This window comes from Rhizobium sp. SG_E_25_P2 (genome assembly GCF_029892285.1).
Taxonomy (GTDB): domain Bacteria; phylum Pseudomonadota; class Alphaproteobacteria; order Rhizobiales; family Rhizobiaceae; genus Rhizobium_E.
The window spans coordinates 683,825-793,838 of sequence record NZ_JARXVM010000001.1; the positions used below are offsets into that span (position 1 = coordinate 683,825).

At 61.0% G+C, this 110,014-nt stretch carries 115 protein-coding genes, 1 tRNA gene and 1 riboswitch (2 of these 117 cut by a window edge); of the genes, 40 read left to right on the top strand and 76 right to left on the bottom strand.

Annotated features, from left to right (window positions below):
- The 3 genes in view from M2360_RS03235 to M2360_RS03245 are tightly spaced (at most 48 nt apart) and all read right to left on the bottom strand, a layout consistent with a single transcriptional unit that may run on beyond the window.
- On the bottom strand, positions 1-798 hold the 5' portion of the coding sequence (locus M2360_RS03235) for an imelysin family protein (protein ID WP_280772921.1). 285 nt of this gene lie to the left of the window's left edge; 798 of the gene's 1,083 nt are visible here — the first part of the coding sequence; the start codon lies at positions 796-798; its stop codon lies off the left edge, out of view.
- Positions 798-2,312: a di-heme oxidoredictase family protein gene (locus M2360_RS03240; protein ID WP_280772922.1), complete on the bottom strand. Its 1,515-nt coding sequence runs from the start codon at positions 2,310-2,312 to the stop codon at positions 798-800. The genes M2360_RS03235 and M2360_RS03240 overlap by 1 nt, the downstream gene beginning before the upstream one ends.
- 48 nt (positions 2,313-2,360) lie before the next feature.
- Positions 2,361-3,578, bottom strand: coding sequence for an imelysin family protein (locus tag M2360_RS03245; RefSeq protein WP_280773080.1), 1,218 nt, complete (start codon positions 3,576-3,578; stop codon positions 2,361-2,363).
- Positions 3,579-3,825: 247 nt separating this feature from the next.
- On the opposite strand from M2360_RS03245, the gene M2360_RS03250 reads away from it, so the two are divergent.
- Positions 3,826-4,332: an HPP family protein gene (locus M2360_RS03250; protein ID WP_280772923.1), complete on the top strand. Its 507-nt coding sequence runs from the start codon at positions 3,826-3,828 to the stop codon at positions 4,330-4,332.
- Positions 4,333-4,334: 2 nt separating this feature from the next.
- Here M2360_RS03250 and M2360_RS03255 read toward each other — a convergent pair whose 3' ends face one another.
- The 5 genes from M2360_RS03255 to M2360_RS03275 all read right to left on the bottom strand — a co-directional run bounded on the left by M2360_RS03255 (position 4,335) and on the right by M2360_RS03275 (position 9,092).
- On the bottom strand, positions 4,335-5,624 hold the full coding sequence (locus M2360_RS03255; protein ID WP_280772924.1) for an RsmB/NOP family class I SAM-dependent RNA methyltransferase: 1,290 nt from the start codon (positions 5,622-5,624) through the stop codon (positions 4,335-4,337).
- 80 nt (positions 5,625-5,704) lie between these two features.
- The gene (locus M2360_RS03260; protein WP_280772925.1) at positions 5,705-6,070 is read right to left on the bottom strand and encodes a septal ring lytic transglycosylase RlpA family protein; all 366 of its coding nucleotides are present in this window, start codon (positions 6,068-6,070) and stop codon (positions 5,705-5,707) included.
- 319 nt (positions 6,071-6,389) lie between these two features.
- Complete coding sequence (locus M2360_RS03265) at positions 6,390-7,256, bottom strand: SDR family oxidoreductase (protein WP_280772926.1); 867 nt, start codon at positions 7,254-7,256, stop codon at positions 6,390-6,392.
- The gene (gene queG / locus M2360_RS03270) at positions 7,253-8,398 is read right to left on the bottom strand and encodes a tRNA epoxyqueuosine(34) reductase QueG (protein WP_280772927.1); all 1,146 of its coding nucleotides are present in this window, start codon (positions 8,396-8,398) and stop codon (positions 7,253-7,255) included. Before queG ends, M2360_RS03265 begins: the two co-directional genes overlap by 4 nt.
- Before the next feature lies 1 nt (position 8,399).
- Positions 8,400-9,092 carry a glutathione S-transferase family protein gene (locus M2360_RS03275; protein WP_280772928.1) on the bottom strand — a complete coding sequence of 231 codons (693 nt, stop codon included), beginning with the start codon at positions 9,090-9,092 and terminating at the stop codon, positions 8,400-8,402.
- Positions 9,093-9,355: 263 nt separating this feature from the next.
- Between M2360_RS03275 and M2360_RS03280 the strand changes: the two genes are divergently transcribed.
- Positions 9,356-10,162 carry an undecaprenyl-diphosphate phosphatase gene (locus M2360_RS03280; protein ID WP_280772929.1) on the top strand — a complete coding sequence of 269 codons (807 nt, stop codon included), beginning with the start codon at positions 9,356-9,358 and terminating at the stop codon, positions 10,160-10,162.
- A 95-nt stretch (positions 10,163-10,257) separates the two neighbouring features.
- Here M2360_RS03280 and M2360_RS03285 read toward each other — a convergent pair whose 3' ends face one another.
- The 7 genes from M2360_RS03285 to dnaN form a co-directional block, all read right to left on the bottom strand.
- Positions 10,258-10,416 (bottom strand): hypothetical protein, encoded by a 159-nt coding sequence (locus M2360_RS03285; protein WP_280772930.1) that lies wholly within the window; start codon positions 10,414-10,416, stop codon positions 10,258-10,260.
- Between the two features lie 321 nt (positions 10,417-10,737).
- Positions 10,738-11,718 carry a complex I NDUFA9 subunit family protein gene (locus M2360_RS03290; RefSeq protein ID WP_280772931.1) on the bottom strand — a complete coding sequence of 327 codons (981 nt, stop codon included), beginning with the start codon at positions 11,716-11,718 and terminating at the stop codon, positions 10,738-10,740.
- Between the two features lie 71 nt (positions 11,719-11,789).
- A complete protein-coding gene (locus M2360_RS03295) occupies positions 11,790-12,080 on the bottom strand; it encodes a DUF1330 domain-containing protein (RefSeq protein WP_137155275.1) in 291 nt (96 codons plus the stop codon).
- Positions 12,081-12,117: 37 nt separating this feature from the next.
- Positions 12,118-12,810, bottom strand: a complete 693-nt coding sequence (gene pyrF, locus M2360_RS03300) for an orotidine-5'-phosphate decarboxylase (protein ID WP_280772932.1) — start codon at positions 12,808-12,810, stop codon at positions 12,118-12,120.
- An 84-nt stretch (positions 12,811-12,894) separates the two neighbouring features.
- Positions 12,895-13,491: a histidine phosphatase family protein gene (locus M2360_RS03305; RefSeq protein ID WP_280772933.1), complete on the bottom strand. Its 597-nt coding sequence runs from the start codon at positions 13,489-13,491 to the stop codon at positions 12,895-12,897.
- Positions 13,491-14,087 (bottom strand): phospholipid N-methyltransferase PmtA, encoded by a 597-nt coding sequence (gene pmtA, locus M2360_RS03310; protein WP_280772934.1) that lies wholly within the window; start codon positions 14,085-14,087, stop codon positions 13,491-13,493. The genes M2360_RS03305 and pmtA overlap by 1 nt, the downstream gene beginning before the upstream one ends.
- Before the next feature lie 98 nt (positions 14,088-14,185).
- The gene (gene dnaN, locus M2360_RS03315) at positions 14,186-15,304 is read right to left on the bottom strand and encodes a DNA polymerase III subunit beta (protein ID WP_280772935.1); all 1,119 of its coding nucleotides are present in this window, start codon (positions 15,302-15,304) and stop codon (positions 14,186-14,188) included.
- A 225-nt stretch (positions 15,305-15,529) separates the two neighbouring features.
- On the opposite strand from dnaN, the gene rsmI reads away from it, so the two are divergent.
- From rsmI to M2360_RS03360, 9 genes are all read left to right on the top strand, one after another.
- Entirely contained in the window at positions 15,530-16,399 is an 870-nt protein-coding gene (rsmI, locus tag M2360_RS03320) for a 16S rRNA (cytidine(1402)-2'-O)-methyltransferase (RefSeq protein ID WP_280773081.1), read from the top strand.
- Positions 16,396-16,758 (top strand): YraN family protein, encoded by a 363-nt coding sequence (locus tag M2360_RS03325; protein WP_280772936.1) that lies wholly within the window; start codon positions 16,396-16,398, stop codon positions 16,756-16,758. Before rsmI ends, M2360_RS03325 begins: the two co-directional genes overlap by 4 nt.
- 103 nt (positions 16,759-16,861) lie before the next feature.
- Complete coding sequence (locus M2360_RS03330; RefSeq protein WP_280772937.1) at positions 16,862-18,160, top strand: extracellular solute-binding protein; 1,299 nt, start codon at positions 16,862-16,864, stop codon at positions 18,158-18,160.
- A 95-nt stretch (positions 18,161-18,255) separates the two neighbouring features.
- A complete protein-coding gene (locus M2360_RS03335; RefSeq protein WP_280772938.1) occupies positions 18,256-19,137 on the top strand; it encodes an ABC transporter permease subunit in 882 nt (293 codons plus the stop codon).
- 10 nt (positions 19,138-19,147) lie between these two features.
- Positions 19,148-19,990, top strand: coding sequence for a sn-glycerol-3-phosphate ABC transporter permease UgpE (gene ugpE, locus M2360_RS03340; RefSeq protein WP_182827822.1), 843 nt, complete (start codon positions 19,148-19,150; stop codon positions 19,988-19,990).
- Positions 19,991-19,998: 8 nt separating this feature from the next.
- A complete protein-coding gene (locus tag M2360_RS03345; protein ID WP_280772939.1) occupies positions 19,999-21,096 on the top strand; it encodes a sn-glycerol-3-phosphate import ATP-binding protein UgpC in 1,098 nt (365 codons plus the stop codon).
- Complete coding sequence (locus tag M2360_RS03350) at positions 21,093-22,082, top strand: endonuclease/exonuclease/phosphatase family protein (RefSeq protein ID WP_280772940.1); 990 nt, start codon at positions 21,093-21,095, stop codon at positions 22,080-22,082. The genes M2360_RS03345 and M2360_RS03350 overlap by 4 nt, the downstream gene beginning before the upstream one ends.
- Positions 22,083-22,173: 91 nt before the next feature.
- The gene (gene gshB / locus M2360_RS03355) at positions 22,174-23,121 is read left to right on the top strand and encodes a glutathione synthase (RefSeq protein ID WP_280772941.1); all 948 of its coding nucleotides are present in this window, start codon (positions 22,174-22,176) and stop codon (positions 23,119-23,121) included.
- Between the two features lie 171 nt (positions 23,122-23,292).
- Positions 23,293-24,825: a YifB family Mg chelatase-like AAA ATPase gene (locus tag M2360_RS03360; protein ID WP_280773082.1), complete on the top strand. Its 1,533-nt coding sequence runs from the start codon at positions 23,293-23,295 to the stop codon at positions 24,823-24,825.
- A 1-nt stretch (position 24,826) separates the two neighbouring features.
- On the opposite strand, the gene M2360_RS03365 is transcribed toward M2360_RS03360, so the two are convergent.
- From M2360_RS03365 to dut, 4 genes are all read right to left on the bottom strand, one after another.
- Positions 24,827-25,225, bottom strand: a complete 399-nt coding sequence (locus M2360_RS03365) for a VOC family protein (RefSeq protein WP_280772942.1) — start codon at positions 25,223-25,225, stop codon at positions 24,827-24,829.
- Positions 25,226-25,299: 74 nt separating this feature from the next.
- Entirely contained in the window at positions 25,300-26,268 is a 969-nt protein-coding gene (gene cysK / locus M2360_RS03370) for a cysteine synthase A (protein WP_280772943.1), read from the bottom strand.
- Between the two features lie 130 nt (positions 26,269-26,398).
- Positions 26,399-27,016: a LysE family translocator gene (locus tag M2360_RS03375; protein ID WP_280772944.1), complete on the bottom strand. Its 618-nt coding sequence runs from the start codon at positions 27,014-27,016 to the stop codon at positions 26,399-26,401.
- 272 nt (positions 27,017-27,288) lie between these two features.
- Positions 27,289-27,756, bottom strand: a complete 468-nt coding sequence (dut, locus tag M2360_RS03380; RefSeq protein WP_280772945.1) for a dUTP diphosphatase — start codon at positions 27,754-27,756, stop codon at positions 27,289-27,291.
- A 93-nt stretch (positions 27,757-27,849) separates the two neighbouring features.
- Between dut and M2360_RS03385 the strand changes: the two genes are divergently transcribed.
- Complete coding sequence (locus M2360_RS03385) at positions 27,850-29,433, top strand: peptide chain release factor 3 (RefSeq protein WP_280772946.1); 1,584 nt, start codon at positions 27,850-27,852, stop codon at positions 29,431-29,433.
- 35 nt (positions 29,434-29,468) lie between these two features.
- Here M2360_RS03385 and otsA read toward each other — a convergent pair whose 3' ends face one another.
- Together otsA and otsB are read right to left on the bottom strand one after the other, a co-directional pair.
- Positions 29,469-30,842, bottom strand: a complete 1,374-nt coding sequence (gene otsA / locus M2360_RS03390) for an alpha,alpha-trehalose-phosphate synthase (UDP-forming) (RefSeq protein ID WP_280772947.1) — start codon at positions 30,840-30,842, stop codon at positions 29,469-29,471.
- A gap of 28 nt (positions 30,843-30,870) precedes the next feature.
- Positions 30,871-31,674, bottom strand: coding sequence for a trehalose-phosphatase (gene otsB / locus M2360_RS03395; RefSeq protein WP_280772948.1), 804 nt, complete (start codon positions 31,672-31,674; stop codon positions 30,871-30,873).
- A gap of 124 nt (positions 31,675-31,798) precedes the next feature.
- A riboswitch (TPP riboswitch) is annotated at positions 31,799-31,895 on the top strand.
- 64 nt (positions 31,896-31,959) lie between these two features.
- Between otsB and thiM the strand changes: the two genes are divergently transcribed.
- The 4 genes from thiM to M2360_RS03415 are packed head-to-tail and all read left to right on the top strand — an operon-like array spanning position 31,960 to position 34,971.
- Entirely contained in the window at positions 31,960-32,763 is an 804-nt protein-coding gene (gene thiM / locus M2360_RS03400; RefSeq protein ID WP_280773083.1) for a hydroxyethylthiazole kinase, read from the top strand.
- Positions 32,760-33,395 carry a thiamine phosphate synthase gene (gene thiE, locus M2360_RS03405; RefSeq protein ID WP_280772949.1) on the top strand — a complete coding sequence of 212 codons (636 nt, stop codon included), beginning with the start codon at positions 32,760-32,762 and terminating at the stop codon, positions 33,393-33,395. The genes thiM and thiE overlap by 4 nt, the downstream gene beginning before the upstream one ends.
- Complete coding sequence (gene thiD / locus M2360_RS03410; protein ID WP_280772950.1) at positions 33,392-34,210, top strand: bifunctional hydroxymethylpyrimidine kinase/phosphomethylpyrimidine kinase; 819 nt, start codon at positions 33,392-33,394, stop codon at positions 34,208-34,210. The genes thiE and thiD overlap by 4 nt, the downstream gene beginning before the upstream one ends.
- Complete coding sequence (locus tag M2360_RS03415) at positions 34,207-34,971, top strand: 3-oxoacyl-ACP reductase (RefSeq protein WP_280772951.1); 765 nt, start codon at positions 34,207-34,209, stop codon at positions 34,969-34,971. The genes thiD and M2360_RS03415 overlap by 4 nt, the downstream gene beginning before the upstream one ends.
- Positions 34,972-34,973: 2 nt before the next feature.
- On the opposite strand, the gene M2360_RS03420 is transcribed toward M2360_RS03415, so the two are convergent.
- From M2360_RS03420 to M2360_RS03435, 4 genes are all read right to left on the bottom strand, one after another.
- Complete coding sequence (locus tag M2360_RS03420; RefSeq protein ID WP_280772952.1) at positions 34,974-35,378, bottom strand: GFA family protein; 405 nt, start codon at positions 35,376-35,378, stop codon at positions 34,974-34,976.
- Between the two features lie 55 nt (positions 35,379-35,433).
- The gene (locus tag M2360_RS03425; RefSeq protein WP_280772953.1) at positions 35,434-36,006 is read right to left on the bottom strand and encodes a dual specificity protein phosphatase family protein; all 573 of its coding nucleotides are present in this window, start codon (positions 36,004-36,006) and stop codon (positions 35,434-35,436) included.
- Between the two features lie 117 nt (positions 36,007-36,123).
- Complete coding sequence (locus M2360_RS03430) at positions 36,124-36,741, bottom strand: glutathione S-transferase (protein WP_280772954.1); 618 nt, start codon at positions 36,739-36,741, stop codon at positions 36,124-36,126.
- Between the two features lie 108 nt (positions 36,742-36,849).
- Entirely contained in the window at positions 36,850-37,761 is a 912-nt protein-coding gene (locus M2360_RS03435) for a pirin family protein (protein WP_280772955.1), read from the bottom strand.
- A gap of 205 nt (positions 37,762-37,966) precedes the next feature.
- On the opposite strand from M2360_RS03435, the gene M2360_RS03440 reads away from it, so the two are divergent.
- Positions 37,967-38,782: a class II glutamine amidotransferase gene (locus tag M2360_RS03440; protein ID WP_137155247.1), complete on the top strand. Its 816-nt coding sequence runs from the start codon at positions 37,967-37,969 to the stop codon at positions 38,780-38,782.
- Positions 38,783-38,785: 3 nt separating this feature from the next.
- On the opposite strand, the gene coaBC is transcribed toward M2360_RS03440, so the two are convergent.
- Positions 38,786-40,009, bottom strand: coding sequence for a bifunctional phosphopantothenoylcysteine decarboxylase/phosphopantothenate--cysteine ligase CoaBC (coaBC, locus tag M2360_RS03445; protein ID WP_280772956.1), 1,224 nt, complete (start codon positions 40,007-40,009; stop codon positions 38,786-38,788).
- A 194-nt stretch (positions 40,010-40,203) separates the two neighbouring features.
- Between coaBC and M2360_RS03450 the strand changes: the two genes are divergently transcribed.
- Positions 40,204-41,442, top strand: a complete 1,239-nt coding sequence (locus M2360_RS03450; RefSeq protein WP_280772957.1) for an aminopeptidase — start codon at positions 40,204-40,206, stop codon at positions 41,440-41,442.
- Positions 41,443-41,451: 9 nt separating this feature from the next.
- Here the strand turns inward: M2360_RS03450 and M2360_RS03455 are convergent, their stop codons facing one another.
- Positions 41,452-42,318, bottom strand: coding sequence for an EamA family transporter (locus M2360_RS03455; RefSeq protein WP_280772958.1), 867 nt, complete (start codon positions 42,316-42,318; stop codon positions 41,452-41,454).
- A gap of 88 nt (positions 42,319-42,406) precedes the next feature.
- Between M2360_RS03455 and M2360_RS03460 the strand changes: the two genes are divergently transcribed.
- Complete coding sequence (locus tag M2360_RS03460; RefSeq protein ID WP_280772959.1) at positions 42,407-42,889, top strand: MarR family transcriptional regulator; 483 nt, start codon at positions 42,407-42,409, stop codon at positions 42,887-42,889.
- Here the strand turns inward: M2360_RS03460 and M2360_RS03465 are convergent, their stop codons facing one another.
- Complete coding sequence (locus M2360_RS03465; RefSeq protein WP_280772960.1) at positions 42,890-43,480, bottom strand: NAD(P)H-dependent oxidoreductase; 591 nt, start codon at positions 43,478-43,480, stop codon at positions 42,890-42,892.
- Positions 43,480-45,069, bottom strand: coding sequence for an exodeoxyribonuclease VII large subunit (gene xseA / locus M2360_RS03470; RefSeq protein WP_280772961.1), 1,590 nt, complete (start codon positions 45,067-45,069; stop codon positions 43,480-43,482). The genes M2360_RS03465 and xseA overlap by 1 nt, the downstream gene beginning before the upstream one ends.
- Before the next feature lie 141 nt (positions 45,070-45,210).
- Here xseA and M2360_RS03475 point away from each other — a divergent pair, with 141 nt between their 5' ends.
- Positions 45,211-45,474, top strand: a complete 264-nt coding sequence (locus tag M2360_RS03475) for a hypothetical protein (protein ID WP_280772962.1) — start codon at positions 45,211-45,213, stop codon at positions 45,472-45,474.
- Positions 45,475-45,478: 4 nt separating this feature from the next.
- On the opposite strand, the gene M2360_RS03480 is transcribed toward M2360_RS03475, so the two are convergent.
- Complete coding sequence (locus M2360_RS03480; protein WP_280772963.1) at positions 45,479-47,305, bottom strand: hypothetical protein; 1,827 nt, start codon at positions 47,303-47,305, stop codon at positions 45,479-45,481.
- Positions 47,306-47,442: 137 nt separating this feature from the next.
- Here M2360_RS03480 and M2360_RS03485 point away from each other — a divergent pair, with 137 nt between their 5' ends.
- A complete protein-coding gene (locus M2360_RS03485) occupies positions 47,443-48,441 on the top strand; it encodes a glycosyltransferase (RefSeq protein WP_280772964.1) in 999 nt (332 codons plus the stop codon).
- Positions 48,438-48,812 carry a GtrA family protein gene (locus M2360_RS03490; protein ID WP_280772965.1) on the top strand — a complete coding sequence of 125 codons (375 nt, stop codon included), beginning with the start codon at positions 48,438-48,440 and terminating at the stop codon, positions 48,810-48,812. Before M2360_RS03485 ends, M2360_RS03490 begins: the two co-directional genes overlap by 4 nt.
- A 12-nt stretch (positions 48,813-48,824) precedes the next feature.
- Here M2360_RS03490 and M2360_RS03495 read toward each other — a convergent pair whose 3' ends face one another.
- From M2360_RS03495 to M2360_RS03520, 6 genes are all read right to left on the bottom strand, one after another.
- The gene (locus M2360_RS03495) at positions 48,825-49,811 is read right to left on the bottom strand and encodes a Gfo/Idh/MocA family oxidoreductase (RefSeq protein ID WP_280772966.1); all 987 of its coding nucleotides are present in this window, start codon (positions 49,809-49,811) and stop codon (positions 48,825-48,827) included.
- A 113-nt stretch (positions 49,812-49,924) separates the two neighbouring features.
- Positions 49,925-50,518 (bottom strand): alpha/beta hydrolase, encoded by a 594-nt coding sequence (locus tag M2360_RS03500; RefSeq protein ID WP_280772967.1) that lies wholly within the window; start codon positions 50,516-50,518, stop codon positions 49,925-49,927.
- Between the two features lie 3 nt (positions 50,519-50,521).
- Positions 50,522-51,454, bottom strand: a complete 933-nt coding sequence (locus M2360_RS03505) for a VOC family protein (protein WP_280772968.1) — start codon at positions 51,452-51,454, stop codon at positions 50,522-50,524.
- Positions 51,455-51,615: 161 nt separating this feature from the next.
- Positions 51,616-52,470 (bottom strand): NlpC/P60 family protein, encoded by an 855-nt coding sequence (locus M2360_RS03510; protein WP_280772969.1) that lies wholly within the window; start codon positions 52,468-52,470, stop codon positions 51,616-51,618.
- Between the two features lie 10 nt (positions 52,471-52,480).
- Positions 52,481-52,828, bottom strand: a complete 348-nt coding sequence (locus tag M2360_RS03515; RefSeq protein ID WP_280772970.1) for a MarR family winged helix-turn-helix transcriptional regulator — start codon at positions 52,826-52,828, stop codon at positions 52,481-52,483.
- Positions 52,829-52,911: 83 nt separating this feature from the next.
- A complete protein-coding gene (locus tag M2360_RS03520) occupies positions 52,912-54,309 on the bottom strand; it encodes a leucyl aminopeptidase family protein (protein WP_280772971.1) in 1,398 nt (465 codons plus the stop codon).
- Positions 54,310-54,496: 187 nt separating this feature from the next.
- Between M2360_RS03520 and M2360_RS03525 the strand changes: the two genes are divergently transcribed.
- The gene (locus M2360_RS03525; protein ID WP_280773084.1) at positions 54,497-55,240 is read left to right on the top strand and encodes a tetratricopeptide repeat protein; all 744 of its coding nucleotides are present in this window, start codon (positions 54,497-54,499) and stop codon (positions 55,238-55,240) included.
- A 100-nt stretch (positions 55,241-55,340) separates the two neighbouring features.
- Here the strand turns inward: M2360_RS03525 and M2360_RS03530 are convergent, their stop codons facing one another.
- From M2360_RS03530 to M2360_RS03575, 10 genes are all read right to left on the bottom strand, one after another.
- Positions 55,341-56,321: a type II secretion system F family protein gene (locus M2360_RS03530; RefSeq protein WP_280772972.1), complete on the bottom strand. Its 981-nt coding sequence runs from the start codon at positions 56,319-56,321 to the stop codon at positions 55,341-55,343.
- 12 nt (positions 56,322-56,333) lie between these two features.
- On the bottom strand, positions 56,334-57,344 hold the full coding sequence (locus tag M2360_RS03535; RefSeq protein ID WP_280772973.1) for a type II secretion system F family protein: 1,011 nt from the start codon (positions 57,342-57,344) through the stop codon (positions 56,334-56,336).
- Positions 57,345-57,400: 56 nt separating this feature from the next.
- Positions 57,401-58,900 (bottom strand): CpaF family protein, encoded by a 1,500-nt coding sequence (locus M2360_RS03540; RefSeq protein WP_280772974.1) that lies wholly within the window; start codon positions 58,898-58,900, stop codon positions 57,401-57,403.
- 29 nt (positions 58,901-58,929) lie between these two features.
- Positions 58,930-60,216, bottom strand: a complete 1,287-nt coding sequence (locus M2360_RS03545) for a CpaE family protein (RefSeq protein WP_280772975.1) — start codon at positions 60,214-60,216, stop codon at positions 58,930-58,932.
- Positions 60,217-60,262: 46 nt separating this feature from the next.
- Complete coding sequence (locus tag M2360_RS03550; protein ID WP_280772976.1) at positions 60,263-60,952, bottom strand: CpaD family pilus assembly lipoprotein; 690 nt, start codon at positions 60,950-60,952, stop codon at positions 60,263-60,265.
- A gap of 12 nt (positions 60,953-60,964) precedes the next feature.
- Positions 60,965-62,470: a type II and III secretion system protein family protein gene (locus tag M2360_RS03555; RefSeq protein ID WP_280773085.1), complete on the bottom strand. Its 1,506-nt coding sequence runs from the start codon at positions 62,468-62,470 to the stop codon at positions 60,965-60,967.
- A 47-nt stretch (positions 62,471-62,517) separates the two neighbouring features.
- The gene (gene cpaB / locus M2360_RS03560; RefSeq protein WP_280772977.1) at positions 62,518-63,342 is read right to left on the bottom strand and encodes a Flp pilus assembly protein CpaB; all 825 of its coding nucleotides are present in this window, start codon (positions 63,340-63,342) and stop codon (positions 62,518-62,520) included.
- Between the two features lie 209 nt (positions 63,343-63,551).
- Complete coding sequence (locus tag M2360_RS03565; protein ID WP_280772978.1) at positions 63,552-63,728, bottom strand: Flp family type IVb pilin; 177 nt, start codon at positions 63,726-63,728, stop codon at positions 63,552-63,554.
- 515 nt (positions 63,729-64,243) lie between these two features.
- Positions 64,244-64,759: a prepilin peptidase gene (locus M2360_RS03570; protein ID WP_280772979.1), complete on the bottom strand. Its 516-nt coding sequence runs from the start codon at positions 64,757-64,759 to the stop codon at positions 64,244-64,246.
- A gap of 33 nt (positions 64,760-64,792) precedes the next feature.
- Positions 64,793-64,975 carry a Flp family type IVb pilin gene (locus tag M2360_RS03575; protein WP_280772980.1) on the bottom strand — a complete coding sequence of 61 codons (183 nt, stop codon included), beginning with the start codon at positions 64,973-64,975 and terminating at the stop codon, positions 64,793-64,795.
- Between the two features lie 555 nt (positions 64,976-65,530).
- Between M2360_RS03575 and M2360_RS03580 the strand changes: the two genes are divergently transcribed.
- From M2360_RS03580 to M2360_RS03605, 6 genes are all read left to right on the top strand, one after another.
- Positions 65,531-65,929, top strand: coding sequence for a pilus assembly protein N-terminal domain-containing protein (locus M2360_RS03580; RefSeq protein ID WP_280772981.1), 399 nt, complete (start codon positions 65,531-65,533; stop codon positions 65,927-65,929).
- Positions 65,930-66,039: 110 nt separating this feature from the next.
- A complete protein-coding gene (locus tag M2360_RS03585; RefSeq protein WP_280772982.1) occupies positions 66,040-66,651 on the top strand; it encodes a pilus assembly protein in 612 nt (203 codons plus the stop codon).
- Positions 66,644-67,237, top strand: a complete 594-nt coding sequence (locus tag M2360_RS03590) for a pilus assembly protein (RefSeq protein WP_280772983.1) — start codon at positions 66,644-66,646, stop codon at positions 67,235-67,237. The genes M2360_RS03585 and M2360_RS03590 overlap by 8 nt, the downstream gene beginning before the upstream one ends.
- A gap of 79 nt (positions 67,238-67,316) precedes the next feature.
- Positions 67,317-68,549 (top strand): phosphopentomutase, encoded by a 1,233-nt coding sequence (locus M2360_RS03595; protein WP_280772984.1) that lies wholly within the window; start codon positions 67,317-67,319, stop codon positions 68,547-68,549.
- Between the two features lie 127 nt (positions 68,550-68,676).
- Positions 68,677-69,306, top strand: a complete 630-nt coding sequence (gene upp / locus M2360_RS03600) for a uracil phosphoribosyltransferase (RefSeq protein WP_137155219.1) — start codon at positions 68,677-68,679, stop codon at positions 69,304-69,306.
- A 131-nt stretch (positions 69,307-69,437) separates the two neighbouring features.
- Complete coding sequence (locus tag M2360_RS03605) at positions 69,438-69,941, top strand: TIGR02281 family clan AA aspartic protease (RefSeq protein ID WP_280772985.1); 504 nt, start codon at positions 69,438-69,440, stop codon at positions 69,939-69,941.
- Here M2360_RS03605 and deoA read toward each other — a convergent pair.
- The 5 genes from deoA to M2360_RS03630 are packed head-to-tail and all read right to left on the bottom strand — an operon-like array spanning position 69,934 to position 75,292.
- Entirely contained in the window at positions 69,934-71,241 is a 1,308-nt protein-coding gene (deoA, locus tag M2360_RS03610) for a thymidine phosphorylase (RefSeq protein ID WP_280772986.1), read from the bottom strand. The genes M2360_RS03605 and deoA overlap by 8 nt on opposite strands.
- A gap of 14 nt (positions 71,242-71,255) precedes the next feature.
- The gene (locus M2360_RS03615) at positions 71,256-71,651 is read right to left on the bottom strand and encodes a cytidine deaminase (RefSeq protein ID WP_280772987.1); all 396 of its coding nucleotides are present in this window, start codon (positions 71,649-71,651) and stop codon (positions 71,256-71,258) included.
- 1 nt (position 71,652) lies between these two features.
- Positions 71,653-72,624 (bottom strand): ABC transporter permease, encoded by a 972-nt coding sequence (locus M2360_RS03620; RefSeq protein WP_280772988.1) that lies wholly within the window; start codon positions 72,622-72,624, stop codon positions 71,653-71,655.
- A gap of 2 nt (positions 72,625-72,626) precedes the next feature.
- Positions 72,627-73,760, bottom strand: coding sequence for an ABC transporter permease (locus M2360_RS03625; protein ID WP_280772989.1), 1,134 nt, complete (start codon positions 73,758-73,760; stop codon positions 72,627-72,629).
- The gene (locus M2360_RS03630; RefSeq protein WP_280772990.1) at positions 73,757-75,292 is read right to left on the bottom strand and encodes an ABC transporter ATP-binding protein; all 1,536 of its coding nucleotides are present in this window, start codon (positions 75,290-75,292) and stop codon (positions 73,757-73,759) included. Before M2360_RS03630 ends, M2360_RS03625 begins: the two co-directional genes overlap by 4 nt.
- Positions 75,293-75,404: 112 nt before the next feature.
- Here M2360_RS03630 and M2360_RS03635 point away from each other — a divergent pair, with 112 nt between their 5' ends.
- Positions 75,405-75,620 (top strand): SlyX family protein, encoded by a 216-nt coding sequence (locus tag M2360_RS03635; RefSeq protein WP_280772991.1) that lies wholly within the window; start codon positions 75,405-75,407, stop codon positions 75,618-75,620.
- Between the two features lie 88 nt (positions 75,621-75,708).
- Here the strand turns inward: M2360_RS03635 and M2360_RS03640 are convergent, their stop codons facing one another.
- From M2360_RS03640 to M2360_RS03650, 3 genes are all read right to left on the bottom strand, one after another.
- On the bottom strand, positions 75,709-76,704 hold the full coding sequence (locus M2360_RS03640) for a BMP family ABC transporter substrate-binding protein (RefSeq protein WP_280772992.1): 996 nt from the start codon (positions 76,702-76,704) through the stop codon (positions 75,709-75,711).
- Between the two features lie 224 nt (positions 76,705-76,928).
- The gene (gene msrA, locus M2360_RS03645; RefSeq protein WP_280772993.1) at positions 76,929-77,576 is read right to left on the bottom strand and encodes a peptide-methionine (S)-S-oxide reductase MsrA; all 648 of its coding nucleotides are present in this window, start codon (positions 77,574-77,576) and stop codon (positions 76,929-76,931) included.
- A gap of 64 nt (positions 77,577-77,640) precedes the next feature.
- Positions 77,641-77,973: a hypothetical protein gene (locus M2360_RS03650; protein ID WP_280772994.1), complete on the bottom strand. Its 333-nt coding sequence runs from the start codon at positions 77,971-77,973 to the stop codon at positions 77,641-77,643.
- Between the two features lie 257 nt (positions 77,974-78,230).
- On the opposite strand from M2360_RS03650, the gene M2360_RS03655 reads away from it, so the two are divergent.
- Positions 78,231-78,320: transfer RNA gene (locus M2360_RS03655), tRNA-Ser, on the top strand.
- Positions 78,321-78,339: 19 nt separating this feature from the next.
- Here the strand turns inward: M2360_RS03655 and M2360_RS03660 are convergent.
- The 3 genes from M2360_RS03660 to M2360_RS03670 all read right to left on the bottom strand — a co-directional run bounded on the left by M2360_RS03660 (position 78,340) and on the right by M2360_RS03670 (position 80,479).
- Positions 78,340-79,452 (bottom strand): tyrosine-type recombinase/integrase, encoded by a 1,113-nt coding sequence (locus M2360_RS03660; protein ID WP_280772995.1) that lies wholly within the window; start codon positions 79,450-79,452, stop codon positions 78,340-78,342.
- 198 nt (positions 79,453-79,650) lie between these two features.
- Positions 79,651-80,172 carry a hypothetical protein gene (locus M2360_RS03665; RefSeq protein ID WP_280772996.1) on the bottom strand — a complete coding sequence of 174 codons (522 nt, stop codon included), beginning with the start codon at positions 80,170-80,172 and terminating at the stop codon, positions 79,651-79,653.
- Between the two features lie 55 nt (positions 80,173-80,227).
- Complete coding sequence (locus M2360_RS03670) at positions 80,228-80,479, bottom strand: hypothetical protein (protein WP_280772997.1); 252 nt, start codon at positions 80,477-80,479, stop codon at positions 80,228-80,230.
- A gap of 54 nt (positions 80,480-80,533) precedes the next feature.
- Here M2360_RS03670 and M2360_RS03675 point away from each other — a divergent pair, with 54 nt between their 5' ends.
- A complete protein-coding gene (locus M2360_RS03675; protein ID WP_280772998.1) occupies positions 80,534-81,010 on the top strand; it encodes a hypothetical protein in 477 nt (158 codons plus the stop codon).
- A gap of 49 nt (positions 81,011-81,059) precedes the next feature.
- Positions 81,060-81,830 (top strand): hypothetical protein, encoded by a 771-nt coding sequence (locus tag M2360_RS03680; protein WP_280772999.1) that lies wholly within the window; start codon positions 81,060-81,062, stop codon positions 81,828-81,830.
- A 573-nt stretch (positions 81,831-82,403) separates the two neighbouring features.
- Here the strand turns inward: M2360_RS03680 and M2360_RS03685 are convergent.
- The 9 genes from M2360_RS03685 to M2360_RS03725 all read right to left on the bottom strand — a co-directional run bounded on the left by M2360_RS03685 (position 82,404) and on the right by M2360_RS03725 (position 90,850).
- Entirely contained in the window at positions 82,404-83,495 is a 1,092-nt protein-coding gene (locus M2360_RS03685; protein ID WP_280773000.1) for a hypothetical protein, read from the bottom strand.
- A complete protein-coding gene (locus tag M2360_RS03690) occupies positions 83,459-83,872 on the bottom strand; it encodes a hypothetical protein (RefSeq protein ID WP_280773001.1) in 414 nt (137 codons plus the stop codon). The genes M2360_RS03685 and M2360_RS03690 overlap by 37 nt, the downstream gene beginning before the upstream one ends.
- 106 nt (positions 83,873-83,978) lie before the next feature.
- Complete coding sequence (locus M2360_RS03695; protein ID WP_280773002.1) at positions 83,979-84,356, bottom strand: hypothetical protein; 378 nt, start codon at positions 84,354-84,356, stop codon at positions 83,979-83,981.
- Positions 84,356-84,739 carry a GTA-gp10 family protein gene (locus tag M2360_RS03700; protein WP_280773003.1) on the bottom strand — a complete coding sequence of 128 codons (384 nt, stop codon included), beginning with the start codon at positions 84,737-84,739 and terminating at the stop codon, positions 84,356-84,358. The genes M2360_RS03695 and M2360_RS03700 overlap by 1 nt, the downstream gene beginning before the upstream one ends.
- Positions 84,740-84,837: 98 nt before the next feature.
- Positions 84,838-86,217 carry a phage major capsid protein gene (locus M2360_RS03705; protein ID WP_280773004.1) on the bottom strand — a complete coding sequence of 460 codons (1,380 nt, stop codon included), beginning with the start codon at positions 86,215-86,217 and terminating at the stop codon, positions 84,838-84,840.
- A 95-nt stretch (positions 86,218-86,312) separates the two neighbouring features.
- Positions 86,313-86,549: a hypothetical protein gene (locus M2360_RS03710; RefSeq protein WP_280773005.1), complete on the bottom strand. Its 237-nt coding sequence runs from the start codon at positions 86,547-86,549 to the stop codon at positions 86,313-86,315.
- 603 nt (positions 86,550-87,152) lie between these two features.
- Positions 87,153-87,899 (bottom strand): hypothetical protein, encoded by a 747-nt coding sequence (locus tag M2360_RS03715; RefSeq protein ID WP_280773006.1) that lies wholly within the window; start codon positions 87,897-87,899, stop codon positions 87,153-87,155.
- Between the two features lie 366 nt (positions 87,900-88,265).
- The gene (locus tag M2360_RS03720) at positions 88,266-88,559 is read right to left on the bottom strand and encodes a hypothetical protein (protein ID WP_280773007.1); all 294 of its coding nucleotides are present in this window, start codon (positions 88,557-88,559) and stop codon (positions 88,266-88,268) included.
- On the bottom strand, positions 88,556-90,850 hold the full coding sequence (locus tag M2360_RS03725; RefSeq protein WP_280773008.1) for an FdhF/YdeP family oxidoreductase: 2,295 nt from the start codon (positions 90,848-90,850) through the stop codon (positions 88,556-88,558). The genes M2360_RS03720 and M2360_RS03725 overlap by 4 nt, the downstream gene beginning before the upstream one ends.
- A gap of 178 nt (positions 90,851-91,028) precedes the next feature.
- On the opposite strand from M2360_RS03725, the gene M2360_RS03730 reads away from it, so the two are divergent.
- Together M2360_RS03730 and M2360_RS03735 are read left to right on the top strand one after the other, a co-directional pair.
- A complete protein-coding gene (locus M2360_RS03730; RefSeq protein WP_280773009.1) occupies positions 91,029-91,634 on the top strand; it encodes a YigZ family protein in 606 nt (201 codons plus the stop codon).
- Positions 91,635-91,685: 51 nt separating this feature from the next.
- On the top strand, positions 91,686-92,762 hold the full coding sequence (locus tag M2360_RS03735) for an AbrB family transcriptional regulator (RefSeq protein ID WP_280773010.1): 1,077 nt from the start codon (positions 91,686-91,688) through the stop codon (positions 92,760-92,762).
- A 36-nt stretch (positions 92,763-92,798) separates the two neighbouring features.
- Here M2360_RS03735 and M2360_RS03740 read toward each other — a convergent pair whose 3' ends face one another.
- The 7 genes from M2360_RS03740 to M2360_RS03770 all read right to left on the bottom strand — a co-directional run bounded on the left by M2360_RS03740 (position 92,799) and on the right by M2360_RS03770 (position 102,554).
- Positions 92,799-94,802 carry an aldo/keto reductase gene (locus M2360_RS03740; protein ID WP_280773011.1) on the bottom strand — a complete coding sequence of 668 codons (2,004 nt, stop codon included), beginning with the start codon at positions 94,800-94,802 and terminating at the stop codon, positions 92,799-92,801.
- A gap of 81 nt (positions 94,803-94,883) precedes the next feature.
- Complete coding sequence (gene ugpC, locus M2360_RS03745; RefSeq protein WP_280773012.1) at positions 94,884-95,969, bottom strand: sn-glycerol-3-phosphate ABC transporter ATP-binding protein UgpC; 1,086 nt, start codon at positions 95,967-95,969, stop codon at positions 94,884-94,886.
- Positions 95,970-95,979: 10 nt separating this feature from the next.
- Positions 95,980-98,226, bottom strand: coding sequence for a glycoside hydrolase family 2 TIM barrel-domain containing protein (locus M2360_RS03750; RefSeq protein WP_280773013.1), 2,247 nt, complete (start codon positions 98,224-98,226; stop codon positions 95,980-95,982).
- Between the two features lie 9 nt (positions 98,227-98,235).
- Positions 98,236-99,060 (bottom strand): carbohydrate ABC transporter permease, encoded by an 825-nt coding sequence (locus M2360_RS03755; protein ID WP_280773014.1) that lies wholly within the window; start codon positions 99,058-99,060, stop codon positions 98,236-98,238.
- Entirely contained in the window at positions 99,057-99,956 is a 900-nt protein-coding gene (locus tag M2360_RS03760) for a sugar ABC transporter permease (protein ID WP_280773015.1), read from the bottom strand. The genes M2360_RS03755 and M2360_RS03760 overlap by 4 nt, the downstream gene beginning before the upstream one ends.
- 123 nt (positions 99,957-100,079) lie before the next feature.
- Positions 100,080-101,348, bottom strand: coding sequence for an extracellular solute-binding protein (locus tag M2360_RS03765; RefSeq protein ID WP_280773016.1), 1,269 nt, complete (start codon positions 101,346-101,348; stop codon positions 100,080-100,082).
- Positions 101,349-101,471: 123 nt separating this feature from the next.
- Positions 101,472-102,554: a LacI family DNA-binding transcriptional regulator gene (locus M2360_RS03770; RefSeq protein ID WP_280773017.1), complete on the bottom strand. Its 1,083-nt coding sequence runs from the start codon at positions 102,552-102,554 to the stop codon at positions 101,472-101,474.
- A 259-nt stretch (positions 102,555-102,813) separates the two neighbouring features.
- Between M2360_RS03770 and M2360_RS03775 the strand changes: the two genes are divergently transcribed.
- Entirely contained in the window at positions 102,814-104,160 is a 1,347-nt protein-coding gene (locus M2360_RS03775; protein WP_280773018.1) for an MFS transporter, read from the top strand.
- A gap of 37 nt (positions 104,161-104,197) precedes the next feature.
- On the opposite strand, the gene M2360_RS03780 is transcribed toward M2360_RS03775, so the two are convergent.
- The 3 genes from M2360_RS03780 to M2360_RS03790 all read right to left on the bottom strand — a co-directional run bounded on the left by M2360_RS03780 (position 104,198) and on the right by M2360_RS03790 (position 105,940).
- Positions 104,198-104,632: a GNAT family N-acetyltransferase gene (locus tag M2360_RS03780; RefSeq protein WP_280773019.1), complete on the bottom strand. Its 435-nt coding sequence runs from the start codon at positions 104,630-104,632 to the stop codon at positions 104,198-104,200.
- Between the two features lie 9 nt (positions 104,633-104,641).
- Positions 104,642-104,995, bottom strand: coding sequence for a hypothetical protein (locus M2360_RS03785; protein ID WP_280773086.1), 354 nt, complete (start codon positions 104,993-104,995; stop codon positions 104,642-104,644).
- Positions 104,996-105,157: 162 nt separating this feature from the next.
- The gene (locus M2360_RS03790) at positions 105,158-105,940 is read right to left on the bottom strand and encodes a helix-turn-helix transcriptional regulator (RefSeq protein ID WP_280773020.1); all 783 of its coding nucleotides are present in this window, start codon (positions 105,938-105,940) and stop codon (positions 105,158-105,160) included.
- Positions 105,941-106,058: 118 nt separating this feature from the next.
- Here M2360_RS03790 and M2360_RS03795 point away from each other — a divergent pair, with 118 nt between their 5' ends.
- The 4 genes in view from M2360_RS03795 to M2360_RS03810 are tightly spaced (at most 23 nt apart) and all read left to right on the top strand, a layout consistent with a single transcriptional unit that may run on beyond the window.
- Positions 106,059-107,198 (top strand): ABC transporter ATP-binding protein, encoded by a 1,140-nt coding sequence (locus M2360_RS03795; protein ID WP_280773021.1) that lies wholly within the window; start codon positions 106,059-106,061, stop codon positions 107,196-107,198.
- A gap of 23 nt (positions 107,199-107,221) precedes the next feature.
- Complete coding sequence (locus M2360_RS03800) at positions 107,222-108,376, top strand: spermidine/putrescine ABC transporter substrate-binding protein (RefSeq protein ID WP_280773022.1); 1,155 nt, start codon at positions 107,222-107,224, stop codon at positions 108,374-108,376.
- Between the two features lie 17 nt (positions 108,377-108,393).
- Positions 108,394-109,260: an ABC transporter permease gene (locus M2360_RS03805; protein ID WP_280773023.1), complete on the top strand. Its 867-nt coding sequence runs from the start codon at positions 108,394-108,396 to the stop codon at positions 109,258-109,260.
- Positions 109,260-110,014 carry the 5' portion of an ABC transporter permease gene (locus M2360_RS03810; RefSeq protein ID WP_280773024.1) on the top strand. The gene runs 70 nt beyond the window's last position, so the window shows 755 of its 825 coding nt (coding positions 1-755); its start codon is at positions 109,260-109,262; its stop codon lies off the right edge, out of view. Before M2360_RS03805 ends, M2360_RS03810 begins: the two co-directional genes overlap by 1 nt.

The window sequence follows — 110,014 nt, forward strand, 5'->3', positions numbered from 1 at the left end:
GCCGTGAATGGCGCGCATGGTGTTTTCTGACCGCCACAACAAGGCGAGGCGCGGCGAGGTCTTTTCACCCGCGCCCTTGTAGAAGGGTTTCACGCGCTGGTCGCGGATGGTTTCGACCCCATGCACGAAGATGCCGATCATAGCCTGCAGCGCTTCGTCGCCGGTGCGGAACACCGGATTGGCGGGCCCTGGCTCTTTCCAGTTCTTCGCCACGCCATCGGGCGCATCCCAGGCCTCGACCAATTCGCCTGAAACGTTTTCAATATTGCGGGCGACCGCAAGGCCAAAACGGCATTGATCGGCGTCATCGGGGCTGGCGACCAGCCCGGCCTCGCGCCCGAAGAACGTCAGTTCATAGGCGCCGATGCCCTGAACGGCGACGCTTTTGCCGGCGAGATCAGCTGCGTCCATATCGGAGGCGTCGGGATCAGTGAGGATCTTCTGAACCTGCTTCTGCCCCGTCGACTTGCGGTCGGGATAGAAAAGGATCCGCTCATAGCGGTTTTTCTCGAGCACCGGGCCCTCGCGCACGATCTCGATCCGCGTCCAGGCTTCGACGAGGTCGCCAAAGCGGGCCTTCAGTCCCTTCAGGCCGTCATCGCTGGGCGCGGCGCAGAAAGCGGCGGTGTTTTCCGAGAGCCCGTGGGCGGCATCTTTCAAGGCGCTGTAGGACGGCCGGATATAGCCATCGACCGCGTTGACCATGATCTTGCGGGCGAGCGCATCGTCGACTGCGAGCGCGGGTGTGGCCAGCGGAGCCATGAGGGCGGCAATCAGAAGGATGGATTTCATCGTCATCAGAGCGACTCCAGAAAACGGATCATGAGATCGCGGTCGCGTTTGTCGAGCTTGGTATAGGCGTCACGGGCGGCGCGGCCTTCGCCGTCATGCCAGAGCACGGCCTCTTCCAGAGATCGGGCGCGGCCGTCATGCAGGTAGAATTCCTGCCCGCCGACCACCCGGGTGAGCCCAATAGCCCAAAGCGGCGGCGTGCGCCACTCCCGTCCGGAAGCCTCCCCCACCGTCTGGCCATCAGCCAGGCCGTCGCCCATATCGTGCAGCAGGAAATCGGAATAGGGCCAGATCAGCTGGAAGCGTTGCGGCTTGGCCGGCCAGTCCTTGCGCGTCACATATTTTGGCGTGTGGCAACTGGCGCAACCTGCGTCGTAAAACAGTTTCTTTCCCGCCAGAGTTTCCGAAAAAGACGCCTTGCGGCGAGCGGGAACAGCGAGATTTTCCGAGTAGAAGGTCACCAGCGGCAGAACGGGATCGGGGGCTTCACTGGGGCCGAGACGCGATTGCGTTCCGCCTGCAAGCGCCAGACAGTCGGCCTGCTTGGGGGTGCAGTCGCCATGATCATTGGGGAGTATCGGCGTGGAAATGCCGATATCGCCGAGAAAGGCATGCGCCGATTGGTCGCGCACATTGGCCTGCTCGCCTTTCCAGCCGAAACGGCCGACCTGCACCTCGCCATCGCTGGCGCGCGTATATTGCGGGCGGCCGGAGATACCGTCGCCATCGCGATCGTCAGGATCGGCCCTGGCCAGGATGTCACCCTCCGCGATTGCCTCGATCAGGCCGAGGCCGATCATGGCCGGGGCCATGCGCGGCGAGAGCGATGTGTGGGGATCGAGCGGCCCATAGCGCAGATCGACGGCCTGATAGGTGGGCTTGCGGAGTTCGACGACGGTCCCGTCGGGGAAGCGGAACGGCTGCGGCTGATAGCTGATCCGCATCCGTCCCTCGGGCGCGACGCCGGCGATGGCCTTGTCCTGCAACTGACCGCCATAGACGGGATCGGGGAAATTCAGCTGAAGATGATCCCTGAGCGCGGCTTTTTCCGCCTCTGTCGCCGGCTCTCGCGCCAGGCGAAGGAACATCGAGGTCATGTCCGCCTTGCCTTCCGGCGGATGACCGCGACCGTCATTGATGTGGCAGGCGTCGCAGGAACGGGCGTTGTAGAATGGCCCTAGACCATCCGATGCCTGGGTGGACGAAGGCGCGGGCACCCAGATCTTGCGGAACAGCGCATTGCCGAGACGGAAATTCATCACGTCTTCGTCAGGCAGATTGGCGGAAAAATGCGAAAACGCGTTGCGGTCGGGATCTTCGATCGAGGTCGCCGCGCCCGCCTGCATCGCCTCATAGGGCTCCGCCTTGGAGAAATCCGTGGCGGGCCTGACCACATCGGAGACGCGCGCCTGGTCGCGCGGATCGAGATCGGCGCGTTTGGCGGTCTCGGCAGACGCGAATGCGGAAACGCCCAGCAAGGGGAGGACCAGAAGGTTCAACCGCAGAGCCGGGCGTCGCATCATTTGCACCATGAAACCGTGATACGGGGCCGAGGCGGCCCCATCCGCTTATTGGAACACGGCGTTGGGATTGTCCAGGCTATCAGACCCCTCAAGCTCGATCTGGCCGAGGTCGAGCGCGGAAATGACGCGCTGGATGGACTTGGTCTGATCCACCAGACCATCGATCGCCGCCTGGACCACCGCGTTGCCGTCCTTGTTGCCTTCGCCGATCATCTGGTCATAGGCCTCGACCGTCTCGCCGCGCTTGGCCATGGCGTGCATGGCGTCGAGCGTATGGCCGAGCTTGGTCTTCATTTCCGTGTCGAGAGCGGCGTCTTTCTCCTTGACGAGATCGGAAAGCGAGGGGCCGCTCACCTTGCTGCCATCGATGCGCGTGTAGGCGCCGCGATAGACTTCGGCAATGCCGACGGCGTCGTTCAGATGCGAATTGTAAGTGTTGTCGGAGAAGCAATCATGCTCTTCTTCCGGATCATGCAGCAGAACGCCAAGCTTCATGCGCTCGCCGGCCAGTTCACCATAGGAAAGCGAGCCCATGCCGGTGAGCATGGCGACGATGCCCTTCTTGGGATCGGCGAGCACGGCCTTGGCGGCCTCGCCTTCCGGCGTCCACTGCTTGACCATATAGTCGAGATCGCTGACCAGCAGGCTGGAGGCGGCCTTCAGATATTCGGCGCGGCGGTCGCAATGGCCATTGGTGCAATTCTTCACGTCGTAATCGGTGTAGGACCGCGCGCCGGCGCCGGGACCCGTGCCGTTGAGATCCTGACCCCACAGCAGGAATTCGATGGCGTGATAGCCGGTGGCGACGTTGGATTCCGAGCCGCCGGCTTCCTGAAGCGTGCCCGACAGGAGTTCCGGCGTGATCTTTGTCGCGTCGATTTCCTTGCCGCCGATGGTGAATTTCGGATTGGCGATGACGTTGAGCGTATACTGCTCGTTTTCGTCGCTTTCGGTGCCGTAGGACTTGTCGACATAGTCGATCAGGCCTTCATCGAGCGGCCAGGCGTTCACCTTGCCTTCCCAGTCATCGACAATGGGATTGCCGAAACGATAGGCTTCCGTCTGCTGATAGGGAACGCGAGCCTTGATCCAGGCGTCGCGGGCGGCCTTCAGCGTGTCTTCGGAGGGATTGGCGATCAGCGTGTCGATCGCCTTATCCAGCGCCTTGGCTGTGATCAGCGAGTCTTCATATTTGGCGTGGCCGATTTCGGCATAGGTCTTCACGATCGCGCCGATATCGGTGGCGGCGAAGGCGCTGGACATGCCGAACAGGGCGGTGGCCGACACGAGGCCCAGGCTCAGCCGGGTGAATGGAAGACGGGTCATGGGCGCTCCTTGACATCAAATGAATGGCGCTGTTCTGACTCATCTGCAAACTGGTGTCAAATCATCCAGATATGAGATTGTCGCGGGCAACTATTCCTTCCCAGGGGGAAGGATCAGAAAATCCCCGGCTTGCAGATTAATTTTTGCCCATTATGCTCGCGAAATAATCACATCCGTGGACGATATGATCAAACACCTCAGGCACTTCATTCAACGCCATGAGCCGCCGGGGCAGGCTCTGTCGCATCTGAAATCCGGCTGCGGCGCAGTGCTCGCGATGACGGGCATCGGCGGCGTGGCCGTGGCGACCGGCCTTCCCTTCCTGCTTGCGCCCTTCGGCGCAACAGCCGTGCTGCTGTTTGGCCAACCGAAGAGCCCCCTCGCCCAGCCGGCCAATGTGCTCGGCGGCTATTTTGTCGCAGCTTTGATCGGATCGCTGGCCGCCTGGCTGTTTCCCGGCGCCTGGCTCGCAGCAGCGGTCGCGGTTGGCCTGACGATCGCGGTGATGCTGATCCTCCGGGTTACTCATCCGCCGGCGGGTGCGATCCCGCTCGTCGCCTTTGCGAGCCATTTCAGTCTGCCGCTTCTGATGGCGGTGGTGTCCGCCGGTAGCGCGCTGATGATCGCGATCGCTGTGCTGCATCATCGACTGCCGCCGACGCAACAATATCCGCTGCGGCTGGAGCGTTAGTCTCAGGCGTTGCGACGCATCATCGCGAAATAGAAGCCGTCGGTGTCGGTCGACGCCGGCGTCAACGTCACCGATAAGCCATCGGCAGAATGCGGACGGCGGGCAGCGGCGCCATAGAGCGAATTCCAGCCGTCAAGCGCGGAAACGAGCGCGAAATTGGGATAGGCCTTCAAGAAATCCTCGACCTGGCGCTGGTTTTCCTCGGGCAGGATCGAACAGGTGACGTAGCACAACACGCCGCCGGATCGCACATAGGCGCTGGCTTTGGCGAGCGCGTCGCGCTGCTGGCTCAGCCGCTCTTCGAGATTTTTGGGCGTCAGCCGCCATTTGGTGTCTGGACGTCGCCTCCATGTGCCCGTGCCGGTGCAGGGCGCATCGACCAACACGCGATCGCATTTGCCCAGGATCGACGTCATGGCTTTTTCGTGTTCGTGAACCTGTACATTGCGGGCGCCTGCGCGGCGAAGGCGCTCGATGATCGGCGCGAGGCGCTTCCGGTCGGCATCGAACGCGTGGACCTGGCCGCGATTGCCCATGGCCGCCGAAAGGCTGAGCGTCTTGCCGCCGCCGCCGGCGCAATAATCGAGGATCTGCTCGCCTTCGCGCGCCAGGATAAGATCGGCGACGATCTGCGATCCTTCGTCCTGAACCTCGAACCAACCTTTCTGGAAGGACAGTTCCGCGGTGACATTGGGCAGCCGCGACGGCCCCTCGCCTGCGGCAATGCGCACGCCAAAGCGGGCGATCGCCGAGGGCCCCGCCTGGGCTTGCTCAAGAGCTCGCACGACCTTGTCGCGGGAGGCCTTCAGCGTATTGGCGCGAAGATCGAGCGTCGGCCGTTCCGCCAGCGCCTGCGCCTCTTTCAGCCAATCCTCGCCAAAATTGCTCTGGAAATGTTCGACCACCCATTCCGGGATATCGCCGCGCACAAAATCAGGCGCGTCATCCAACAGACGGGTGGAATAGGCGGCCAGACAGTCATCGGACAAGGGGGCCGGCGCGAATTTGTCGCCATCGAATTCGCGAGCAAGACCGACCGTGTCATATCCCCATTGCCGCAGCATCACCGCGTAAGCGAGGGCTTCGGGAGAGGCGTCATCCATCAGCCAGGCATGCGACAACTTCTTGCGAAGCGCGTCATAGACGATGTTGCCGACAGCAGCCCGATCGCCAGAGCCGGCGAACCGGCGGGAAAGTCCCCAATCCTTGAGCGCATCGGCAACCGGTCGACGGCGCGTTTCGATATCGCTCAACACTTCGATCGCCCCCGAAAGGCGTCCGCCCAGCCGCATTGCATCATCTCCTTGTTTGCGGGGGTGGTACCCGCGAATGGCCCGAAGAGCAAGCGTGAGGGCGGCGCGAATGCGAGGGATCAGCCGATGACTTCGAAACAGATCTTGGCTGTGCCGGAGCGGACCATGCCGATCTCATGCGCAGCCGCCCGGGACAGATCGAGAACGCGACCGCGAATGAAGGGGCCGCGATCATTGATGCGGACGACGACCGCGCGTCCATTGTTGCGATTGGTCACTTTCACCTTGGCGCCGAAAGGCAGGTTGCGATGAGCGGCGGTGAGTTTGGACGGGTTCATGCGTTCGCCGGATGCGGTGCGGGAATGCAGCGCATACCAGGAGGCTCCGCCACAACCATCTTTAGCTTGAACCGGGGTCTGCCCAATTGCGAATGCGGACACCACTGCGGCCAGTGTGATGGCGTGACGAGATTTTTTTTCGAACATTCTGACTTCCCAAGACGTTTATTCCTGGGGATGACCTTCTTTTGGCAAAAAGAGGCAAAAACGTGCTTATTGTCTTCACGGAATGTTACAATTGAAATATTAACGGAGCACACACTGCGTCAAAACGGGAATCCCTTCCACAACCCTGGAATGAGAGTCTAGTAGATTCAGTCCGTAAGCAGCGGACCGCGCCGCACCAGTCAAATCAGCCTTTTGCTCACAGAAAGAGCGCTGAAAATCGCATTTAATCATATCTTCACTAATTTTTATCACGATATTTATATTCCAATAAACGCGATTGCCACATAATCGCCACATTTCAACCGCGCCAGACCCCATCTTTCCAAAGTTGATCCATCGAAATCAGGTAGTCCTGGTAGAGGAATTCAAAACCGAGCTCTCGAATTCTGGCGTTGCCGACGCGCTTGTTTTCTCCGTAGAACGACCGCTGCATAGGGCTCAATTCCGCCGTCTCAAAGGCGATGTCAGGGGGAATCGCAACGCCCATCAACTGCGCGGCATAGGCCACCACGTCCTGGGACGGGGAAGGCATATGGTCCGTGACGTTGAAGGCGCCGCCGGACTTTCGGTCCATCAGGAACAGGCTAGCCCGGGCGATATCCTCCACCCGGATACGATTGAAGACCTGATCCTTCTTGACCAGACGTCGCGCCGTTCCATTGTCTAGATTGACGAAAGGATTGCGGCCCGGCCCATAGATGCCCGACAGACGCAACAAGGCGACCGGGATCGCATCGACGGCGCCGGCGTCGATCCATTGATTTTCGGCGAGCACACGCTCCCGGGAGCGGTTCGACAGCGGGGTCGGCGCAGCGCTTTCGTCCACCCATTCGCCTTTATGGTCGCCATAGACCCCGATCGTCGAGAGATAGCCGACCCATTGCAGGCGCGGCATCACCGCTTTCAGTGAGGGAATCAGCCGAAGAAACCCATCGCCATGCTTATCGGGAGAAATGGACTGCACGAGCGCCGTGGTCTCAGACAGCGCCACTGCAAGGTCGTCCGAAATCCTCTCACCGTCAAACAGCAGCGGCCGAATACCGGCGCTTTCAAGCGCGGCGAATTTCTGCTGGCTCCGCGTGGTGCCATAGACGGGGAAACGCGCGCTTGCGAGCGCGCCGATCGCCTTGCCTGAAAAACCCGCACCCAAAATCGTCATCGTCATGGCAATAATCCCGCTTTTTTCCATTCCTGTCTTACATAGTCATCCGGCTCGCCTTGCGCACGGGCCTTGTCGTCGTCCGTCAGGCGTCCCAGACGCCGCAGCGCCCAGATCGCCATGCCGCGCACCTCCGCCGCCTCGTCCGACAGCAAGGGGCGACAGAGTTCGGCGAGCGCCGCTTCACCGGAATTGCCGGCGGCGATCAGACAGTTCCGGATGAACCTGTTGCGTCCGATGCGCTTGACCGGCGAACCGGAAAAAAGCGTTCGGAACCGCGCATCATCGAGCCCCAGGAGATCAGTAAGAGGTGGAGCGCCGAGATCCTCGCGCGCCCGCAGCTTTTGCTCCCGCGCCACTTCGGCGAATTTGTTCCAGGGGCAGGCGGCGAGGCAATCGTCGCAGCCATAGATACGGTTGCCGATCAGCGGCCGGATCTCCCAGTCGATCGGTCCCTTATGCTCGATGGTGAGATAGGACACGCATCGCCGCGCGTCGATCTGGTAGGGCGCCGGAAAAGCCCCGGTCGGGCAGGCGTCGAGGCAGGCGCGACAGGAGCCGCAATGATCGCGCTCGGGCGGATCGACGGCCAGGTCGGCGGCAGTGAAGATACTGCCGAGGAACAGCCAGGAACCATAGTCGCGGCTGACGAGATTGGTGTGCTTGCCCTGCCATCCCAGTCCCGCCTTGGCCGCCAGAGGCTTCTCCATCACCGGCGCCGTGTCGACGAACACCTTGACCTCGGCGTTCGTCCGGGCGGCGAACTTCTGGGCGATTTCCTTGAGCTTGCCTTTGATCACGTCGTGATAATCGCGATGGCGGGCATAGACGGAGATGTTGCCGATTTCGGGCCGGGTGAGATTGTCGCGTGGGTCGCTTTCGGGTCCGTAATTCATGCCGAGCATGATAATGGATCGGACGTCGGGCCAGAGAATGCGGGGATCGCCGCGCCGCGCTTGGGTTTCGGGCATCCAGGCCATGGTTCCGTGATAGCCGGCGTCGATGTAATGCGCGAGATCGGCGCGCGCGACGTCAAGATCGTCAGGTCCCGTGATGCGGCAGACGTCGAAGCCGGCGTCGAGAGCGACCGCCTTGACCCATTCGGCGCGCTTGCGGATGTCGCCGCCGCGGCCCGCCGCGCCCGGCATGTCAGAAATCCAGGTCGGCGTAGTGCGACACCGGCGTCACGCCGCGAATACGATCGCTGAGCAGGGGCCTGAATCCGGGACGAGACTTGATGCGCTGATACCAGTCCTTGACCTGGGGCCATTCGTTCCAGTCTATTTCACCGAGATAGTCGAGAACGGAAATCGCTGCGGCCGCGGCCAGATCCGCATAGGTCAGTCTTTCGCCGGCAAGCCAGGTTCGCGAACCCGCGAGCCAGGCGAGATAGCGCATATGCTGGCGAATATTGTTGCGCGATGTGCGCAGAATCTTGGAATCGGGCGCGCCGCCGCCCTGATCGGGCGTCATGAACAATTTGAAGACGCGCTCGCGCGCGAGAGGACGCGTCACGTCCTGCTCCATCTTGTTGAGAAACCATTCGGTCAGCCGGCGGATTTCGGCGCGCTGGAACGGATCTTCGGCGAGCAGGCGGCGATCGCGCTTCAGCACGCCGCTGGTCTCGTCGAGAAACTCCGAAATAATCGTCGCCCCGCACAGTGCCCGCATATTGTCATCGACGAAAACCGGCAATTGCCCGGCCGGATTGAGCGCCAGAAAATCCTTGCGCTTTTCCCACACTGATTCCTCAATCATATCCGCCTGGACGCCATATTCGGAGAAGATAAGGCGAATGAATCGCGAGGCGGTCGACATCGGATGATGATAGAGGACGGGCATGGGTTGAACCGACTTATAAGAGGACAGGCCTGGCGGTGGGCACACCACGCCGCTTCGCCTGATGCGCCAATTAGATACAGGTGCGCAAGGCGCTGGGAATCGTCAAGCGGCCTATGGCTGATTTGGGGCAAAGTCGTGATGCCGCGCTGAAACCCGGTAAATAAATCGACAATCCCGAGGCAAAACTGCGGCGATCTTTAATAAATTGATGAGAAAACCCGGTCTATCGACCGACAACAAGACAGGCATGTCACGAGGCTCATATGGAAAGTCAGTCCATTTTCAGCGCGTTCATTCTCGGGCTTCTCGAGGGCGCGACGGAATTCATCCCGGTGTCGTCCACCGCCCATCTTCTTCTCGCGAGCCATTTTCTCGGATTCAAGAGCACGGGCAACACATTCCCAGTCCTCATCCAGCTTGGCGCGATTCTCGCGATCCTGCTCGTCTATTTCCGCAAGCTGTTCGATGTGGCGATGACGCTGCATTCGTCGGAGCGGTCGCGCTGGTTCGTCCTGTCGATTCTGGTCGGCTTCCTGCCGGCTGCGGTCATCGGCGCGATTGCGCATGACTTCATCAAGAAAGTGCTGTTCGAAGAGCCGGTGCTGATCAGCTATGTGCTGATCATCGGCGGCGTCATCCTGCTCGCGGTCGACAAGATGAAGTTCCAGCCGCGCTATTTCGACGCGATGAATTATCCGTTGCCGCTGGCGTTCAAGATCGGCATCTGCCAGTGCCTCGCGATGATCCCGGGCACATCCCGCTCCGGCGCGACCATTGTCGGCGCGCTGTTGATGGGAACCGACAAGCGTTCGGCGGCGGAGTTTTCATTCTTTCTTGCCATGCCGACCATGGTCGGAGCCTTCACACTCGATCTGATCAAGTACCGCAACGATCTCAACCTCGACGACGTCACGAATATCGCCGTAGGCTTCGTCGCGGCTTTCATCAGCGGTCTTGTCGTGGTGCGCTCGCTGCTGGCGTTCGTCTCCCGGCGGGGCTATGCCCCGTTCGCCTGGTGGCGAATCATCGTGGGAACAGCGAGCCTGATCGGTCTCTATCTGCAGGGCTGACCGGAATGCGAAAGGCCGGCGTAGAGCCGGCCTTCAGGCAGAACGGATATCATGTGAAAAAGGACGCCGTCGGCGTCCTTTTTCATGACCAGAGATCAATGGGCGGGAATTGCGCCCGTCACAGCGCAGGGATCCACGCCATAGGCGGGCGCGCAACGGTTCTTGTCGGCCGCATCGGTATGCGGCGCCATGAAGGAACCGGCAAGAATGACAAGCGCCGCAGACGCAAAGAACAATGCGATCGATTTGCCCATAATTTCCTCAAAAAAGTTTGCAGAACTGGCGGAGCCGCCGTGTCTCTGACGCATCTGAGCGGCTTCTAATCAGTTGCGTCGGTGCAATCAATAACGAGCGAATGGCTTTACCGATGTTTAATAAAACTAACCGCCCTGTGCGACTTTTGGGCAACTCCCGCCTATAGGCAAGATGCAAAGATACACTTCACCTAAAAATGTCAGCTTCTAGTTAATGGATCGTATGCAATGCACAAAGAACAAGCCATCACACAATAAAGCACATAGAAAAACGGCCCCACCTTGCTGGAGCCGCTTTACGATTTGTTAAGATTTTGTGGTTCAGGCGGCCGCGCCAGGCTGAGTGAACTGTCCTTCCGGGCGGTAACGGGCAAGATAGGTCGGCAGAATTGAGGCGGCGAGCGTCGGCTTGATCGCCAGTCCCTCCAACGTGCGGCCTTCCTTGATCGCGGCCTCGGACACCACATTGTCCTTCTTGAGCAACGTCACCTGGTCGGCGGTGATCGGCGGGGTGATGAAGGGCACGAGCGAAGCGACCGAACCGAGCAAGGACGCGACGCCGAATGGGATGCTGACCAGAGGCTTGTTGCGACAGGTGACGCGCAGAATATCATCGAGGATGTCCTTGAAGCTCACGACTTCGGCGCCGCCGAGTTCATAGATCTTGCCGCCTGCGACGAGTCCATCGACCGAACGCGCCACGGCCTCGGCGACGTCATCGACGAACACCGGCTGGAACTTGGTCTTGCCGCCGCCCACCAGCGGCAGGAAGGGGGCGATACGGGCCATGTCGGCGAATTTATTGTAAAACTGGTCTTCGGGTCCAAACACCACGGACGGACGCAGGATCACCGCGTCGGGCTTGGTCTGCAGGATGTACTGCTCGGCGCGCCCCTTGGAACGCGCATAGGCCGAGGTCGAATTCACGTCGGCGCCAATGGCGGAAATATGGGTAAGGCCAGCGCCCGTGGCGCGGGCAGATTCAGCCACGGCGCGAGCGCCGAATTCCTGAACTGCGTCGAAGCTGTTGCGGCCCTGCTCGAACAGAAGTCCGACACAATTGACCACGTGATCAGCGCCCTTGATGGCAGCGTCGACGGAATTGCGATAGCGCAGATTGGCCTGCACGAAGGAGATCTGGCCGACATTGCCGAGCGGCTGTAAGAACAGCGCCAGATCAGGGCGGCGAACCGCCACACGGATGCGGTAGCCGCGGCGCGCCAGCGCGCGAACGACATGCCGGCCCACGAAACCCGATCCGCCAAACACAGTCACGAGTTTCGGCAAATTCGACAGCGTCATCTTGATCTCCTGAAATTCGGCGCCTTTTGGCCGGTCATACCCGAATCGACGCGCGAAATGAAGTTGTTAGTTCAGGCTACGCCTTCGACGATCACCATTTCGGCGTCCGCCACTTCCTGGCGGATCGCGGCGGCCTTCTGGTATTGGGCGGAATGGTAACAATCATAGGCGGCCTGCAGCGAGGGAAACTCTATCACCACATTGCGGGCGCGAACCTGACCTTCCAGTCGACGATAGTCGCCGCCGCGCGCCAGGAACACCGCGCCATATTCCTCGAAGGCAGGCTTTGCGGTGGCGACATAATCCTTATAGCGCTCGGGATCCCGGATATCGACGCGGGCGATCCAATAACCTTTTGCCATAGGGGCCTCCACCTTGCTGGACAGACTGCAATCTGTGTTAGAGCACGGCGTCCATCTCGGCAAGGATCGCCTTTGCCGCAGCCAGCGGTTCTGACGCCTTGACGATCGGCCGGGCGACCACCAGATGCGAGGCTCCGGCGCGGATGGCGTCGGCGGGCGTCATCACCCGTTTCTGGTCGCCTTTGTCGGCGCCTGCGGGGCGGATGCCGGGGGTGACCACGGCAAGCTCGGGACCGACCACCTTGCGCACCGCCTTCGCCTCCTCCGCCGAGCAGACGATGCCGCCCATGCCGGCGCGGCGCGCCTGTTCTGCCCGGCGCAGCACGAGCGTGTGCGGATCATATTCGTAACCGGCCTCGATCAGGTCGGCTTCATCCATGGAGGTGAGAACGGTGACGCCGAGCAGGCACAGATCCGAACCCCTGGCCGCCTCCACCGCCGCCCTCATGGCCTTGGGATAGGCATGCAGCGTCAGCATGCTCATGCCCATCTTGGCGATGTTCTCGACCGCGCTCGCCACCGTATTGTCGATGTCGAGCAGCTTCATGTCGAGAAAGACCTTCTTGCCGTCGCGGGCGAGTTCGCGCGCAAACTCAAGCCCACCGGCGAAAGCCAGTTGATAGCCGATTTTGTAAAAAGAGACTGTCGCGCCGAGCTTGGCGACGATTCGATCCGCTTCCTGCACATTGGGCACATCGAGCCCGACGATCAGCCTGTCCTTCGCCGACATTTCAGCCTCTCCTTTTCGCGTTGCGGCACAAGTGCCACGAGCAAGGCTCAGCCGCAAGACAGGACGGCAGTCGCGAGGTCGAAATCAACCGCTTACGTCGGGGCCGGCCCAATCTTCCATGGGCGTCCAGTCCGCCATGAGAGCAAGATCATCGAGGCGAAACGCGAAAAGATTGCCGCCGCCGCCTTTCTGGTCCTGCGTCCGACTGATCGGCAAGCCGCGAAGCCAGCATTTCAGCAGCGTTCCGACGCCGCCATGGCCGATAAAGACGACGGGACGATCGACAGGCCACCCGGCGAGCGCCGCCTTGACCGCAGAGACGATCCGCGTTTGCGCGTCCACGGCGCGCTCCCAGCCGTGAAAACTGTCGTCCGGATGAGCGAAGAACCAGTCTGCGGCCTTCTCAAACTCTGGCGGCGGCAGGAAGCCCATGGCGCTGCGGTCATTTTCACCCATTCCCTCGACGATTTCGACGGGAACTCCTGCGGCAGCGGCGAAGATCCGCGCAGTCTCGACTGCTTTTGTCTCGTCGCTGGCGATGATTCGGCGGATCGCACCCACCCATGGCGCTGCGGCCGCCCGTTCTGCGCGGATGCGACCGATCTCGGACAATCCCCAGTTCGGCACGGGAACGGCAGGATCGATATTCACCTGGGGATGGGAGAGATAGACCCCGAACATCAGGACACGGGGCGGTAATAGTGCCAGATTTGCGCCGGCGGCAGATTCCGCACGATGAAATGATGATGTTTGATGCGATAGCTTTCGGGCTTGGCGACCACGGGGGACACAGGCCCATAGGAGAATTGCACCACAGGCCGGCCGCGCGGCACAAGATCGAGGAGATCTTCGATCAGCTGAATACGCGCCTCCATTGGGAAATTAAGCAGCGGAATGCCCGAGATCACGCAATCGAATTGCCGACCGGCATGGGCCGGCAAGGCGTTGAACACGTCGAACGCGTCGCCATGCAGAAAGTTGACGCCGGGATATTTCATTCTGAGATGGCTGAGGAAGTCCTCGGAATATTCGATGGAGAAGATCCGGGACGGCTCGACGCCGTGCTGGAGAATGGCGCGGGTGATGACGCCGGTGCCGGGGCCGAGTTCGAGAACCGGCAGCCGTGAACTCACGTCGATCACATCCGCCATGGCCCGTGCGGTGCGCGATGAGGTCGGCGCAATCGCCCCGACCGTCCTTGGGCGCGACATCATTCCCTTGATGAAGCGGATCTCGTCGTCGAATTTCTCGGCGAATCGTGTCTTCAGTCGATGCATGCGCCTGCGCCCTTCATGGTCGTTGACCGATATGTGAAGCGGCGCGGCGCAAGAGACAAGGGGCATATGGTTAACGCATCGGAAATATTCCGGATGTGTCAGACTCGCATCGGCATCAGCACGTAGAGCGCGTCGGCTCCGGTGGAATCGAGAATGATGGTCGGCGAGCCTGGATCGGCGAGCTTGAACACGGCGTCGTCGCCGCCGAGCTGGCCGGTAATGTCGAGCAGATAGCGGGCATTGAAGCCGATCTCGAGCGGATCGCCATCATAGGAAATGGCGAGTTCTTCCGTGGCGCTGCCGGAATCGGGGTTGTTCACCGTCAGAACCATCTGTCCTTCGGTGAGCGCCAGCTTCACTGCGCGGCCGCGCTCGGAGGAAATAGTCGACACGCGATCGACGGCGCTGGCGAAAGTCGCGCAATCCACCCGCATTTCCTTGTCATTGCCCGAGGGAATGACGCGCTGGTAATCGGGGAAGGTGCCGTCGATCAGCTTGGAGGTCAGCACGATCTCGCCGAAGGACAGGCGGATCTTGGCGTCGGAAACCTCAAAACGGATTTCGGCGTCGGGATTTTCGATCAGCTTCTGGATTTCGCCGACGGTCTTGCGCGGCACGATGATGCCCGGCATGCCTTCCGAGCCTGACGGCGCTTCGATATCAGCGCGGGCCAGGCGGTGACCGTCAGTGGCGACGGCGCGCAGCTTGAGCGCGCCTTCCGTTTCCACTGTGTGCAGGAAGATGCCGTTCAGGTAATAGCGCGTCTCTTCGGTGGAGATGGCGAATTGGGTTCGCTCGATCAGCATCTTGAGATCAGCGGCCTTGATGGTGAAGGCGTTGGCGAAAGTCCCGGCGGTCAGATCCGGAAAATCGTTTTCCGGCAGGCATTGCAGCGAGAATTTCGACCGTCCCGAGGCGACGGTCATGGTCGCGCCATCGGCCGAGGTGCTGAGCGAGACTTCCGAACCGTCGGGAAGCTTGCGGACGATTTCATAGAGAAGATGGGCTGGCACCGTGGTGGCGCCCGCCTGTTCAGTCAGCGCCGGCGCGGCTTCGGTGATTTCGAGATCGAGATCGGTCGCCTTCATGGCCAGCGACGCGCCTTCCGCTTTCAGAAGCACGTTGGACAGGATCGGGATCGTGTTGCGACGCTCCACCACGCGATGGACGTGTCCCAGGGATTTCAGGAGATTGGAACGCTCGAGTGTGATACGCATGATCCTACCGTTTTTTGTTCTTGCCGGCCGTTCCGGCGTCGCCCGCCCCCGCGCGGACGGGCAAAATGGCAGAAAGCGCTGCAATATTGCAAGTGCTTTCGATCCGAAAAACGCGCCTTGCACATGATCCGCCCCCGGCTCATAAAGACCTGACTTCATTCACTTCCGGAGCATGACTTGGACGACGACGACAGCGAGGCGCCCTCAGGCGACCGGAAATTCCGCATTCGCACGCATGAGATCCCGGCGCGTCCGCTCGAGCCGGGCCTCTATCTGGTGGCCACCCCGATCGGCAATCTTGGCGACATCACCCTTCGCGCGCTGGAGACGCTGGCGGCGGCCGATATCATCGCGGCGGAAGACACCCGCGTGAGCCGGGTGCTGCTGGAACGCTATGGCATAAGCCGCAGGCCCTATCCCTATCATGAACACAATGCGACGGAGGCCGGCCGTCGTCTGCTGGCCGAAATCGAGGCGGGGAAATCCGTGGCGCTGATTTCGGACGCCGGCACGCCCCTGGTGTCGGATCCGGGTTTCCGGCTGGTGCAAAGCGTGGTCGAGGCGGGGCGGAAAGCCATCCCCATTCCCGGGCCCTCCTCTGTGATCACCGCATTGTCGGCGGCTGGCCTGCCGAACGATTCGTTTTTCTTCGGCGGATTTTTGCCGCAGAAAGAAAAAGCCAGGCGCGAGCGGTTCAAGGAGATCGCCACTGTACCGGGCACGCTGATCCTGTTCGAATCGCCGCATCGCATCGCAGCCTCTCTCGCCGACGCCGCGCTCGTGCTCGGGGAAACCCGGCAGGCTTGCGTGTGCCGGGAACTCACCAAGACCTATGAGGAATTTCGGCGCGGCAGCCTCGGCGAACTCGCGCAGTTCTACGACGGCCAGGAGAATGTCAAAGGCGAGATCGTGCTCGCCATTGCGCCGCCGGAAGCGGAAGCCGCGCCCGAAGGCGAAGCGCTCGACGTCTATCTGAGAGAACTCGCCGTCTCCATGCCCGCCGCCAAGGCAGCCGCCGAAGCTGCGCGAGAAACCGGCCTTCCGCGTAAGGATCTCTATCAGCGCCTGCTGGAACTTAAGGAAGAGCGGGGATGACGCCGCCGCCGAGGGATCGCCAGCGCGCCTTCCTTCGCGGCCATGTCGCCGAACATCTCGCCGCTTTCTATCTGATCGCGAAAGGCTATCGGATCATGGCGATGCGCTACAAGACGCGCTCAGGCGAGATCGACATCGTCGCACGCAAAAAAGACATGGCCATTTTTATTGAAGTGAAGGCGCGAGCCTCGGTGGAGGACGGATTGAACGCCGTCACCGCCGACGCCCAGGAGCGGATCCGCCGCGCCAGCGACATCTGGCTTTCACGGCAACGGCATGCCGGCCATCTCGGCGTCCGCTATGATGTGGTCATCATTAGACCCTGGCGTTGGCCTACTCATTTTATCAGCTATTTCTAACGGTTAACGTCAACAAGCTGTCACAAAAGCGTAACCGCGCTGTCATTGGAAACCACTAGTGCAGTCCCAGAACCGATACCGGTCAACAACAGGGAAAACGCACATGTTGAAGAAGTTCTCGCTGGCCGTCATGGCCGTCGCGCTCTCCGCCACCACGTCCTTCGCCGCCACCAACATCACCTGGTGGCACGGCATGAGCGGCAAGAATGGCGAAGTGATCAACGAAGTCGCCAAGAAGTTCAACGCGGCCCAGTCGGCTTGCGCGCTCACCCCCGTCTCCAAGGGCACCTATGAAGAGGCGCTCGCCGCCGGCATCGCCGCCTTCCGCTCGGGCGAGCAGCCCAACATCCTGCAGGTGTTCGATGCTGGCGCCGCCACGATCATCAACGCCAAGGGCGCGGTCATTCCGGCCGAAGACCTGATCAACAAGGCCGGCTACACGTTCGACCGCAACGCCTTCATCGACGGCATCCGCTATTTCTACGCCGACGCGGACGGCAAGTTCGTCGGCATGCCGTTCAACTCGTCGGCTCCGATCATGTATATCAACACCGACGCGCTGAAGAAAGCCGGCGTCGAAGCGCCGAAGACCTGGGAAGAGTTCGAAGCCATCGCGCCGAAGCTCAAGGACGCCGGCTTCGTGCCGCTCGTTCAGGCCCAGCTGACCTGGCAGTTCACCGAGAACTTCTTCTCGCGCAACAACATCCAGTTCGCCACCAACAACAACGGCTATGATTCGACCGAAGGCACGACGCTGAACGTCACCGATCCGAACCTCGAAATGATGTTCACCAAGCTCAAGGATTGGGCCGACAAGGGCTGGTTCGGCTATTACGGCGCCGGCTGGTCTGATAACCAGAAGGTCTTTGAAGAAAACAAGGCCGCTCTCTGGATCGGCTCGTCGGGCTCCTTCGGCGGGTTGCAGAAGACCGCTCAGATGCCGTTCTCGGCCGACTTCCTGCCCTATTGGGGTTCGATCAAGGGCGCGGGCGTCAATTCCTTCATCGGCGGCGCGGCCCTGTTTGCCATGTCCGGCAAGTCGGACGAAGAAAACAAGTGCGTGGCCGACTTCTTCCAGTTCCTGACTTCGGCTGAAGTGCAGAAGTTCTACCATGAAGAAACCGGCTACGTGACCGTCACCAAGGCTGCCTATCAGCTGGCCAAGAAAGAAGGCTGGTACGAGAAGAAGCCGGTCGCCGAAGTCGGCATCAAGCAGCTGATGCTGCCGTCGGGCGAGTGGTCCAAGGGCTATCGCCTCGGCTTCTACCCGCAGATCCGCGAGATCATGGAGCGCGAATACAACCGCATCTTCGCCAATGAGACCTCGGTGAAGGACGCTCTCGCCACGATCAAGAAGGAAGGCGACGAACTGCTCGCCCGCTTCGCCAAGACGTCTGGTTGACGCCATCGCTCCTTCCGCTCACGGAAGGGACTGACGATCGAGAGAACCGCCTCCCTTCGGAGGCGGTTCTTCCTTTGAGCCAGAAGAGGCCTCAGATGAAGCGCGTCCAATTTTCATCGCCCATCATTCCCTATCTGTTTCTCGCGCCGCAGCTCGCGGTGATCTTCATCTTCTTCTATTGGCCGTCGGTGCAGGCGATCCAGTCGTCCTTCTATCTGGAAGACCCTTTCGGCTTCGGCTCGACATTCGTCGGACTGCAGAACTATTGGGACACGCTGACCTCGAGCGAATATCGCGGCATCGCGGGCTTCACCGCCTTCTTCACCGTCGTCGTGACGTTTCTTTCGCTGTCGATAGGCCTGCTGCTCGCGGTCAAGGCGGATGGCGTCATTCGCGGCGCCTCGGCCTATAAGACCATCCTGATTTCAGTCTACGCCATCGCCCCGCCGGTGGCGGGCCTCACCGGCATGATGTTCTTCGACCAGCATATCGGCCCCTTCGTGCGCTTCGCAGCCTTGCTCGGCTGGGACATGAAGGTCGGGCTCAATTACAACGACACGGCGTTCGCGATGATCTTCGTCGCCGTCTGGAAACAGATCCCCTATAATTTCATCTTCTTTCTGTCGGGGCTTCAGGGCATTCCCGCCTCGATCCGCGAGGCCGCCGCAATCGATTGCCGCAACGGCTTCAGGCGCTTCTGGACAGTGACCGCGCCGCTGCTTGCGCCGACCGCCTTCTTCCTGCTGATCATCAACTTCACCTATTCGCTGTTCGACACATTCGGCGTCATCGACGTGATGGTGAAGGACAAGGCCGCCAACAATCCGATCACGCTGACCTACAAGGTTTATATGGACGGCTTCCGCGGCAATGATCTCGGCGGCTCCTCGGCCCAATCGGTCATCCTGATGGTGATCGTGCTGGTGCTGACCATCTTCCAGTTCCGCTTCATCGAGCGGCGCGTCCATTACGGTTGAGGAGAGCGCCATGCGCCGCACATCGCCATTCGATCACCTCATCCTCATTCTCGGCTCGCTGCTGATGATCCTGCCGGTCGTGGTGGCCTTCACCACCTCGACGCATGAGGCGGCCGACATTCACATGAACGGACTGACCTTCTCGCTCGGCGGTCATTTCATCGAGACCTATGAGAAAGTGCTCAGCCATCAGGGCGGCTTCACCGGCAAGGTGACGGGCCTGACCATGCTGACCAATTCGCTGATCCTCGGCATCGGCTTCGCGGTCGGCAAGATCGTGCTGTCGATGCTGGCGGCCTACGCCATCGTCTATTTCCGCTTCCGCGCCGCCACCCTGATGTTCTGGATCATCTTCACCACCCTGCTCCTGCCGCTCGAAGTGCGCATTCTCCCCTCCTACGAGGTGATGCACAAACTCGGCCTGATCAACACCTATACCGGCCTGATCGTGCCCCTGCTCGCTTCGGCTACCGGCACCTTCTTCTTCCGGCAATTCTTCAAGTCGGTGCCGGACGAGATCCTCGAAGCAGCCCGCATCGATGGCGCCGGGCCGTTCAAATTCTTCATCGACATTCTCGTTCCGCTGTCGCGCACCATGATCGCGGCCATGTTCATCATCATGTTCGTCTATGGCTGGAACCAGTATCTCTGGCCGATGCTGATGACCAATGACGAGAGCTTCTACACGCTGGTGCGCGGCATCAAGCAGATCCTCGTCGTCTGGGTGGGCGCCCAGATCCCCGATTACAACGAAGCCTTCGCCATGGCCGTGCTCGCCATGGTCCCGCCGGTGCTGATCGTCGTGATCTTCCAGCGCTGGTTCATCAAGGGCCTGACCGAAAGCGACAAGTGAGAACCGCCATGGCGACCATCGACATCAATACCGTTTCGAAAATCTATGCCGGCGGCGCGCAAGCGGTGCGCGACGTCTCCATCGCCATCAAGGATGGCGAGTTCATCGTGCTGGTCGGCCCCTCCGGCTGCGGCAAGTCCACGCTGCTGCGCATGGTGGCCGGGCTTGAGGAAATCTCCGCCGGCGAAGTGCGAATCGGCGACCGCCGCGTCAACGATGTCGATCCCGCCGACCGCGACATCGCCATGGTGTTCCAGAACTATGCGCTATATCCACATATGACCGTGCGCGACAACCTCGCTTACGGCCTCAAGAACCGCAAGACGCCCCGAGCCGAGATCGACAACCGCGTCAACGAGGCGGCGCGCATGCTGGAGATCGAGCCCTATCTCGACCGCAAGCCGCGGGCGCTTTCGGGCGGCCAGCGCCAGCGCGTGGCGATGGGCCGAGCGATCGTGCGCCAGCCGGCCGCTTTCCTGTTCGACGAACCGCTGTCCAATCTCGACGCCAAATTGCGCGTGAGCATGCGCGGCGAAATCAAGCGCCTGCAGCGCCGGCTCGGCACCACCTCGATCTATGTCACCCATGACCAGCTGGAGGCGATGACCCTGGCGGACCGCCTCGTTGTGCTCAACAAAGGCGAGATCGAGCAGATCGGCAGCCCGCTCGACGTCTATCATCGCCCGGCCTCCACCTTCGTCGCGAGCTTCATCGGCTCGCCGGCGATGAACCTGGTGAAAGCGGAGGCCGAAGGCGCCGGCGTGAAGATCGGCGAGCAATGGCTTTCGCTGTCGAAGCCGCTGGCAGCAGAGGCATCCTTAACGCTTGGCTTCCGGCCCGAAGACGCCACCCTGTCGATGGATCCCGCACAGGGACTGCGCTTCGAACTGGATTATGTCGAGGAACTCGGCGCCCAGCGGCTGCTGCATGGTCTGGTCGGGGGCCAGCCGGTGTCTGTGGTCACCGCCAGCATTCATGCTTTCCGGGGCGAGATGGGGCTCGCAATCGCCGAAAACAAGCTGCACGCCTTCTCGGCTCAGACTGGCAAACGTCTGGGACAGGGCGACGGCGCTGCCGCCGCCCAGAGAGCGGAGGCGCTGGCATGATCCGGACCGTGGTTTCAGAACTCGCGGCCCCCTCCCAGGCGATGCGCAACGCTCTGCCCCGCGCCATCGAGACCGTGAACGAACATGATGCGGTGATGAATGGCCTGGCGGCGATGACCTCGCTTGAAGCGGGCGGAACGCCGTCCTTATCAGGCCCACTCCTATTTCCGATCACTGTGTCGGCCTGGAATATGGAGCGCTGCCTGTTCGTCGAGGACAGCGCCGATCATCTCAAGGAGCGCGCGCCAACCATTGTCTTGCTGTCGGAAATGGATGACGGCATGGCCCGCACCGGCCAGCGGCATACAACGCGTGGTCTCGCACGCTGCATGGACATGGCCTATGCCTATGGCGTCGAGTTTCTCGAACTCGGCCTGGGCTCGGACACCGAGCGGGAATTCTGCTCCGATTCATTCAACCTCAAAGGCTTTCACGGCAACGGCCTCCTGTCGGCGGCGCCGATCCGCGACCCGTTCATGATCCGTCTCTGGGGCCAGCGTCTCTGGCGCGGCGACGCCGGCCAGCCGCGCATCGGCGAGCGCTGCGCCGTGGGCGGGCTGATCGACACCACATCCGGCCCCTTCGTGGCCGTCTCCGTCCATCTCGAAAGCGCAACGACCGCCGCCTATCGCGAAAAACAGACGGCGGACATGCTCGACCGGCTGGAGCAAGCCTTTCCCGACCTGCCGATCCTGATCGGCGGCGATCTCAACACCGGCAACCATGCCGGCGGCGATTTCGAGGCGGAAGGCCTGTTCGCAATGAGCGCTTCGCGCGGTTTCACCCGTCATGGCGGCCCGCTCGATCAGATGACGACGCGACCCAGCCTGATCACCCGCTGGCCCGACAGGGCGATGAAACTCGACTGGTTTCTGGCGCGCGGGCTGGAAATGTCGGAGACGATCATCACGCCATCGCTCGATCCCTCTGGCCGGCCGCTATCCGATCACGATCCGATCACCACGCGCATTCTGGGCTTTCTGTGAGCCTCTGCGTTCCCTGATCCCGCCGGGCTTGCCAAGCGCCCGGCTGGATCCTACATCTTGCCGGCTTTGATCATCCCGGGAGCGCCTTTTCATGGCCAATATCAAGAACGTCGCCGTGCAGATGGACCATGTGTCCTCCATCAATATCGCCGGCGACTCCACTTTCGCCATGAGCCTTGAGGCGCAGGCCCGTGGCTACAAGCTGTTCCACTACACGCCCGACAGGCTGTCGATGCGCGACGGCAAGATCTACGCCACTGTTGAGCCGATGGAACTGCGCGACGTCAAGGGCGACCATTTCACGCTCGGCGAAGCTGAGCGCGTCGATCTCTCGACCATGGATGTTGTGCTGCTGCGCCAGGATCCGCCTTTCGACATGGGCTATATCACCTCGACGCATCTGCTCGAGCGCATCCATCCGAAGACTCTTGTCGTCAATGACCCGGCCTGGGTGCGCAATTCGCCGGAGAAGATCTTCGTCACCGAATTCGCCGATCTGATGCCGCAGACGCTGATCACCCGCGACGTCAAGGAAATCGCCCGCTTCCGCGAAGAGATGGGCGACATCATCCTGAAGCCTCTCTACGGCAATGGCGGCGCGGGCGTGTTCCACTCCTCGCGCGACGACCGCAACTTCACCTCGCTGCTGGAAATGTTCGGCCAGATGTTCCGCGAGCCCTTCATCGCCCAGCAATATCTGCCGGCGGTGCGCAAGGGCGACAAGCGCATCATCCTGATCGACGGCGAGGCCGTAGGGGCCATCAATCGCGTGCCGGCCGAGACGGATTCGCGCTCCAACATGCATGTCGGCGGCCGCGCCGAGCATACCGAACTGACGGCGCGCGAACAGGAAATCTGCGCCCGCATCGGGCCTGCGCTGCGCGAACGCGGCTTCCTGCTGGTCGGCATCGACGTGATCGGCGACTACATGACCGAAATCAACGTCACCTCGCCCACCGGCATTCGCGAGGTCAGGAAGTTCGGCGGCGCCGACATCGCCTCGCTGTTCTGGGACGCAGTCGAAAAGAAGCGTGGCTGATCGCAAATTTTGTTCTTTTCGCTCAACCGGTTGCAACCGAATTACAGCTAAAGCGCGAGAATGATCGGGACCGTTCTTGTTTTATTCTCATTTCCATGATTGACTGCAACCCTGTGCCGAAGAAAGGCGATGCTCGCCTTTAGCTGGCGACAGAGCGGGGGCGCGGTCAACATGGTGGCGAGAGTCAGCACAGTCGCATTTCAGGGCATCGAAGGGGTGCCGGTCGATGTCCAGGTCATGGTAGGGCCTGGCAAGCATGTGATGCAGATCGTCGGCCTGCCCGACAAGGCGGTGGCGGAAAGCCGCGAACGCGTGCAGGCCGCGCTGCATGCCTCCGGCCTCGCGCTGCCGCAGAAGAAGGTCACGGTTAATCTCGCGCCGGCGGACCTGCCCAAGGAAGGCTCACACTTCGATCTGCCTATTGCGTTGGCGATGATGGCGGCGCTCGGCGCCATCCCGGCGGATGCCCTTCAGGATTATCTGGTTCTCGGCGAACTCAATCTCGACGGAACGATCGCCCCGGTCGCGGGCGCTTTGCCGGCGGCCATCGCGGCCAACACTGTGGGCAAGGGGTTGATCTGCCCGCAGGACAGCGGCCCCGAGGCCGCCTGGGCGGGCGCGGAAATCGACATTCTCGCGCCGCGCAGCCTGGTTGGCCTCGCCAATCATTTCCGCGGCACGCAGGTTTTGTCACGGCCGCAGCCGGCGGTCAGGGCGCTGCCCGCCAACAGTCCCGATCTCGCCGACATCAAGGGGCAGGAAAGCGCCAAGCGCGCGCTGGAAGTGGCGGCCGCCGGCGGCCATAATCTGCTTTTTGTCGGGCCTCCCGGCTCGGGCAAGTCGATGCTCGCCCAGCGCCTGCCCTCGATCCTGCCGCCGCTCGATTCAACGGAACTCTTGGAAGTCTCGATGATCCATTCGATCGCCGGGCAGCTCGCAGGCGGCAAATTGTCGGATCGCCGGCCGTTTCGCGCGCCGCATCATTCCGCCACCATGGCGGCGCTGGTCGGCGGCGGGCTGCGCGCCAAGCCCGGCGAAGCCTCGCTTGCCCATCACGGCGTGCTGTTTCTCGATGAGCTGCCGGAATTTCACCCGCAAACGCTGGATGCGTTACGCCAGCCGCTGGAAACCGGCGAATGCGTCATCGCCCGCGCCAATCACCATGTCAGTTACCCGGCTAAGTTTCAGCTGATCGCGGCGATGAACCCCTGCCGCTGCGGCATGGCCGGCGAACCGGGGCATATCTGCGCGCGGGGGCCGCGCTGCATGAGCGATTATCAGGCGCGGCTATCAGGCCCGTTGCTCGACCGCATCGACATTCGCATCGACGTCCCCGCCGTCAGCGCCACCGATCTCATCCGGCCCCGGCCTGCGGAGCCGAGTTCTGTCGTGGCCGCCCGCGTCGCCCGGGCGCGGGAGTTGCAGCGCGACCGCTTCATGGCGGCCGGCCTGCCGGAGATCGGCAGCAACGCCCGCTGCGCCACCGCGCTGATCGAGGCAATCGCCGAGCCCGATCCCGCCGGTCTGCAATTGCTGCGCGACGCCGCCGACAAGATGAAACTCTCGGCGCGCGGCTATCACCGTATCCTCAAAGTCGCACGCACGCTTGCCGATCTCGACGGCGTGGCCAAGGTCGGACGCATCCACCTTGCGGAGGCGATTTCCTACAGGATTGCCGGAGCGCGCCTGCAAAGCGCAGCATGACCTATTCGGGTCGATTGAGGACAGCTTCAAGCCGGTGGCCGTCGAGGTCGATTACGAATGCGGCGAAGTAGTGGGGACCATAGTCGGGTCGCAGCCCAGGGCCGCCATTGTCGATCCCGCCATTGGCGATGGCTTCGGCGTGAAATTGCTCAACGCTGGCGCGGTTCGGGGCGGCGAGAGCGAGGTGGAAACCTGGACCCGGTGGGCTGGCGTCATGGGGCCTGTGCTTCAAAGCCAGTTTGTCGCCGCCGCCGGGCAATCCGTAACCAACCGCCTGGTCGTCTTCGCCTGGCCGGATATCCTCCCAGACGCGGATATATCCGAGCGGCCTGAGCGCGGCGTCATAGAAACGAGCGGCTTTGAGGAGGTCTGCAACGCCCAGCGAAATGTGATGAAGCATCAGTCTTGCTCTTGAAGCGGCAGGTCCGAAAAACATCGGAGCCGCAAAAGCGCGGCCCCGATGTCTGCAAAAAATCAGCCGCCAAGCCCATCGAACAATGCGGTCGACAGATAGCGCTCGGCGAAGGAGGGAATGATCACGACGATGGTCTTGCCGGCATTCTCTTCACGCTGGCCGACCTTGATGGCCGCGGTCAGCGCCGCGCCCGAGGAAATGCCGACCGGCACGCCTTCAAGACGGGCGACGAGACGCGCCTGGGCGAAGGCTTCGTCATTGGTGACGGTGACCACTTCGTCATAGACGGATTTGTCGAGGATGGCGGGCGCAAAACCGGCGCCGATGCCCTGGATCTTGTGAGGACCCGGATTGCCGCCGGAGAGAACAGGAGAATCGGCAGGCTCGACAGCAATGACCTGAACGGACGGCTTATGCGCTTTCAGCACCTGGCCGGTGCCGGTGATGGTGCCGCCGGTGCCAATGCCCGAGACGAAAATATCGACCTCGCCATTGGTGTCGTTCCAGATTTCCTCGGCGGTGGTCTTGCGGTGGATTTCGGGATTGGCGGGATTTTCGAACTGCTGGGGAATGACAGCGTCCGGCAGCGAGGCGGCCAGTTCCTCCGCCTTGGCGATCGCGCCCTTCATGCCCTTCGGGCCTTCGGTCAGCACGAGTTCCGCGCCGAGCAGCGCCAGCATCTTGCGGCGCTCGATCGACATGGTCTCGGGCATCGTCAGGATCAGCTTGTAGCCCTTGGCGGCGGCGGCAAAAGCCAGCGCGATGCCGGTATTGCCGGAGGTCGGCTCGACCAGCGTGGTGCGGCCCGGCGCGATCTTACCCTGGGCTTCCAGCGATTCGATCATGGCGACGCCGATACGGTCCTTCACCGACGCGATCGGGTTGAAGAATTCGAGCTTGGCGAGCAAGTGCGCCTTGACGCCCTTTTCCTTGGCCAGCTTGTCGAGCCGCACGATCGGCGTATCGCCGATGGTCTCAGTGATCGAGCCGTAGATTTTTCCCCGTCCGGCTTTGCGCGTGTCGGTCATGGTGCTTCTCCCTGTGTTTGTGACAGCAAGTTAGGGAGGAATGGGCGCGCTTTCCAGCAAGATCGGCGCGCCGGAGGGCGAATATCGAGAAAATTCCACCCTTTTTCGGCATTGTGGACGAGTGAACCTGCTACGCTGCCCGACTGGCGATATAGCCGGCGGTCGCGAAGAGACAGGCCGCAGCCGCCTTGTTAAGCCGACTGAGCGCTTTCGGATGCTTGAAGGCCTCGCGCGCCTTTCCGGCCAGGGCCACATAGGGGAAAGTCACGGCCACGAGCACCAGGAATGTCGCGGCAAGCAGCAGCAGATAATCCGTAATCCCGACGCTTTCGAGATCGATGATGGTCGGCACCAGCGCTACATAAAACAGCATGGCCTTGGGATTGCCGAGCGTCACGAAAAGTCCCGAGGCGAAGGCCTGCGCGAAACTCTTTTTCGGAGCGGCGCCGATCTCGGAGCTGAGAATGCCCGCCGTCCAGATCTTGTAGGCGATCCAGGCGAGATAGAGCGCGCCGAGGATCTTGATGACGGTGAACACTTCGCTGAACGCATGCGCCAGCACGGCCAGTCCAAGCACGACGGCGGTCAAAAACACCATATCGCCGAGGATCAGGCCGAGCGCCATGCCAATGCCTTCGACCATGCCGGCGCCAAGCGCCCGCGCCACAAGCGCCGTGATCCCCGGCCCGGGAATGGCGGCGGCGAGGAGAAGGGCGAGGGAATAGGCGGCAAGGGCTGAAAATGTCATGATTGGACTCTCTCGGAATGAGCGGGTTCTATCATGGGTAGGTACATACGTCAATAAATGCGGATAAATTACCATATATCCGGCTATTTTACGATTTTTCGCAACTTTACATCATCTTGGCACAAAACCGGAGTTGAGCCCGTTTGTGCTGACTCCGGCGAAGACATCACGCCGCAGACGCATTCTTGTGACCGCCCGGAGCGCGCGTCAGGATCGACTATAGATTTCCCCGCGCCGCGCCGCCGCAAAATCACCGGCTCGACGGTCTTTTCTCAGACGCCTGTGGAGCCGAATCCACCTGCGCCCCGCACCGTGTCGCTCACATGCGCCCGCTCTTCCACACCGGCCTGGACGACGGGCGCAACGACGAGTTGGGCGATGCGCATGCCGCGCTCCACCGTGAAGGGTTCCGAGCCCAGATTGACCAGCAGCACTTTCACCTCGCCGCGATAATCGCTGTCGATCGTTCCGGGCGTATTCAGGCAGGTCACGCCATGTTTGAGCGCCAGCCCCGAGCGCGGCCGCACCTGCACCTCGAAACCTTCGGGGATTTCGAACACGAAACCGGTGGGAACAAGCGCCCGCTCCCCGGCCTTGAGCACCATGGGCTGGTCCTCCGGCGCGGCGGCGCGGATGTCCATGCCGGCGGCGCCGCTGGTTTCGTAGGATGGTAGAGGAAGATCGGCGGCGTGCGGCAAACGTACGAGGCCAAGCGTGGGAAGTGCGGGGGAGTTGCTCATGGGCGACTTGTCGCCTCGCCTGCGCCGGCGGTCAATTGCATTTTGCGGCTCGAAACGGTAGAAGGCCCGCGCTCAACAGGATTTTCTGAGAACATGACCGAGACCTTGGCCGAGGCGATCTCCCGTCGCCGCACCTTCGCTATTATCGCGCATCCGGACGCAGGCAAGACGACGCTGACCGAAAAGCTCTTGCTGTTCGGCGGCGCCATCCAGCTCGCCGGCGAGGTCAAGGCCAAGAAGGACCGCATCCAGACGCGGTCGGACTGGATGAAGATCGAGCGCGAACGCGGCATTTCGGTCGTCACCTCGGTGATGACCTTCGAATATAACGACAATGTCTTCAACATTCTCGATACGCCCGGTCACGAAGACTTCGCCGACGACACCTATCGCACGCTGACGGCCGTCGACGCCGCGGTGATGGTGATCGACGCCGCCAAGGGCATCGAGCCGCGCACGCTGAAACTGTTCGAAGTCTGCCGGTTGCGCAATATTCCCATCATCACTTTCATCAACAAGATGGATCGCGAAAGCCGCGATCCCTTCGAAATCCTCGATGAGGTCGAAGAAAAGCTGGCGCTCGACACCGCCCCGATCACCTGGCCGATCGGCCGGTCCAAGACGTTTTGCGGTTCCTATCATCTGGCGGCCAATACCGTGCGCGGCGCCGACAAGGAAGTCGAGGCGACGCCGGTCAACGGGCCGGAAGCCGTGGCCGACAGGCTGCCGGAGAACGAGCGGTCCACCTTTATCGACGAGACCAATCTGGCCATTGAAGCCTGCCGCCCGTTCGATCGCGACGCCTTTCTCGAAGGCCATCTCACGCCGGTTTTCTTCGGTTCGGCGCTCCGGAATCTCGGCGTGCGCGATCTGATCAACGCGCTCGGCGATTTTGCGCCGCCGCCGCGCGACCAGGTGGCGGATACCCGCACCGTCCATGCCGATGAAGATAAAATGACCGCCTTCGTCTTCAAGATCCAGGCGAATATGGACCCCAATCACCGCGACCGCATCGCCTTTGCCCGCGTTTGCTCCGGCAAGATCGAGCGGGGCATGAAGGCGCGGCTGGCGCGCACCGGCAAACAGCTCGGCCTGACGGCGCCGCAATTCTTCTTCGCCTCGCAACGCCAGTTGGCGGATACGGCTTATGCCGGCGATGTGGTGGGCATTCCCAACCATGGCACATTGCGCATCGGCGACACGCTGACAGAAGGCGAACAGCTGGTGTTCCAGGGCGTGCCGAATTTCGCGCCTGAGATCCTGCGCCGCGTGCGGCTTGAGGATGCGATGAAGGCGAAAAAGCTCAAGGAAGCGCTGCTGCAAATGGCCGAAGAAGGCGTCGTGCAGCTGTTTTCGCCCGAAGACGGGTCGCCCGCCATTGTCGGCGTGGTCGGCGCGCTGCAGCTCGACGTGCTCAAGGAGCGGCTTTCGGCTGAGTATACGCTGCCGGTGTCGTTTGAAATGTCGCGTTTTTCGGTGTGCCGCTGGATCAGCGCCGACCAGCCTGCCGACCTGCAGAAATTCCTCGATGCGCGCCGCGGCGATATTTGCCGCGATCTCGACGGCGATCCCGTCTTCATGGCGCAGGACAGTTTTTCCCTGCGCTATGAATCCGAGCGCCACCCGGCCATCAAAATGGTGGCGATCAAGGAATATCACGTCCAGAAGGCGGCCTGATCCCCAGGCCGCCAGACGTCAGGCCACTCGGTGCTTCAGGCGGTCAGGTCCCTGAGGAAGTCGTCGCACCAGCGCTGCACAGTCTGCTTTTTCAGATGCTCCATCATGCCGCTCCAGCGCTGCTTGCGTTCGTCGAGCGGCATATGGATGGCGCGGGCAATGGCGTTGGCCGCGCCTTCGATGTCATAGGGATTGACCAGCAGCGCGCCCTTGAGCTCACGCGCCGCCCCGGCGAAACGCGACAGCACGAGAACGCCGGGATCATCAGGGTCCTGCGCCGCGACATATTCCTTCGCCACCAGGTTCATGCCGTCGCGCAAGGGCGTCACCAGCCCCACCCGCGCCAGTCGGTAGAGGCCTGCGAGCACGGGGCGTGCAACGGAGCGGTTGATATAGCGGATCGGCACCCAGTCAACAGTGCCGAGAGCGCCGTTGACCCGGCCAGCCTGTTCGGCGACCGTGCGCTGCATCGCTTCATATTCGGGCACTTCCGAACGTGATTTCGGCGTGACCTGCAGATAGGTGACCTTGTTGTGCTGCTCGGGATTGGCGGTCACGAATTTTTCGAACGCGTCGATGCGCTGCGTCAGCCCCTTGGAATAATCCAGCCTGTCAACGCCGATGATCAGATTACGGCCCTCGATGCTGGCGCGGGCTTTGGCCACCATCGCATGCTTGGCGGCGCGGCGGGCATAGGCGGCGAAGGCTTCCGTTTCGATGCCGATCGGATAAGCGCCGCCCTTGAAGGTTCGGCCAAACGAGGTGAGCCGACCATCGGCCAACTGCTCGCCGATGCCTTCGCGCACGAGGCCGCCGGCAAAATTGGCGAAGTCGTGATCGGTCTGGAAGCCGACGAGGTCGTATTCGGCCAGGCCCTTCATGATCTCCTCATGCACAGGCATGGTGAACAGAACATCGGCGGGCGGCAGGGGAATATGCAGGAAGAAGCCGATCTTGTTCTTCACCCCCAGCGCGCGCAATTCGGTAGCGAGCGGGATCAGGTGATAGTCATGCACCCAGATGATGTCGTCAGGCTCCAGCATCGGCGCGAGCTTGGCGGCAAAGAAGCGGTTGACGCGGAAATAGCCGCTCATTTCCTTGCGCGCATATTCGGCGAGATCCAGCCGGTAGTGGCAGATCGGCCAGAGAACGCGATTGGCGAAGCCGTGGTAATATTCATCGACATCCCGGTCGGTCAGATCGGTCAGGGCAAAGGTGATATTGCCCTGCTCCAGGATCGTCAGATCCGCCGGCTCTTCTTCGCCCGAGGATTTTCCGGACCAACCCATCCAGATGCCGCCGCGCTCTTTCAGCGCCGCCTGCAAGGCGACGGCAAGGCCGCCAGCGGGGGCTGCGCCAGACTTGTCGGGAACGGGAACGCGATTTGAGACGACCACAAGTCTGCTCATGGCGGAAATCCTTTCATGCGGCATGGTGTCAAGATTGCGCGGCAAGCGCCGATAGAGCCGCTCTCAAAGATTGGGGGGACGGGAGCCGATATTGCGCAACGGTATCGGCAGGCGTTTCGACGACGCGGATCGATGCGCCGCCGCGCGCGTTGACGGCTTTGAACATGGCTTCATCGGTGACATCATCGCCGATGGCGACCGGAATCCGTCCGGTGAACGGCGTCTCACCGAGAAAGGCTTGCACCGCGCGGCCCTTGTCGGCGCTGTCAGGACGAATCTCGACCACCATCTTGCCGCGTTGCAACTCATAACCTGCGCCGATTGCGGCAAGCGCGGCCTGCATGGTGACGTCAATCTCCATCGCATAAGCGGGCGCCTGGCGGTAGTGAATGGCGACTGCGGCTAACTTGTCCTCGAACAGCGCTCCGGGCCATGCCTTGACGGCGCGCGCCAGTTCGCGTTTGGCTTCTTCAAAGGCAGGCGTGGGAGTGCTGCGGCAGATCAGGCCCCCGGCGCTGCGGCGCTCGACGCCATGCAGGCCGGCGATAGGAAAATGATACGGTTCGAACAGACGGTCGGCATAGGGCAAGGCTCTGCCGGTGACGAGAGCCAATGCGCCGCCAAGCTTTCGCGACAGGCGATCGAGCATGGATGGAAGCTCGGATGGAACGCGAATGGCGTCAGGCGAGGGCGCGAGATCGATCAGCGTGCCGTCAATGTCGAGAAACAGCGCATAGGCGGCTGGATTGGCCTCTATGGCGGAAAAGATGTCTTCCACCGTTTTGGGAGCGCTTGAAGGATCAGTCTGCCCTATTTTTTCCGTCTTGGTCATGCCGCCATACCCCGAGCCTGATCCTCCCTATTCATTCGAACGCCGACGACGTCCGAGAAGTTCCCGCAAGCTGGCAAAAGTTTTCCGGATGACAGACCGCGCCAAAGCTGGCATGTATGTCGGCGTTGAGAGACAGGGGCGTTCGTCGCAAGACGGGCTGAGAAGCACCCTTCGAACCTGAACCAGATAATGCTGGCGGAGGGAGTCGCTCGGATGATCCGCCCGCGCGACAAGCGCATTCTCATCGGATCGTTCTTGCCGCTTGCCCCGCCTGAAAGGGGCAAGATGACGGATTTGACCACTCCCGGCGACTATCTCGCGGCCATGCGGGCGCAAGCGCCGCTCGTGCAATGCATCACCAATTACGTGGCGATGAACATCGCAGCCAACAGCCTGCTTGCGGCCGGCGCGTCGCCCGCCATGGTGCATGCGGCGGAGGAAGCTGGCGACTTCGCGCGCTTCGCTGCGGCGCTCACCATCAATATCGGCACGCTTTCGCCTGCTTGGATGGACGGCATGACGGTCGCCGCACGAAACGCGCGCGCGGCCGGCGTCCCCTGGGTTTTCGATCCCGTCGCTCATTTCGCCACAGCCTATCGCCGCCAGACGACCGAAACACTGATGGCGCTACGCCCTGACATCATCAGGGGCAATGCCTCCGAGATCCTCGCACTCGCCGGCGGTGAAAGCGCGGCCAAAGGCGTGGACGCGCGCGACCCCGTGCATGCCGCAGAAGACGCCGCCCGGCAATTGGCCGGTGAGCGGGGCGCTGTTGTCGCCGTCACCGGCGAGACAGATTTCGTCACCGACGGAACACGCGCCCTTCGCATCTCGGGCGGCTCACCGCTGATGCCGAAGGTGACCGCGCTTGGCTGCTCGCTCACCTGCCTGATCGGCGCCTATGCCGGTGTGAAGGGCGCCGACCTATTCGACGCCACCGCCGCGGCGCTATCCCATTTCGCCGTCGCCGGCGCGCACGCCGAAGTCAAGGCGAAAGGACCGGGTAGTTTCTCCGTCCATTTTCTCGATCAGCTCGCCGCGCTCGACGGTGCGGGCCTCGACGCCGCCGATCGGAGGGAGGTCGCATGAGCCGCTTCGATCTCTCGCTCTATCTCGTGCTGGACCCCATGCTTTCGGAACCCTTCGGCATGATCGAAACGGCGCGGCGCGCGGTGGGCGGCGGCGCGACCATGGTGCAATTGCGCGACAAGACGGCAACGACCGGCCAGATGGTCGAGACCGGCCGTCTCCTGAAGTTAGCGCTGGCGGGAACAGACGCAAGGCTGATCGTCAATGACGATGTCGAAGCAGCCCTGGCGATCGGCGCGGATGGCGTCCATATCGGTCAAAGCGATCTCGGCGTGCGGGCGACGCGCGACCGGATTGCTCCCGAGATGCTTCTCGGCCTGTCGATCGGCAGCGTTACGGAAGCCGAAGCGCTCGACCCGACGCTGGTGGATTATGTTGGCGTCGGTCCGGTCTTTCCGACCGCGACGAAACCGGGTCATCCTCCGGCGATCGGCATCAAGGGGCTCGCCACTATCATCCGCGCCACGCATCTGCCTGCCGTGGCGATCGGCGGGATCAAGCTCGACCATGTCAGCGACATCCTGGCGACGGGAGCAAAGGGCGTCGCCGTCGTTTCGGCGATCTGCGGCCAGCCCGATCCCGAAGTCGCGGCGCGGGCGCTCCGCCACGAAATCGACAGGAGCGTGACATGATCGCCAATGTCCTGTCGATCGCCGGTTCCGATCCTTCGGGCGGGGCCGGCATCCAGGCCGATCTCAAGGCCTTTTCCGCCCGCGGCGTGTTCGGCATGGCGGCGCTGACCGCGCTGACCGCGCAAAACACCCAAGGGGTCTCCGCCGTGCACGCCCTGCCCGCAGATTTCGTGATGGAGCAGATCCGCATGGTGTTTGCCGATGTCCGCGTCGATGCGGTCAAGATCGGCATGATCGCCAATGCCGAGATTGCGGCGGCGGTCGCGGAAGCCCTCCGGCTTTATTACCGCGCGCCTGTGGTGCTCGATCCGGTGATGATCGCCAAGGGCGGCGCGCCGCTCCTCGCCCCCCAGGCGATGGAGACGGTGCGGCGAAGACTTCTACCGCTCGCCACCGTCGTCACGCCAAACCTGCCGGAGGCTGCGGCTCTGCTCGACGGGCCGGAAGCCAAGAACCGCCAGGAGATGGCGGAGCAGGCCCGCACGCTGTTGGATCTCGGCCCCGGCGCAGCGCTGATCAAGGGCGGGCATTTATCAGGCGGCGAGAGCCCGGATGTTTTGGCGACGAAGGATGGACTCGTCTGGTTCGAAAGCCTGCGCACATCGACGAAAAACACCCATGGCACCGGCTGCTCGCTGTCGAGCGCCATCGCCGCCGAACTCGGCAAGGGATGCAGCATCCCCGATGCCATCCGCACCGCCAAAGCTTGGCTGACCGGCGCGATCGAGGCTGCGGACGCGCTGCGCGTCGGCTCCGGCCATGGCCCCATCCATCACTTTCATCATCTCTGGACCGAAAAGGATATTTCCAGATGAGCAAGCCGATTGCAGAACAGACCGTCATCGTGACAGGCGCAGGTCGCGGCCTTGGCGCCGCGATCGTCCGCGCTTTCGCGCGCGAAGGCGCCAATGTCGTCATCAACTACCGCAACAGCCGCGAGAAAGCGGAGGCGCTGGCCGAGACGCTCGGCCCAAAGGCGCGGGCGATCCGCGCGGATGTGCGGAATGCAAGCGAAGTCGAAGCGTTGATCGCGGCGGCGAAAGACGCTTTTGGCGGCGTCGATACGCTGGTTCACAATGCGCTGGCCGATTTCAGCTTCAATGGCGATGCTAGAGACAAGCTCGACCGGCTCTCCTGGGAGGCGGTCAATGCGCATCTGGAAACGGGCCTCAAGGGCGCGCTTAATCTGATCCGGGCTGCCCAGCCCGGCATGGCGACGCAGGCTTTTGGCCGCTTCGTTTTCATCGGCACCAATCTGTTCCAGAACCCCGTCGTGCCCTATCATGACTATACCGCCGCCAAGGCCGCGCTGTTGTCGCTGACCCGCACAGCTGCAAAGGAATTGGGATCTGACGGGATCACCGTCAACATGGTCTCAGGCGGATTGCTGCGGACGACAGACGCCAGCTGCGCCACGCCGGAAGTCGTCTTCGACCTGATCGCCGCCAACACGCCGCTGCAGCGGGTGACGACGCCGGAAGAGGCCGCCGACGCCGTGCTGTTTTTCGCCAGCCCCTGGGCGCGCGCGGTGACGGGCCAGAACCTGATCGTCGATGGCGGGCTGGTGTTCGGCTAATCTCAATCGCCCTTGTGGCCGGGGAGAGCCTCGATCTCCCCGATCCACGGCGCTGCCGACCGCGTCCATTTCTGGCGACTGGGTTTCAGTTCCGCCCGCTGGTCGATACTGCCCCAACGGATGCCCCAGGTTTTGGCTTCCTCACCGTCGCCTGTGGTGAACAGAGGCGATCCGCAATCGGGGCAAAAATACTGAAGGCGAATGGCGCCGTTGTCGCCGCGTTTCTCGTAGACTTTCGGTGGCGCGCCGGTCTGCTGGATCTGGTCCCGCCCGGTCAGCGCCGTGACGCGAAAGGACGAACCGGTGAGCGACTGGCAATCGGTGCAATGGCAAATGGAGACGCGCTCAGGGTCGATCTCCGCCTCATAAGAAACCTGGCCGCAATGGCACCGTCCTGTGATCCGCATTGTCCTCTCCTGGCTGTGACCGGACAATGCGACGGAACAGGAAAATGTTCAATTCTCAGCTTTCGAGGCCGATGACTTTTTCGAAGGCTTCCCAGCTCTCATCCATCGCATAGGCGCGGTTGATGAAGGGAATGCTGAAATGGCCGTAGATCAACGACAACTGCCACTCCGCCGTCTCCTCATCGACGCCGGCGATCTGCTGGAGGTAGAGCACCGAGGCCAATCCGGTGCGGTCGACGCCGGACATGCAATGGACCAGGATCGGCTTGGGCGCATCGCGCATGATGCGGGTGAGATCGGCCATCTGCACCGCGTTCAACTCTTTAGCCGCCGACATGGCGAAATCGACGTGATGGAGACCCAGCGCCTTGGACTCCGTGATCTCATTGACATACCAGCTCGAGCCCTTCTTGCTCGCGCCGCGCAGGTTGATCACAGTCTTGATGCCGTAGGTCTTGGCGTAATAGGCGATATCGTCGCCGGATGGCTGCGCCGAGCGATAAAATTCGCCGGGGATCACTTCATGGAAGTTCCCGCGCAGGAATTGCTGGCCGAGGAACACGCCGCCGGCGAGGACGATCACGCCGGCGCCGAGCGCCATTCGCTTGAAGAGTCGTTTCCACTGCATGCCGCCGTCCGATCTCGTTAGAATCATTCCAATCTAAGTCCAGCCTATATCAGCGACCTCTTTGCCAAGGAAGCGGCATTTCTGCGGCAAATAGGTCAGCGGCGCGCCAATTTTTCTTCAGACGCCATGGCGCTCCGCGATCGCCTGCACCTGAGGCATGGCGCGCAGCCGGCGGGAAAGCGCTGCGACGCGTGGCGTCTCGGCGTTCATCTGTCTTGGGTCGCGCCAGCTTGCGACCATCCAGAGATAGAGATCGGCCATGGAGAGACTGTTGCCCACGAGGTAATCGCCCCTCATCTCCGTCTCGATGATCGCATATTGAGCGGTCAGATAATCTTCAGCCGCCGCTTGCACGGCGTCGGCGCCATCAAGATCGGTCGTGTAGCGATCGGCATAGGCCTTGCGCAACTCACCTTCATAGATATTGACCGCCATGAAAACCAGCCAGCGGTCATGCGCGCCCCTGGCGCTGGTTCCCGGCTTCGGGGCGAGCCCGGCCTCCGGAAAAGCGTCGGCAAGATGAAGCAGCATGGCTGCGCTTTCGGTCATCACGCTTTCGTCGGGCAGGATGAGGGCCGGCACCTGCCGGCGCGGATTGATGGCCGCAAAAGCTTCTGTGAGATGTTCGCCTGCCGATGTGTCGATCCAGATGATCTCATGCGGCGCACTGATAATCGCCAGCGCCGCCTCGACTGCGGCGCTGCCGGATCCGATCCGTCCATAGAGCTTGTACATAGGCTAAATCCCCTTCCTTGGTCATCCGGGGCAGCCTAGGACATCCCGGCGGAAAAGGGACGCCGGGATGTGGAAAGTTCACGCTTTTCGTCGCCGGGAAAATCAGGGTCAGTGATCGGCCTTGATGAAGGTGCCGTTCTGCAGATCGCGCATCGCCTGCATGATCTCTTCGCGGCTGTTCATCACGATCGGTCCATGCCAGGCGACCGGCTCCTCGATCGGCTTGCCGGAGACCAGCAGGAAGCGGATGCCTTCGTCGCCCGCCTGCACCGTGACTTCATCGCCGCTGTCGAACACCACGAGCGTGCGGTTGCCGGACATGTCGCGAATGGTCACTTCCTCGCCGGCGATCTCCTTCTCGATCTTAACCCCCAGAGGACGCGAGGCGTCGCGGAACGTGCCGGAACCGGCGAAAATATAGGCGAAGGCCTTGCGATAGGTGTCGACGGCGAAACTCTTGCGACGACCTGGCGGCACGGAGATATCGAGATAGACGGGTTCGGCGGCGATGCCGTCGACCGGTCCGGTCTTGCCCCAGAATTCGCCGGTAATGACCCGCACCGCCGTGCCGTCATCATCGATCACCACCGGAATATCGGCGGCCTTGACGTCCTGATAGCGTGGCGCGGTCATTTTGAGCGACGACGGCAGGTTGGCCCAGAGCTGGAAGCCATGCATGCGACCGGCGAAATCGCCCTGCGGCATTTCCTGGTGCATGATGCCGCGGCCTGCCGTCATCCATTGCACGTCGCCCGCGCCCAACAGGCCGCGATTGCCGAGGCTGTCGCCATGCTCCACGGTTCCCGCCAGCACATAGGTGATCGTCTCGATGCCGCGATGCGGATGCCAGGGAAAACCACGTTGGTAATGGGCGGGGTTGTCGTTGCGAAAATCGTCCATCATCAGGAAGGGGTCAGTCAGCGAGGGATCGCCGAAGCCGAAGACGCGATGAAGATGCACGCCTGCGCCTTCCATGGTCGGCGTGGCGTGGCTTTCATGCTTGACGGGACGAATGGACATGACGGCTCCTCGGTTAATTTTCTCGAATATAGTTCCTCCGGATCGGCCATGACAGCAGCGCCAAGGTAACGCTGTGTTCATTTTCCGCATGCTGCAGCGCAAAATGTCTTTGACACTTTTGTGACTTCATCTTTTATTAACCGGGCTGGTCGGAAGATGAATCGCAAGTCGGCGCTGTGCGGCGCCAAAACCGAGTGGGTGAAATATGTGTCGCTGGGCCGCGTATCGCGGAGAGCCGTTGTTTCTTGAAGATATCGTGTCGGCGCCCGCTCATTCGCTCGTCGTGCAGTCCCTTTCTGCCACGCAGGCCAAGACCCCCACCAATGGCGACGGCTTCGGCATCGCCTGGTATGGCGACCGCGATGAACCCGGTCTCTATCGCGACGTAATGCCGGCCTGGGCCGATTGCAATCTCAAGAGCCTTGCCCGCCAGATCCGTTCGACGCTGTTTCTCGCCCATGTGCGCGCCGCAACCTATGGCGCGACCCGGCGCGACAATTGCCATCCCTTCGCCCATGGCCGCTGGTCCTTCATGCATAACGGCCAGATCGGCCAGTATGACCGCATGCGCCGGGCGCTGGAAAGCCTGCTGCCGGACGAGCTCTACGCCGCCCGCCGCGGCACGACCGATTCCGAACTGATCTTCATGCTGGCCCTGCATTTCGGGCTGGACGACATGCCGATGACGGCGCTGCGCGAGGCGCTGGCGCTGGTTGAACGACAGGCCCTGCATATGGGCATCACGCCGGATGTGCGCTTCACCGCCGCCTTTTCCGATGGCGATACGCTTTATGGCGTCCGCTACGCCACGGGCGCTTCGGCGCCGACGCTTTATGCGTCGCGCATGGGCGGCGGCTACTGTCTCGTCTCAGAACCGCTTGATGAAGACGAACGCACCTGGGGCGAGATACCCGATGGCAGCGCCGTGGTGCTGTCCGACGACGGCATCAAGATCACTCCCTTCTCCACCGGCGTCGCCGCCTTTGAGAAGTCCGAAGATCTCAAGGTTCCAGCCGAATAGCGCTCAGAGCGGATTGAGCCGTTCGGCGATCAGGCCGACGAGACGCTCGGCGACCTCCGCCTTGTCCATATCGGGCCAGCGATCCACACCATCCGGCGCAATGATCGACACGGTGTTGCGGCTGCCGCCCATGATTCCGGTTTCCGGCGACACGTCATTGGCGACGATGAGGTCTGCGCCCTTGCGCGCCAGTTTCGCCCGCGCATTGTCCTCGATGTCATTGGTTTCTGCGGCGAAGCCCACCACCAGTTTCGGCCGCTTTTCATGATGGCCGATAATCTTGAGAATGTCGGGATTTTCCGTGAGCGCGAGCGCCGGGGGGGCATCGCCCGGCGCTTTCTTGATCTTCTCAGAGGCTTCGCCATCGACGCGCCAATCGGCCACCGCCGCCACCATCACCGCGATATCGGCGGGAAGCGCTGCAAGCGCTGCATCGCGCATCTCGACGGCGCGCTCGACCCTGACGACCCTGACGCCGCGTGGATCGGCGAGCGTCACCGGCCCCGAGATCAGCGTCACATCGGCGCCGGCGCCGGCGAGCGCGGCGGCGATTGCATGGCCTTGCGCGCCGGAGGAACGGTTGGCGATGTAGCGGACCGGATCGATCGGCTCATGCGTCGGCCCGGAGGTGACGATGGCGCGTCGGCCGGCGAGCGGCTTGGGCCTGTTGTCGAGCAGCGTTTCTATTTCAGTGACGATATCCAGCGGCTCGGCCATGCGGCCAACGCCCGCCTCGCCCTTTTCCGCCATCTCGCCGCTGACAGGTCCGATGAAATGTGCGCCGTCGATCAACAGCTGCGAGGCGTTGCGGCTGACGGCGGGGTTGGACCACATGGTCGGGTTCATCGCCGGGGCGATCAGCACCGGACGTTCGGTGGCGAGAAGAATGGTCGAGGCGAGGTCATTGGCCAGCCCATTGGCCATCTTGCCAATCAGATCGGCAGTAGCGGGGGCGACGACCACGAGATCGCAATCGCGCGCCAGCCTGATATGGCCGACATCGATTTCATCTTCGCGATCGAACAGTTCCAGATGCACCTTTTCGGCGGCCAGAGCGCCGACCGCGAGCGGCGTGACGAATTCGGTGGCGGCGCGGGTCATGACCGGGATGACGCGGGCGCCGCGCTCGCGCAGGCGGCGGATAAGATCGAGGCTCTTATAGGCGGCGATGCCGCCTGCGATGATCAGGAGAATGCGCTTGCCCGTGAGCGTGCCGGTTTTCGCCATGATGTCCTTCTCCGCCTTGTCTTTTCCCGGCGGAAAATAGGCGGTCGAGGCTCTGGGCGCAACGGAATAGCGCCATGTCGCGCCGCTTCCGTCGACGCAAATGCCGGGCAGGGTTAATTCGTCGCCCCGCCTTCACATCGCCGCCCAAATCATCCACATAACGGGATCAGAGAAAAGCAAGGCATGGAGTTGTCATGAGCGCGTCCGCTATCGATCCCGTCAAGCTGGAAAAACTCGCCGAAGTGGCGGTCAAGATCGGCCTCGACCTGCAAAAGGGTCAGGACCTCGTTGTGACCGCGCCGATGGCTGCAGCGCCTCTGGTGCGCGAGATCACCAAACACGCCTACAAGGCCGGCGGCGGGCTGGTCACCACTTTCTACAATGACGAAGTCGCGACGCTCGCGCGATACGAATATGCCGCCGACGACACTTTCGACCGCGCCGCGAGCTGGCTCTATGAAGGCATGGCCAAGGCCTACGCCAATGGCGCGGCGCGTCTTGCGGTGTCCGGCGACAATCCGATGCTGTTGTCCGAGCAGGATCCGTCCAAAGTGGCCCGCGCCAACCGTGCTATGTCGACGGCCTATAAGCCGGCGCTCGAAAAGATCTCCAATTTCGACATCAACTGGAACATCGTCTCCTATCCCAATCCGTCCTGGGCGCGGCAGATCTTTCCGGAACTCAGCGAAGAAGACGCGGTGCGCAAGCTGGCCGACGCCATCTTCGCCGCCTCGCGCGTCGATCGCGACGATCCCGTCGCCGCCTGGCGCGAGCACAATGCCGCGCTGCATCGCCGCTCCACCTGGCTGAACGAAATGCGGTTCTCCGCCCTGCACTTCAAGGGGCCGGGCACCGATCTCACCGTTGGCCTTGCCGATGGCCATGAATGGCATGGCGGCGCGTCCATGGCCAAGAACGGCGTGACCTGCAATCCCAACATCCCCACCGAAGAAGTCTTCACCACGCCGCATGCGCTGCGGGTCGAAGGCGTGGCCTCCTCCACCAAGCCGCTGTCGCATCAGGGCACGCTGATCGATGACATCCAGGTTCGTTTCGAAGGCGGCCGCATCGTCGAGGCCAAGGCGTCGAAGGGCGAAGCAGTGCTGAAGAAGGTGCTGGAAACCGACGAAGGCGCAAGCCGGCTCGGCGAAGTGGCGCTGGTGCCGCATTCCTCGCCGATCTCGGCCTCGGGCCTTCTGTTCTACAACACGCTGTTTGACGAAAACGCCGCCTGCCACATCGCGCTCGGCCAGTGCTATTCGAAATGCTTCGTCGGCGGCGCCGATCTCACCCAGGATCAGATCAAGGCCCAGGGCGGCAATTCCAGCCTCATTCATATCGACTGGATGATCGGCTCGGGCGAGGTCGACATCGACGGCGTCGCCGCCGATGGAACCCGCACGCCGGTGTTCCGCAAGGGCGAATGGGCGTAATCAACCTGTCTAGAGCGACGCGGGCCGGATGCCGGCCTGCGCCTTCTGGCTCGCATAGGTGCTGACCAGGACCACAGCAACGCCAAGGATCTGGAAAGCGGAGAGGTCCTGACCGGCGAACGCCCAACCGAGAATCATAGCGACGGTTGGGCTCAGGAAACCGAGCGCCGCCACGGCGGCCGGTTCGATGCGCGACAAGCCGCGAAACCAGAGAATATAAGTCAGCGCCGCGCCGATGAGGCCGAGATAAACGAATCCGAGCCAATTAAGAGCCGTCAACGACGGCAAAGCAGGCTCTCCTAGCAGCGCAACCGGCAGAAGGATCAACCCTCCGGCCGTCAATTGCCACGCCGTAAATGTCAGGGGCGAGATCGGCGGTTGCCAATGCCGGCTCAGCACGGTTCCCAAGGCCATGGAGACCGCGCCGGCCAAACCGGCGGCAACGCCGACCGGATCGAGCGACGCATTTGGCGTCAGCACCAGAAGCGCGACGCCGGCAATTCCGGTCACGCCAGCAATTACCGACACCCGACTTATCTTCGATCCGAGGATCAATCGAGACAGGATGATGACGATAAGCGGCTGGACGGCCCCAACCGTGGCGGCCACGCCGCCCGGCAGGCGATAGGCCGAGATGAACAGCATGATCCAGAAGATTGAGAAGTTCAGGGCGCCAAGGATGAATGTCCGCGTCCACCATACGCCCCAGGGCAATCGCCGAACATAGAGGAGCAAGAGCAATCCCGCCGGCAAGGCTCGGAGCAAGGCGACCGTAATGGGATAGCCCTGCGGCAGAAACGACGTCGTGATGATATAGGTGCTTCCCCAGATGGCTGGCGCCAAAGCCGTCAAGGCGACGTCGGGCATGCGGGACATGAGTATTCCTTGATTTCAAGTTTCTTGATATCAAGATATACGCGTAATTTGCCTTGATATCAAGATATGATTGCCGTTTAAGAGGGTCATGGATCATGTCGACAAGATTCTCGCCCAATGGGCCTCGGAACGTCCCGACCTCGACACCGGGCCAATGGGGCTTCTGGGTCGCCTTGGCCGGCTTCGAACCCATCTCGGACGCGAGGTGGAGGCGGAAATCGCCCGTCATGGCTTGAACAGTTCGAGTTTTGATGTTCTCGCCACGCTCAGACGTTCGGGGCAGCCCTACCGCCTGACGGTCAGCGATCTTCTGGCCGCCATGATGGTGACATCGGGCACAATGACCAATCGTCTGGACCAATTGGAGAAAGCCGGGCTGATCGAGCGGCGCGACAATCCTGAAGACCGACGGGGCGTTCTGGTGGTTCTGACCGATAAAGGCTTCGACATGATTGACAAAGCCGTCACCGCTCATGTCGCCAACCAGCATCGACTGGTCGAAGCGCTCAGCGTCGACGACCGCGCCACGCTCGATATCTTGCTCAAAAAATTCTTGTCGGCTTTCGAGTGATCAGAGCCTGCCGATAATCCGGCCCACGCGACCAAGAAACCGCTCGCGCTTTTGTTGTGTGGAGTGATCCATGTTGTGCAGCGAATGCATCCGGAAATCGACGGATTTCGAGCAGAAATAGGCCACACCCCGCTTCAACTGTCGCTTGAGCGGATTGCCCATATAGAAATGGACGATCCACCAGGGCGAGCCTGTGGTGGTGAAGCACCAGAAATAGCGGATATTTGTGAGCGTCGGAATGATGCGTCCGCCGGCCGCGTCATTTTCGAAGGCGACGCCGGGCACGAAAACCCGGTCGATGAAGCCCTTGAGGATGGCGGGAAGATTGAACCACCATTGCGGAAAGACGAGGATAAGCCCATCGGCTGCCTTGATGCGCGCGACATAGGGCGAGACGGCGCTCGTGTCATAGGCGCCGGAGAAATAGGAGCCGCGCTCGGCCGCAGTCAGTCGCGGATCGAAATCCTCCTGATAGAGATCGAGAAAATCGACGGAATGGCCCTTCGACTCCAAACCTTCGCGCACCGTAGCCGCCACGCCAGCCGCGAAGCTTTCCTTGAGAGGATGAGCGAGAACGACCAGAAAACGCATCAGAACAGGCTGCCTTGATTGGCGGGCGTCGAAGACCCAGGCTTCGAAGGCGCTTTTTTCTTAGCCGGCGAAACAGGCTTCCCCTCACCCTCGCCCGCCACCGCCTGGATACGGCCATCGGCGAACTCTATCGACAGCGCCGCGCCTTCCGGGACCATGCTGGCGGTCGAGAGCACCTGCTCGTCCTCGCCGCGGATCACGGCATAGCCGCGCTTCAGCACATTCTTGTAGGACAGCGATTGCAGGATGCGGTCATGGGCGGCGAGCGCCTGGCGTTCGCGCCTCAGGCGGACATCGAGCGCGCCATCGCTGCGCCGGGCGAGATTGTTGAGCCGGTCGCGGCTTCGCGCCGTCTCGTTGGCGAGGCGGGCAGGCAGGCCGGAAAAAACTGCGTCGGCGCGGGCGATACGCGCCTTGAGCTGGTCGATGCGCCGCTCCACCACGCGCTCGGCCCGCAGGCCGAGATCATGGAGTTTCTGGCGCCGTTCCGCAAAACGCGCCGCGAGCATATCGGGGCGGAGATGCGAGGCTGCGCGCTCCAGCATGCGGCGCTTGTTGAGCGCGGTCAGTTCCAGGCCGCGATCGAGCCGGGAGGCTGCTTCGTCGAAGCGCCGGCGCGGCAGAGCCAGCAGTTGGTCGATAGACGGCATCGCCCGGGCAAGCCCCCTCAGCCCCTGGCGACGATTGTCCATCTGCCGGTTGATGGCTGAGGCCAGACGCGCCGAAAGGCCGGCGAGCTGGGCTTCGAGATCGGCCTTGACCGGCACGGCCATTTCGGCGGCGCCCGTCGGCGTCGGCGCGCGCTGGTCCGACGCGTAATCTATCAGCGTCCAGTCGGTTTCATGGCCGACGGCTGAAATCAGCGGAATGGCGGAATTGGCCGCGGACCGCACCACCGCCTCGTCATTGAAGCACCAGAGATCTTCGAGACTGCCGCCGCCGCGGGCGACGATCAGCACATCCGGCCGTACGATGGGACCGTCGGGATCGAGCGCGTTGAAGCCGTCGATGGCCGCGGCGATTTCCGCGCCCGCGCCATCGCCCTGGACCCTGACCGGCCAGACGATCACATGCAGCGGAAAGCGATCGGAAATGCGGTGCAGGATATCGCGGATCACGGCGCCGGTCGGCGAAGTCACTACGCCGATGACGGCCGGCATATAGGGCAGAAGCTGCTTGCGCGAAGGATCGAACAGGCCTTCGGCGGCGAATTTGCGCTTGCGCTCTTCGAGCAGCGCCATCAGCGCGCCGACGCCGGCCGGCTCCAGGCTTTCGATGACGATCTGATATTTCGACGAGCCGGGGAAGGTGGTGATCTTGCCCGTGGCGATCACTTCCATGCCCTCTTCGGGCCGGACCTTCAGACGGCTGAAGGAGCCTTTCCAGATCACCGCTTCCAGCCGGGACCGGTCATCCTTCAAGGCGAAATAGGCGTGACCGGAGGAATGCGGGCCGCGATAGCCGGAAATTTCGCCCCGCACCCGCACATGCTCGAAAGCGGTCTCCATCGTGCGCTTGATGGAGCCCGAGATCTCGGAAACCGTATATTCGGCGAGGTTGCCGGGCGAATCGTTATCGAGAAAACTCATGGCCCTTTATATCAGCGCTTGCCCGCTCCGCTCCAGAACCCTGCCTCCTTCTCGGCGCCTCGCAGGAGTTTTCCCCCGCTTCGTCCCCCATTCCAGACGCCATGCGATGATGATCCGTCAGAAACAGAAGGAGACATCAACATGACTGATCGTTTTGAGACCGCCACCGCCTCGCTAAGCGGCCCGGCCATTCACGCCTTTCCGGTCACCCCCAACGATACAGCGGCCCTGCCGGAAACCACACGCGCGCTTTATGTTGGCTCCAGCGGCGCAGTGACCGCCGAGCTGCAATCCGGTTCGGTCGCAACATTTGCAGCGCTTGCTGCGGGCTCGATCCTTCCGGCGCGGATCGTGCGCGTGCTGTCCACGGGCACGACAGCAAGCAGCCTCGTGGGTCTGGTGTGAGACGCTAGCGGATCACCCGAAAGATCTTCATGCGCGGATCGCCGGCGGCGTCGACGGGTTCCAGAAACTCTGGGATTTCGCCGCGGGCGAGCCGCGCCCAGAAGCCGTTCGGGAATTTTTCCTTGAGCGTTTCCACCTGCGGATCATCGAGGCACAGCAGCACATAGCCGACCTTATCCTCTTCCATCAACGCGGCGGCGATAGCGGGGTCTGATGTCGCCATCTTCAACCCGTCGAGCAGGCCCTTGGCGTTGCGGTGATAATTGCCGGTCAACACGGCATGCGGGGTGAAACGGAGGATGGCCGGGCCGGCGTTGAAGGCCGTGAGAATGCGGCCAGGCGGCAGCTTTGAAACCTCCGCCAAACTTTCCTTGCGGATGCAGGCAGGTTTGTCCTCATCCTCTTTTTCTTCCGGCGGAGCGCCGGCTACCTTATTGACCGCAATCGTCACGGCCGCGCCGGAAAAGGCCCAGACCGAGGGCACGCTCGCCAGGGCTGCGAGAATGAAGGCGATAGCCGCCTTGGGTTCATTGCGATGGGCGAGATACTGGGCGCGGAGATCGGCGACAATCACTGAAAGCGGCAGAACAGACAGGAGATTGGTGAAGATCATACCGCGCACCTGGATGGCGCTGACAATCCATGAGATGGCGATCAGGCCCGCCATCAGACTATAGGCGAGAACCTGCTCGCCACGCCAAACCCGAAACAGGGCGACCCCGAGCGCGATGAGACCGACGCCGTAAATGCCGCCGATCGCATCGGGACTGACTTCGAACTGTTTGCCGATCGGTTGCGCTTCCGAAATGCTGGCGAGCCAGAGTTCCTGCACCATGGGATCGAGGCTCGACAGCGGATTGCCGAGGCATTCGGGCGCGATGAGGAGCGCCGCGACGCCGGCCAATGCGCCGAGAAGGACGAGCGATCCCCAGCGCCACAGCGCACCGCGTTGCGACGAGAAGTCGGCTGCAGCGGCGAGACCCGCGCCGCCGATCACGGCGAGCGACAGAAAGCCGATCGACAGCGTGTCGCAGGTGACACGGCCCCACAGCGCTTTCGGCGTGGTCGCAAAGAAGAACACAGCGGCAAAGCCTGCAAAAGCCAAACCGAAGGCGATTGCGGCGCGGCGATAGTCCTGCCCGAGGACGGCCCAGACGAGGGCGACGCCCATGGCCGCGACGGCGATCAACGGCGTGGTTTCGGCGCCGATGGCGAGCGCGAAGGCGGCAAGACCGCCGGCGGCGGCGAAGGAGCGCGCCCGCGCCTGAGGGTCAAGCAAACAGGCGGCCATCAGTGCGACGACGGCCAGCTGCACATTGTGATGATCGAGGCCGCCGGGCCGGAACCGCATCATGGTGAACAGGAACATGAAGCCGAGCGCGAGCCCGATCACCACCGCCGGCTTGCCGCCCAAGCGATAGGCGCCGAGGCCGATACCCGCCATCAGGGGCAGAATCAGCGCGAGCGGCCAAACGAAGGCGGCGGCGGCTTCCGCCATATCGGGGCTCAGAAACAGGCCGAACAGCAGGATCAGACCGCCGATCGGCGCATCGACAAAGCGCGACCAATGCATCAGCATGCCGCCCGGCGGACCCATGCGATATTGATGCAGGTCGAACCAGCTTTGGCCGCCGAGCCAATCGCGCACCTCCACCAGCCGCATGACATCGTCGGGGTCAGGTCCGATATAATCCTTATAGGTCGACAGATGCGCGCCGATCTGTGCGACGATAGCCAGAACGGTGAAGAGCAGGATCATGCGCAGGAGCCAGCCTGCGCCCGCGCGTTCGGCATCCGTGCGGAAGCTTTCCAGAAGTTTGGGGGAAGTCATCGCTTCTTTACCGTTTTCAGACATATGCCCGCCGCCCGAGCGCGAAAGACCATCGCAGCGAAACCTAAGCTTAACCTTCTCAAGAAAGAGTAAAGCCATTGAGGAGCCCGACCGCCGGTCGCCGGCGAGGAGCACGAATGAACGACGATCTCGACATCGCAGTCCTGATACCCTGCTACAATGAATCGCTGACGATCGGCGATGTCGTGCGCGGCTTCCGTCAGGCGTTGCCTTCGGCCCGAATCTATGTGTTTGACAACAATTCCCGCGACGACACCGCGCTTCGCGCCGCACTTGCAGGCGCCACGGTGTTTCGCGAGCGCCGCCAGGGCAAGGGCAATGTCGTGCGCCGCATGTTCGCCGATATCGACGCCGATATCTATCTGATGGCGGACGGCGACGGCACCTATGCGCCAGAGGATGCCGAAAACCTCATCACCACGCTGGTCACCGAACGCGCCGACATGGTGGTCGGCACGCGCCGCGACGTGACCCGCGACGCCGGCCGCCAAGGCCACGCCTTCGGCAACAAGATCTTCAACACGCTTTACCGCTCGCTGTTCGGAAAGGATTTCACCGACATCTTTTCCGGCTATCGCGCCTTTTCGCGCCGTTTCGCCAAGAGCTTCCCCGCCGTGTCCAACGGTTTCGAGATCGAGACGGAAATGTCGGTGCACGCCTCCCGGCTGAAATTGCCGGTGATCGAACTCGAACTCGATTACGGCCGTCGCCCCGAAGGCTCGTTCTCCAAACTCTCGACCTTCGGCGACGGCGGCAAGATCCTGTTCATGTTCGCCATGTTGATGAAGGAAGTCCGGCCCTTCGCCTTCTATTTCGCGATTTCCTCGGCGCTCATGGCGGCGTCGCTGACCTTCATGACGCCGGTGCTGATCGAATACGCCCAGACCGGGCTCGTGCCGCGCATGCCGACCTGGGTGCTGTCTATGGTGCTGCTGATCATGTCCGGCATGACTTTTACCGTCGGGCTGATCCTCGACAGTCTGGCGCGGTCGCGGGCCGAACTGTTGCGCATCCACTATATGGATCTGCCGGCTCTGTCGGAAACCCGCCGGCGCCCTGTCCCCGCCGAACCGGCTCCCTCGCCTGTCCGGGCGCCCCGTAAGAGAGCAGCGTGAAACGGCTTTTTCTCTTCACTATGGCCGGCGGCCTCGGCTTCGTGTCCGACGCCGGCATGCTGGCGTTTCTGATCTGGGCGACGCCGATCGGACCGTTCTGGGCGCGCGTGATCGCCATCGCCTTCGCCATGAGCGTAACCTGGATCTTCAACCGCAGCCTGACCTTCGGCAAAAGCGGTCGGTCGGTTGCCGCGGAAGGCGCGCGTTACGGGGGCGTCGGCATTTTTTCCTCGCTCGTCAACTACGCCATCTATTCGGCTATCCTTATCACATTTCCAGGGCTCTACCCTGTTATCGCCGCGGCGATTGCCTCGGTCGCGGCGATGGGGGTTTCCTGGTTCGGCTATTCGCGCCTGGTGTTCGGCCGCTGAGCCGAACGAGCCTCAGACCGTTTCCCAGCCGTCCTTCTCGGAGGCGCGATAGATCGCGTCGATGACCTTCTGGTTCAGCTTGGAATTTTCCAGCGTCACCACCTCGGCCTCGCCGCCTATGGCCGCACGGGCGAAGGCTTCGGCCTCCAAGCGGTACTGACGGCAATCCTGATAGCGGAAATGCTGGGATTGGGAGTGGTTCTGGTTGGTGAGCTCGATCTCTTCGGCGCCGTAGCGATCGGCGTTGAACGGCGATTTCACCTCGATGAAGCCCTTGTCGCCGTGGAAAACCATGATCTGGCGGGCGGCTAGCTGGGTGGAGATGTAGAAGCTCAGCTCGAAATCGCCGAAGTCTGCCCTGACTGACGAGAAGATATCGGTGCCGAATTCCGGGTCACGGTCGGTCGTCGCCTGAATGCGCAAGGGCTCCTTGCCGGTGGTGAACCGCGTGGTGATGGTGGGATAGACGCCGATATCGGGAAGACCGCCGCCGCCGAGCGCCGGGATATTGCGCATATTGCCGGGATCGCGGTTGAAATAGGTGAAGGCGCCCTGGACGAAACGGAGCTTGCCGATCGCGCCTTCGGCGAGAAGTTCGCGCACTTTCCGCCAGACCGGCGAATAGGTGACCATATAGGCTTCCGACACCAGCACCTTGTTGCGGTCGCGCGCCGCGATCAACTGATCGATATCGTCGGCTTTCAACGCGATCGGCTTTTCGCACAGCACATGCTTGCCGGCGTCGGCCGCCTTGATCGTCCATTCGACATGCTGCGAGGTCGGCAACGGGATATAGACCGCGTCGATCGTGTCTGACGCCAGCATCTCCTCATAGGAGCCGAAGGCGTGCGGCGCGCCGAAGCGGTCGGCCATCGCGCGGGCGCTGTCGAGATTGCGGCTGGCGATGGCCGTGACCACGCAGTTTTCCGCATCCTGAATGGCGGGAACCACCAGTTCGCGGCCGATCCGCGCCGTGGAAATTATGCCGAAACGCAACATGTCTCTCTCCCTGTATCTGGTTTGCGCCGGACCATACGGCGCAATCGTCAGGAAGAAAAGAGACGGCCGCGCAAGGCGAGACCGTCTGATCGGTGTTTTCGAAACTGCCCGGATCAGGCGAAGAAGCGCGTAAGCGCCTCCACTTCCTGCGGCCTGAGTTCATGGCCGCCGGAATGCCAGACGAGGGAAGCCTCCGCTCCCTGGCTTTCCAGATAGGCCTGCAGCCGCTGGGTCAGCGGGGCCGGGCAGATCGGATCGCGCTCGCCGGCGGTGATCAGCGTCTTCACACCCTTGAGCCGCTCTTGCGGCTTCGGCGCAAACGGGATCAACGGGTGCAGAAGGCCTGCGCGGTCGAACACGCCACCTTTTTCGATCAGCATGTTGGCGAGGATATTGGCGCCGTTCGAATAGCCGAAGCCGTAGACGTCGGTGGCCTGATGCTCCTGCTTCAGCCGTTCGACGAAAGCCGCCATCTTGTCGGTCGCGCGCGCGAGGTCGGCCATATCGTAGACGCCCTCTCCGGTGCGGCGGAAGAAGCGCGCTGCGCCATATTCCGAGACATCGCCGCGGGGCGACACGATCGTCGCCCCGGGCATGAGATCGCCGGCGAAATCGAAGAACTGGTTTTCATCGCCGCCCGTGCCGTGAAAGGCGAACAGGATCGGCGATCCGGGCGCGCCGGCCCGGATCTTGTGCACATAGTCCATGGTTCAATCCTCAAGCTTTTCGAGATGCTGGGCTAGAATCGGACGCAGATGCCTGTGCTGCTGCGGCAATTTCAGATCGGCGCCGAGCGTAGCGATGTCCTCGTCGCGGGTGAAACCCGGTTCATTGGTGGCAATTTCGAACAGCACGCCGCCCGGCGTGCGGAAATAGATCGCCCAGAAATAGTCGCGGTCGATCACGGGGGTGACGTGATAGCCGGTGTCCATGAGCGCTTTACGCACTTCCAACTGCTTGGCGCGGTTTTCGACCGCGAAAGCGACGTGATGCACAGAACCTGCGCCCTGCAGGCTTCTGTTGATGTTGGGCATGGTTTCGAGATCGACGGTCGAGGCTTCGTTGCCGCCGGGCACGATGAGCCTGACGACGCCGTCCTTCCGGTCGAGTTCCTGGTAACCCATATATTTCAACAGTTCGGCGGTCGCGCCTTCATCGCGCAGACGCATGGCCACCGAATGGAAGCCGCGAATGGCGTGGTCGGCGTCGACGCCGTTGTCAGTCCAGGGCGCGCGGTCGTCGCCGTCCACTTCCACCAGTGCGAAACCGTCGCCATCGGGACCGGCGAAATTCAGCCGCTTCTGGCCAAAGGTTTCCTCGGCTTGAAGACCATCGACGCCCTGGCTCGCCAGCCGCTCGGACCAGTAGCCCAGCGCGCCCTTCGGCACGGAGAACACGGTGGTCCCGACTTCGCCCGTGCCCGGACGGCCCTGTCCGATATTGGGGAAGGGGAAATAGGTCATGACCGTGCCGGGCGTGCCGACTTCATCGCCGTAGTAGAGGTGGTATACATCAGGCGAATCGAAGTTCACCGTCTTCTTGACGCGGCGAAGGCCGAGTGTCTTGGTGAAGAAGTGATTGTTGACCGGGGCGCTGGCGGCCATGGAGGTGACGTGGTGAAGCCCCTTGATCTGGTCGAGCATGATGGCATCCTTTCCGGCGCTGAGGCCTGATTTTCGGGAGCGCCCAAGCGGCGTTCCGTTCTGGATGCCAATATGCCCCTTGCGACCTCATCCGTGTATCCCCTCCAGCAGGCACGGATTGTTCACAAAAAGAAGACGAAATAAAATAGGAATTTGATATTCTATTTACAGTCAGGGCGCTTGAAGCCGGTCGGCTCGCCATAGAGGGGAGAGATCCTGCCGATCGCGTCATCCAGGCGCTCGCGCGCCACGCTCATCGTATGACCATTGGCGTGCAGCAGGGTGTCGTGATCTTCCATGATGCCAACATGCCCCTTCCAGAAGACGAGATCGCCGCGCGCAAGAGCGGCGCGTTCGAGAGCCTCGCCCGGCATCGCCGCCTGCTGGTCCGAGTCGCGCGGCGCTTGCTGTCCCGCCATCATCATCGAAAGCTGCACGAGGCCAGAGCAATCGAGACCAAAGCCGGTGCGGCCGCCCCAGAGATAGGGCGTTTCGAGAAAGAGACTGGCGATATCGACATAGTCGTCAGAGATCGTCGCGACGAGAGGGGCAAGATGGCGGGCGATCACAGCGCCTTCGGTGGTGAGGAGATAGCGGGTTCCGCGCGTCTCCGCCTCTCCGGTCACCGTGATGCGGCTGCCCATCGAAATGGCGTCGATCGGCGGCCGCTTCATGTCCGGCTCCGGATAGAGAAAGGTGCGGGGGACCGTGACCCAATGGGTGGGCAGGGGCGCCGTGTCGATGATCGCCGCCTGCGGCAGGTATCCGACATAATCGTCGAGCCCGGATTTCACCCAGGCCCAGCCTTCGGCGACATCCAGTATGGTCACCGGTTCGCCAAGCATCAGTTCGGTGTCGAGGCCGCAGAAGACGTCCGGCTTGGCCCGGAGCGCGATCTTGGGGACCCGCACCTGCGCCGGCGACCCCTCAGTGAAGCGCGCCGCTTCGACCCGGCCCTGGAGCGACGCCTCGGCGAGATCGGGGCGAAAAGCGAAAATGCGTCTGTCTAGCGTCATGACTGATCCGTCAGGTGAGGTCGCGGGCCTTGGCGATGATGACATCGCCGAACTTTTCCAGATAGACGGCGCCAGCCAGCGTGCGCTTGATCAGCACATTGCGCCTGTCCTTGTCGTCGCGCACGCGGTCGATCACTCCCATCGCGCCCATCGTGTCGAGCGCGCGGGTGATGACCGGTTTTGTGACATTCAAGGTGGCGGCGAGACCGCGAACCGTGTGCGGCGGCGGCGTCAGATAGACATGCAGCAGAATGGCCATCTGGCGCATGGACAGATCGCCATCGCCAGATCGCACCGCCTCCATCGACACCGTATGCCAAAGTCCCAGCGCCTGCGAGGCGGACAATTCGACGGTCACTCGCCCCTCCGGCGGGATTGTTTCGTAACCGTTTCATTCTTCACCAAACGTCCCGCCGGAGCAAGCGCCGGCTGGGCGAAGGGTTAATCCGCGCGCCCCTTGGCGTCGAGCATGTCGAAGATGGCGCGGATCGCCTGCGCCTCGCCGCCGCCGGGGCAATGCGGGCGCTCGGTCTGCGTCCAGGCATAGATGTCGAAATGCGCCCAGCTTCGTGTCTTCTTGACGAAGCGCTTGAGAAACAGCGCCGCCGTGATCGCTCCCGCCATGCCGCCCGCCGGGGCATTGGTGAGATCGGCGATCTTGGCGGTCACGTCTTTTTCATAACCCTTGTAGAGCGGCAGCCGCCAAATGGGATCGTCGACTTCAAGGCTCGATTCCATCAAATGATGGGCGAGATCTTCGTCGTCGGTGAAGAAGGGCGGCACGTCGGGGCCAAGCGCCACGCGGGCGGCGCCGGTGAGCGTCGCCATGTCGATCAGCAGGTCGGGCTCGTCCTCGTCCGCCAAAGCCAGCGCATCGGCGAGAATGAGCCGACCCTCGGCGTCGGTATTGTCGATCTGCACAGTGAGACCGGCGCGGCTGCGATAGATGTCGCCAGGGCGGAAAGCGTTGCCGGAGATCGAATTCTCCGCCACCGGCACGATCACGGTGAGATCGATCTTCAGCTTGGCGTCCATGATCATCAGCGCCAGGCCCAACACATTGGCCGCGCCGCCCATGTCTTTCTTCATCAGCGCCATTGAGGACGAGGGCTTGATGTCGAGGCCGCCAGTGTCGAAGGTGACGCCCTTGCCAACCAGCGTCACCCGCTTATGGCCCTTCTTGCCCCAGCGCATCTTGAGGAGCCGCGGCGCTTGTTCGGAGGCGCGTCCCACCGCGTGGATCAGCGGGAAATTCTCCTGCAGCAGCGCCTCGCCCCGGACGACGCAAACTTCGGCGTGGTAATGCGCGGCCAGCGCCCGGAACGCCGCCTCCAGCGCATCAGGCCCCATGTCGTTCGCCGGCGTATTGATGAGATCGCGCGCCAGGAAGACGCCGGCGAGAAGGCGCTTGACCCGTGCGGCGTCGGCGTCGGAGGGAATGAGCAGCGTCGGCGGATTGGGCGATCCGCTCTTGTATTTCTCGAAGCGATAACTTCCCAGGCCGTAACCAAGGGCCAATCGGTTGGCCGTCAGCGGCGCGGTTTCGATATGCCAGTCTCCCGCGGGGAGAAAGCGCGGCAGCTTGCCGGTGAGATAAGGCGACTCCGAGGGATATGCGCCGAGGCCGAACAGCGCACCGCCAAGATGACCGCCTTCGGTTGGCACCAGCAGCAGCGAGCCGGCTTCAGCCTTGTAGCCGGCCTTGCGGGCCCAATCGAGCGCGATGGGATCGACGAGGCCAGTGTCGATATGGGCCGGCGTCACCGCGAAAATCGGCAACGTTTTGCCCAGCTTCGTGTTGAACGGTGTGGGACGCTCGATGAATTGAAAGGGGGCCATTCAAAGTCCTTGCGGGAATCGGGTGATGCGGATTCGCCTTATTAACACTCTATTAGGGTTAACAGACTATTGCTGGAGCGAAGGTTGCGGCGGATGATTTTTTTAGAAAATCCGCATATTTCGGCACGAGGGCGATAGGATGAAGTCCAAGACATTGGCGTCGGTCGGCGCCGCGCTTTTCCTGACCATGCTCCTGACCTCATGCTCCTCGACGAGCCGGGAGACGACGGGATCCATCCCCGCCAATCTGAACAAACCTGTCGAGGCGATGACGCAGCCCGAATTGCAGGCTGCTTCGCGCAAGATCGGCGACGCCTACGCCAAAAGCCCGAGCGACCGAAATGCCGGACTGAACTACGCGGCATTGCTGCGCATGACTGGCCGCAACGCACAGGCGCTCGCCGTCATGCAGCAGGTGGCGATCCGCAATCCCACCGATCGCATCGTTCTCGCCGCCTATGGCAAGGCGCAAGCCGCCGCCGGACAGTTCGAACAGGCGCTGTCGACCATCAACCGGGCGCAAACGCCAGACCGGCCCGATTGGAAGCTGGAATCCGCCAAAGGCGCGATCCTCGACCAGCTGGGACGCACCGAAGAGGCGCGCCTCGCCTATCGCAGTGCGCTGGATATCCATCCGAACGAGCCGTCCGTGCTGTCAAATCTCGGGATGTCCTATCTCCTGACCCGAGATCTCCGCACGGCGGAAACCTATCTTCGCTCTGCGGTCGCCCAACCCGGCGCCGACAGCCGCGTCCGTCAGAATTTTGCTCTTGTGGTAGGGCTGCAGGGGCGGTTCCAAGAAGCCGAAAACATCGCGCGGCAGGAACTGACGGCCGAGCAGGCGGAAGCCAATGTCGCCTATCTCAAGGGCATGCTGTCCCAGGACAACAGCTGGAAAAAGCTGGCGAACGCCGACGAAGGAACCAACTGAACCTGCCCCCGTCCGAGCGATCCTCGAACCGTCACGAATGTGCAAAAACGCCGCCCCAACACCGGGCGGCGTTTGCGTCTGGGGGATCACGTGGTCCGACTCAGAACTTGTCGGATACCTGAATGCCAGCGGGGCCGAGAATGACGGCGATCAGAACCGGCAGGAAGAACAGGATCATCGGCACCGTCAGTTTTGGCGGCAGCGCCGCAGCCTTCTTCTCCGCTTCGTTCATACGTTGGTCGCGGCTTTCCTGCGCCAGAACCCGCAAGGCCTGGGCGACCGGCGTGCCGTACCGCTCCGCCTGGATCAAGGCCTGGCTGACAGCCTGTACGGAATCGAGCTGGGTGCGTTTGGCGAGATTTTCATAGGCGACGCGGCGCTCCTGGAGAAAGGAGAGCTCGGCATTGGTCAGCACCATTTCCTCGGCCAGTTCGGGTGAATTGACCGTCATTTCTTCGGCGACCCGCTTGATTGCCGCTTCGATCGACACCCCCGACTCCACGCAGATCAGCATAAGGTCCAGCGCATCCGGCCAGGCCTTGCGGATGGACGCCTGGCGCTTGTTGATCTTGTTGGAGATATAGATATTTGGCGCGTAAAAGCCGAGATAGCCGATGCCGAACACGGCCAGCATCCGCACCATGAAAGTCTGGTTCGCAAGGTTGCCGAGGGCGAAGACGTAAAGCGCCGCCGCGATCATGAAGATGAACGGCAGGAAGAAGCGCGCGAAGAGAAAGATGTTGAGGGCGTTTTGCGACCGATAGCCGGCAGCCTTCAGCTTGTCGACAGTGCCGGAGTCTACGAGCGCCTCGCGCAGATTGAGCCTTTCGACGATCTGGCGGATATTGCCGTTGTTCTGGTGGCGCAGGCTGTTGCGTTGAATGGCGCCTTCGGCGTTCAGGCGCGCCCGCTCCCGACTGCGGATCAGGTCGCGCTCGGTCGTCACCGCCTTCATACGCTTCTGCAGGCCGCCACTGTCGAAATAGGGCAGGACCAGGCTGTAGAGCGTGGCGAAGACCGAAAGGCCGACGAGAACGGCGAACACGACCTGCGGATCTGTGAGCGTTTTGGCTAGCTCCATGGCGTGTCCATCCTAGATTTCGAAATTGGTCATGTTGCGCATGACGAAAATGCCGATCGACATCCAGACCGCCGACAATCCCATGATCAGATGACCGCGGGGATCGGTGAACAGGATCATCATATAGCCAGGCGATGTGATATAGACGAGAAATGCGACGATGAACGGCAAGGCGCCGATGATCACCGCCGAAGCCTTGGCTTCCATGGACAGCGCCGACACCTTCGCCTTCATCTTCCGGCGGTCGCGCAGCACCCGCGAGAGATTGGCGAGCGCCTCGGACAGATTGCCGCCCGCCTGCGCCTGAATGGCGATGACGACGCCGAAGAAGTTCACCTCCTGCAGCGGGATCGTCAGGGACATGCGCCCAACGGCTTCTGGCACGCTGAGCCCCATCTGCTGCGCCTCGATGACGCGGCGAAACTCCGTCTTGACCGGCTCCTTCGCCTCGGAGGCGATCAACCGAATGGCGTCGTTCAGCGGAAGACCCGACTTGATCGATCGAACCATGACGTCGAGCGCGTTCGGCAGTTCATTGATGAAGCGCGTCATGCGGCGTTTGAACATGAATGTCACGAACAGGCGAGGCAGACCTACCCCGGCGACGAAACTGACGCCGGCGATGATGAGAATCGGAGCGCCCGCCAAAAACAGCACGAAGCCGATGGCCGCAGCGAGCGCGGCGCTGCCGAGATAGAATTGCGTCTCGCTGAACGTCAGACCCGCCTGCATGATGCGGGATTTCAGCGTTGTGGCCTTTTTCTTGTTGGCCTCCTGCTGCTTCTTTTCCAGTTCCTTGAGCGAGTCCTGGACCGATTTGCGTCGCTTCGAAAGCTCCGTCAACCGATCGCGGGACGCCTTGACCTTCGTCCTGTCGACGTCGGACATCCCGACTTTTTCGAAGCGGCTCTTGGACTTCTTGTCATTCTCGATCTGGGAGAACAGCACGCCATAGGCGACCGCGGCCGCAGAAATCGCCGCCAATGCGATCATCGCAATCGTCGTCAGATCGTATCCGAACATGGCCTTTTCCCGTTTCCTCGACGCGCGGAGAGCCGATGGCCCGACCGGCGACAAATTTAGCCCTTGGTCTGCTCCATGGCGTCAAGCGCCGCGGCCAATCTCTTGTCCTCGCCATAATAGCGGGCGCGATCCCAGAAATGTGGGCGACCGATGCCGGTCGATTTGTGGCGGCCGATCAGCTTGCCGTTGGCGTCCTCGCCTTCGATCTCGTAGCGGATCAGATCCTGTGTGATGATCACATCGCCTTCCATGCCGATGACTTCGGTAATGTGAGTGATGCGGCGTGAGCCGTCGCGCAGACGCGCGGCCTGGACAATCACGTCGATCGAGCCTGTAACGATTTCACGCACGGTTTTTGCCGGAAGAGTGAAGCCGCCCATTGCGATCATCGATTCGATACGGTTCAGGCATTCGCGCGGGCTGTTGGCGTGGATCGTGCCCATGGAACCGTCGTGACCGGTGTTCATCGCCTGGAGAAGGTCGAATACTTCCGGTCCGCGCACTTCGCCGACGATGATGCGTTCAGGACGCATGCGCAGGCAATTCTTGACGAGATCGCGCATGGTGACCTCGCCCTCGCCTTCGATATTGGGCGGTCGTGTTTCGAGCCGCACCACATGCGGCTGCTGCAATTGCAGTTCGGCGGAGTCTTCGCAGGTGATGATGCGCTCATCCGTGTCGATGTAGCGCGTCAGGCAGTTGAGAAGCGTCGTCTTGCCCGAACCCGTGCCTCCGGACACCACGATATTGCACCGCACCCGACCGATGATCTGCAGCACGGCCGCGCCTTCGGGCGTGATGGAGCCGAACCTGACCAGCTGGTCGAGCGTCAGCTTGTCCTTCTTGAACTTTCGGATGGTGAGCGCGGCGCCATCGATCGCCAGCGGCGGCGCAATCACGTTGACGCGGCTGCCATCCGGCAGGCGCGCATCGCAGATCGGCGAGGATTCGTCGACGCGGCGGCCGACCTGGCTGACGATGCGCTGGCATATAGACAGAAGCTGTGCATTGTCGCGGAAGCGGATCTCGCTTTCCTCGATCTTGCCGTTGACTTCGATGAAAGTCTGACCGGCGCCGTTGACCATGATGTCGGCGATGTCGTCACGCGCCAGAAGCGGCTCAAGCGGACCATAGCCGAGCACATCGTTGCAAATATCCTCGAGCAGTTCCTCCTGCTCGGAAATCGACATCGCATAGTTCTTGATGGTGATGATGTCGTTGACGATGTCGCGGATTTCTTCGCGTGCGCTTTCCGCATCCAGTTTGGCGAGCTGCGACAGATCGATCGTATCGATCAGCGCGGAAAACACCTGGCTCTTGGTGGTGTAGTAACTCTCCGATCGCTGCGTCTTGCGGCGCGGCGCGGGCGCGGCCACGCGCACCGACGACTGCGCGTCACGCTGCGGTTCCTGCAGAACAGGAACATGCGAAGGCGCGAGCGGCGGCGGCGCGACAGGGGCCGACATCGGCGCCGGAGCCGCCGCCGCGAGTGGCGGAGGAGCAGCGGTCGCCGCGCCTGACTTGCCGAAGCCTTCATTTCCACGTTTGCCAAACATCGGCGCATCCGCTCCAGTGTCTACTTCTATTACTTCTTGGCCGTGAGCTTGCCGAGGATCGACCCGAGCGCGCTCTTCTTCGCCTTCTTCACGCTCACGCGACCGGTGACGATATGGGCGATCTGCGACATGACTTCAGCCACCGGCGATTTGCTGTCCATTTCGCCGATCATCCGACCGGAATTGGCGGCCGAACCGAACAACGACGCGTCGAAGGGAATGATGGCGATCGGCTCGATTTCCAGCGGCTCGCAGAAATCGGCGGTGGCGATCTCCGGCCGCTTCGGCAAGCCGACCTGGTTGAGGATCAGATGCGGAGGCCGATCGTTGGGGCGCAGCTTGCGCAACTGATCGAACATGTTCTTGGCGTTGCGCAGATTGGCGAGATCGGGCGCGGCAGTGACCACGACCTCGTCGACATCGGCGAGAAGCGTCCGGGTCCAGTCGCTCCAGGCATGCGGAACGTCGAGAACGCTGACAGGCGTGGCGCGCTGAAGGATTTCCAGAACCGGCTGGAAGGCCGATCGATCGAAATCATAGGCGCGGTCGAGAACCGAGGGTGCGGCGAGAAGCGACAGATGCTCTGAACATTTGGTCAGCAACCGGTCGAGGAACATGTCGTCCAGTCGTTCAGGCGAATAGACGGCTTCGGCGATGCCCTGAGCGGGATCCTGATCGAAATCGATATTGGCGGTTCCGAAGGGAAAATCGAGATCGGCGAGAATGACTTCGGACGCAAACAGCGAAGAGACGCCCCAGGCGATATTGTGGGCGATCGTCGATGAGCCGACGCCGCCCTTGGCGCCGATGAACGCGATGGAGCGGCCGAGGGGTTCGGCGTCCGGATCAACGAAGATCGCGGAGATTGCCGCGATAACATCGACCAGCGAGATCGGCGACACCATATATTCCGAAATGCCATTGCGGATCAGATCGCGATAAAGCGGTATGTCGTTGTAGCGGCCGACGATCACCACTTTGGTGGTGGGGTCGCAGACCTCGGCCAGCGGCGCGAGCTCATGCATCATCACATCGGGCTGCGAGCTGGTTTCGAGCAGGATCAGATTGGGGGTCGGCGCGCCGCTGAACATATTGACCGCGGCTTCCGTGCTTCCCTGATTGATGCGGAAACTCACCTTCGCCATGCGGCGATCCTGGGCCAGCTTCTCCATCAGCCGGTACATGTTTTCGGTTTCGCAGAAGGCGTGCACCGAGATGCGCGGCAGGGGACGCAGCTGATCGAGATCCCCGGGCCGGATCTCGTTTTCGACCACAGGTCCTTCGTCGCGATGAATTCCATATTCGACAGCGTTCATGACATATGGCTTTCAGATTGGGCAGGGAGGAGGCCGCTCATGCGACTCAATCCCCGTCGCGATAGGTGGAAATCACGGTGGCGCGCCGTTCCGCATCGATCGGGCTCATGCCGCGCGGGCCGACGAGATCGGTGGGATTGGAGATCTGGGCCGCCAGGTTTTGCTGGCTGGCGCAGCCGAAATTTTCCCAATTCTCGTTGTCGCGCAGGCTGGGGCCAAAGAGGTCGGTCGGCCATTGTCCGCAGCCATGCGTGACAGCCTTGACCGCGACGAAACTCAGCCGAACCGGCGCCGAAGCATCCGGCGAGGACGAGGCGTAGCTCGACATCACGATCCGTTGCGGCTTGACGCCATATTCGGCGAGCGCCTGCCGGATTGCGCCGCTGGCCCGATGCGCGGCGGCGGAATTGGCGGCCCCAATGGGAATGGCGACCGACATCGTGCTCTTGGAGGCATTGGAATAGTCCTGCGCGAATCCGCGGATCAGGTCGCGCGCGGCGGAGGTCAGGCCCACTTCGCCGGCGCCCAAGGGCACGTCGAGCTCATGGCGGACCTCGGCGAGGGTGATCGGATGGCGGGTGCGATAGTCGTCCGGAATCGAGCCCGTCGTCTGCACGTCTCTCTTCGAAGCGCAGGAGGCGGCCAACAGTGCGGCGGCGAGCGCCAGGATAAAGCCGCCGCCGCGACGGAGGCGGGGAGCGTTGCGGATCTGGCGCTTGGTCGAAGAAGTCGTCATCGCTCGAAATCCTTACTTGTAGATATAGCCGACGGCGCCGTTGTAGCGGCCAGGGGTCTTGGTCGTCTCGCGCAGGCCGTAGACCTTGTTGACGCGATTGAGGAAATACATGGCGACATCGCCCTCGGGGACGAGGTTGTCATCGGGACGGCCGAGTTTGGAACGCTCGACCGGACGCACGAGATAGGGCGTGGCGATGATGACCAGTTCGGTGGCGTTGCGCTGGAAATCGCGCGAACGGAACAACGTGCCGAGGATCGGGATCTGCGCGAGCGCGGGATTGCCGGACATCGCCTGCCGGACTTCGTCGCGCACAAGACCGCCGATCACGATGGAGCCGCCCGAGGGAAGCTCGACGGTCGTCGACGCCTCGCGCTTGCGGATGCCGAGATAGGTCAGACCGGGCACATTTTCTCGCGTCGCCATGGAGGCCGAGCCTTCAAAGGTCGGTTCGGACACTTCCGTCTCGACCTTGAGCGAGATGCGGCCGGGCGACAGCACCACTGGCTTGAAATTCAGACGGATACCATATTCGACCGAGGAATATTCGCGGGTCACGCCGCCGTCTTCGTCGATGTCCTGGCTCGAGGCGATGCGGAAATCGCCGCCGACATAGAACTTCGCCTGTTCCCCGGAAATGGCGGTCAGGCTTGGTTCGGCGAGAGTCTTCATCACGCCCGCCTGCTCCATGGCGTTGACGTAGGTGGACAGATCGAGCGACCCGATCGAGCCGGCCGCGTTGGCGGTCGCCCGCCAATTGACGGAGCCGCCGAGATTGGTCGGATTCTGGAAGGCGATGCCGCCATTGTCGCCGGAAATCGATGTATTGAAACCGAGCTGTTTGACGACGCTGCGGCTAACCTCGGCCACGGTGACCTTGAGCGTCACCTGATCTTCCGCCTCGATCGTCAGCATGTTGACGATTTGCGATTCCTGGCGCGCTTCGTTGAACAGCGCGACAGAGGAGTCCCCGGTCGCCGATGTGGAGCTCGCCGAAATATTGCGGGTCGTCGCCTCGCCGCCTGTGACGAAGATCTGCGCCAGCCGCTCGGCCTGGGCGGAGTCTTGCGGCGTGCGGACAGTTCCCGACAGCACGATGTTGTCCGAGATGATCTCGACCTGAATGTCGGAGTCTGGCAGGAAACGCTTGAGCTGCCGCTGCAGGGTTGTGATGTCTCGCTCGATCTCGAGCTCGATCGTCACCAGTTCCTCGCCGCCTGACCCGAAGATGAACACATTGGTCTGGCCAACGGTCTTGCCGAAGATGTAGAGCCGCGTGGACGTGCGGGTGACGGCGTCGGCGATCGATGGATCGGCGACCAGAATGTCATGGGCGTCAACCGGCAAATCGATGACGATCGCCTTGTTCAGCCCCAGCTTCATACTCTTGCTCACGCCGGGCCCGACCTGGGAGATTTTATAGATCGACTGTGTCGCGGCGAACGCGTCGCCCATTTTCAGAAGCGGCGTCCCGGGAACGCCAGCGAAGCCGAGCGAGAAGCTCAGCACGGCGGTCATCGGCAGAAGGATTTTCTTGTTGTTGAATCTCACGGTTCCGCTCCCGGTCAATGACTGTCGTTTTCAGGGACTTGGCTTGTGCTGAGCTTCTGGATGACGCCGGACTTGATCACCTGGACCGAGCCTTCGCCCGCCTCGCCGGAGAGCAAATGCTTGGCGACCACCGAATCCGGCTCCTGCGCGTCCGCCACCGACCGCAGCGCCAGCGTCAGTCGATCGGCCATCTGCTGGGCCACGGAGATCACTTTCGCCTGATCAGGCGTAAGCTCGAGGGTCGCGGTGGTTCCCACCACGGTCTTCTGCCCCTCTTCCTTTTCCTGGATTTCCTGATCGATGGCGAGAACACGGATATTGCTCAGAATGGTTTCCGTGTCATAGGCACCTTCATCGGACTTCTTGACCATGATCACGTCGACGCGGTCATTCGGCAAAATGAAGCCGCCGGCGCTGGTGGACACGGAGATTTCCGTGCCGACGGCGCGTTTTCCGGATGGCAGGAGCGACGACATGATCGCCCCGGCGGGATCCGCGATCTTTTCCGGGCGGATTGGCTCGCCTTCGAAGATCGGCATGCGCACGATGGCGTTTTTGAGTTCCTTGAGCGCATCCGGGCGCTTTTCGACGGTGATAAAGCCTTCGACGACGCCGTCTTGCGGCCAACCAACCCATTTCATCGATTCTTCGTTGAGCCGCGCGCCGATCGGCATATTGGCCGAGGCCACCAGCACGTCCACGACGGGTTCCTTCTGGATCACCGTTTCGGACTGCATCTGGACGACCGTCTCTCCGCGCCTCAGGTTCAAGGCCATGAAGGCGGCCGCGCCGGCCGCGAGGACGGCGACAGTGAGAATGATCAGACGGGCGGGTTTCATTCCATAGTCCCTGCGAGTGGGTGAATTTCCATCCGCAGAATGATCAGGAATTGGTGTAATTATAGTTAACGAAAGAACTACAAGACTGGTAAACGAAAGCTTTCGGCGCCGGCAGTCAGAAACAGCCGGCAACCAAAAATGGAAAAGCCCGCCTGAGGGGGCGGGCTTTTCGTTGCGTCATCGACATGACCGGCTGGATCAGATCAAAATCAGCTAGCCGATACGTTCAGATGGGTCGCCAGGTTGTTGAACTGGTTGTCAAGAGCATTGCCGAGAGTGCCAGCGCCGGTGATCAGCGCGACGGAGATCAGGGCAGCGATCAGGCCGTATTCGATGGCGGTAGCGCCAGACTCGTCATTCATGAAGCGAGAAAAAATCGAGGACATCATTGTCTCCTTTGGGATGGGCTTCAGCACGTCCGTCAACTGTTGCCGTCGATCGGATGGGCACACCCTAGCCGCCAGCTGATTGCGGTCGGCTTAACAGACGCGGTTAAAATTTCCTGAACAACGTCATGCTATTTCTTGTGGTGAATCATTTGAAAAAGTGGTCGGTAAATTTCGAGTCTTTTGAAACCTCCTCCGTTCCTCCACGCCATCCGCTGGTTATCAGGCGGTTTGGGGCGGAAAACGGCCCATGCCCTGTCGAGAAGGTGATCGTTGAGAAAACAGGGTCAAACCGCCGCGCGACGGATGCTGTCCAAATGCGAGACAGTCTCCGTGGTTGCCGATAGCGATGTGGGACGGAATTTAACAAATGCCCAAGAGCCGCCGCCGACGACATCTGCGCCCGCAGGGCCCCGCTGAAAATGATGGGAAAGAGGCCGAACCCCGCGCAGCAAGCCTTCAGCGCCTGATTCCGCGTGCGAAGGGGCCGGCGGAGCGCAGGTGAAAGGCGGCGATCAGCTCGGCAAGATTCCGACGATGCTTTGGAACATGGGCGATTGCGGGAAGGTTGCGAAAGCGGCGGCGCCGATGGCGATGCCATAGGGAACCTTGTTCGCCTGCATCATGGTGGCGGGCACGGGCAATCCGGACAGGATGATGAAATTGGCGTTGGCGCGCAGCAAAAGCACGATCACCGCCAAAAGTCCGCCGAAAAGGCCGACATAGGCAAAATAGGCGACTGTCGCGTCTGTCCAGCCGTACCATATGGCGCTGGCCGCAAGGATCTTCGCATCGCCGCCGCCCATGACCCGGAGCGCGAACAGCGCAAAACCTGCGGCAAAAACAACGACGCCCGTCAGAAGATGCCAACCAAGGTCGATGGCGCTCAACCCCGAGAAAGGCGCGATGCACAGAAATGACGCCACGAGAATAACCGACAGGCGGTTGGGGATCGTCATGGATAGAAAGTCGTTCGTCGCGGCCATGGCCATGCAAAGCGGGAAAATCACCAGAACGGCGGCTATCAGCATGACGTCTTTCCTTTCCTGTTCGTCAGATTGGAATTACTGGTCCGCCCAGGCATTGCTGATCGTGTTCGTGATTCCCAGAAACTGGCCGTTCAGCCTATTGGCGAAGGTGCCGAGACCGCCGAGCAAAGCGACACTGATGATAGCGGTGATCAATCCGTACTCTACTACGGTCGCACCCGTCTTGTCGGCAAGGAAACGCCCGATCAGCTTTGTCATTCGCTTACCTTCCGATATTCAACGATCCGTTGCGACCCTAGATCACCTTGATTGCGTTTTCCTTAATCGCGGAAACACGCAAACCATGTCCAGGCCGCAACCATAGGGACTTCATTCGATTGGCATCAACCCAGTTCAAATCTGTTCAGGTTGAACTTTGTCGACAGGTTGCCCACCTGTCGTTCAAGGCATTCCCGATGCGCTGCGGCGCCAGCTTCATCCAGGATCTATCTCCGGAAGAGGCGAGGCACATTTTCCTCTCTGGGGGATCAGACATCAGCCGCACCGAACGACGCAACCGGAAGCTAGGCCGACATTGTTTACTTCCGCTTTAGATATTTGGTTAACGATGACATCCATATCGCGATTTGGGCGGTGTTGGGCGGCAAAACTCGGGCTATTTTTTTCAACCAGCCGTTCGTCCCGAAGGTTCCGCTATGGCTCCTCGTAGCGCGGCTCGGATGCATTTGTGAAAAAGCCAGCGGATCCGTTAAGCGCCCATTTACCCTTTCGACGCATAATTTCACTGAAATCGCGCCATGATCGGATGTGACTATGCGTTTGCCGGCTCTCTTCGCTTTGCTTGGAACTTTCATCGTCGCCTTCGGCGCGTCGACCGCGCAAGCCGACGACGATGTCATGAAGGTCTTCCTCAATCATGCGAAGGTCCTGAAACTCGATCGTCCCGTGGCCAAGGTGATCGTCGGCAATGCCGCAATCGCCGACGCGACAGTCGCAGACGCCAAGACGATCGTGTTGACTGGCAAGACCTACGGCGCCACCAATATCGTGTTGCTCGACGCCTCCGGCGAGGCCATGCTCGACGAGCGGATTCTGGTTTCCATCGACGAAGACAACACGTTGAGGTTGTTCAGACAGACAGAACGCACGGTGTTCTCCTGCACGCCCGCCTGCGAACAGAATCAGGCTATCACCGCAAGCACCGGCGACTGAGCCTTTCCAAACCCTTGGGTAAATCGTTAAAATTTCGCGGAGACGAAAAACCCGGACTTAAATCGCTTAGCCTATCATCGGCACGTTCATGATGACGATGAAGGGCTCCGATGCTGGGAGACAAGCCTCTGAAGATGGCGCGATGCGCCTTGGGCAGGATTGCACGCGCCACGGATGGCGCAGCCGCGATCGAATTCGCGATCCTCATTCTGCCATTTACGATTCTGGTGTTTGCGATCTTCGAGACCTTCACCGCCTTTGCGGGCGAACAACTCGTCAGCAACGCGGTCAACACGATGTCCCGCAAGATCCGCACCGGTGAGATCACGTTCGGCCAGGGCAAATCGACGGATTTGACGGAGGCGGAGTTTCGCCAGGCTTTTTGCGAGGAAATCTCCATCTTTCATATGTGTGACGACAACGAAGCCACCCAGCCGTCAAAACTCTATGTCGATCTGCGGCAGTTCGCCAGCTATTCCGATATGCCGCTGGAAGTGCCCAAAGTCTCGACCGAAGCCTATTCGGACCTCGACACAACCGATTTCGCGTTTTCCCCCGGCGGCGCCGACAGCAAGAACATGCTGCGCGCCTATTATCGCTGGGGCGTCATCACGGATCTCGTGCGCCCCTATGTCGCCAATCTCAGGCCATCGGGAGAAACCATCCCCACTCAGTTCCTGATCGTGGCCACCGCTGTTTTCGAGAACGAAGATTATGAATGAGCGCGCAAGCAATATTTGGGTCAGGCATGTCCGGAAGTTCAAGCGCCTGCTGGGCGATCACTCCGGCGTGAGCGCGATAGAATTCGCCTTCCTTATGCCGGTGCTGATCGCGCTCTATCTGAGTTCCTACGAACTCACCACCGCCTATTCGGCGTCTGCGAAAGTGTTGAAGGCGGCAAGCACTGTGGCCGACGCCGTGGCCCGCCAGAACTCGGTCAGCAAGACCTCGCTCGCGGAGATGATAGACGCGGCAAGGGCGACGCTGTCTCCCGACAGCACCGAAGGTCTGGGCCTGAAGATCACCGGCGTTTCGGTCGACAGCGCCGGCAACGCCAGCGTGCTCTGGTCCTGGGATCAGGATGGCCATGCGCCCTACGCCACTGGCAGCCAGGTCGATGCGCCTGAAGATCTGAAAACGCCGTCGAGCTTTCTGATCAGGGCGGAAGTGTCGCTTCCCCATGAAATCCTCCTCTATATGACCAGCGCAGGCTCTTTCGACAGATCGACGCGCAGCATCACGCTCAACCGGGAGTTCTATTTCAAGCAGAGGCTGGGCGACGAAATTCCCTGCGGCGACTGCTCCTGAGGCAGAGCCCTTCTTGCCAAGGGCGATGGGGCCGCTTAACTGACGGCAAGAGTTTCGCCTTCACCCTCACAGGATCCGCATGGCCCGCGCCTTTCTCTTCGTGCTCGATTCCTTCGGCATCGGAAACGCCCCCGACGCCGAGCAATATGGCGACCTCGGCGCCGACACGCTCGGTCATATCGCGGAGTTCTGCGCGGCAGGCGCCGGAGACCGCGCCGGCCTTCGTGAAGGTCCGCTCCTGCTGCCGCATCTAACCAGCCTCGGCCTTTTGCACGCCTATGAGGCCGCAAACGGCGCTTTGCCGGCCGGCATGGGTCATGCGACCCGTCTGCTCGGCGCATTCGCCGCCGCCCAGGAAACATCCAGGGGCAAGGACACGCCCTCGGGTCATTGGGAAATCGCCGGCGCGCCCGTGATGTTCGACTGGGGCTATTTCCCGACGCAAGGCGACGCCTTTTCCCCAGAACTCGTGGCGCAGATTTGCCAGGCCGCCGATCTGCCCGGTATTCTCGGCAATTGCCATGCCTCGGGCACCGAGATCATCGCCCGGTTCGGCGAGGAGCATCTGCGGACCGGCAAACCGATCTGCTATACGTCCTCGGACTCGGTGTTCCAGATCGCCGCGCATGAGCAGAGTTTCGGCCTCGACCGCCTGATATCGCTATCCGAGGCCGTGCGACAGATCCTCTATCCGATGAATATCGGCCGTGTGATCGCTCGCCCCTTTACCGGCGACAACGCCGAGAGCTTTGAACGAACCGGCAATCGCCGAGATTTTTCTGTGCGTCCGCCCGAACCCACGCTTTTGGATCGGCTGGTCGCGGCGGGCCGCAAGGTTCACGCCGTGGGCAAAATCGGCGACATCTTCGCCCATCAGGGCGTCTCGACGCTGACCAAGGCCAATGGCAACATGGCGCTGTTCGACGCTTCGCTCAGCGTCATGGACACATGCGAGGACGGCGATCTCGTCTTTGCCAATTTCGTCGATTTCGATATGCTCTATGGCCATCGCCGCGACGTCGCGGGCTATGCCGCGGCGCTTGAATCCTTCGACGCCAGACTGCCGGAATTCGCAGCGCGCATGAAGCAAGGCGACGTGGCCATCCTGACGGCCGATCACGGTTGTGATCCGACCTGGCGCGGCGCCGATCATACGCGCGAACAGGTTCCGGTGCTGATGTTTGGCCCGTCAGTCCGCCCCGCCTCGCATGGCGTGCGCAGGAGCTTCGCCGATATCGGCGAAACAATCGCGCAAATCCTCGGCATCGAGGCTGGATCGCATGGGGCGGGATTCTGGCCGAAGGCGGGCTGAAAAGCCTGATTTCCGCCTCTTTGATGGGGATGACAGGGCAAAGGCGAAATGGGCGCTTGCGGGGCCGCCGCCATCGTGAAAAAACTCGGCCGACAGCAGACAAGAGAACAAGAAAAGGCATTCCGACATGGACGGCGTGACAGTCATCAATCATCCGCTCGTGCAGCACAAGCTCACGATCATGCGCAAGAAGGAAACCTCGACCGCCGGCTTCCGCCGCTTGCTGCGCGAGATCTCCACGCTTCTTTGCTATGAAGTCACCCGCGATCTCGAAATCACCTATGAAGAAATCGAAACGCCGCTAGTGCCGATGACGGCGCCGATCCTCGAAGGCAAGAAACTGGTCTTCGCATCCATTCTGCGCGCCGGCAACGGATTGCTCGAAGGCATGCTGGATCTCGTGCCCTCGGCGCGCGTGTCTCATATCGGCGTCTATCGCGACCATGAAACGCTGAAGCCGGTCGAATATTACTTCAAGGCTCCCGAGGACATCAACGAGCGCCTGGTGATCGTGGTCGATCCCATGCTGGCGACCGGCAATTCCTCGATCGCCGCCATCGACAAGCTCAAGGAGCGCGGCGCGACCAATATCCGCTTCCTGTGTCTGCTGGCGGCGCCGGAAGGCATCAAGAATTTCCACGCCTTCCATCCGGACGTGCCCGTCTACACCGCCTCGATCGACAGCCATCTCAACGAGAAGGGCTATATCGTTCCCGGTCTCGGCGACGCCGGCGACCGCATGTATGGAACGAAGTGACCGAATATTTTAAGTCGGATTTAACGCTTTTCTCGAAAAAGCCTGCAAGGCGCCGCCCGGCGCCTTTCTTTTTACACATCCATTAGCAAATGCGCCCTAGTGTGATCTCCCTATAGGCATTGGAGAATAGCATGATCGGGCGCGCGCTCCTCATATGGTCTTCGGTGATCGTGGTGGCCGTCAACGTGCCGACCATGATCAATCCGACCAAAAAATACGCGTCGGACGGTGAGACTGCGGCAATCAACGCCGCAGCGTCGCCATCGCGGAGCTATGTCCTGAAAACCAACGACGCCGGACATTTCGAAGGCCGCTTCCGGCTGAACGGCAAGCCGCTGGACGCGCTGATCGACACGGGCGCAACCTTTGTCACGATCAACGAGGCTGACGCCCGAAATCTCGGCTATGGCGGCAATGAGCTGAATTTCCGCTATCAGGTGGACACCGCCAACGGCCCCGCCAAGGCGGCGCGCATTCAATTGCGGTCCGTCGAAATCGGAACAGTGCAAGTGCGCAATGTCGATGCGCTCGTTCTCAGGGGCCGTAAACTCGCCTCGCCGCTGATCGGCATGAGCTTCATGCGCAAACTCGATTCCTATTCCGCCGACAAAAGCGAAATGCGGCTGGTCAACTGATCCGCTTGTAGACGACGGGCTGCGCCTCCGCCGCATCGGCAATCGTGGCGCAATCGACATAAGCGGCAATGGCTGCAGCCGCCGTGTCTTCGTCCGCTGCGTGCACGAAGGCGAGCGGCTCGCCAGCCGAAACCTCCCCGCCCACAGGAATGATAGCGGTGAAGCCGGTGCGGTGATCGATCATGTCTTCCGGTCGGATGCGACCGCCGCCGAGGCCAATCACCGCCAGTCCGACGTCCCGCGTATGAAAGCCGGCCACAAAGCCCGACCTAGGCGCCGGAACAGGCCGGATCACTGGCGCTTTTGGAAGCTGGTCGCGCCAGCAAGAGGTGAAATCGACTGGGCCGCCTTGGGCATGAACCATGCGTCCGAAGACCTCCATGGCCCGCCCGGACGCCAAGGCCTCCGCCGCACGTCGCTCCCCCTCGCCGAGATCGGCGGCAAGGCCGGCATTGACCAGCATCTCCGCCGCAAAGGCCATGACGGCGGCATGAATGCGCGTACCGGCTTTGCCGCCTTCGAGAAATTCCATGGCATGGGCGACTTCGACGGCGTTGCCTGCGCAATCGGCGAGCGGTTCGTTCATATCGGTGATCAGCGCCGTGGTCTTCACGCCCGCGCCATTGGCGACGTCGACGATCGAGCGGGCCAGCGTTTCGGCCTCTTCCAGCGACTGCATGAAGGCGCCGTTACCGGTCTTCACGTCCATGACAAGAGATTGCAGACCGGCCGCCAGCTTCTTGGATAGAATGGAGCCAGTGATCAGCGGCACGGAGTCCACCGTCGCGGTGACGTCGCGAATGGCGTAGAGGCGCTTGTCGGCGGGCGCGATCTCGCCGGTCTGGCCGATGATGGCGCAGCCGACACCCCGAACGATTTCGGAAAAACGTTCCTTGCTCGGAAAGATGTCATAGCCCGGGATCGATTCCAGCTTGTCGAGCGTGCCGCCGGTATGGCCGAGGCCGCGCCCTGAAATCATCGGCACGGCGAGACCACAGGCAGCCGCGATCGGCGCCAGCATCAGAGAGACATTGTCGCCGACGCCGCCGGTCGAATGCTTGTCGCCGACGGGTCGATCGAGATCCGGCCAGGACATCACATCGCCGGAATCCCGCATGGCCAGCGTCAACGCCACGGTCTCCTCGGCGGTCATGCCGGAAAACCACACCGCCATGGCGAAGGCCGCCACTTGTCCCTCGGAGATCTCGTTGCGCGAAAGCGCGCTGACGAAGTCGTAGATGACGGCGGGCGGCAATGTCTCGCCGTTCCGCTTGGCGCGGATCACTTCCTGCGGGATCATGCGGATTTACTCCTTCAGCCGATGACGTCGGTGTCGAAGCTGAACGGCAGCAATTCGTCCATCGTCATCGTCTTCTTTACGCCTGTTTCATCGCAAAGATAGATCCGGGTGTCGCGATCGGCGAATTCGGCGATCTTCTGGCGGCAACCGCCACAGGGCGGGCAGAGAGCCATCTTCTCGGCGATCACAGCGATCTCGACGATCTTCTTGGCCCCGCCCATGACCATTGCGCCGATGGCCGTGCATTCGGCGCACCAGCCCTGCGGAAAGGCGAGGTTTTCGATATTGGCGCCCTTGTAGATCATACCGTCCTCGGCGCGGATGGCCGCGCCGACGGGGAATTTGGAATAGGGCGCATAGCATTTGCCCATGGCGTCTTTGGCCGCCTCGAACAGCTGATCCAGCGACATGTCAACGCTCCTTCACATAGGGGACGCCGGCCGCCTTGGGCGGCATGGCCTTGCCGATGAAGCCCGCGAGCAATACGACGGTGAGGATATAGGGCAGCGCCGTCCAGAGCTGCACCGGGATCTCGCCGACCAGCGGCACCGGCTGGCCCTGCATGGCGATGGAGAGCGACTCCAGGAAGCCGAACAGCAGGCAGGTGAGCAGGATGTTCTTCGGCTTCCAGTTGGCGAAGACCAGGGCTGCGAGCGCAATGAAGCCCTTGCCCGCCGACATGCCCTTGGTGAAGCCGCCGCTGACCGCCATGGAGAGGAACGCGCCGGCGAGGCCGACAAAGACGCCGCCGAGCAGCACCGCCATGTAGCGCAGCCGGGTGACCGAGATGCCGGCGGTGTCGACCGCGCCCGGATTTTCGCCCACTGCGCGCAGCCGAAGGCCGAAGCGCGTGCGGTAAAGAATCCACCAGGTGAAAGGAATCATGGCGAAAGCGAAGTAAGTCAGCAGATGATGGCCCGAGAGCAGCCGCTCATAGATGACGCCGAGGCCGGGAATCTGGCCGATTTCGGCGGCAAAAGGCAGTTGCACCGTCTGCAGTTTCGCATCGCCCGCCAGCGACGGCGTGCGGCCGGCCATGTTGAACCAGGCCTGGCCGATGATGACGGTTCCGCCCATGGCGACAAAATTGATCGCCGTGCCGGACACAACCTGATTGCCGCGCTGGGAAATCGAGGCATAGCCATGAACCGCCGAGAACGCCACCGCGCACAGGATGGCGGCCGCAATGCCGAGGACTGCGGAGCCGGTCACGGCGGCCCCCGAGGCGCCGGCGAAGGCGGCGGCAAGCAATTTGCCCTCAAGCCCGATATCGACCACGCCGGAACGCTCGGCATAGAGACCGGCGAGCGCGGTCAGGATCAACGGCACCGACATGCGGATGGTGCCCTGGAGAATGGAGACCCACCAATCGATATTTTCCATGATCAGCCTCCAGCAGCTTCGGTCGTGGGCGCGCCGCCGCGGCGCATGCGGGCGAAGGTAATAGTGACGGCGGGACGGAACAGATGCTCCAGCGCGCCGGCGAACAGGATGACAAGACCCTGGATGATGACAATCATGTCGCGCGAGATATTGGGCATCTCGAAGGCGATTTCGGCGCCGCCCTGATAGAGCATGCCGAACAGGATCGACGCGAGAATGATGCCAACCGGATGCGACCGGCCCATCAGCGCCACGGCGATGCCGACGAAACCAGCGCCGGCGACGAATTCCTGCTGCACGCGGAACTGGTCGCCCATGATCGAATTGATCGCGAGCAGGCCTGCCAGCGCGCCGGAAATCAGCATGGTGACGATGATGATTTTCTTTTCCGAAATGCCGGCGTAACGCGCAGCGCCCGAGGAATGGCCGAGCGTGCGCATTTCATAGCCCAGCCGGGTGCGCCAGATCAGCAGCCAGACGAGATAGCAGGCGAGCAGCGCAAGCAGGAAGCTGAGATTGAACGGCGAATTTCGGTTGTCGAGGCCGAAGATCGCCAGAAGCCAATCGAGCTTGGGCAATTGTCCGCCGGCCTCGAAGGTGCGCGACTGGATCGCCATGGAGCCGAAGGGCTTGAAGACATTGATCAGCATCCACAGCATCAGGCTGTTGGCCATGTAGTTGAACATGATCGTGGTGATGACGATGTGGCTGCCGCGATAGGCTTGCAGCCAAGCCGGCACCAGCGCCCAGAGCGCGCCGGTGGCGATGCTGCCGACGATCGCCAGCGGAAACACCACATACCAGGGAAGCGTGGCGTCGAACATCAGGCAGGCTGCCGCCACGCCGATGCCGCCGATATAGGCCTGGCCCTCGACGCCGATATTGAATAGGCCGGCATGGGCGGCGACCGCCACGGCGAGGCCAGCGAAGATGAAATTGGTGGCGTAGAACAGCGTATAACCGACGCCCTCGCCGGAGCCGAAGGCGCCGGTGATCATCAGTTCGGCGGCGCGCAGCGGATTTTCGCCGACGAACAGCACGACGAGGCCCGAGATCAGAAAGGCCGCGATGAGATTGAGCAGCGGGATCAGGCCATATTCGGCCCAATTCGGCAGTTTGGCAAAGGGCGCGCTCATTCGGCTGCCTCCTTCTTGTCTTCGACGCCCGCCATCAGCAGGCCGATTTCCCCTTCAGGCGCATCCGGGCTGCGCTCGCCCACCACGCGGCCGGCGAACATCACCAGGATTCGGTCGGACAGCGAGCGGATCTCGTCGAGTTCGACCGAGACCAGCAGGATGGCCTTGCCGGCGTCGCGCATCTCGATGATGCGGCGATGGATGAATTCGATGGCGCCGACATCGACGCCGCGCGTCGGCTGACCGATGATCAGCACGTCGGGATTCTGCTCCATTTCACGCGCCAGCACGATCTTCTGCTGGTTGCCGCCGGAGAAATTGGCGGTCTTGAGCCGTGGATTGGGCGGGCGAATATCATATTGGGCGATCTTGGCTTCGGCGTCCTTGCGGATCGCGTCGATGTCGAGCAGCCAGCCCTTCGTATATTGCGGCGCGTTGTGATAGCCGAGAATGGCGTTTTCCGCCTCCTCGAATTTCAGCACCAGGCCGGTATGGTGGCGGTCTTCCGAGACATGCGCGAGGCCCCGGCGGCGCAATTCGGCCGGATCTCCGTGACCGGTGACGTCGACGGGTTTGCCGCCGAGCTCCACCCTCCCCGTGAGCGCCCGGCGCATGCCGGCGATGGCTTCCATCAGTTCCGATTGGCCGTTGCCGGCCACGCCGGCAATGCCGACGATTTCGCCTGCGCGCACATCAAAGGACACGTCGTCGACCATCGTCACGCCACGGCTGTCCCTGACGGTCAGATTGCGCACCGACAGCTTGACGTCGGCTGGCTTGGCCTCGCCCTTCTCGACGCGCAGCAGCACGCGGCGGCCAACCATCAGTTCGGCCAGTTCCTCCACCGTCGTCTCGGCCGTCTTGCGGGTCGCGACAATCTCGCCGCGGCGCATGACCGAGACCTCGTCGGTGATCGCCATGATCTCGCGCAGCTTGTGGGTGATCAGGATGATGGTCTTTCCCTGCTCCTTGAGCTGCGCCAGGATCCGGAACAGATGATCGGCCTCGGCCGGCGTCAACACGCCCGTGGGCTCGTCGAGAATGAGGATTTCGGCGCCGCGGAACAGGGCTTTGAGGATTTCGACGCGCTGCTGGATGCCGACAGGCAACTCCTCGATGGTGGCGTCGGGATCGACCTCCATCTCATATTCCTGCTCAAGCCGCTTCAGCTCGGCGCGGGCCTTGGCGATACCCTTGTTGAGAATGGGGGAATCCTCGGCGCCGAGCATGATGTTCTCGAGCACGGTGAAATTCTCGACCAGCATGAAATGCTGATGCACCATGCCGATGCCGGCGGAGATCGCCGCACTCGGATCCTTGATATGGGCCTTCTGGCCGTTGATGTGAATCTCGCCCTTATCGGCCTGGTAGAAGCCGTAGAGGATCGACATCAGGGTGGATTTGCCGGCGCCGTTCTCCCCGATTATGCCGTGGATGGCGCCTTTGCGGACCTTGAGGTCGATATTCTTGTTGGCGTGGACGGGGCCGAAACTCTTGTCGATGCCCTTGAGTTCAATTGCAAATTCGCTCATGACAGCCCATATCGGAACGGCCGGCCATCAGGGCGCGGCTTTCTGGACGATAGTGTTGAGGTTTGGGACGCCTGTCCAGCGGCTTTCGCCGGACAGCGACGGAGAAAACACCATGAGCGACGAAGACCTTTCGGCCCGTGTGACGCTGCTCGAGGAAACAATCGCGCATCAGAGCCGGACGATCGAAGATCTGTCCGGGGAGATCGCCGGGCTATGGAAAATCATCGACCAGCTTCAATTCCGCGTGGAACGGCTCACCGAGCAATTCCGGGCGCTCGAAGACGCCACGCTCGAAGCGCCTGTTATCGCCACGCCGCCCCATTATTGATTGTCAGCCCCGTTCATCCGCAGGGTTTTCATCCCAAAAAAGACCCGTCCCGACGCAAGCCAGGACGGGTCTCTCTATAGTCAGCCTATCAATAAGGGCACTTTTCATCCGACATATAGTCGTGCACCTGCACGGCGCCGGAGATGATGTCCGCCTTGGCCTTGTCGACCGCCGCCAGCATTTCGGGCGTGATCAGCGGCTTGTTGTTGTCGTCCATGGCGGCGCCGACGCCTTCTTCCTTCAGGCCGAGATTCTGGATATCGGCCACGAACTTGTCGGTCTTGACGTCGTTGAAGGAGTTGTAGACGGCCACGTCGACGCGCTTCAGCATCGAGGTCAGCACCTTGCCCGGCTGCATGCCGTTCTGGTTGGAGTCGACGCCGATGCCGAGCTTGCCGGCTTCTGCTGCAGCCTGGAGAACGCCGACGCCGGTGCCGCCGGCAGCGTGGTAAACCACGTCAGCGCCCTGGGCGATCTGCGACTTGGCGATTTCGCCGCCCTTGACCGGGTCGTTCCAGGCGCTCGGATCAGAGCCGGTATAGGCCTGGAACACTTCGGCGTCCTTGTTGACCGACTTCACGCCGCCGACATAGCCGCAGGCGAATTTGTGGATCAGCGGAATATCCATGCCGCCGACGAAGCCGACCTTGCCGGATTTGGCCGCCATCGCGGCGAGCACGCCGACGAGATAGGAGCCTTCCTGTTCCTTGAAGACGATCGACTTGACGTTCGGCTTGCCTGTTACAACCATGTCGATGATGGCGAATTTGGTGTCGGGATATTCGCCCGCGACCTTTTCGAGCGCAGCGGCCCAGGAGAAGCCCGCCACCACGATTGGATTGTTGCCGTCGCCGGCGAATTTGCGCAGCGCCTGTTCGCGCTGGGCGTCGTTGGCGATTTCGAATTCACGATAGGCGATGCCGGTATCGGCCTTGAACTTCTCGGCGCCGTTATAGGCGGCTTCGTTGAACGACTTGTCGAACTTGCCGCCCAGATCGTAGATGATCGCCGGCTTTACATCGGCGGCGAAAGCGGATGCGGCCATCGACGCCGTCGCCATCAGTGTCAAAAGGATTTTTTTCATTGTTCTTTCCCTGTTGCCTCACAGTTTTCGGAATTAGCCGGAGACCCCTCTAACGGCTCTCAACTAGCGGCCCTGCCTCTTTCCCTCTTGAGGAGGAGCGCCGGGCATCCTTGCATGGCTAGGGGAAAAATTCACCAAAAATTTTTCAATTGGTAAAAATCGAGCTGTCCTTCTGCATTATCTCACGAATTCAAAAGGATAGCTCCAAACACAGTCGGTTTTTTCTAGGCGACGCAGGCGACGCCCGTCCCCTTCAATCCACAATATCCACCAGGATTCTTGGCGAGATATTGCTGATGATAGTCCTCGGCGAAGTAGAGGGGACCGGCATCAGCGATCTCGGTGGTGATGCGCGCCTTGCGGCCCGCTCTGTCCAGAGCGGACTGATAAGCGTCGCGCAGCGCTTCCGCCACGCGCTTCTGTTCGTCACTATAGACATAAATCGCCGAACGATAGGTCGTGCCGATATCGTTGCCCTGGCGCATGCCCTGGGTTGGATCATGCTCCTCGAAGAACAGTTTCAGCAGCGGCTCAAGCGAAACGATCTTGGGGTCGTAGACGACGAGCACGACTTCCGTGTGGCCGGTCAGGCCCGTCGTCGTCTCCTGATAGGTCGGGTTGCGGGTGAAGCCGCCGGAATAGCCGACCGCCGTCACATGCACGCCCGAAACCTTCCAAAACAGGCGCTCGGCGCCCCAGAAGCAGCCGAGGCCGAGCAGGATCTTCTCCGTTCCCTCGGGATAAGGCCCCTTGAGCGGCTGGCCGTTGACGAAATGAGTCTCGGCGGTCGGCATTTCAGTCTCCCGTCCCGGCAGCGCATGGGCGGGGTCGGGCATCACGGTCTTCTTGTTGAACATGTCGATCAGGAACATGGTCTTGTCCTTTCCTTGTTCGATATATCGAAAGCGGCGCCAGAGGCCGCGGGCCGCGATATTCTCAGCCAAACCTGCGGCGCGACGGCAATTTGGCCGCAGCGATCGGACTACGATAGGCGGCGAGATAGAATATCAGCGCCAGGCACAGAAACACGGCGAATGCGGGCTGGGTCAGCAGCCAGGCGATGACATCGTCCCAGATGAAGTCGGACAGATGCGACTGCACATAGAGCTCGGCTTCCAGCACCACATCAGGATAGAGGCCGAACAAAGCATTGCCGAGCGAGGTAATCATCACACTGTTGGCCGCCACCGACTGGATCGAATCGATCACGCCGGCAATCACGGCTGAGGCCAGCAACACCATACTCGCGAATCGCAACACCAGCAGCATGCCGCCACCCGGACCTTTCTCCGCAAAGCTGTCCTGCGCCGGGCCATCTCGACCGGGCTTTCTCCGCTCCGAGCCCAAGAAGTAGCGGTCCGCGCCCCGACTTTCAATGCCGCCCCGCCATCGCCTTCATTTTCCGCATCAAAATTCTGTCATGAAGGGTTGATTATCGCCACAGCATCGGTATAGATCCCGCCCGAACGACGCGTCGGACGAAACCGGTCCAAATCAAGCGCTTCGCGACGCCCTCTCAGGGTGAAGGACAGGTGGCCGAGCGGTTGAAGGCGCACGCCTGGAACGCGTGTGTACGTGAAAGCGTACCGAGGGTTCGAATCCCTCTCTGTCCGCCATTTCCTACAACTTTCCTCATTAATTCAATTCCTTATCGGCTTGTTTGTCCAACTCCGCCGCCGCGTTGGACAATTGTTGCTGTTTGTCCGACCGTGCGGGCATCGTTTCGATTGCCGCATCAGCCATATGTTTCTGATCCGCCGCCCGCGTGTAGCGCTCAACTTCTTTGAGGGATTGATGGCCCGTTACGGCGGCGATGTAATTGGCGCTGTTGCCCGCCTCAGCCAGTCGCCTCGCCGCCGCTTTGCGAAGGCCATGCGCACTACAGTGAGGCAGACCAGCCTCGTCACAGCGGTCGCGAAACCAGTTGCCGAAGCCTGCCGCTGAGTAGGGTTCGTCCTTGGATGTCGCGATGAACGTCTTCTGATCGCGCGGAATATGCTCGATCGCCTCAATCAGCGACTGGTGCATCAGGATCTCAAGGCGTGCTTTCGTTTTCTCCTGCCGAACCTTGATCCGGGTTCCCGATACCAAATGCCAACCGAGCTGCACCGCGTCACCGCGCCTCTGCCCCAAATAGAGCATAAGCGTCATGGCAAGGCGCGCGGTCGTTCCGATCGGATGCCGAGCCTCAAAAGCCGCGATCTCGTCTTCCGTCCATGTGTGGAAGCCGTCCGTCTTCTTCTTATAGCCCTTCATCTTCGCGGTCGGATCGGTCTTGATCCATTCGAGATCCAGTGCATGACGCAAGAGGATGCGGAGCATCCGAAGCCGGTTATTCGCTGCTGCCGGAGTTTCGCTCAGCTTGCCAATCATGCTCTTCACATGACGGCGCTGCAGCTGTGCAACGGGCTTCTCCCCATCGAGCCGCCGAATTGTCTCGCAAATGTTTCGATAGGTGGACTGTGTCGCGGTAGACAAACCGCGAAACTCTGGCGAGCCATAGTAAGACGCAATCAGCGCGGCGAAACTCCCGGTCGGATTGCGCTTTTTACCGATCTCGCCCCGCGCCGCTTTCTCGCCCTTGAGGGCGGCCTGATACTCAGCGTCAAAGGCGTCGGACGGAAAGGCCGATTTCAGGTAGCAACTGAATGCGGCCCTTCGAAAACGCAACCGGATCTTGCCATGTCGATCGCGCGACGCAGTGACATGCTTGGGCAAGGGCGAGCGGGCGCGCCTATTCGTCGTCATAGACCTCATCCCATGGGTTGTGATCCGCCCTCGCGCGCGAGGAATGGCCGGCGGCAATGATTCGGATTCCCTTAGGGGTGCAGATGATTTCTCCGACCTCAAAGCCCGCTTTTTCAGCGCCCTTGATAGCCCGCGTCACGTCCGCTTGTGCGAATGCTGCCCCTCTTCGCGGTATGGCTGTGTGATTCATAGCCACCCTCACGCCGAGTGCATCTGCTCTGGCGCAAGCCCGAGCATGGATTGCAGGATCTCGGACATCATCCAGCCATAAGCGCAGATATCATCACCTTCGGTTACCACCTGAATGAAGCGCGCCTTCGCTGCGGCGTCCGCTGCTGTGCGACAGGGAAACTTGATGATCCGCTCCTCTATGCCCCACATGACATTGTAGAGCGCATCCAGTTTCTTGTCGGACTCATCATAAGCGGCCCTTGCCGCCGTCGAATTTCGATCTGCATTCAACAGATCTAGAAGCGCATCAGTGACATCGAGCGCGGCGTCTTTCTCGGCGCGGATATCCTTCCAGGCATCGAGATCCATAGCGAGCTGATCTGATACCCGATCGCCAGAGATCTGCATATTTGCAGACCCGGCGGCGAGCGCTGGAGCTGCCATCGCCGCCGCCGTAGCGGCGAGAACGCCGACCATGACATCACGACGCAGTATACCCGCTGAAGGGCTTGCATTTTCGGGAGCTTTGGGTGTAGAAAGCACCTGCATTTTAATACTCCTTGTCCAAGGGATGTGTTTAGAAAAAGGGCGCTGAAGCGGGTTCCTAGGCCGCTGCTTCAGTGCCCTTTTCGGTTTTCACGCAACCACCCGCCAGACCGACATTGATCAAGTGGCGGATCGCTTCCGCACGGGTCCTGATCCTGTTGAGGTAACTGTACTCGTCAATTCGCTCAACCAGCCCTCTGTCAAACATGACAGGAACCCTTTCTGTCTTCGCCTTCATCGCTTCAATCCTCGACAAACAAGCACAATCGGCGCTTTTTGTGCCGATTTTTACGTTATTGATCTTCGGCACGTTTTAGTCAATATGCACTTGTGCTTTTTGTGCCGATTTTTTCTGAGAGCAATGATGGTCAAGCCGAGAGAAAACAGAGTTCCTATGATGCTCTCCAACGAGGAATTGGAGGCGATCGATGCGTGGCGCTTCCAAAATAGAATCTCGACTAGATCGGAGGCAATTCGACGTTTATGCAAAATTGGCCTAATGTTAGACGCCAAACTAACCCCAACATATACAGCCATGAAAGCGCACGCGGCGGCACTTACGGACCTTACACAACATCTGAATGAATTTATTGGTAATGTCGGTTATCGCAATAAGGAAATAAAACAGATCGCACTTGAAATGGGCCACTCAAGTGTGACACTCACTAATCTATTGATAACAATTCGCGAACTTACTGCTGGTGCATACGAAATGAAACAGGACATACCTTTTGATGAGGCTTTGACAAATCACGAAGAAAATAGCGCCTATTTTGAAGATTTGTTGTCTAAACTGAAAACTACTATTGCGGACTATGAGGAATTTAGGAAACTGATTTAGTGGAGGCCGTGTCTATGCGTGGGACTGTTCCCGCATTCTGAGGGTCTGAATGGGTAGATCAAAACAACGGAAAGAGCAGTTTAAACGAGAGCACCCGAACTGTTACTTCTGCGGACATGCTGCAGATACAGTTGATCATGTGCCAAGTCGCGAGTGCTTCAAATATAAAGTCGGACCAGAAGGATACGATTTTCCGGCATGCGCCAAATGCAATAATTCTGCAGGAAGACTAGAACAGTCTGTGGCACTCTATCTTCATATGACTGATCTCTCTGCAAAAACACTTTCACCACAATACATAAAACTACTAAAGGGAGTGCGTAACAATAATATTGATAACCTTCCTACCAAGGTCGCGCGACCAGGTCAGATGCGCAGAGCCCTTCGCTCGCTTGGACTACAAGAATTTATTGGTAAGGAAGTTGCAGACTTCGAACTTGTTAAGATTCCAAAGACGCAGCATGAGGATTTTGAAAAATTTACGAGAAGATTGATGTGCGCATTATACTACAAGCATATGGGGACCATACTCCCGGCTGAAAATTATATCCACACGATGTATACTAGTGCAGCTAACCAACGGGCGATGCCACTTATTGAGTACGCGGCGCGTAATTTGCCGAACGTTGTTAAAACTTCACGCAAAAATACTGACATCGGTGATCAATTTGTCTATTTTTGGCGAGGCAATCCTGATAGTAATTTATTTATTTTTGTTGGAACAATAGCTAACGCAATCTTGTTTGCCGGCACAACTTGGGGGGCGGGTACTAAAAATTATACCGATAGGGGGACCCAGCATTCAGTTGACTTGCAGTAGACGTTTTCACGTCTGTTCCGGCTTCTGATAAGATTTCGGTCCAAAAAGCAAATCTTGGCTCTGGACCAATTGTTGCCATGCGACTGCCGATCCAGGCTCGGTTCGGGAATTAGCTCGTTAGCCGCATCGGATTATTTGTGTAAGTCCCAATCTATAAAGACCAAATCAGCGCTCTACCGCAACTTCTTGATAGCATTGCGCATCGCGCCACATTCTCGCGATATGCCGCTTTTTCGTCAGTCAAACAGCTCAATAGAAGAACGGTCTCGCGCTCGCGCCCCCGTGCTGCGCCTCCCTCCCAAACACTGCCGCGCCATTGCGCAGCACCTTGGCACGATTGACCACGATCGTATGTGGTCGAGTGCCGAACTCCACTAAATTCAGGGATTCAGCGTAGTTAACTTCGTTGAAAAGTTAGGGGTTGTAAGTGCAATGACTTAAATGCTTGGCTCTACTCCAATGCAATGGTCCGGTTGAAGGCCCCCTCGGAGAGCCGACACTATCGAAAATAGTGGTAGTCGGTACACTACATCTTTGCTGCCCAAACAGCTCTGCTCTCACGGCTTACCGGAATCAAGTAGAGGGTGCCAGCGTCTCGACGAACCGATCACTAGATACACGACCTTCAGCGTAGAATTGAGCCGCGTCCCGCACTCGCCGAATCAATGAGAGTACGACTTTAGAAAAAACTACCGTATCTGCGCCGCAAGCTTCTAACAAACGAGGCCCATTTTGCATTCCTACAGTATTAAGTAAATCATTCGTCATTCTGAGAAGCAACTGTCTGAGACCATCGCTAACATCGCCTGCAGATACAGTTCTTGAAAGCTGTCCTTCCCGACTCAACAACCTTCTGAGGGATAAATATTTTCCCGCTGCCGCGTCTGATCTATCTTTATACGCTTCGACGATGTCTGCGACTTCACGAAGAGCCTCCTGTTCCCCGCGAACCACGATTTCTCCCGGAGAATTGTAAGCTAATTTTTCGACGCGAAGAGCTTCCGAGGCTTGCGACTGGCTTTTCAAGCTGCGGTAGAATTGCGTATAGTCACCACCATGCGTCCATGAACGAGGCTGTATTTCGTCATGTAGGAACGCATCCAATAGATGAGATTTCTCGCCTCTCGTTTCGACGATGCGCGAAAACGAATAAATTTCATCTATCCGCCCAACAAACTTAGAGAAGTCCGCAGCGTCCCATTTTCCATCGATATGAAATGCCAAACGAGCAGGTTTAGCTAATTGCCGCTCTTTAAGCCGGTGAGTATGATTCGCCGAGAAGAAGCCTGGCTGGGGATAAAAATCATCGGACGCGATCTCATCCGCTTTGGCAGTGTCCAACTTGAACGTCTCACCGTCCTCAGATGAGGCCCAGTCAAAAAACGAATACCTGTTGGATTTACCCTGACGCAGAACATAGTTGAGGTCGACGCGCCCGGAGAGATATGCATCGAAGAGGCGATCAGAAATTTCGCAGCAAAAGAAGGGGAGTGCCATTTTGGCTCTCTCTTCAACCGCGACGGCTATCATCTTATAGCCTCTGTCTCCAGTAAGATATGCTATCTGAGGTTGGTCGTAGTAGACTAGAACCTGCTCAAGCTTTGCCGTTCTTGCGCGCCGTGGTTTTTTCATCGTACCGCTTCCACCGATCGGATGGACTTGCATGGTTCAAATCCGTGAAAAAACCAGAAGTCCACGTGGCGGGATTCCGGGTTCACTCGCGCCGCGCCTGCGTCCTCATTAACAGACACAAAAGCAGCGTAATTGAATTTCTTAAACCAAGGCAATAGGGCAAGCGCTTTAGCTTGAGCAACTGGTTTGTCCCCTGCCAAATAGGTCGAACATGACGCCCAGCTACAGGCATCGGGCGGGGCCTTTCCAGACCTGGACTGGACTGGAATTGGCTTTCCTTTAGCCGCGTGTGACTCGAAATCTCGATCATCGGGCTCAGAACTGGAAACCATCCGGATGACCACGCAATCATTCAGCGGATGCGCGTCGTTTGGTGGGCACTGTTCAGGTAAGACTTCTTTGTATTGCATCAATCGCTCCCAGCATTATTGCCTTAGCGAATGGCTCGCGGGAAATCAATCCTAGTGAGTATTTGAAGCTGCAATTGCCGTATTTGGCTCGCCCAGGAGATAGGAGCTAGAGATGTTGACTGACGTCACCGACAACCTTGAAGTCCTGGCCAAGAGTGTCCGCAAAGTGCTTACGTCCACACTCAATCTTCCTGCGCTCGTCACGCCGCAACTGCTTGACATCGGCTGGCGTGGTTTCTCTGACTAAGCACAGGCGGTCCTTGCCATCCCCCAGGTCCACTACAATCGCCCAATCGGGATTGTAAGCTGTTACGGGGGTGGGAACCTTGAACCAGCCAGGCAGCTTCACATACAGCTTAACTCGCGCGTCCCGTTCTAAAGCCTCAGCGAACGGGCGTTCGATTGTCTCGGAATCAACCTCGACGCCCGAAAGGGTGGTAGCAAGGTTCAGCTGGCTAAGCGCTAGATACGGAAGAGCACTCATCATCCATTCCTTTCCATCACGCCGCTGATGATGCTGGGCATCTTGTTGAAAATCTTGGATGTTGATGCAAGGCTTGAGGGGCGCTTTCGAAGGCCCGCCGTCGCCACGGCATACGCCCCCGAGATCACGTCGCGCGGCTTGCCGTGTAGAACGATCGAAAAGAGCGCCGCCTGCGCCCGATCTTCCGCCAACCCCGCGCCGATCAGGCCGCCGACGAGCACCGTCAAGGCCATTTCCTTCGGCGCTGTTCCGTCCTCAAGCTGTTTGACGATGTCGCGCATCACAGTGTCCCATTCCCATGTGAGCTGCATCTGCATCGGCAGCGTGAGATCGAACACATGGTGCTGAGGCCCGAATTTAAGCGTAACTGTGTTTTCGGTCATGTCTGATATACTACCTGCGAAAGGACGCCGCCCGCCGTCGAGCAAGGAACACGGCGGGCGGCGACGCGGCGGCATGGACCATTTCAAACACGCCGCCATTAAGCGACCGGCTGCGTTCCGGTGAGAAGGGTGAACGCCTTCTCATGCTCTGCAGCAATGTCGGCGCGGAGATGTGCAACGAATGCATATTGGTGATTGTCGGCGAAGCGCTCCCTGAGGACTTCGACCCGGAGGGAACTGCGTATACCGACGATCAGCTTTGCCCAATCGCCAGCGATGACAAAGGACTCGTTTGTTGCCGTGCCCAGGTTGGCAGGTATCGAAGTGGTCGTCAGCTGGGGGATGTTTTCAATAGCCGGCGGTATTCTCAGCGGCTGTCCAGTCCCATCCACGCTTTCGGCCAGAATGCCCTCGTCACGTGGCGACATGATGTAAGCCGTGACGTCGGAATTGACTGTCCGTAGAGCAGTGCGGGCACGGACAAGGTCGACATATCTGAGATTGTCGTTGACGCTGATCCCGGTCGTCAGCGCGCCGAAGTTCTTCACTCCTTTCGGCTGTGGCGCGACGCCAGTCCCCATGAGCGCAACTCGATCGAGCTCAAGCGCCATGGCCGACGCGATCACGTCCGGAAGAACATTCTCGACATTTAGGCTGTCTTCCAGCAACTCGCGTGACACCTTGACCATGACCATGAGGCTGCGAGGCGTCAGCGTGACATTGGTAAATGTCGGCTCGCTCTCCGCAACCGAGCCGTTTTCCGAGCGCCACCCCGGAACGGGATCGGTGGCTACCTTTGCGATCTGTTGATTGTCAGAGAAAAGCGGAACGGTTTGCGCGCCGGCCCTAAAAACAACGGCCTTTGAGCGCAAGCGATCGATCATTCGCGCCGAAAGCAGCGTCGGAACCGTGTAGCCGCCAGCAGAGTCCGAACCTTCCGACAGCGCTCGCCGCTCGATGTCGTTCCGCCCGCCAGTGACCATCGCGCACAGAAGCGCGCCCTCGGAAAGGCCACGGTACTCGTCCCTCGGGCCGCCATCAGTTGCGCGGCGGCGCGTAAAGTCCACCATCGACTGACTGGATCGCAGTGCGTAGGCAACATTGACTTCACGATTTTCGAGAGCAGCACCGCCATCGTCGGTGTATGTGTATTCACCATCGTCCGTAGCGCGGCCCTCGATCTTCTGCGTCAAGCCGGGGCGACGGGAAACACCGCTGCCGCCTTTGCTGCTCCGCACTTCGGTCTTGATGTGACGATCGAGCTTTGCGTCGATTTTGTCGATCGCCTCGATAATTTCGTCATGGCGCTTTTCAACGCCTCGAACTTTGGCGACGCCGATGTTTTCTTCATTGAGCGTATCAAGTGCTTGTCTGGCCTCCGCCACCAGATCTTCGCGTTGGCGGATGAGGCCCTTCATTTCATCCGAAATCGGGATGCCCGCGCGTTCTGCATCTGCTTCATTGAGGTGGATTGTCATTGCTCTTCCTCTGGGGTTGCTAGTGTGCTCAAGCATCTCAGCGGATGCGATTTGCGACAATTGGGAGAGAGTGGGTTGCAATAGGTTGGATTGGGTTATCCCGGACCAACCCTGACAAACCTGATGAGATCCACCTCGACGGCGCACCATCGACCACAGACCTTTCGCACAGGTGAGCCGGCCTCTTTTGAGAGCCGATCGCGGACAAAGTCAGCCGAACAGCCGATTTTTGCGGCGATGTTTTCGGCTCCCCAAATGACCTTGATCCGCTCTGAGGGTCGATCGATCGCACTCTCCAAACGGGCGGGGTTTAAGTTGTCGCGGGCGTTCATAGTGGTTTCCTAAAGTTCTGACAGGAGTGAGATGAACCCTTCATCGCGGGATACCGGATGACGAGTGGATCTGCGGCAATCCGTTGAGCAAAAGTGCGGAAGGCGACCAACACGGCCAGGCTTCACGACAATTGGAGATCGGCATGCCCGGCAGATCGTCGGAACATCGCGCCGATCCCCGAAGTCAATGCGCCAGGCGCGCCGCTGCCCGATCGCGTGGGCCGTGCGGCAACCATCAGAGCAAAACCGATGCGGTCGCCCCTTCGATTGACGAAACTCAAACGGATATCCGCACTCAGCGCAGGCAAGGGCCTTTGGAGGTGGTAGGTTCGACAGCGGCTTGCCAAAAAGATCGCACGGGAGAAATTCCGGAGATCCGGTCAAGAAATGCTGTTTTTGAGGATTTCGCAACATCAAGCCTTGCCTATCATATTGTTTTATTAAGGTAATTTCTTCCAGCCGTCTGAGTTGGATCAAGCAGCAGTCAACCGACCCGAAAAAACTCGCCAGCACAGGAAAAATCTCTGAATGTGGGGGACGCGGGTCCATGAACGGAACTGGTTTTGGTTTTGACCCTCCCCCTCCGGGTGTCATGCACCAGCGTCAGCATCGACGCGCCTCCGCCAACGGAGGGCCGCGCCTCTCAGAGAGTGACGGCCTTCGGCCTTTGTCGCTTTCAGATACACGCAAAGGGTGCGGACTAGGCCGAGCCGTTTCTGCTCTCTCCCTCTCAAGAGCCGAAAGCAACGGTTCCACTCCCTCGGAGAGAAGAGATTTTACTCCAGTTCTTGAAGTGCTCAAACGTTTGAACCCTATGGCTCGCGCCATCCAGTTCAGCCAAGTCTTCGAGATCACTCGAATGATGTTGGTGAGGTTGCGCGCCTTGCCACGCTGAGGGCGCTCGGTGACGAGAAGATGCTGCCGACCCTTCTCCCGAGCCTTCCGCAACGCGTTTTGGACCGTAGTCCTGCACACGCCAGCAATGCGCGCGATCTCGTCCAGGCACTTATCGCAGTAGGTCTTGCGCTTGCACTCTTCAGCGATCACAGCCAGCGCCGCCCGCTCTCCCTCGCTGTAGTGATCGCGGACATCAGGCGGCATTGATCCGCCACCGCCCCAACGACGGCGGCGCTCGATCGCCTTGCGCTTCTCTTCAGGTGTTGGCTTGGCTTTGGCTGCAGCCTTGATGACTTTCGCTGCCGACGCACCCGCCTGCTGGCGCTCATGTGCGAGCGTCGCCGGCTTTGTGCCCTGACCGCTTGCGAAGCGCCGCACATCATCGGGCGCGGCCCTTTGGGCGAGACGCGGTAGAGTTCGCAGCAATGCTGAGGAAACAGGAAAGCTGCTCACTGCTCCGCCCCCGCATACTTCAGCGCCCGCGCCAGACGCAGGGCCGTCAAGGCTTCGCGGTTGGTGAGCGACCATCTCTTGCAGATGAACGGAAAGAGCGGTTCCTTGATCTGGTCGCGGTGTTCCGCAAGCCAGTGCGCCGCCGCATGGATTGCGACGGATGCGGCTGTATCGGGAAGCCTTGGCGAGGCGACTTTATCAACCGCTGTGGATGCCAACGCGTTGGGAAACGGATTGAAATCACCAGTGTTTTCAAGGGCCGAATTTTCGGGGTTAGGTAATCTAAGCGTCTGATTTAGCTCTGGCGGGGCATGTCCTCTCTGTCCGCCATTTTACCAAAAACATCAGCGCGTTGTCATAGCCGTGCTAACCTTGAGCAATCTGCCTCCCCTGCTCCGTCAGCTCAAACCATCGTCTCATTGTCCTGGGATCCTCGCGGATAATCCGGATCAGCGGCGGCGTGTCTTGCAATTGATGGACTGCCCGGAGAACAAGCGCGTGCTCCAGGCCGAGATGGCCGGAAAGGCTGCGGCTATCAGCGGGCAAACCGCAGGCAGCCGCAGTGAGTAGCGCCGCCTGCACAGGATCAAGACGCGGCGCGCGGGCGATGAGGCGGTCGACCTCGGCGAGAAACGCCGCGATCTCCTCTTCTTCGCTCACGCTGCGCTCAGCAGGCGGAACGACACGAGGATCGACTTCGAGGTCGGCGTGTCGCTCTCTTCGCCGGCGCTGTCGAGGGGCGCCAGCGCGTTGAGCTCGGGATAATAGCCCGCGACGCTGCCGCGCGGAATGTCATAGGGCGCGAAGCGGAAATTGCGAGCGATGCGTTCGACGCCGTCGTCCCATTCGCCCACCACATCGGCCCGATCGCCCGCCTTGGCGCCGAGCGCTTCGAGATCGGCCGGATGCATGAAGATCACCTGCCGCTCGCCATAGACGCCGCGATAGCGGTCATCCAAACCATAGACGGTGGTGTTATACTGGTCATGCGAGCGGAAGGTTTGCAGCGCGAAGCGATTGTCCGCCGCCAGCGCCTGCTGATGCACCGTCGCTCTCGGCAGCTCGCCGGAGGAGAATTCGACCTTTCGCGACGGCGTGGCCCATTCGCGATGGGCGGCGCTGTTGCGCAAATGAAAGCCGCGCGGCTGGCGCAGGCGGCGATTGAAGTCGTCAAAGCCGGGTATGGTCGCCTCGATATGGTCGCGGATCAGATCGTAGTTCTCCGACAGCGCCATCCAGTCGATGCAGTCAGCCCCGACGGTCGCTGCGGCGATGCCGGCGATGATGGCGGTTTCCGAACGCAGATGCGGCGAGGCCGGTCGGTTGATGCCGGCCGAGCCATGCACCATGCTCATGGAATCCTCGACGCTGATCAGCTGCGACTGTCCCTCGGAATTGAGATCCATCTCCGTGCGGCCCAAACAGGGCAGGATGAAGGAGATCTCGCCGGGCGTCAGATGTGAATGATTGGGCTTGGTGGCGATATGAACCGTAAGCTTCAGTCGCTTGAGCGCGGTTTCGACCAGCGCGCTGTCGGGCGTGGCGCGCGCGAAATTGCCGCCAAGGCCGATAAACGCCTGGGCGGAGCCGTCCAGCATCGCGCCGATCGCCGCCAGCACATTATGCCCGTGCTGGCGCGGCATGGGCAGGCCAAAGCGCGCTTCCAGCGCATCGAGAAACGCGTCTCCAGGCTTTTCATTGATGCCGACGGTGCGGTCGCCCTGGACATTGGAATGGCCGCGCACCGGGCAGAGACCCGCGCCCGGACGGCCAATATGGCCGCGCAGCATCATAAAATTGGTGATTTCGCGGATGGTGGCCACCGAATGCAGGTGCTGCGTCACCCCCATCGCCCAGGTGGCGATCACGCGTTCGGCGCCGAGATAGATCGCGGCGGCCTCTTCAATCTCCGCGCGGCTCAGCCCGGACTGATCTTCGATCTCATCCCAACCGGTCGCATCGACGGAGGCGCGATAGGCGCCGAAACCCTCGCAATGCTTGGCCAGGAAGTCACGGTCGAGCACCGAGGCGCGGCCGGCGGCCAGAGCCGCGTCGTCAATGGCGAACACCGCCTTGCTCATGCCGCGAAAGGCGGCCATGTCGCCGCCGAGCCGCGGCTGGACATAGCGGCTGGCGATGGGCGTCGAGCCCGCATGCAGCATTTCGAGTTTGTCCTGCGGATCGGAAAAGCGTTCGAGGCCCCGCTCCCTCACCGGATTGAACACCACAATGCGGGCGCCCCGCAGGGCGGCGCGGCGGAGATCGCCGAGCATGCGGGGATGATTGGTGCCAGGATTCTGCCCGACGACGAAGATCGCGTCCGCCTGTTCGAAATCCTCGAGCCGCACCGTGCCCTTGCCGACGCCGATCGCCTGTCGCAACGCCACGCCGCTCGCCTCGTGGCACATGTTCGAGCAATCGGGAAAATTGTTGGTGCCATAGGCGCGGACGAACAATTGATAGAGATAGGCCGCCTCATTGCTGGCGCGGCCAGATGTGTAGAATTCGGCGCGGTCTGGACTGCCGAGCCCCTTGAGCAGTGCGCCAATCTCAGCGAAAGCGGCGTCCCACTCGACCTTGAGATAGCGATCCGACGCCGCGTCATAGCGCAAGGGATGCGTCAGACGGCCATGGCGTTCGATCTCGTAATCGGACAGCAGGCGCAGATCGGAGACGCGATTCTGGGAGAAAAAATCCGGCGTCGCGCGTTTCTCGGTCGCCTCCCAGGCGACCGCCTTGACGCCGTTCTCACAGAATTCGAAGGACGAGCCATGTTCGGGATCGCCCCAGGCGCAGCCCGGGCAGTCGAAGCCATCGGGCTGGTTGGCCTTCAGCATGGCGCGCGCGCCCGACAGCGGAGCGCCGGTTTCCAGGAGCCGCTTGCCGCAGCTTTTCAACGCGCCCCAGCCGCCGGCGGCCGAGGACTTCTTTCCGAGAAAACTTGTTGTCATCGGTCAGGTATTTGACGAACGCCAGAAAAGATCAAGGGCGCGACTCCAATCGCGTGATAGAAAAATACAATTGCAGCGCAGCGTTACCGGCTCCTGGGCTCGGCCGTCTTCGGCATTTTTCTTTGGCGAAGCTGTCGATTGCCTCTATGGGAGACTGAGTGCAGCCCGAGATCCCTCCATGCAGACCATCACCGCCGTCGCGCGCCATGTCGTCGAGATCAAGAAGAGCCGGTTTATCGTCGCTGCTGCGCCCGTCACCGACGAGGCCGCAGCCAAGGCCTTCATCGCTTCCGAGAGCGACGCCTCGGCCACTCACAATTGCTGGGCCTACCGCATCGGCCAGATCTATCGCTTCAACGATGACGGCGAACCCTCGGGCACAGCGGGCAAACCCATCCTGCAGGCGATCGACGGGCAGGATCTCGATGGCGTGGCGGTCGTCGTCACCCGCTTCTTCGGCGGCGTTCTGCTCGGCTCCGGCGGGTTGATACGCGCCTATGGGGGATCTGTGGCTGAATGCCTGCGGGCAGCTGATAAAATCCGGCTCACGCCGCAGGTGGAAAAGGGCTTGCGGCTCGTCTTTTCCGATCATGGATTGATAAAATCGCGCCTGGAGCGCATAGAGGGCGCAACCGTCCTGTCGGAGGCGTTTGGCGCCGACGGGATATTTCTTCGCTGCCTGTTGCCGTCCGATCAGGCTGATGGGGTCATCCAATCACTGATCGACCTCACAAGCGGTCGGCTTGTGGTCGACAGCCAAGACGGTCGATCGGGAAGTCAATGATGGTGTTAGTCGGCTAATTAATGACCGCGACTGTTTGAAGAAGGAAATTTCATGCCGCCCCAGTCTCTATCGCGCATCTTTACGGACTGGCTCATTCTTCTTCTCATCTCGACGGCATTCGTGACGGGGCTCGAAGTCTTCCATCTTCCGGCGGCGCTGTTGCTGGGGCCGATGATCGCCGCGATCATTCTGGCGGCGGCGGGCCGCGCCGCACCGGTGCCGAAACAGGCGACCTTTATCGCCCAGGGCGTGATCGGCTGCCTGATGGCCAAGGCGATCCCGCTGGATCTGCTGGTCGAAATCGGCCGGGCCTGGCCGATCTTCCTGTCCGGCGTCGTCTCGGTGATCGCCGTCTCCGTCGGCTTCGGCTGGTTGCTTGCCCGCATGCAGGTGCTGCCCGGCTCGACCGCCATCTGGGGCTCCGTGCCCGGCGCAGCCTCCGCCATGACCATCATGTCGGAGAGCTTCGGCGCTGATATGCGGCTTGTCGCAATCATGCAATATATGCGCGTTCTCTGCGTGGCGCTCGCCGCAGCCCTGGTGTCGCGGATGTTCATCGGCGAGACGGGCGCCGCCCAATCGGTCATCTGGTTTCCGCCCATCGACTGGGCGCCGCTCGGCCAGACGGCGCTGTTGATCGCCGTCTCCGCCGTGATCGTGACCCTCGCCAAGATTCCGGCCGGAATGATGCTGGCGCCGATGGCGCTCGGCGCATTGCTGCAGGATCTCGGGCTGATGCAGATCGAATTGCCGCCGTGGTTGCTGGCGGCGAGTTACGCCGTGGTCGGTTGGGGCATTGGCGGGCGGTTCACCCGCGCGATCCTCGTCTATGCGCTGAAAGCGCTGCCGCGGGTGATCGCCGCAATTCTCGCATTGATCGTGATCTGCGGCGGCTTCGCGTATGTGCTGGTGCATGTCGCGGATGTCGATCCCCTGACGGCCTATCTAGCGACAAGTCCCGGCGGGGCCGATACCGTGGCGATCATCTCCGCCTCGAGCGATGTCGACGTGTCCTTCGTGATGGCCATGCAGCTCGCCCGTTTCCTGTTCATTCTGGTCACCGGACCGGCGTTGGCGCGGTTGGTGGTGAAATGGTCGGGCCTGGACAGGCCGGCGGGGCCGGCCTGAGACGGCGGGGCCGGCCTGATCCTGTGTTGCCGTCGATCAGCCTTCGAGCCAGCGCACCTCATCCGGCGTCAGCGCTATATCGAGCGCCGAAAGACTGTCTTCCAATTCGCCGAGTGTGCGCGGCCCGATCAGCGGGATCACCGGGAAAGGCTGCGCGAGCACATAAGCCAGAGCGATGTGAATGGGGCTACGGCCTTTCTTGGCGGCAAGTTCGTAGGCGCGGTCGCGGCGGATGAAATTCTGCTCCGAATACCAGCAGCGGACGATTTCCTCCTCGTCGAAGCGGTCTCGGCCGGCGCGGTCGGTGAAGAAGCCGCGCCCCTGGCTCGACCAAGCGAAATTGGGCGTCTGATGCTTGATCAGCCACTCTTTCCATTGCTCATCGGAAGCGGCGACGCAGCCGGCCCAGATCGGATTGATCATCTCGGCCAGCGAGAAATTGTTCGACAGCGCCGACGGCGCCCGCTTGCCCGCCTTCTCGGCATAGGCGATGGCCGCATCCATGCGCTCGCGCGTCCAGTTTGAGCCGCCGAAGATGCCGCGGATTCGTCCCGCGCCCACTTCCGCATACATGGCGTCGACGAATTCACCGACCGGTACATCGGGATTGTCGCGATGCATGCAATAGACGTCGACATAATCCGTCTTCAGTCTGTCCAGCGAGGCGGTCAACTGCTTGCCGATCTGGTCGGGATAGCAAAGCGGCGAATGAACGCCCTTGCCGATCAGCACGATCTCCTCGCGATCAATGCCACGGCTCGAATGCCAGTCGCCGAACACCGCTTCGGTGACGCCATTGCCATAGACATAGGCGGTGTCGAAGAGATTGCCGCCCGCCTCAAAGAAGGCGTCGAGCGTCAGCGAGGCCGAGGCGAAATCCGGGAAGAACTCGAAGCCCAGCGCCACGGTTGACGCCTGCTTGGCGAGGCCGGGAATGGCGCGCCGGGGTACCTTATGGCGCGCCTTCACGACATCGCCGGCGATGTTTTTGGTCCTGAACGCTGGGGTCTCAAGTTCGTATTTGAGCCCGACCGAGCCGCGCCAGGCGTCCATGGCGCGGAGATTACCGAGCGAGTCGGCCCAGCCCATGCCGGGGGCGCTGAATTCGCGTTCGCCGGCGCGGATGGCGTCTGCAGCCGCATCTGCTTCGAAGGAATAGAGCCAGCGGTCCTCCGGGCATTCGATAGTCTCGCGTGACCCATCCTTGCGGAAGAGTTCGATTCTCCCGACGCCGCCTTTGTGGCCGGCGGCGAACCAGAAATCGGCGACCTCCAGCCGTCCTTCCGAGCCGATCACCCGGAGAACATTGTCCTGATTGGCCATGATCGAGCAGGAGACTTCGGCGATGATGTCGTTGCCGAATTTCAGCACGGCCGAGGCCCATTCATCGACGCCGGTTTCGCCGAGCCGTGCCGCGCCCGTGACCTTGACGGGATCGAGGAAGGGCTTGTCCTCGACCGCGCCGGCGATCAGTCGCGCCATCGAGACAGGATAACCGCCGACATCGAGAATGCCGCCGCCGGCTGACGCCTGTGAGAACAGCCTGTGATCGGGGCGGACGCCGCCCATGTCGAAGCCGAAGCTCGACTTGATCAGCCTGACCTCGCCGATCACGCCCGAGCGGATGAGGTCGATCAGTTTCAAAGTCTGCGGATGCAGCCGGTACATATAGGCTTCGCCGGCAAAGACGCCGGCCTTGCGCGCTTCGTGATAGACGGCGTCAGCGTCGAAGGCGGTCAGCGCCAGCGGCTTTTCCACCAGCACATGCTTGCCGGCGCGGATGGCCTTGATTGCCCATTCCGGGTGGGATGGGTGCGGCGTGGCGATATAGACGGCCTCGACCTCGGGATCATCGATCAGCGCCTGATAGCCTGAAACGATGCGGGCGCCGGGGAAGTGCTCGGCTAGACCGGGCTTGTCGGGGTTGCGCGTGCCGATGGCTGCGATACGGCCGGTTCTCGAATGGGCGACGCCGTCTGCAAAGGTGCGGGCTATCGTGCCGGGGCCGATGATGCCCCAGCGCAGTCTGTCTTCCGTCATGATCGTGCTCCTCCCGATCGGGACCCGCCGGACATCCAATTGCCCGGGAGGTCCAGCCCAGCCAGGAAGGGCCGGGCAAGATTAGCGCAGGCGCTGACCCGCGCTGTCGAACAGAAACGCCTGACTCGCCGAAACGCCGACCGTCATCTTGTCCGCCGCACGGCTGTCGCGGCTCTCCTCATGCTCGATGATGATCTGCTCGCCCGGCTTGAGATGGGCGTAGATATAGCTGGTATGGCCAAGATGTTCGGTGACGTCGACCGTGACTGTCAATTGTGCGTCGCCCTGACCGGCTTTCAGGAAATGTTCGGGACGCAGGCCGATCGTGACCTTGTCGCCCTGCTTGAGCGCGGCGGCGATCGGCAGCGTCACCTGCGTCTCTGGTTGGTCGTCCAGCCCCACTGTGATCTGGCCGCCTTCAGCCGAGATCACATGGGCCGGCAGGAAGTTCATCTTCGGCGAGCCGATAAAGCCGGCGACGAAGACATTGTCGGGATCGTCATAAAGCTTGAGCGGCGCGCCGACCTGCTCCACCTTGCCCGCGCGCAGCACGACGATCTTGTCGGCGAGCGTCATCGCCTCGACCTGGTCATGCGTCACATAGATGATGGTGGCGTTGAGTTCCTTGTGCAGGCGCGCGATCTCGACGCGCATATGCACGCGCAGTTCCGCGTCGAGGTTGGACAGCGGTTCGTCGAACAGGAAGACATCGGGATTGCGCACGATGGCGCGGCCGATCGCCACGCGCTGGCGCTGGCCGCCGGACAGCGCCTTGGGCTTGCGGTCCATCAGCACGTCGAGTTCGAGGATCTTGGCGGCGGCCGAGACGCGACGATCAATCTCGTCCTTGGCCATGCCGGCGAAACGGAGCGCGAAACCCATGTTTTCGCGCACCGTCATATGCGGATAGAGCGCATAGGTCTGAAACACCATGGCGATGCCGCGCTTGGACGGGTCAACGTCGTTCATTTCGACGCCGCCGATCTTCAAGCTGCCCGAGGTGATGTCCTCGAGCCCCGCGATCATGCGCAGAAGCGTGGATTTTCCGCAGCCCGACGGGCCGACAAAGACCACGAATTCGCCGGACTTGATGTCCAGGTCCACGCCCTTGATCACATCAAGCGATCCGAAGATCTTGCGGATCTGGGTGAGCGACACATCTGCCATGGTTTCAGCCTCAGCTTACGGTGAAGGTGACCGTCTGCTCGCCGAACGGACGGCAGCGGGCGGTCAGGGTGATGGTTCCGGCATTGTCGCCGGCTTCGATATAAAGGCCGGTCGCGCCGCCCTTGAAGCTCGCGAGCGTCGGGCCGACGAGACGTCCAGCGCCTTCGACCGACAGTTCGACAGCATCGTCGAAGAAGGGCAGGATATTGCCGTTCTGGTCGAGCGCGCGCAGGATCACGCGGACCGTGTCCTTTTCGCCAGCGCGAAGATCGGTGTCGTCAGGGGCGATTTCGAGCTTGGCCGGCATCGGATCGGCCGGCAACGTCACGGTTTTCACCGCCTTGCCATCGACATAACCGGTGATCACGCCTTCGCGCCAGATGCGGCCCCATGTGCCGAATTCTTCCGGCGTCACCGAGCGCAGGTCCACGACGACGGGCGGATGCGGCAGATGCGGATAGGTGTCGCGGTCGGGAAGAACGCGCTTGGGTGCGAATTCGCCAAACTGGATTTCGACATAGTCGCAATTGGTGAGGATGATCAGCGGCAGCACGCCGCCGATATTGCGTTCGCCGCGCGCCCAGTAGGTGACCGGCATCAGCACCGCGCCCGTTTCCGGACCGCCCTGCGAAGCATAGGCATAGGCCGCGAATTTCGGTTCGCGATACATGTCCATCACGCCATGATAGCAGATGCGGTCGCCGGCGCCGAAGTCCTTGTGGGTGTTGTAGTCATACATGCACCAGCCGGTGCAGCCGGAAATCGAGGGATCGCCAGCAGCGGCGTCGAGCACCAGAAGATGGCGGGTGACATGTTCGGCCTGGCGCTGCTCCTGATCGACGCGCTTGGTCGGATACATGTGACCGTTATATTCGGTGATCATGTAGGGCACTTTATGCGTGATGCCGGTGGTCTCGGACTGGTCCCGCAGCACGACGCGGCCGCGATTGTTGCCCGGCATTTCTTCCTGGCCGAGGATGAAGTCGTTCAGCGTATAGACGTCTTCCAGCAGTTCGGAATTGGTGATGAAGCGCACGCCGCCGGTCTGACGGGTGGTGTCGAGTTCATGGGCGAGCCGGTTGGTCTCGAGATAGAAGTCGTGATTGTCCTGGGATTCGTTGATGCGCACGCCCCAGATGATGATCGACGGATGGTTCCAGTCGCGCTCGATCATGCGACGAACATTCTCGATCGATTCCTGCTGCCAGGCCTTGCCGCCGATATGCTGCCAGCCCGGGATTTCTTCAAACACCAACAGGCCGATTTCGTCGCAACGATCGAGGAACCACTTGGACTGCGGATAATGCGAGGTGCGCACCACGTTGCAGCGCAGCTCGAATTTCAGAATGTCGGCGTCCTTCTCCTGGCCGCGGCGGCCCATGGCGTAGCCAAGATGCGGCCAGGCCTGATGGCGGTTGAGACCGCGAAGCTTGACGTTGCGGCCGTTCAGGAAAAAGCCGTCGACGCGATATTCGGCGGTGCGGAAGCCGAAGCGGTTGGAATAGACGTCCTTGCCGGAAGCCGTCTCGATTTCGACCGTCAGCGTATAGAGGACGGGCGTGTCGAGATCCCAGATCTCGGCGCCGGCAATTCCGGAAAGCTCGACCAGCGTCTCAATGCCCGCGAGAGTCGCCTTGGCGGTCGCGATTGTCGCGCCCGACTTGTCGGTCATGGTAACGGTCGCCGAACCCTGAGCGTCGAGGTTCTGATGATTGGCGAGCTGGATCTTGGCGGTCACCGTCTTGGTTTCGGCCAGCGCGTCCGGAGTCTCGATCTTGACATTCTTGATCGCGACCGGGCTCGTCACCTTCAGCCAGACATCGCGATAGATGCCGGCATAGCAGAGATAGTCGATCATGCCGCCGAAGGGCGGGATTTCAGGATTTTCAGAGCCGTCGATCTTGACGGTGAGCAGGTTGTCGCCCTGCTTGAGGTAAGGCGTGAGCCTCGCTTCGAACGGCGTATAGCCGTCCTTGTGCGCGATGATTTCCTGGCCGTTGAGATAGACGACGGAATCGGCCATGGCCGCGTCGAACACGAGCGAAACTTCGCGGCCCTCGAAAGACGGCTCCCAGGCGATGACCTTCTGATAGGTGAAGGCCTTCTGATAGCTGGTTTCGTCGAAATAGTTATAGGGCAGCTCGACGGCAGTGTGCGGCAGGCGAACCGTTTCGCCAGCCTGCGCGGCGTTCACCCAACCCGGTTCGAAGCCGGCGGTGAAAGTCCAGCCGCCATTGAAAGTCTCGTATCTACGCATGGTTCTATCCTATTTCACCGAGCCAAGCATGCCCTGGACGAACTGGCGCTGCATGGCGAAAAACACGAAGATGGTCGGGATCGTCGCGATGATCGTGCCGATCATCACCGTTCCGAATTGCGGGGTGTAGCTGGAGGCCAGCGAGGACACGACCAACGTAATGGTCTTGGTGTCGTTCGACTGCAGCACAATCAGCGGCCAGAGATAATTGTTCCAGTTGGCCATGAAGACGATGACGAAAGCCGCTGCATAGGTCGAGCGCATCACCGGCATGTAGATGTAGAGGAAGATCTGCCATTCCTTAAGGCCGTCGACCTTGGCGGCGTCGCGCAACTCGGTCGGAAAGGCCTTGGTCGCCTGGCGGAAGTAGAAGATGATGAAGGCCGAGGCGATGGTGGGCAGAATGATGGCGATATGGGTGTCGATCAGCTTGGCCTTGGCCATCATCATGAACAACGGGATCATGATCGCCGCAAACGGCACCATCAGCGTCAACAACATGAGCGCATAGATGCGCTCGCGCCATTTCGACTTGAACATTTCAAAGCCATAACCGGCGAGCGAGGACACAAGCATCGTCACCGCTGTGCCGATGATGGCGATCTTGGCGGAATTCCACAGCACCAGCGGCAGATCGACGGCGGCCATGAAAGCGGCGACATTGTCAAAGAAGGCGCTGCCGAAGCTCATTTTGCCTTCGAGAATATCCGAATTGGTGTTGGTGGCGCTGATCCCCATCCAGATGAAGGGGAACACAGACAGGAAAGCCGCGATGCTGAGAAACAGATATTGCAGGGTCGCCGGCAAGAGGCGGATGAGGCGCTGCGCGTTCATTTGCGTTCCCTCGCGGCGTAGAATTGCAGGAAGGACAGGACTGCCACCATGATCACGATGACATAGGACACCGTCGCGGCGTAACCGTAGCTGGGCATATAGCGGAAGGTGAGATTGTAGATGTAAAGCGAGAGCGTCAGCGTCGAATCCGCCGGACCGCCCTTGCCCTCGGCGCTCAGGCTGTAGACTTCGTCAAACAGCTGCAGCGTGCCAATGGTGGAGGTGACGGTGGTAAACAGGATCACCGGTTTCAGCATGGGAACGGTGAGATAGACGAAGCGGGCCCAGGCAGGCACGCCGTCGATACGGGCGGCTTCATAGATCGACTTGTCGATATTCTGCAGCGCTGCGAGATAGAAGATCATATTGTAGCCGGTCCAGCGCCAGGTGATGGCGAGGATAACAAGCGTCTTGGCCCAGAAGGGCTCGGTGAACCAGGAAATCGGCGTATCGACCAGACCGATCGCGATCAGCGCCGAATTCACCACGCCGTCCAGCGAGAACATGCTCTTGAACAGGATGGAATAGGCGATCAGCGAGGAGACGCAGGGCAGGAAGATGGCGGTGCGAAAGAAGCCGGCGAATTTCAGCTTCGGATCATTGAGCGCGGCGGCCAGGATCAGCGCCAGCGTGATCATGATCGGCACCTGGATCACAAAATAGGTGACCGTATTGGTGAGCGCCTTGAGGAAAACGGGATCATTGGCCAGCCGCATGATGTTGCCGAAACCGGCGAATTTCATCATCATGCCCTTGCCCGCGTAAAGCGACAGCCAGAGCGACCTGAGGATCGGGAAGATCATGAAGGTCCCGATCAACAGAAGAGCGGGGGCCACGAACAGCCATCCGTTCACGTCGAAATATCGTTTCAATCCGCCGGGTTTCGCAGTGGCCATGGTCGTCCGTCTACTGGCTGGTGTGAAGTGTCGACAGATGTCGAAATGCGCGCCAAGGCTGCGGCGTCGCCGCCGCCGCCCCGGGGAGGAACGGGCGACGTTGCCGTCGCCCGTTTTTGATGATTACTGGATCTGGCCTTCGGCCTGGCTCTGGATGGCCTTCAGCACATCCTCGACCTTGGCGCCTTTGCCCATCGAGCCGAGATTGGCCGTCACAGCCGTGTCGACTTCGTTGGTGAAGATGCCGTAATTGACGGCCGGGATCAGGGCCAGCCAATCGGAGAATTTCTGCCAGACCTTTTCGCCGCCGAAGAACGGGTCTTCCGCGCCATAGGCTGCGCCTTCACGCGCCGCCATCAACGAGCCGACCGCGCCTCGCTCGGTGAGGATCTGCTGGTAGAATTCGGTGTCCTTGGCGTAGACTTCATTGAGGAAGTCAATGGCCTCGTCCTTTTCCTTCGAGCTTTCCAGCACATACCAGCTGGAGCCGCCAAGGTTGGATGCCGACGTCGCGCCTTCAACGGAAAGCTTCGGAGTAGCGGCAACGCCCCATTTTCCGGACTGATCAGCCTGAGCCTTGACCGTGCCGGTGATCCAGACGCCGGTCACGACAGCGGCGACATCGCCGGAGGTGAAGGAGGCGAGCCACTCGTTCCAGCCAGCAGTCGGCTTGAAGATGCCAGCCTGCATGATCTTGCCCTGGGTTTCGAGCGCAGCCTTGAGGGCCGCGTTGTTCTCGATATTCAGGTTGCCGTCATTGTCGAAATACCATTCGCCGGCCGACTGCATCATAATGCGCGTCAGGCCCGCGTCATTGGGATCGAAGCCCATCATCTTGTGGCCGGTCTTGGCCTCAACTTCCTTGCCGATCTCGATGAAGCGGTCCCAGGTGATGTTCTGCATGTCTTCCGGCTTGAAGCCGGCCTGCTCGAGATAGTCCTTGCGGTAATACATGCCGGTCACGCCGGAATCGAAGGGCATGCCATAGACCTTGTCGTCCAAGGTCATCAACTGCACCTTGTAAGGCGCAAAGCCGGAGTAATCGATCTTTTCGGACAAAGCGGCGAAAGAGCCCGGGAAGGACTGCAAATACTTCTGTGCGCCATAGTCTTCGATCAGAACAATATCGGGCAGCGTGTCGGTCGCGCCCGACGACAGCGACGTCTGCAGCTTCTGCTCGACGTCAGCCTTGGCGAAGTCGACAATGTTAAACGTGGTTTCAGGATGCTTGGCGGTGTAGCGCGCGCCGGCTTCCTTCATGATCGCCACGTTGAAATTCGGATCCCAGCACCAAACGGTGATTTCGCCGGCGAAGGCGGCGGTCGCGGTCAACACGCTGACGCTCGTCAATGCGGCGGTCGCAATACGTTTCAGAATTGATGAAATAGCCATTATATCCTCCCTGGAAATGGCGTTACGCCGGCAGGCCCCTCCTGCCTGTCGCGAAGTATCGTCAAAAAAACAGGGAACGCAAGAAAATTTTTAGTAAATATTTATTGCGACTGCGAAAAGGCTTTACGCAGGTGCGGAAAAATCCGGCTTGCGACAACTGTCCCGCCAGATCATTTCGGTGGCGATCGTCACGGTCTTGGCGTAGTCGCGGCCGTTCAACCGCTCGATCAGGAGATCCACCGCCGTCTCACCGATATGTTCGCCATGAATCTTGATGGTCGACAGCGCGGGGTTGAGGAATTGCGCGACAGGAATGTCGTTGAAGGAGACGATGGCGATGTCGTCGGGAATGCGCAGCCCGGCCTCCTGAATGGCGCGATAGGCGCCGATCGCCATATTGTCGTTGGCGGCCAGGATCACGTCGGGGCGCTGACTGAGACCGAGAATGGTCTGCGCCAGCATATAGCCGGTTTCGAGCCGCAGATTCTGGCCGAAATTGCAGTTCTGGCCGAGCGCGAGAAGTTCCGGATCGAAGCCGCCGCGCTCCTTCTGCCAGTCGATATAGGCGCGACAGCGGCGCTCGCCAAAGGGCTGGGTCTGGCCGTCGAGATGTTCATAACTGCCGATGAAGGCGATCCGCTTGTAACCCATGGCGTGAAGGTCGTTGAGCGCAGTCTCGGTGGCCAGGCCGACATCGCTGAACACGCTGTCGATGCGGCTGCTGCGCGGGTCGAAATCGGCGAAGACAAGATGCCGGCAATGGCTGCCGAGCCAGTCGATTTCATTTTTGGAGTGTTTGCCGATGACGATGACCCCCGCCACGCTCTGCAACAGGGCCGGATCCGGCAGGGCGTCGGAATGAAAGACCTTGACGATTTCGGTCTTGAATTCCCGACACCGGTTTTCGATGCCGAGGCGCACGCCGATATAATAGGGATCGCCCAGCTCGTCGGACGGCTCGAGAAAATGCACGATGGCCAGTCGCGGCAGGGCGGACACGGGCGCGGCGTGATTGACGAAAGCGCCGGGAAGCGCCGTCGACCGGTTGCGATTGCGCGGCGTGGCGTAGTTCAGCGCTTCAGCCGTTTCGATGATCGCCTGACGCTTGGCCGCCGAGATCGACAGCGCAGGGTCGTAGTTGAGCACCCTCGACACAGTGGCCGACGACACGCCGACGGCTTTAGCGATTTCCTTGATAGTCACCATGAGCGTAAGTCCGACATTCCCCCGATGCTAGGCGCTGCGACCCGCGAAGGCAAACATTTTTTAGTAAATGTTTACTTGGCCGTAGCCCCTGCATCCCCCGAAACTCTATGGCAGCCAAACCGGGCCAAGTCGAGCTTTTGTGACGCCGAGATGAAGAAAACGCCGCCAAACCGAACGCTTTCAGCCATTTCAGCCTTTTTATCGCAATCTCATTCGTGTAGGCAGCCGGCAAAACAAGAAGAACTGGAGTAGTAAAATCATGTCTTCTCTCGACTCCGCCCAGGCGGGCGCTCCGGCCAATAGCCGTGCGCGCGTGATTTTGGCGAGCCTGATCGGCACCACGATCGAATTTTACGATTTCTACGTCTACGCCACCGCCGCGGTGCTGGTGTTCCCGCATCTCTTCTTCCCGAAGGGAGATCCGACGACGGCGCTTCTGGCGTCCTTCGCGGTGTTCGGCGCCGCTATGGTCGCCCGGCCGCTCGGCGCGATCTTCTTTGGTCATCTCGGCGACAGGCGCGGCCGCAAGGCGACGCTGGTCGGCGCGCTGCTGACCATGGGGGTCGCCACCTTCCTGATCGGCGCTTTGCCGACCTATCCCTCCGTCGGTTGGCTGGCCACGCTGCTTCTGGTGGTGCTGCGCATGGCGCAGGGCTTCGCGCTCGGCGGCGAATGGTCGGGCGCAGCCCTGGTCGCCACCGAAAACGCGCCAAAGGGCAAACGCGCCGTGTTCGGCACCTTCCCGCAGCTCGGCGCGCCGATCGGCTTCATTCTCGCCAACGGCCTGTTCCTGCTGATCGCGGCGGTCCTGCCGTCATCGGATCCGTCGATGCCGTCGGAAGCTTTCCTGAGCTGGGGCTGGCGCATTCCCTTCCTCGCCTCGGCGGTGATGGTGATCGTCGGTCTGTGGGTGCGCCTCAACCTCGTCGAGAGCAGCGCCTTCGAAAAAACCGTCAAGACCGGCCAGGTGCGCAAGCTTCCGCTCGCCGCCGCCTTCCAGGGCCATGGCAAGCAGATCGTGCTCGGCACCTTCTACATGCTTGCGACCTATGTGCTGTTTTACCTGATGACGGCCTTCTCGCTGAGCTTCGGCAGCAAGCCCGTCGACGCCGCCGTGCCGGGTCTCGGCTACGACTATCGCAGCTTCGTGATGATGCTGATCTTCGGCGTGGTGTTCTTCGGCATCTTCACCTTCCTGTCCGGACCCTGGGCGGAGAAGTTCGGCCGCCGCAAGATGCTGATCGCGGTGACGCTGGGCATCGCCGCTTTCGGCCTGAGCTGGGTTCCGCTGCTCGCGCTCGGCAATCTCGGCGTGGTCGCCTGGCTGGTGATCGGCTTCAGCCTGATGGGCATGACCTTTGGCCCGATGGGAGCGCTTCTGCCGGAGCTGTTCCCGGCCAATGTGCGCTATACGGGTTCGGGTGTGGCCTACAACGTCTCTTCCATCCTCGGCGCGGCTGTCGCCCCGTTCATCGCCGTGGCGCTGTGGAGCTATGGCCAGGGCAGCCCGTTCTGGGTCGGCGTCTACCTCACCGCCATGGCGGGCTTGACGCTGATCGCGCTGTTGCTGGGTGAGGAAACCCAGCACGTCGACATCGACAAGTGATGCATCGGGAGCCGTCCGGTCCGCCGGGCGGCTTCTCTCAATACGTCTTCATGGCCAGATGCGGGATGCCCGCATCCATGAACACATCACCGAAGACTTTGAAGCCGAATCGCTCATAGAGACCGACCTTGTCGGTCTGGGCGGTCAGGAAAAACCGGCCGCCGGCTTCGTCGGCATAATCCTCCAGCACCCGCTTCATCATCGCCCCGGCAATGCCGCGGCCGCGAAAAGCGCTGTCGACCGCCACGCGCCCGATCTTCAGATGTTCGGGCCGGCGCACGATGCGGAGCACGCCCGCGACTTCGCCCTCCATCAGCGCCACCATATGGATCGCCGTGAGATCGTCGGCGTCGACCTCTTCCTCGGCCGGCACTTTCTGCTCGAGCACGAACACCGTCCGGCGCAACTGGAAGCCCAGATTGGCGAGCGTCGAAAACACCGGCGCGACGAGAATGACCGGATGAGCCGCCATCAACTTTCCTCAGGCCCGGAGATCGAGCAGTTTGTTGCGATGTTTCGGATGCGTGCTGTAGACGAAGATACGGTCGATATCCTTCTGCGGCATCATCGACAGAAACCGAACTTGCACGGTGTTGTTGGCGTAGACCCGCATCATCAGGCAGCCGACACGTGAGATCTTGGCGTCGGGAACATCGAGATAAAACTGTTCAGGCAGACTGAATTTTGTGTTCAGCGCCAGCACCGCGCCGCTGGTTCCGATCATGATCAAATCGCAACGCCGCGCCGCCATATGCATGACGCCCTTCTCGGTATATTCGAGCCGGGCGGCGTTCATCGTTTCCTCCATCGGGAACCGATGCTCCCGATCATACATGAACGACTCTTCCTTGTTCAGGAAATGCGCCTTGGTCGCGGTCATCGTGCGGCTGCCTGCATCATAATATTTTTTTGTCAGACTAGACCCGAGCCCTTAACAGAGATTTTCCTTCCCGGCTCCAAATCGACAAATCCTCGCACTCCGCGTTGGATTCGCGGATTATCCGTTTACCCGGAGGCTTTCCAGGTAATGCGACATCAACTGTGTTTGCGAAGCGATGCCGAGCTTGCGATAAATGTTGCGCCTGTGCACCTTGACGGTGCCGGTGGCGATGCCGAGCGTGAGGCCGATGGATTCGGACGAATGCCCCTGCAATACGAGTTGGATGATCGCCTTTTCCCGCTGGGTGAGCGTCGGCCGCGAACCTGGCGTCGGCGCCGATGGCGGGACCGGCTCCGCCTGCGCGAAACGACGGCCGAGATCACCCCAGCGGCGCCGGATCATCGCCGCGACCAAAGGTTCAGCCTTGCGAAGAAGGTCGATGTCGCCGGCGCGGAACAGGCCGGTCCCCTGCGCCCGCATCAGGGATAAGACCACGGTCGCGCCGCCGTCCACCGGAATGAAGAAGCCAATCTCTTCCGCCAGGCGCGTCTCGACATAGTAGGTGCGATAATATTCGCTGGCGAAGAACCGGTCGGGCGCGAGTTCGCGCATCCGCCACACACCAGGCCGAGGCAGGGTCGCCGCCCGGTAGAATGGATCAAGCAGATAAGGCCCCTCCTGATAAAGCGTCACGAAGACATGGTACTCCCGCTCATCAAAGGTCGAATAGAGATCGATCGGACGCGCTTCGCCGCAATAGGCAAAGATCACGCAATAGTCGAAGCGGGCCAGCGCGCCGAGCATATCGGCAAGCCTGCGGCCAACTTCCTCGTCCATGGCCTCGCCGGAATCCCAAAGAATCGACGCCGACAAAAACAAGGATTTGAAATCGACGCTCATGCCCGGCTCCTCCGCTGGATCATACTCCCCCGATCCATAAATTTTTATAAAAATACCTCTTTCGGGGTATATACCCCAAAAGCGGTATCCGCATAGTCTTTCAGCATCAGGGGAATAGATGGCGAGGCAATCGCCGCGACCCCAGGGGAACAGAACAGTGGAACCATCAGCCGAATTCGATGTGGAATTCCGCGGCGTCGCCAAGCGTTATGGCGATGTGACGGCGGTATCCGGAATAGACCTACAGCTGAAGCGCGGCGCTTTCATCGCGCTGCTCGGCCCGTCCGGCTGCGGCAAGACCACCTGCCTGCGGATGATCGGCGGCTTTGAGCAGCCGAGCGATGGCGATCTGCTGATCGCGGGCCAGTCCATGCGCGGCGTGCCGGCCTATCGCCGCCCCGTAAACATGGTGTTCCAGCATTACGCGCTGTTTCCGCATTTCGACGTCGAAACCAATGTCGCCTATGGCCTCAGGCAGATCCGCCCGCGTCTCGACGACAAAGAAATTCGCCGCCGCGCCGCAGAGGCGCTCGACATGGTCCATCTCGGCAAATTCGCTAAGCGCCGCATTCACGAATTGTCCGGCGGCCAGCAGCAGCGCGTCGCGCTTGCCCGCGCCATCGTCAATCGCCCCCGCGTTCTGCTTCTCGACGAGCCGCTCGCCGCACTCGACAAGAAGCTGCGCATCGCCATGCAGCTGGAGCTTCAGAACCTGCATCGCGAACTCGGCATCACCTTCCTGCTGGTGACCCATGATCAGGAAGAAGCGCTGTCGATGAGCGACCAGGTCTGCGTGATGAATACAGGCCGCATCGTGCAGCTTTCGAGCCCGCAGGATATCTACGACAATCCGGCCAGCCTGTTCGTGGCCGATTTCGTCGGCAAGACCAACAGGCTCGACGCGGTGGTCGAACACCAGGGTGGATCCGTCGCGGCCCGCTTCGGCAACGGCCTCGTGCTACCCCTCACCCGTCCTGATGTTGCGATCGGCAAAGCAGTGGTGGCGATCCGTCCCGAAGCCATCGCGCTACAGCCCGCGACACCTGCCTCGACAGGTCTCGTCGGCGACGTCACGCATCGGATCTTTCTCGGCTCGTCGGTGGAATATTCGGTCGCCGTTGCCGGCCTCGGCGATCTCCTCGTCTTTGCCGATCGCGCGCTGCAAGGCGGAGCCGCCAGTCTTTATGAGCCGGGCGCGCGGGTGGAGCTCACCATCTCGCCCGCCGCCCCGCATGTCTTCTCGCATGACGCAGCATAACCGACAACAAAGGGAACAGTGTGATGACGACCAATGACAAGCCTTTGACGCAAGACCGTTTCGCCGACGAACTGATGCGCTACAAGCGCGGCTCGGTGAGCCGCCGCCATTTCCTCCAGGTCACCGGCCTGGGCCTGGCCGCCGCCGTGTTGGGTCGCCAGACAGGCCTTCTCGGCTCGCCCGCTTACGCCGCCGGCGATCTCGGCACGCAGATGTCGATCGCCACCTGGCCCAATTACCACGACCCCGCCACGTTCGACGCCTTCACTGCCAAGACCGGCGTCGCCGTCGAGGTCAATGTGTTCGGCTCGAATGAAGAAATGCTCGCCAAGCTGCAGGCCGGCGCCTCGGGCTGGGACCTGTTCGTGCCGACGAATTACACCATCTCGACCTATCAGAAGCTCGGCTTGATCGATGAACTCGATCTCGCCAAACTGCCGAACTTTTCGCCGGCGACAGAGAACCAGCGCTTTACCCATGAAGGCGCGATCGACGGAAAGACCTATGCCGTGCCGAAGAACTGGGGCACGACTGGCATCGCCTTCAACTCCGCCAAGATCAAGAGCCCGGTGACCTCCTGGAAGGACTTCTTCGATCTCGCCCAAGGCGAGGCCGACGGCCGCGTGATGGTGCATGACTACCAGCTGACCACGATCGGCAGCGCGCTGGTGGCGCTCGGCTATGGCTTCAACTCGATCGCGGCCGACGAATTGGCCAAGGCCGAGGAACTGCTGATCAAGGTCAAGCCGAATCTCTTCGCGATCAATTCCGACTACCAGCCCTCCATGCGTTCGACCGACGCCTGGATGACCATGTGCTGGACCAATGACGGCGCCCAGCTCAATCGCGACATGCCCGACATTAAATTCGTGCTCGGCAAGGATGGCGGCGAGATCTGGTGCGACTTCTACGCCATCCCCAAGGATGCGCCGAACAAGCCGGCGGCCTATGCGCTGCTCGACTACCTGATGACTCCAGACGTGGCGGTGAAGGAGCACATCTTCAACGGCGCGCCGACCACCGATTCCCGCGTCATGGCGCTTTTGCCCAAGGACGTCACCTCCAACCTTATCGTCTATCCCGACGAAGCCTCGCTGACGCCGCTCGAATTTGGCGCCGCCGTGACGCTCACCGATCCAGGTCGCGCCGAAGTCATGGCGCGGTTCAAGTCGGCCTGACGGGAAAGGTCGCGATCATGGCGATGACGGCGGAGAGAAAGCAGGCGCTGACGACGGCGGGGCTTATGGCTCCGGCGGCGCTGTGGATGCTGGTGTTTCTCGTCCTGCCCTTCATCGCCATCATCGTCTTCGCTTTTGGCGAACGCGCGCCCGAAGGCGGCTATCAGGCCGCCTTCACCTTCGCCCAATTCGCCAATCTGCCGAGCCGCGCCAAAGCCTTCTTCAACACGATGATCCTCGCCCCGACGGGCGCCTTCGTCTGCTTGATCGTTGGATATCCCGTCGCTTATTTCCTGGCGGTCAAGGCCGACAGGCGCTATCGGCTGCTCTTGGTGTCGCTGATCGTCGCGCCGTTCTGGACCAGCCTGCTCGTCCGCACCTATGCCTGGATGTATATTCTCGGCTCGCGCGGCATTCCAAATCTCCTCGGCATGATCGGCATCGAGGACTTCAGGCTTATCAACACGCCGTTCGCCGTGATCATCGGCATCGTCTATGGCTATCTGCCGCTGATGATCATGCCGATTTATGTCAGTCTCGAAAAACTCGACCGGCGCCTGCTCGAAGCCTCCTCCGATCTCGGCGCCAAGCCGATTGCGACCTTCTTTCAGGTGACGTTGCCGCTTTCCCTCCCCGGAGTCATGACCGGGGTCGCGCTCGTCACCATTCTTCTTCTCGGCGAATATTTGATCCCGCAACTGCTGGGCGGCGGCAAGGTGTTCTTCATCGGCAATGCGCTGGTGGATCTCTTCCTGCAATCGCGCAACTGGCCGTTCGGCTCGGCGATCGCGCTGACGCTGGTCGCTGTGGTGGTGATCGTGCTGACCGTGTCGATGCGCCTTGCTTTCCGCATTGCCGGAACCAAACAAGTGGATCTGATCTGATGCGGGCGCTTGTGACAGCTGTTTACCTGTTCCTGTATGCGCCAATCGCGCTGGTGGTGCTGTTTTCCTTCAATGCCGGCCGCAGCGCTTCGGAATTCACCGGCTTTTCGCTCGCCTGGTACGCCAAGGCCTTTTCCAACCGGTTTCTGCTCGAAGCGCTGCAGAATTCGCTGCTGATCGCCTTCGTCTCCGCCGGCCTCGCCGCCGTATTCGGCACCATGGCGGCTCTCGGCATGGAGCGGCTGGGGAAACGCAGCCGGCTGGTGTTCGACGCCTTGTTCGCCGCCGCCATCGTCGTACCCGGCGTGGTGATCGGCATCGCCACGCTGGTGGCGCTGGTGGCGGTGTTCGGCGCCGTCAATCCGCTGATCGCCAGCCTCTGGCCCGGCGAGACGCCGCCGAAACTCGGCCTCGGCTATGGCTCGATCATCGCTGCGCATGGACTGTTTTCGCTGGCGCTGGTGACGATGATCGTCAAGGCGCGCGTCGCCTCGCTCGGCCGCGATATCGTCGAAGCCTCCAGCGATCTCAACGCCACGCCGCTCACCACATTCAGGCTGATCGTGCTGCCGCAGATCATGCCGTCGATCGTGGCGGGCTTCTTGCTGGCCTTCACCTTCTCCTTCGACGATTTCATCATCGCCTTTTTCGTCGCGGGCTCGAAGACGACGCTGCCGATCTACGTCTTCGCCTCGATCCGTCGCGGCGTAACCCCTGAAATCAACGCGATCGCCACATCCGTGCTGGTCGCCTC

What these genes read in the sequence shown, in the direction of transcription:
- M2360_RS03240 (WP_280772922.1), bottom strand. Translation starts at nt 2,312, where the DNA reads ATGCGACGCCCGGCTCTGCGGTTGAACCTTCTGGTCCTCCCCTTGCTG.
- M2360_RS03245 (WP_280773080.1), bottom strand. Translation starts at nt 3,578, where the DNA reads ATGTCCAGCGCCTTCGCCGCCACCGATATCGGCGCGATCGTGAAGACC.
- M2360_RS03250 (WP_280772923.1), top strand. Translation starts at nt 3,826, where the DNA reads ATGATCAAACACCTCAGGCACTTCATTCAACGCCATGAGCCGCCGGGG.
- M2360_RS03255 (WP_280772924.1), bottom strand. Translation starts at nt 5,624, where the DNA reads ATGCGGCTGGGCGGACGCCTTTCGGGGGCGATCGAAGTGTTGAGCGAT.
- M2360_RS03260 (WP_280772925.1), bottom strand. Translation starts at nt 6,070, where the DNA reads ATGTTCGAAAAAAAATCTCGTCACGCCATCACACTGGCCGCAGTGGTG.
- M2360_RS03265 (WP_280772926.1), bottom strand. Translation starts at nt 7,256, where the DNA reads ATGACGATGACGATTTTGGGTGCGGGTTTTTCAGGCAAGGCGATCGGC.
- queG (WP_280772927.1), bottom strand. Translation starts at nt 8,398, where the DNA reads ATGCCGGGCGCGGCGGGCCGCGGCGGCGACATCCGCAAGCGCGCCGAA.
- M2360_RS03275 (WP_280772928.1), bottom strand. Translation starts at nt 9,092, where the DNA reads ATGCCCGTCCTCTATCATCATCCGATGTCGACCGCCTCGCGATTCATT.
- M2360_RS03280 (WP_280772929.1), top strand. Translation starts at nt 9,356, where the DNA reads ATGGAAAGTCAGTCCATTTTCAGCGCGTTCATTCTCGGGCTTCTCGAG.
- M2360_RS03285 (WP_280772930.1), bottom strand. Translation starts at nt 10,416, where the DNA reads ATGGGCAAATCGATCGCATTGTTCTTTGCGTCTGCGGCGCTTGTCATT.
- M2360_RS03290 (WP_280772931.1), bottom strand. Translation starts at nt 11,718, where the DNA reads ATGACGCTGTCGAATTTGCCGAAACTCGTGACTGTGTTTGGCGGATCG.
- M2360_RS03295 (WP_137155275.1), bottom strand. Translation starts at nt 12,080, where the DNA reads ATGGCAAAAGGTTATTGGATCGCCCGCGTCGATATCCGGGATCCCGAG.
- pyrF (WP_280772932.1), bottom strand. Translation starts at nt 12,810, where the DNA reads ATGTCGGCGAAGGACAGGCTGATCGTCGGGCTCGATGTGCCCAATGTG.
- M2360_RS03305 (WP_280772933.1), bottom strand. Translation starts at nt 13,491, where the DNA reads ATGTTCGGGGTCTATCTCTCCCATCCCCAGGTGAATATCGATCCTGCC.
- pmtA (WP_280772934.1), bottom strand. Translation starts at nt 14,087, where the DNA reads ATGCATCGACTGAAGACACGATTCGCCGAGAAATTCGACGACGAGATC.
- dnaN (WP_280772935.1), bottom strand. Translation starts at nt 15,304, where the DNA reads ATGCGTATCACACTCGAGCGTTCCAATCTCCTGAAATCCCTGGGACAC.
- M2360_RS03325 (WP_280772936.1), top strand. Translation starts at nt 16,396, where the DNA reads ATGACGCCGCCGCCGAGGGATCGCCAGCGCGCCTTCCTTCGCGGCCAT.
- M2360_RS03330 (WP_280772937.1), top strand. Translation starts at nt 16,862, where the DNA reads ATGTTGAAGAAGTTCTCGCTGGCCGTCATGGCCGTCGCGCTCTCCGCC.
- M2360_RS03335 (WP_280772938.1), top strand. Translation starts at nt 18,256, where the DNA reads ATGAAGCGCGTCCAATTTTCATCGCCCATCATTCCCTATCTGTTTCTC.
- ugpE (WP_182827822.1), top strand. Translation starts at nt 19,148, where the DNA reads ATGCGCCGCACATCGCCATTCGATCACCTCATCCTCATTCTCGGCTCG.
- M2360_RS03345 (WP_280772939.1), top strand. Translation starts at nt 19,999, where the DNA reads ATGGCGACCATCGACATCAATACCGTTTCGAAAATCTATGCCGGCGGC.
- M2360_RS03350 (WP_280772940.1), top strand. Translation starts at nt 21,093, where the DNA reads ATGATCCGGACCGTGGTTTCAGAACTCGCGGCCCCCTCCCAGGCGATG.
- gshB (WP_280772941.1), top strand. Translation starts at nt 22,174, where the DNA reads ATGGCCAATATCAAGAACGTCGCCGTGCAGATGGACCATGTGTCCTCC.
- M2360_RS03360 (WP_280773082.1), top strand. Translation starts at nt 23,293, where the DNA reads ATGGTGGCGAGAGTCAGCACAGTCGCATTTCAGGGCATCGAAGGGGTG.
- M2360_RS03365 (WP_280772942.1), bottom strand. Translation starts at nt 25,225, where the DNA reads ATGCTTCATCACATTTCGCTGGGCGTTGCAGACCTCCTCAAAGCCGCT.
- cysK (WP_280772943.1), bottom strand. Translation starts at nt 26,268, where the DNA reads ATGACCGACACGCGCAAAGCCGGACGGGGAAAAATCTACGGCTCGATC.
- M2360_RS03375 (WP_280772944.1), bottom strand. Translation starts at nt 27,016, where the DNA reads ATGACATTTTCAGCCCTTGCCGCCTATTCCCTCGCCCTTCTCCTCGCC.
- dut (WP_280772945.1), bottom strand. Translation starts at nt 27,756, where the DNA reads ATGAGCAACTCCCCCGCACTTCCCACGCTTGGCCTCGTACGTTTGCCG.
- M2360_RS03385 (WP_280772946.1), top strand. Translation starts at nt 27,850, where the DNA reads ATGACCGAGACCTTGGCCGAGGCGATCTCCCGTCGCCGCACCTTCGCT.
- otsA (WP_280772947.1), bottom strand. Translation starts at nt 30,842, where the DNA reads ATGAGCAGACTTGTGGTCGTCTCAAATCGCGTTCCCGTTCCCGACAAG.
- otsB (WP_280772948.1), bottom strand. Translation starts at nt 31,674, where the DNA reads ATGACCAAGACGGAAAAAATAGGGCAGACTGATCCTTCAAGCGCTCCC.
- thiM (WP_280773083.1), top strand. Translation starts at nt 31,960, where the DNA reads ATGACGGATTTGACCACTCCCGGCGACTATCTCGCGGCCATGCGGGCG.
- thiE (WP_280772949.1), top strand. Translation starts at nt 32,760, where the DNA reads ATGAGCCGCTTCGATCTCTCGCTCTATCTCGTGCTGGACCCCATGCTT.
- thiD (WP_280772950.1), top strand. Translation starts at nt 33,392, where the DNA reads ATGATCGCCAATGTCCTGTCGATCGCCGGTTCCGATCCTTCGGGCGGG.
- M2360_RS03415 (WP_280772951.1), top strand. Translation starts at nt 34,207, where the DNA reads ATGAGCAAGCCGATTGCAGAACAGACCGTCATCGTGACAGGCGCAGGT.
- M2360_RS03420 (WP_280772952.1), bottom strand. Translation starts at nt 35,378, where the DNA reads ATGCGGATCACAGGACGGTGCCATTGCGGCCAGGTTTCTTATGAGGCG.
- M2360_RS03425 (WP_280772953.1), bottom strand. Translation starts at nt 36,006, where the DNA reads ATGCAGTGGAAACGACTCTTCAAGCGAATGGCGCTCGGCGCCGGCGTG.
- M2360_RS03430 (WP_280772954.1), bottom strand. Translation starts at nt 36,741, where the DNA reads ATGTACAAGCTCTATGGACGGATCGGATCCGGCAGCGCCGCAGTCGAG.
- M2360_RS03435 (WP_280772955.1), bottom strand. Translation starts at nt 37,761, where the DNA reads ATGTCCATTCGTCCCGTCAAGCATGAAAGCCACGCCACGCCGACCATG.
- M2360_RS03440 (WP_137155247.1), top strand. Translation starts at nt 37,967, where the DNA reads ATGTGTCGCTGGGCCGCGTATCGCGGAGAGCCGTTGTTTCTTGAAGAT.
- coaBC (WP_280772956.1), bottom strand. Translation starts at nt 40,009, where the DNA reads ATGGCGAAAACCGGCACGCTCACGGGCAAGCGCATTCTCCTGATCATC.
- M2360_RS03450 (WP_280772957.1), top strand. Translation starts at nt 40,204, where the DNA reads ATGAGCGCGTCCGCTATCGATCCCGTCAAGCTGGAAAAACTCGCCGAA.
- M2360_RS03455 (WP_280772958.1), bottom strand. Translation starts at nt 42,318, where the DNA reads ATGTCCCGCATGCCCGACGTCGCCTTGACGGCTTTGGCGCCAGCCATC.
- M2360_RS03460 (WP_280772959.1), top strand. Translation starts at nt 42,407, where the DNA reads ATGGATCATGTCGACAAGATTCTCGCCCAATGGGCCTCGGAACGTCCC.
- M2360_RS03465 (WP_280772960.1), bottom strand. Translation starts at nt 43,480, where the DNA reads ATGCGTTTTCTGGTCGTTCTCGCTCATCCTCTCAAGGAAAGCTTCGCG.
- xseA (WP_280772961.1), bottom strand. Translation starts at nt 45,069, where the DNA reads ATGAGTTTTCTCGATAACGATTCGCCCGGCAACCTCGCCGAATATACG.
- M2360_RS03475 (WP_280772962.1), top strand. Translation starts at nt 45,211, where the DNA reads ATGACTGATCGTTTTGAGACCGCCACCGCCTCGCTAAGCGGCCCGGCC.
- M2360_RS03480 (WP_280772963.1), bottom strand. Translation starts at nt 47,305, where the DNA reads ATGACTTCCCCCAAACTTCTGGAAAGCTTCCGCACGGATGCCGAACGC.
- M2360_RS03485 (WP_280772964.1), top strand. Translation starts at nt 47,443, where the DNA reads ATGAACGACGATCTCGACATCGCAGTCCTGATACCCTGCTACAATGAA.
- M2360_RS03495 (WP_280772966.1), bottom strand. Translation starts at nt 49,811, where the DNA reads ATGTTGCGTTTCGGCATAATTTCCACGGCGCGGATCGGCCGCGAACTG.
- M2360_RS03500 (WP_280772967.1), bottom strand. Translation starts at nt 50,518, where the DNA reads ATGGACTATGTGCACAAGATCCGGGCCGGCGCGCCCGGATCGCCGATC.
- M2360_RS03505 (WP_280772968.1), bottom strand. Translation starts at nt 51,454, where the DNA reads ATGCTCGACCAGATCAAGGGGCTTCACCACGTCACCTCCATGGCCGCC.
- M2360_RS03510 (WP_280772969.1), bottom strand. Translation starts at nt 52,470, where the DNA reads ATGACGCTAGACAGACGCATTTTCGCTTTTCGCCCCGATCTCGCCGAG.
- M2360_RS03520 (WP_280772971.1), bottom strand. Translation starts at nt 54,309, where the DNA reads ATGGCCCCCTTTCAATTCATCGAGCGTCCCACACCGTTCAACACGAAG.
- M2360_RS03525 (WP_280773084.1), top strand. Translation starts at nt 54,497, where the DNA reads ATGCTCCTGACCTCATGCTCCTCGACGAGCCGGGAGACGACGGGATCC.
- M2360_RS03530 (WP_280772972.1), bottom strand. Translation starts at nt 56,321, where the DNA reads ATGGAGCTAGCCAAAACGCTCACAGATCCGCAGGTCGTGTTCGCCGTT.
- M2360_RS03535 (WP_280772973.1), bottom strand. Translation starts at nt 57,344, where the DNA reads ATGTTCGGATACGATCTGACGACGATTGCGATGATCGCATTGGCGGCG.
- M2360_RS03540 (WP_280772974.1), bottom strand. Translation starts at nt 58,900, where the DNA reads ATGTTTGGCAAACGTGGAAATGAAGGCTTCGGCAAGTCAGGCGCGGCG.
- M2360_RS03545 (WP_280772975.1), bottom strand. Translation starts at nt 60,216, where the DNA reads ATGAACGCTGTCGAATATGGAATTCATCGCGACGAAGGACCTGTGGTC.
- M2360_RS03550 (WP_280772976.1), bottom strand. Translation starts at nt 60,952, where the DNA reads ATGACGACTTCTTCGACCAAGCGCCAGATCCGCAACGCTCCCCGCCTC.
- M2360_RS03555 (WP_280773085.1), bottom strand. Translation starts at nt 62,470, where the DNA reads ATGACCGCCGTGCTGAGCTTCTCGCTCGGCTTCGCTGGCGTTCCCGGG.
- cpaB (WP_280772977.1), bottom strand. Translation starts at nt 63,342, where the DNA reads ATGAAACCCGCCCGTCTGATCATTCTCACTGTCGCCGTCCTCGCGGCC.
- M2360_RS03565 (WP_280772978.1), bottom strand. Translation starts at nt 63,728, where the DNA reads ATGTCCTCGATTTTTTCTCGCTTCATGAATGACGAGTCTGGCGCTACC.
- M2360_RS03570 (WP_280772979.1), bottom strand. Translation starts at nt 64,759, where the DNA reads ATGCTGATAGCCGCCGTTCTGGTGATTTTCCCGCTTTGCATGGCCATG.
- M2360_RS03575 (WP_280772980.1), bottom strand. Translation starts at nt 64,975, where the DNA reads ATGACAAAGCTGATCGGGCGTTTCCTTGCCGACAAGACGGGTGCGACC.
- M2360_RS03580 (WP_280772981.1), top strand. Translation starts at nt 65,531, where the DNA reads ATGCGTTTGCCGGCTCTCTTCGCTTTGCTTGGAACTTTCATCGTCGCC.
- M2360_RS03585 (WP_280772982.1), top strand. Translation starts at nt 66,040, where the DNA reads ATGCTGGGAGACAAGCCTCTGAAGATGGCGCGATGCGCCTTGGGCAGG.
- M2360_RS03590 (WP_280772983.1), top strand. Translation starts at nt 66,644, where the DNA reads ATGAATGAGCGCGCAAGCAATATTTGGGTCAGGCATGTCCGGAAGTTC.
- M2360_RS03595 (WP_280772984.1), top strand. Translation starts at nt 67,317, where the DNA reads ATGGCCCGCGCCTTTCTCTTCGTGCTCGATTCCTTCGGCATCGGAAAC.
- upp (WP_137155219.1), top strand. Translation starts at nt 68,677, where the DNA reads ATGGACGGCGTGACAGTCATCAATCATCCGCTCGTGCAGCACAAGCTC.
- M2360_RS03605 (WP_280772985.1), top strand. Translation starts at nt 69,438, where the DNA reads ATGATCGGGCGCGCGCTCCTCATATGGTCTTCGGTGATCGTGGTGGCC.
- deoA (WP_280772986.1), bottom strand. Translation starts at nt 71,241, where the DNA reads ATGATCCCGCAGGAAGTGATCCGCGCCAAGCGGAACGGCGAGACATTG.
- M2360_RS03615 (WP_280772987.1), bottom strand. Translation starts at nt 71,651, where the DNA reads ATGTCGCTGGATCAGCTGTTCGAGGCGGCCAAAGACGCCATGGGCAAA.
- M2360_RS03620 (WP_280772988.1), bottom strand. Translation starts at nt 72,624, where the DNA reads ATGGAAAATATCGATTGGTGGGTCTCCATTCTCCAGGGCACCATCCGC.
- M2360_RS03625 (WP_280772989.1), bottom strand. Translation starts at nt 73,760, where the DNA reads ATGAGCGCGCCCTTTGCCAAACTGCCGAATTGGGCCGAATATGGCCTG.
- M2360_RS03630 (WP_280772990.1), bottom strand. Translation starts at nt 75,292, where the DNA reads ATGAGCGAATTTGCAATTGAACTCAAGGGCATCGACAAGAGTTTCGGC.
- M2360_RS03635 (WP_280772991.1), top strand. Translation starts at nt 75,405, where the DNA reads ATGAGCGACGAAGACCTTTCGGCCCGTGTGACGCTGCTCGAGGAAACA.
- M2360_RS03640 (WP_280772992.1), bottom strand. Translation starts at nt 76,704, where the DNA reads ATGAAAAAAATCCTTTTGACACTGATGGCGACGGCGTCGATGGCCGCA.
- msrA (WP_280772993.1), bottom strand. Translation starts at nt 77,576, where the DNA reads ATGTTCCTGATCGACATGTTCAACAAGAAGACCGTGATGCCCGACCCC.
- M2360_RS03650 (WP_280772994.1), bottom strand. Translation starts at nt 77,973, where the DNA reads ATGCTGCTGGTGTTGCGATTCGCGAGTATGGTGTTGCTGGCCTCAGCC.
- M2360_RS03660 (WP_280772995.1), bottom strand. Translation starts at nt 79,452, where the DNA reads ATGACGACGAATAGGCGCGCCCGCTCGCCCTTGCCCAAGCATGTCACT.
- M2360_RS03665 (WP_280772996.1), bottom strand. Translation starts at nt 80,172, where the DNA reads ATGCAGGTGCTTTCTACACCCAAAGCTCCCGAAAATGCAAGCCCTTCA.
- M2360_RS03675 (WP_280772998.1), top strand. Translation starts at nt 80,534, where the DNA reads ATGGTCAAGCCGAGAGAAAACAGAGTTCCTATGATGCTCTCCAACGAG.
- M2360_RS03680 (WP_280772999.1), top strand. Translation starts at nt 81,060, where the DNA reads ATGGGTAGATCAAAACAACGGAAAGAGCAGTTTAAACGAGAGCACCCG.
- M2360_RS03685 (WP_280773000.1), bottom strand. Translation starts at nt 83,495, where the DNA reads ATGCAAGTCCATCCGATCGGTGGAAGCGGTACGATGAAAAAACCACGG.
- M2360_RS03690 (WP_280773001.1), bottom strand. Translation starts at nt 83,872, where the DNA reads ATGCAATACAAAGAAGTCTTACCTGAACAGTGCCCACCAAACGACGCG.
- M2360_RS03695 (WP_280773002.1), bottom strand. Translation starts at nt 84,356, where the DNA reads ATGAGTGCTCTTCCGTATCTAGCGCTTAGCCAGCTGAACCTTGCTACC.
- M2360_RS03700 (WP_280773003.1), bottom strand. Translation starts at nt 84,739, where the DNA reads ATGACCGAAAACACAGTTACGCTTAAATTCGGGCCTCAGCACCATGTG.
- M2360_RS03705 (WP_280773004.1), bottom strand. Translation starts at nt 86,217, where the DNA reads ATGACAATCCACCTCAATGAAGCAGATGCAGAACGCGCGGGCATCCCG.
- M2360_RS03710 (WP_280773005.1), bottom strand. Translation starts at nt 86,549, where the DNA reads ATGAACGCCCGCGACAACTTAAACCCCGCCCGTTTGGAGAGTGCGATC.
- M2360_RS03725 (WP_280773008.1), bottom strand. Translation starts at nt 90,850, where the DNA reads ATGACAACAAGTTTTCTCGGAAAGAAGTCCTCGGCCGCCGGCGGCTGG.
- M2360_RS03730 (WP_280773009.1), top strand. Translation starts at nt 91,029, where the DNA reads ATGCAGACCATCACCGCCGTCGCGCGCCATGTCGTCGAGATCAAGAAG.
- M2360_RS03735 (WP_280773010.1), top strand. Translation starts at nt 91,686, where the DNA reads ATGCCGCCCCAGTCTCTATCGCGCATCTTTACGGACTGGCTCATTCTT.
- M2360_RS03740 (WP_280773011.1), bottom strand. Translation starts at nt 94,802, where the DNA reads ATGACGGAAGACAGACTGCGCTGGGGCATCATCGGCCCCGGCACGATA.
- ugpC (WP_280773012.1), bottom strand. Translation starts at nt 95,969, where the DNA reads ATGGCAGATGTGTCGCTCACCCAGATCCGCAAGATCTTCGGATCGCTT.
- M2360_RS03750 (WP_280773013.1), bottom strand. Translation starts at nt 98,226, where the DNA reads ATGCGTAGATACGAGACTTTCAATGGCGGCTGGACTTTCACCGCCGGC.
- M2360_RS03755 (WP_280773014.1), bottom strand. Translation starts at nt 99,060, where the DNA reads ATGAACGCGCAGCGCCTCATCCGCCTCTTGCCGGCGACCCTGCAATAT.
- M2360_RS03760 (WP_280773015.1), bottom strand. Translation starts at nt 99,956, where the DNA reads ATGGCCACTGCGAAACCCGGCGGATTGAAACGATATTTCGACGTGAAC.
- M2360_RS03765 (WP_280773016.1), bottom strand. Translation starts at nt 101,348, where the DNA reads ATGGCTATTTCATCAATTCTGAAACGTATTGCGACCGCCGCATTGACG.
- M2360_RS03770 (WP_280773017.1), bottom strand. Translation starts at nt 102,554, where the DNA reads ATGGTGACTATCAAGGAAATCGCTAAAGCCGTCGGCGTGTCGTCGGCC.
- M2360_RS03775 (WP_280773018.1), top strand. Translation starts at nt 102,814, where the DNA reads ATGTCTTCTCTCGACTCCGCCCAGGCGGGCGCTCCGGCCAATAGCCGT.
- M2360_RS03780 (WP_280773019.1), bottom strand. Translation starts at nt 104,632, where the DNA reads ATGGCGGCTCATCCGGTCATTCTCGTCGCGCCGGTGTTTTCGACGCTC.
- M2360_RS03785 (WP_280773086.1), bottom strand. Translation starts at nt 104,995, where the DNA reads ATGTATGATCGGGAGCATCGGTTCCCGATGGAGGAAACGATGAACGCC.
- M2360_RS03790 (WP_280773020.1), bottom strand. Translation starts at nt 105,940, where the DNA reads ATGAGCGTCGATTTCAAATCCTTGTTTTTGTCGGCGTCGATTCTTTGG.
- M2360_RS03795 (WP_280773021.1), top strand. Translation starts at nt 106,059, where the DNA reads ATGGCGAGGCAATCGCCGCGACCCCAGGGGAACAGAACAGTGGAACCA.
- M2360_RS03800 (WP_280773022.1), top strand. Translation starts at nt 107,222, where the DNA reads ATGACGACCAATGACAAGCCTTTGACGCAAGACCGTTTCGCCGACGAA.
- M2360_RS03805 (WP_280773023.1), top strand. Translation starts at nt 108,394, where the DNA reads ATGGCGATGACGGCGGAGAGAAAGCAGGCGCTGACGACGGCGGGGCTT.